An 82,028-nucleotide genomic window follows, 5' to 3' on the forward strand; every position below is an offset into this window, starting at 1 on the left:
GATGGCCTCGCCCGGGGCCAGCGCGACCTCGGGGAAGTGGGCCCGGGCCTCGACCGCGTCGACGATGCGCAGCCCGGCCGGCGCGCACTCCTCGCGCATCGCGAGGAACGCGGCGGCGATCGCGGCGTCGACGGTGGGCAGGATGAACGCGGCCAGCAGCCGCGCCTCGGCCCGACGGTGGAGGCGCAGCGTCGCGCCGGTGATGAACCCGAGCGTGCCCTCGCTGCCGCACAGCGCGCGCGCCAGGTCGGGGCCGGTCGAGCGCCGCGGCGCGACCCGGGTGTGGATCGTGCGGCCGTCGGCCAGGACCGCCGACACGCCCGCGACCGCCTCGTCGAAGAAGCCGTGGCGCGCCGACGACTTGCCCGGGGTGCGCACGCCGATCAGCCCGCCGATCGACGAGGCCAGGATGCCGGGCGGGTAGTCGCCGATCGACAGCCCGCGCGGGGCCAGCACCTGCTCGAGCGCGAGCCCGGTGAGCCCGGCCTGCACGTCGCACAGGAGCGAGGTCTCGTCGAGCTGCACCACCTGATCGAGGCGCTCGGTGGCGATGTGCACGCGCGGGCGCTCGCCCAGCGCGCGGACCCGCGCCGCCCGGAACCCGGCGCCGACCGGCACGACCGCGGCGCCGGCGTCGGCGGCGGTGCGGATGACGTCGGCGACCTCGGCCGGCGACGCCGGCGTGACGATCCAGGCCGGCTGCCCCGGCACGGCGCGCACGTGCTCGGCCCCGACCAGCCGCGCCAGCTCGGCGGTGAGCGTCACGGCGCGCGCCCCCGCCGCGAGGTCAGCCCGAGCTTGCCGGGGTTCATGACGTCGTCGGGATCGAAGCTGTGCTTGAGCGCGGTCAGGATCGCCATGGCCTCGCGGTGCTCGCCGGCCATGAACGGCGCGCGCAAGAGCCCGACGCCGTGGTGGTGGCTGATCGTGGCGCCGACCCGGGTCGCGGCCTCGAGGCCGTCGCGCCAGATCGCGTCGTAGCGGCGCTCGCTGGCCGCGCGATCCTCGGCGTGGGCCGCGAACGTGAAGTAGATCGAGCAGCCCTCGGTGTAGGCGTGGGAGAAGTGGGCCATGACCACGGCGTGGCGGCCGATCGCGGCGCGGACCGAGTAGTAGAGGTCCAGGAGCTGGCTCCAGCGGGTCGCGACCTCCATCGTGTCGACGAACGCGCCGTCGCGGAACACCGGCGACATCTTGTAGCTGACGGCGTAGCGGCGCGCGAGCCAGGCCCGGCCCGGCTCCTCGCCCAGATCGCGGGCGCCGGCGCGCTCGAGCTCGGCGAACGTCAGCGCGGCCTCGACCTCGGTGCGCAGGCGCGCGCCCTCGAGCCCGATGATCAGCTTGCAGCCCTTGCGCGCGATCTTCTCGGCGACCGCGCCGACGACGCTGTTGATCAGGCGCGGGCGATCGAGCAGCGCGGTGAAGGCGTCGCCGCGCAGGCCGTCCTTCTTGCGCCGGGCCAGGCGCATCAGCCGCTCGAGCGGGCCGTCGTCGTCGGTCGGCCGCGGCGGCGGCGGCAGCGGCGGCAGCGAGCCCTCGCCCGGCAGCGGCGCCGGCGCGTGGGTGTGCGCGAAGTCGGCGGCGGCCTGATCGTGGTGGTGGCCGCTGAAGCTGTTCACGAACGTGTCGAGCTCGTCGTACAGGCGGACGACCGACGGGCGCAGCCCGCGCTGCAGCACCCGCCGCAGCGCCTCGACCCCGGCGGCGACGTTGTCGACCTCGAACCCGCGGAACACGCGCAGCTGCGGCGCCGACGCCAGCCGCAGCCGGGCCGAGGTGATGATCCCGAGCGTGCCCTCGCTGCCGAGCACGAGCTGGGTCCAGTCGGGGCCGCCGAGCGCGCGGCGTGGGCCGTCGGTGTCGACCACCTCGCCGGTGCCGGTGACCATGGTCAGGCCCGCGACCCGATCCTCGACCTTGCCGTACTTGGTCGAGAGCTGGCCGGCGGCGCGGGTGGCCAGCCAGCCGCCCACGGTCGAGCAGTAGATCGACGACGGGAAGTTGCCGAACGTGTAGCCGCGCCGGGCCAGCTCGCGCTCGAACCGCTCGCCCGACAGCCCGGCCTCGACGTCGCAGACGTGGTCGGTGCCGCGGATCCCGCGCAGCGCGGCCATGCGCTTGGTGTCGACGGTGATCCCGCCGAACACCGGCACGACGCCGCCGCACACGCCCGAGCCGCCGCCGTAGGGGATGATCGGCACGCCCAGGGCGCGGGCGGCCCGGACGATCGCCGCGACCTCGCGCACGGTCTCGGGCCACACCACCGCGGTCGGCAGCGACGCCGGCGGCGCGCCGGCGCGGCGGGCCAGCAGCAGCCGTGGCCACATGTCGCGCGCGTAGGTGTCGAGGTCGCCCGGGCGCAACGACACGCGGCGCGGCCCGACGATGGCTTCGAGCTCGCGGCGGACGCGGTCGGCGTCGGCGACCATGGCGCGACGTTACGGGGGGCGGCCCGACCGTGCAAGGGCGCGCGGGGCTTGCGTCACGCCGGCCGGCGATCGAAGGTCGCGCCATGACCAGCGCCGACCGCTTCGCCGCCGAACGCATCCACCGGATCGCCGTGATCGGCGCCGGCACCATGGGCCACGGGATCGCGCACGTCGCCGCGCTGGCCGGCCACGAGGTGCGGCTCTACGACGTGACCGCGGCGGCGGCCGAGGCCGGGCGCGCCAAGGTGGTGGCCAACCTCGGCAAGGGCGTGGCGCTGGGCAAGCTGACCGGCGAGGCCCAGGACGCGGCGCTGGGGCGCCTGACCGCGACCGGCGACCTCGCCGCGGCCGCGGCCGAGGTCGACCTGGTCATCGAGGCGGTGCCCGAGCAGCTCGAGCTCAAGCAGCGGTTGTTCCGCGAGCTCGATCAGGCCGCGCCGGCGCACGCGCTCCTGGCCTCGAACACCTCGTCGCTGTCGCTGGCGGGGATCGCCGGCGCGGTCGCCGATCCCGCCCGCGTGGTGGGCATGCACTTCTTCAACCCGGTCCACCTGATGAAGCTGGTCGAGGTCGTGCGCCACGCCGGCACCGACGCCAGCGCGGTCGCGACCGCCGTGGCGCTGGCCGAGCGCTGGGGCAAGACCCCGATCACCGTCAAGGACAGCCCCGGGTTCGCGTCGAGCCGGCTCGGCATCGCGCTGGGCATGGAGGCGATCCGCATGGTCGAGGAGGGCGTCGCCACGGTCGAGGACGTCGACACCGCGATGAAGCTGGGCTACGGCCACCCGATGGGGCCGCTCGAGCTGACCGATCTGGTCGGGCTCGACGTGCGGCTCGGCATCGCCGAGTACCTGGCGGACGCGCTCGGCGTCAGCTTCGAGCCGCCCGAGCTGCTGCGGCGCATGGTCGCCGCGGGCACGCTCGGCAAGAAGTCCGGCCAGGGCTTCTACCGCTGGGTCGACGGCAAGCGCGCCTGAGGGCCGCGCTCGGTCAGCCGATCCGGCGCGCCTCAGCCGGACGCGGCCGATCAGCCGGCCCGGTCAGACGCGGTTGCGATCGCGGCGGGGCGCGTGGCGCCGCTCGGGCCGACCGTGCTTGCGATCGCGCGCGCCGGGGCGCCCGTGCGCGGGGTCGTGGCGATCGATCTTCTGGTCCTGGGCCGCGGGCGTGAGCGACCACGCGGCCAGGCGCGCGGCCATCGGATCGGTGCGCTGCAGCAGCGCGACCTGCATCGCCACGTTGGGATCGACCGCGCGGCCGTCGAGGCGGACCTCGAAGTGCAGGTGCGGGCCGGTGGCGCGGCCGGTCGAGCCGACCCGCCCGATGCGGGTGTTGCCGGCGACCGCGAGGCCGACCTTGACGTCGATCGACGACAGGTGGGCGTAGCGCGTGACGACGCCGCCGCCGTGATCGAGGAAGATGACCTTGCCGTAGCCGCCCTTGACGCCGGCGAACGCGACGACGCCGGTGCCGGCGGCGTAGACCGGCGTGCCGCGATCGGCGCGGAAGTCGGTGCCCTTGTGGAACTTGACGTAGCGGAGGATCGGATGGCGACGCCAGCCGAAGCCGGAGTTCTCGGCGCCGGGCACGGGCGAGGTGGCGAGGATCGTCAGGTCGGGGATCGCGGGCGCCGGCAGGAGCGCCAGGACCGCCGGGGCGCGATCGGTGATCGCGGCGAGGGCGTCGCGGGTGCGCACCACCAGCTCGAGCGGCAGCTGCGCGAGGGTGACGGTCCACGCGGCGCGGGTCGGCGGCAGCGTCATCCAGGCGGCGAGCTGCGCGGTCACGCGATCGACCGAGGCGACGACGTCGGCGGGCGCGGCGGCCGCCCCGTCCGGGACCGCGCGGGCCGGCGCCGCGGTGGTGGCGAGGGCCACACCGAGGGTCACGGCGCTGAGCGTGCGGACGGAGACCATCGACCGACGAGTCTTCGCCGCGGCGATGTAGGTGATCAACCCGAGGTGGCCGAAATCGACGGCGCCGATGTAGGCGGATCGGGGTTGCGTCGCGGCGATGGCTGGCCACAATGCCGCGATGTCGCTGGCTCGCCGGGTGTTGACGATCGCGCTCGCGCTGGCGGCGGCGGCGGGCTTCGCGATGTCGGTCGAGGGCGGGCGCTGGTGGAGCCTGGGCCCCGACATCCACGTCGGCCCGATCTCGACCGAGCGCTGCTTCGGCGGCGACTGTCAGTTCAGCACGCTCGCGTGGACCGGCGGCTCGGGCGCCTGGGAGCGCGTCGGCATCGCGACCTACGCCGGCGGGCTGTGCGCGGCGCTGGTGTGCCTGGCGCTCGCCGGGTCGCTCGCGGCCCGACGGCCGGGTCGCCTGGCGGCGGCGGTGACCGCGATCGCCACGATCACGGCCGGGGCGGCCGCGGCCGGGTTCTACCTGCTGCGCCCCGACATCCCGGGCGGGACCACCGGCCGTGGGGCGCTCTTGTTCGCGGGCGCGGTGGCGGCGGCGGCGGCGGCGGCGGTGGCGACGTTGACCGTGAAGCGCGCCGACCCGTCCGCGCTCACGTCGTGACGTCCTCGACCGCGCCGAGCTGCGCGGCCAGCGCGCGGTACCAGGCGGTCGCCCGCGCGGCGCGCCCGGGCAGCGCGGTCGAGCCCCACACGATCGACAGGGTCACGCGGGTGCCGGCGTGGGTCTTCGTGCGCTGCGCGTCCTTGACCGGCGTGCCGCACGGGCCGTCGACGTCGTGCAGCGCCAGCAGGCCCGACGCGTCGATGGTCTGGCCCGACGGGTTGAACACGTAGGTCGTGGCCGGCCGGCACACCGCGATCGCCCACGGGCCGCGGCCGAGGTCGACGTCGACCACGCTGATCGGCAGGCCGGTCCACAGCGACACGTGGTTGCACGCGTCGACGACCGGGTTGACCTGCGGGAACCGGCCCTCGGCCTGGGCCGCGATCAGGTACTCCGACGCGGGCTTGCCGCGGCCCGCGGGCTTGTAGCCGCCGTGGCGCAGGAGCGCGCGCACCGCCGCGCGGACGTCGTCGTCGACGCGCCAGCCGTCGGGGGCGGCCAGCGTCGGCGCGGCCACGTCGGCGAGGGCGGCGGGCAGGCGGGTCACGGGAACGGGAACGGGAACGGGAACGGGAACGGGAACGGGAACGGGAACGGGAACGGGAACGGGAACGGGAACGGGAACGGGAACGGGAACGGGAACAGGAACAGGAACAATCGGACGGGATCGGGATCGGGATCGGAATCGGAATCGGGATCGGGATCGGGGTCGGGAACGGGAACGGAATCGGGATCCGGATCGGGATCCGCGATCGTGCCGGCGCGCTACCGGCGGCGGCGCAGGTAGTAGTGGACGCCGTGCTGCGGGTGGGCCAGCCGGATCGCGATCGCGTCCTTGCCGGCGGTGGCGACCTCGGCGCGGAAGCGGCCGCTGCCGTCGCGGCTGGCCGGCTTGCCGTCGACGGCGACGCTCCAGCCCTCGGCGGTCACGCCGGCGACGGTCAGCGGATCGGGCCACGCGGCGTGGGGCGGCGGCGTCGTGATCTGCGCGGTCGGCGCGGCGTTGTCGAAGTCGATCGTGAGCGTCGTCGGCGGCGACGTCCGGGTTCCGGACACGACGTAGAACGTGTAGCTGCCCTCGGGCAGGCTGCCGGGCGCGAGCACGTGGGCGCCACCGGTGGCGGTGAAGGTCTGGGCCGGGCCCTTGGCCGGCTGCACCTTGAGCGTCGACGCGCCCTTGACCTCGCGCCAGCGGATCGTGATCTGCGGGATGCGGTTCTGGTAGCTGACCATGTACTTGCGGCCGTCGGCCTCGATGTCGTTGGTCGGCGCGGTCCGCACCACCGGCGCCGCGCCGGTGTCGCCGGCGACGCGCACCGAGCCGGCCTTGCTGGCGCCGCTGTCGCAGCGGACCTTGTAGCGGGTGGCGCCGGCGCCAGCGAAGAAGCCCGCGCCGGTGGCGCCGCCCATGCGCCGGGGCGCCGCGAACGAGCCCCGGGCGTCGGCCAGCTCGACCACGCCGGGGCCGCCGCACAGCGCCGCGAAGTCGATCCGGACCGCGACCTTCTTGCTGGGGTCGTGGATGACCGCGCCCTCGCCGGGCGCGACCTCGACGTCGAAGCGGGTCGGCACCGGGTCGCGGACCGAGGCCTCGCCGGTGCGCGCGTGCACGCCGGTCTCGCCCGGGCGCGCGCTGGCGTCGCTGACGTCGCCGTCGATCGCCACGTCGCCGCGCTCGATCCGCGCCAGGGTCTCGGCGCGCCCGATCGAGATCGCGGCGGCGCCGCCGGCGGGCACGACGATCGCGCCGCCGGGCACGGCGACCGCGACCTCGGCGTCGCGCGCGCGCACGGTCGTCGTGCCGGTGACGCCGCTGGCGATCGGGCCGCCGGGCGCGCCGATCGTCAGCTCGGCCGGGCCGACCGCGGTGGCGACGTCGTTGCCGCGCGCCAGCTCGAGGGTCGCGCCCTTGGGCAGCTTGATCGTGTCGCCGGCGGCGACCTGGGCGACGCCGGCGGGCACCGGCCGCGGCGCCGCGGCGCCGGTGCGCGCGGTCACGCCCTTGCCGCGCACGGTGGCCGTGAGATCGGTGGCCGCGACCGGCGGCGGTGGCGGCGGCGGCGGCGGGTCCGCGGGCGCCGGGCCGAGCTGCTCGATCACCGCGCCGCCGATCGCGACGACGAGCTGGCCGCCGGCCTCGAGCGTGACCGGGCCGTCGTCGCGCTGGATCACCGCGCGGCCGATCGAGACCTCGAACCGGATCGTGCCGTCGGCGCTGACCGCGCGCAGCGTGCCGCCGGCCTCGATGACCGCGACGCCGGCCTCGGTGATGATCGTGATCGGCTGGCCCTCGGCCGCGGCCTCGCCGCGCTCGAGCCGGGTGCCGGCCGCGACGAACCGGACCATGCTGTCGGCGCCGAGCCGCACGATCGGCCCGCCGCGGAGCTGCAGCCGGGCCCAGGCGCTGGCGCCGGTGCGGACCGCGTCGCCGAGGACGAACGGCTGGCCCAGCGGCGCCGCGGCGTCGGCGCCGCCGTGCTCGCGGGTGACCGCGCCCTGGCCCTCGGCCAGCGTGGCCACCGGGGCCGCGCGCTGGCTCTTGCACGCGACCACCGCGACCACCGCGACCACCGCGACCACCGCGAGCGCGCCGGCGAGCAACGCCGCGCCGGGCCGGATCATCGCCGGCCCTTCACCAGCTCGATGTTGAGGATCGGCACGCCGCCCTCGACCACGACCGCGGTCTTCTTCTGGCTGCGGTACCCGGGCAGGGTCACCGTGACCGTGTACGTGCCGGGCGGCACGTCGACCGCGAACGAGCCGTCGGCGGCCGAGGTGACGTCGAGCCCGATCGGCTCGATGCGGACCTTCGCCGCCAGGCCCTTGCCGCCGAAGTCGCGGACCAGCCCGCGGATCTGCGAGTTGGGCTTGATCCGCACCAGCACCAGCTCGACCGTGGCGCCGACGCCGCCGACGATCGTCACGGTGGCCTGGGCCGGCTCGTAGCCGCCGCGTTCGGCGGCGATCTCGACCGCGCCGACGCCGAGGTCGGGCGCGGCGAACGTGCCGTCGTCGCCGGTGAGCAGCGTGGCGCCGCCGATCGTGATCGTCGTGTCGGGCAGCGGCGCGCCGCTGTCGTCGAGGACCCGGCCGGTCAGCGGCCCGGTGGTCGGGAGCGGCGGCGGCGGCGGCGGCTCGTCGATCGGCGGCGGCGGCGGCGGCGGCGCGATCACCGTGGGCCGCGGCGGCGCCGGGCGCCAGGCCAGGCCGATCGCGATGGCCACCCGCGGCTCGACGTCGACGAGCTGGTCGGGCGCGAGCGCCATCAGGTCGGGGCGCTGGCTCAGCCCGAGCTCGACCAGGCCCTCGAGGGTCAGCGAGCGATCGAGCGCGCGGCGCACGCCGACGCCGGCCCGCAGCGGGCTCGCGAGCGTCGCCGGCGCGCCGTCGCCGATCAGCACCTCGCCCGAGAGCTCGCCGAACCACTGCCAGGCCGCGGCCCGGTGGTTGACGCCGAGCCCGATCAGGGCGGCGTTGGCGTCGGACAGCCCGAGGCCCAGGCGATCGGACGCGGACAGCGTCGCGGCGTCGACCGACTCGGTCGAGTTGTCGTAGCGGAAGCCGGCGGTCGCGGTGATGGCGGTGGCGCCGACCGTGCGGGTGTAGACCACGCTGGCGTCGACGGTCGCGGCCGCGGGCTCGACCGACGGGGCGTCGGCGCCCGGCAGCCACACGCCCAGGCGCAGGGCGAGCGCGTCGCCAGCGCCGAGCGCGCCGCCGACGGTGACGCCGAGGCGCGGATCGCCGATCAGGCCGTCGTCGTTGACGCCGCCGGTGTGGAGATCGTAGCGGCCGGCCAGGCGGCCGGTCAGCTCGAGCCACGGCAGCGCGCGGACCGCGACGACGACGTCGCCGCTGGCGCGGTGGTGGCGATCGTCCTGCGCGAGCACGTCGCCGGTGAAGCCGTAGCCCGAGGCCAGCGCCGCCGACAACGTCGGGCCGGGCCCGATCGCGCGCACGCGCCCGAGCGCGGGGATCCCGTCGTCAGCGGCCGCGGGCGCGATGACCGCGGCGGTGGCGAGCAGGATGGACAGCGCGATCGAGCGTGGGGACATGGGGCCTCTGGCTACGGATGTTGCTTGACGGCGACCGCGATGCGAAACGCGGTCGGCGCCGCCTGGGCCGGGAACTTCGTGGCGCGCCCGACGCTGGCGACGCACGCGCCGAGCGGGGTGGCCGCCACGGCCGCCGGCATCACGTCGACCTTGGTCGGCGTGCCGCGCGCGTCGATCTCGAACCGGAGCACGATCTGCGCCGGCGCGGTGTCGGGGGTCGCGTGCCGCTGGACGCACGCGGACACCTCGCCCTGGCGGCGCTCGAACGCCGCCGACAGCGGATCGCCAGCGGCCGGGGGCGGGCGGCTGGGCGGCCGGGCCCGGACCGCCGCGTCGGGCGCGGGCGCCGCTGGCCCGGCGTCGACCTCGACGACCGGCGGCGCGACCGCGGGGCCGCCGTCGAGGAGCTCGACGCTGGCGGTGCCGCGCTCGGTCACCATCGTCACCGGGGCCGCGCCCGCGTCGTCGCCGCGGCGGCTCAGGGCGTAGGCGACGGCGGCCCCGGCCACGAGCACGGTGACCGAGGCGACGATCCACGGGGTGCGGGCGGCGCGCGTCGGCGGCGCCGGCGTCGCCATCGGCGTCGCGTCGGTGGTGGGCGCCGGCGCCAGCGGCGCGCGCACGAACCCCGGCGGCGTGGACGTCGGCACGTCCGAGGACCTGGTCAGGATCGAGGTGCTGGCGGAGGGAGACGGCGTCGCGGTCGACGCCCGGCCGTCGCTGGACTCGGGCCGATCGCGCCACGGCTCGGGCCGCGCGCCCATGGTCTCGGTGAAGAACTCGGCCAGCCGCGACGGCGCCAGCGTGTGGCCGTGGGCGTGGGCGTAGGCCTCGAGCGCCTCGGCCAGATCGCGGGCGGTGGCGTAGCGCTGGGCCCGGTCGAAGTGCATCGCGCGCTTGACGATCTCCTCGAGCGCGGGCGGGTACTCGGGATCGAGCTGGGTGGGCCAGGTCACCGAGCCCGACATCACCGCCCAGATGATCGCGGCGTCGTTGTCGGCGGTGAAGGCCCGGCGCTGGGTGGTCAGCTCGTAGAGCAGGACGCCGAGCGCGTAGACGTCGACGCGGCGGTCGAGCGCCTCGGCCCGGCACTGCTCGGGCGCCATGTAGGCGATCTTGCCCTTGGTCACGCCGGCCGCGGTCGCGTCCTCGCGCTGCGTGGCCTTGGCGATGCCGAAGTCGACCAGCTTGACCGCGCCGGCGTAGGTGATGACGACGTTCGACGGCGAGACGTCGCGGTGGACCAGGCCCAGCGGCTGGCCGTCGTCGCCGACCAGCTCGTGGGCGAAGTGGCAGCCGGTGGCGGCGCCGACGACGATCGTCAGGGCGTGGGCCACGGGCATGCGCGCGCGCTTGTGCGCGAGCTCGCGGAGCAGCGCCCGGCAGTCGTCGCCGTGCAGGTACTCCATCGCGTAGTAGTAGAGGCCGCCCTCCTCGCCGAAATCGTAGACGTGCGAGATGTTCGGGTGATCGAGCGTGGCGGCGTAGCGGGCCTCGTTCAGGAACATCCGGACGAACTCGGCGTCCTTGGCGTAGCTGGGCAGGATCCGCTTGAGCACGACGTGCTTGGCGAAGCCGGCCAGGCCGGTCATGCGCGCGAGGTAGATCTCGGCCATCCCGCCGATCGCGAGCCGTCGGACGATCTCGTAGCGTCCGACGCGGGTGCCTGCCGCCAGGGCGTCGTCCATGTCCGGGGCCGAGGATACCGCGGCTGGCGTCGGCGTGCGTGGCCGAGGCGCGATCCTCGATCGACTTGTTCACGCGCGGGCCCTAAGGTGCGCGCATGTACCATCACATGTTCGGCCAGCAGCGGAAGCAGCTGGCGCAGCTCGGCTCGTGGCTCGATCGCGCGACCGCCCACGCCGAGGCCAAGAAGTTCGACCCCGACCTGTTCCTCGGCTTCCGGCTGGCGCCCGATCAGTTCCCGTTCGCGCGCCAGGTCCAGGTCGCGTGCGACACCGCCAAGCTCGGGGCCTCGCGCCTGACCGGCAAGCCGGCGCCGACCCACGCCGACGACGAGCGCACGATCGCCGACCTGCGCGCCCGGATCGACGGGGTGGTCGCGTACCTCGGGACGTTCACGCCGGCGGACTTCGCCGACACCGCCGACCGCGTCATCACCCAGCCTCGCTGGGAGGGCAAGGTCATGTCGGGCGCCGACTACTTCGTCGAGCACGTCGTGCCGAACTTCAACTTTCACCTGACCACCGCCTACGCGATCCTGCGCCACAACGGCGTGGCGGTCGGCAAGCGCGACTACCTGGGCGCGCTGAGCCAGCGGCAGCCGTGACCGGCGCGCGTCGGGCGCGCCGGGCGTTGCCGACGCCGGGGGCGGACGTGGTACCGATCGAGGGGTGACCGAGCCGGACGCGATCGGGCCACGGATCGGCGACGCGGTGCCGTTCACGGGCATCCAGCCGGGCGGCGGCGTGTGCATCGACCTCGAGGCGCGGTGGCGGCGGCTGCGCCGGGCGATGTTGACGCGGCTGCGCCCGGGCTACGTGCGGCGCGCGGCCGCGGCCCGCGTCGGCGCGTGCCCGGCCTGCGTCCACCAGCCGATCGATCCGCGCGACCTCAAGCTGGTGCGGCCGCAGTGCGGTCAGCGCTGGCCCGACGACGAGGCGTTCTGGCGACCGCGCCTGGGCCTGGCCCGGGCCGGCCTGGCCGAGGTGGTCGTGACCGTCGCCGCGTGCGCCGCGCTGGCCGCGGCCGTGGTGATCGCGGCGCGGTCGACGGGCGCGTGGCCGGTGTGGCTGGGGCTGGCGCCGGTCGCCGCGGCGCTGGCGTTCGGGCTGCACTTCTTCCGCGATCCCGAGCGGGCGGTGCCGGCGGCGCCCGACGCGCTGCTCGCGCCCAGCGACGGGGTCGTGACCCAGGTCCACACCGTCGACGATCCCGACTTCCCCGGCGGGCGCGCGGTGCGCGTGAGCGTGTACCTGTCGCCCTACGACGTGCACCTCAACCGGGCGCCGCGGGCGGCGCGGGTGATCGCGATCCGCTACTTCCCGGGCCGGTTCCGCAACGCGCGGCACCGCGACTGCGCGCGCGTCAACGAGCAGCTCTGGGTCGATCTCGAGGAGCCCGGCGGCCGGATCGTGCGGGTCAAGCAGATCTCGGGCGCGCTGGCGCGGCGCCTGGTGTGCTGGCTGGCGGTCGGCGAGGACGTGCGCCCGGGCGTGCGCTACGGGATGATCAAGTACGGCTCGCGCGCCGACGTGCTGGTGACGCCCGGCCCCGAGGTCGAGGTCGCGGTGACCGTGGGCCAGCGCGTGGTCGCCGGCCAGACCGTGATGATGCGGTTCGGGGGCGGCGCGTGACCGTCGCGCTGTACAGCCGCAGCTACTGGGACGTGCTGGTGGCGGTGGCGCCGTCGCTGGTGGCCGGCGGGAAGGGCAAGGTCGATGCGCCGTCGACGGTGCGGGCCGGCGGCTTCGCGTGGAACGCGGCGCGGACGCTCGCGGGCTCGGTGGCCGTGCGGATCGTGACCGTGGCGCCGGCGGGGGAGGGCGCGCGCCTGGCCGCCGAGGTGCCGACCGGCGCGACGCTCGAGGTGCTCGCCGCCAGCGGCGCCGGCTGGCTGCCGATGACGGTCGTGCTCGATCCCGGCGGCCAGTGTCGGATCCTGCGCGACCCGGGCGCGGGCCTCGACGCGGCCTGGCGCGCGGCGGCGGTGAGCGCGACGACCGCGGCGGCGGCGGTGCACGTGCTCGGACGGCTGCCGGCCGGCTTCGCGGCCGACGTGGTCGCGGCGGCGCACGCGCGCGGCGCCCGGGTCGGCTGGTGCGGCGGCGCCGACGTGGCGCCGGCGCTCGAGGCCGCGCTCGATCTGGTGTGCGTCAACGCCCGCGAGGCCGCGGCGCTGATCGGCGATCCCGCGGCGTCGGTGGCGGACTGCGCGCGCGCGCTCGCGGCCCGCGCCACCGGGGCCGACGCGGTCCGGGTGGTCACCGGCGGCGGCGGCCAGCCGACGATCGCGGTCCACAAGCTCGACGGCGCGCTCGACGTCCACGCGATCGCGCCGGCGCCGATCGATCCGTCCGAGATCCGGACGTTGCTGGGCGCCGGCGACGGCTTCGCCGCCGGGTTCATGCGGACCGCGTGCCTGGACGCCGACGGGGTGCCGCGGCCGCGGCTGGCGGTGGCCGCGGGGCTCGCGGCCGGGCAGGCGGCGGCGCGGGCGGTCATGACCGGAGGCGGGGCCGGTGGCTGACGGGGCGCTGGCGCGGTTCCGGCTCGACGGCGAGGTCGCGCTGGTCACCGGCGGCGCGCGCGGGCTGGGCCGCGCGATCGCCGAGGCGCTGGCCGAGGCCGGCGCGACCGTCGCGGTGACCAGCCGCGATCGGGCCGCGGCCGAGGCCGCCGCGGGCGAGCTGGCCCGGGCCCACGGGCGCGCGGCCATCGGCGTCGCGCTCGACGTGACCGACGCCGATCAGGTCGCCGCGGTGATCGCCGAGGTCGCGGCCGCGGCCGGGCGGCTCGACGTGCTCGTCAACAACGCCGGCACCACGCGCCGCGGCGCGCTGACCGCGCTGACCGCGGCCGACTGGGACGCGGTGCTCGACACCAACCTGCGCGGCGCGTGGCTGGGCGCGCGCGCGGCCGCGCCGGCGATGCGCGCCGGCGGCGGCGGGCGCATCGTCAACGTCGCGTCGATGTTCGCCCACGTCGGCCTGCCGGCGCGCTCGCCCTACGTCGCGTCGAAGGGCGGGCTCGCGGCGCTGACCCGCGCGCTCGCGGTCGAGCTCGCGCCCGACCAGATCCGGGTCAACGCGCTGTGCCCGGGGCCGTTCCAGACCGCGATGGCCGACGCCGCGGCCCGGGCCGACCTGCTCGCGGCGATCCCGCTCGGGCGCTGGGGCCAGCCGCCGGAGCTGGGGCCCGCGGCGCTGTTCCTGGCGTCGGCGGCGTCGAGCTTCGTCACCGGCACGACCCTGACGGTCGACGGCGGCTACACCGCGCGATGACCGCGCCCGCGTGGCTCGACCGGCTGTGCGCGCAGGTGCCGGCGATGATCGCGGGCCCGCGCGCGCCGGCGCCGGATCGGCCGCGCGCGCTCGCGATCATCGGCGGCTCGGGCGCGGGCAAGACCACGCTGGTCGACGGCGTGCGCGCGGCCGCGATCGCCGGCGTGGTCGTGCCCGAGCGGCGCGTGACCCGGCCGCCGCGGCGCGGCGACCATCCGGCCGAGGCGGCGCACCGCGACGCCGCGGCGTTCGCGGCCGAGGTCGCCGCGGGCGTGCTGCGCCCGAGCTGGCAGCGCCGGCTGGGCGGACGGGTCGAGCGCTACGGCTTCGTCGCCGCGCCCGGCGCGCGCCTGCTGGTGTACTCGGGCAACGCCGCGCTGGTCGACGCCGCGGCGGCGCTGACCCCGCCCGACGCGCTGGCCGACGCGCTCGTGGTCGCGGTCGTGGCGCCGTCGGCGGTCCGCGCCGCGCGCCTGGCCGCGCGCTCGCCCGATCTCGATCCGGCCGAGCGGGCCGCGCGCCTGGCCGAGGCCGCGCCGCCGGCCCACGCGATCATCGACAACGGCGGTGACGACCCGGCGCCGGCGATCGCCGCGCTGCTGGCGCTGGTGCGCGCGGCGGTGGCGCGGTGACGCCAGGCGCGCGCCACCTGATCCTGTTCGGCTGCTCGTTCCTGGCGCTCACGATCGGCGGCGTCGCGGTGGCGCTGTGGCGCGCGCCGATCGGCTGGCACGAGCTGGCCGCGGTCGCCGAGCTGGCGCCCGCGGCGATCGCGGTGGTCGTCGCCGGCACGCTCGCGACCTACCTCGCCGACGTGGTCCGCTACCGCGCGGTCGGGCGGGCGATCGCCGTGACCGTGCCGTGGCGGGCCGCCCTCGACACCAGCGTCGCCAACTTCTTCTTCTCGTGGCTGACCCCGGGCTCGACCTTCGGCGTGCCGGCGACGATCTACATGCTGGGCCGGCGCGGCGTGCCCTGGGACGCGACCGTCGCGATCGCGTTCGCCAAGGCGTTCACCGGCGTCGCCGTGCTGGTGGTGGTCGCCCTGGCGATGGTCGCGCTCGGCCTGGGGCCGCGCTACGACGGCCGCCTGGTCGCGACCGTGGTGTTCGGGGGCGCGGTGTTCACGGCGCTGTGCGCGGCGCTGGTGCTGGCGGCGGTGCGGCCGCGCCCGGCCCAGCGCGTGGTCGCGCGGGTGTTCGGGTGGCTCGGGCGCCGGGCCCGCGGCGCCCACTGGGTCGAGGCCGCCGAGCGCGTCACCCACGACGCGGTCGATCGGCTGGCGCGCTTGCGCACCGGCGGCGCGGCGCCGCTGGCGCGCCTGGCGCTCGCGCACGTGGCGTTCTTCGGCGCGACCACCGCGGCCGGGGTCGCGCTCATGACCGCGTTCGGCGGCGCGGTCGACGTCGCGACGGTGTGCGCGGTGGTCGTCTACCTGGCGTTCACGTACCTGGCCCCGACGCCGGGCGGCGCCGGCTTCGCCGAGGCCATGGCGGTGCCGTTCTTCGGGCCGCTGGTCGCCGACGGCCAGGCGGTCGCGTTCGTGCTGTGCTTCCGCGGGCTGACGCTGTACGTGCAGATCGTGTTCGCGGCGCCGTACATGCTGATCGTCGGCGGGGTCGGCGAGATCCTGGCGCGGGCGGCGCGCCGCCGGAGCCCCGATGGGTGACGACGACGCGCTGGGGCGTGCGCGCCGCGACCGCGCCGCGATCGCCCGGCAGGTGCGGCGCCGGGTCGGCGCCGGGGCCGCGCACCGCCGCGCCGACGACGCCGCGCGGATCGACGGCTACCTCGACGAGCTGGCGCTCGGCTACCGCGGCTGGGCGCGGCGCGCGGCGACCGCGGCGCTGCGGCCGCTGCTGGGCGCGGTCTACACGCCGCCGGGCGACGCGCTCGACGCGCTCGACGCCCTCGACGATCGGCTCGAGCTGACCGGCGAGGTCGCGGCCCTGACCGCCGCGGCGCGCGCACGCGCGCTGATCCTGGCGCCGACCCACGGCGCCAACCTCGACGCGCTCGCGGTCGGCGTGGCGCTGGTGCGCCTGGGCCTGCCGCCGTGCGCGTACCCGGTCGGCGAGCACCTGTTCCGCAACCCGGTCGTCGGCGCGCTGATGCGCGCGGTCGGCGGCTTCCGGATCGAGCGTGGCCGCACCAGCCCGCGCTACCTCGCGGTCGTGACCGCGTACCTCGCGGCCCTGATCGAGCGCGGCGTGCCGCTGGTGGTGTTCCCGGGCGGCACCCGCAACCGGGCCGGTACCGTCGACGCGCGCCTGCGGCTGGGGCTGATCGCGGCGGCGACGCGGGCCGCGGCCGCGGCCGGGCGGCCGGCCGTGGTGGTGCCGTTGACGATCAACCACCAGCTCGTGCTCGAGGCCGCGCACCTGGTCGACTACCACCTGCGCGGCCGCGGCCACGAGCGCGTCGTCGGCGACGAGCTGTTCGTGCCCGGTCGGCTGACCGCGACGGCCCGGCGGCTGCGCGCGCTCGATCAGCGCACGGTGCTCGGCGTCGGCGCGCCGCTCGCGGCCGCGGGCCGGGCGACGCCGGCCGCGCTCGCGGGCGCGCTGGTGACCGCGTACCGCGCCGGCGCGGTGTTCCTGGACACCCACGTGCTCGGGCGCGCGCTCGACGAGCTGCGCGTCGCCGCGGGCGGGCCGGTCCAGCCGCAGGTCGCCGCCGGTGCGCCGCGGCGCTGGCCCCGGGCCGAGGTCGAGCGCGCGGTCGCCGCGGTCGCGGCCCTGATCGCGCGGCACCCGACCGACGGGCGGCGCTGGCGACCGCACCGCGACCCGGCGGCGATCGTCGCCGGCGCGCTGGCGGCGTGGCGGGCCGGGCACCCGGCCCCGATCGCGCAGGCCACCGGCACGTCGATCGCGCTGATCGATCCGCGCCTGGCCTGGTTCTACGGCAACCGCACCCGCCACGTCGGTGCGCCAGCGCCCGGGACCGGTTGACGGCGCCGCGCGGACGGCCGACGCTGCGGCGATGTCCTCGCCCGACTACGATCGCCACGACGCGCTCGGCCTCGCCGAGCTGGTGCGCACGCGCGCGGTGCACCCGCGCGAGCTGGTCGATCGCGCGATCGCGCGGATCGAGCGCGGCAACCCGCGCCTCAACGCCGTGATCCACACGATGTACGCCGCCGCGCGCAAGCAGGCCGACGCGGTCGACGTGACCAGCGCCGCGCCGTTCGTCGGCGTGCCGTTCCTGGCCAAGGACCTGCTGGCGACCTGGGCCGGCGAGCCGCAGGCCTCGGGCTCGCGCCTGACCGGCGCCTGGGTCGCGCCCCACGACAGCGAGCTGACCAAGCGGTTCCGCGCGTCGGGCGTGATCACCCTCGGCAAGACCAGCACGCCCGAGTTCGGGATCGTGCCGGTGACCGAGCCCGAGCGGTTCGGGCCGACCCGCAACCCGTGGAACCTCGAGCGCACGTGCGGCGGCTCGAGCGGCGGCTCGGCCGCGGCGGTCGCGGCCGGGTTCGTGCCGATGGCGTCGGGCGGCGACGGCGGCGGCTCGATCCGGATCCCGTCGTCGTGCTGCGGCCTGTTCGGGCTCAAGCCGACCCGCGGTCGCACGCCGCTGGGCCCCGACGTCGGCGAGGCCTGGCAGGGCTGCGCGATCGAGCACGTGCTCACGCGCAGCGTCCGCGACTCGGCGGCGATGCTCGACGCCACCCACGGCGAGGACGCCGGCGCCCCGTACGCGGCGCCGCCACCGGCGCGGCGCTTCCTCGAGGAGGTCGGCGCGCCGCCCGGCCGCCTCAAGATCGCGTTCACGCGCACGGCGCTGTTGCCGGCCGAGGTCGATCCGGCGTGCGTGCGCGCGGTCGAGGACGCGGCGGCGCTGCTCACCGAGCTCGGCCACGACGTGGTCGAGGATCACCCGCAGTTCGACGCCGAGCAGATGGCGGTCGACTTCCTGACGATGCTGGTGGGCGAGGTCGCGGCCGACGTCGCCGGCTGGGAGGCCACGCTCGGGCGCACGGCCCGGGTCGGCGATCTCGAGAAGGAGACCGCGGTGCTGGTGCGCATGGGCCACGCGGTGCCGGCGGTCGAGTTCGCGCTCGCGGTCCGGCGGCTGCGGATGGTGGCCCGCCACGTCGCGCCGCTGTTCGCCCGGTACGACGCGTTCTTGACGCCGACCCTGGCGCAGCCGCCGCTGGCGATCGGCGCCCTCAAGCCCAAGGCGTCCGAGGCGGTGGTGCTGCGCATGGCCCAGCGCCTGCCGATCGGCAAGCTGCTGCACAAGCTCGGCGCGCTCGATCAGATGGCCGCGCGCGCGTGGGCGTTCACGCCGTTCACCGCGGTCTGGAACGTGACCGGCCAGCCGGCGTGCAGCGTGCCGCTGCACTGGCACGAGGGCCTGCCGATCGGCGTGCAGCTGGTCGGGCGCTTCGGCGACGAGGCGACGCTCTTGCGGCTGGCGTCGCAGCTCGAGGTCGCGCGGCCGTGGGCCGACCGTCGGCCGCCGGGGGCGTGAGCGCTCAGCGGGGCTTGCCGTCGGGCGGAACCGGCGGACCGGGCGGACCCGGCGGCGCCTGCGGCGGCGCGTATGGGTGCTGGCGCGGCCAGCCCCCGGCCCAGGGATAGCCAGGGGGATACCCGTACGGCGCACGCGGCGGATAGCCCTGCGGCGGCGGATAGCCCTGCGGCGGCGGATAGCCCTGCGGCGGCGGATAGCCCTGCGGCGGATGGCCCGTCGGCGCGTAGCCCGGCTGCGGCGCGTAGCCCGGCTGCGGCGGCGGATAGCCCTGCGGCGGTGCGTAGCCCTGCGGCGGCGCAGCCGGCTGCTGGACCCCGCCGAGCTTCTTGGCGGCGTCCTCGTCATCGAGCTTGAGCGCGATGCGTGCGTAGCGCTTGACGATCCACCACGACGCGACCATCACCAGCACCGGCACGGCGAGCAGCGCGTAGGCGATGTGCTCCTTGCCGTCGAGCGTCAGCGGCTGACCGAGGAACAGCGCCGCGTCGTAGCTGCCGTGCAAGAACACCGCGAGCGCCAGGCCGCCGAGCGCGCCGAGCCCGCGCTGGTCGAACCGTCGGCGGGTCGCGCCCGAGCAGGCGATCGTGGTCCACAGCGCGTGGCCCGGCACCGCCAGCACCGCGCGCAAGATCCACGTGACGATCAGGCCCTTCAGCTCGACCTGCCCGAGCAGGTAGAAGACGTTCTCGACCAGCGCGAAGCCCAGCCCGGCCCGGGCGCCGTAGACCACCGCGTCGAGGCGCTCGTCGTAGGAGCGGCGGTCCCACGCGACGGCGTAGACCACGCACACCTTCATGGTCTCCTCGATCAGCGCGGCGACGATGAACGACGTGAACAGCGCGCCGCCGTAGCTCGACTCGGGCGGGCGGTGGTCGCCCATGGCGCCCATGAGCACGCCGTCGAAGATCAGCACCGGGATCACCGACAGGCCGCCGAACAGCGCGACCAGGCGCCGGACGCTCGCCGGCTCGGGCCGCTTGCGGTCGAGGCGGTCGAAGTACCACATCGCGAACAGCGCCGGCAGCGCCCCCGCGGCCGCGACGTAGATCGGTGGAATCCCCACCGCGGCAGTGTACGCGAATCTGTCGGGCCGCGGGTTCGCGACCGACGGCGGCGGCCGACCGCCCGCGGCGCGGCCGTCGACGGCGCGTCAGGCGTCGTCGTGCGCGGGCCAGGTCACCCGGAACGTCGAGCCGCGCCCCGGCGCGCTCTCGATGTCGATCCGCCCGTGGCCGCCATCCACGATCCGGTGCACGGTGGCCAGCCCGAGCCCGGTCCCCTGGCCCTCGGGCTTGGTCGTGAAGAACGGCTCCAGGACCCGCGCCCGCGTGGCCTCGTCCATCCCGATCCCGGTGTCGCCGACCGTGAGCACGGCGGCGCGGGCCGCGGCCGGGCCGTCGACGCTGACGCCGATCGTGATCCGGCGCTGGTCGCCGTCCCCGGCGTCGATGGCGTCGCGCGCGTTGACCAGGAGGTTCATCACGACCTGCTCGATCTCCGACGGATCCGCCAGGATGCCGGGCGCGTCGTCGTCGAGCGCGACCGCGACCGAGACGCTGCGCCCGAGCAGCGGCCGCATCATCTCGAGCGTCGCCGGGACGACCTGCTGCAGCGTCACGCGCTGGTGCGCCCGCGGCTCGCGGCGGCTGAACGCCAGCAGCTGGCGGATCAGCGCGGTGCCCTGCGCCACCGCGCCGGCCACCTGATCGAGCGACGCGCCGAGGGCGGGCGCCTGGCGCCGCATCAGCTCGACCTGCAGGGTGACGATCGTGAGCAGGTTGTTGAAGTCGTGCGCGACCCCGCCCGCGAGCTGCCCGAGCGCCTCCATCTTCTCGACCCGCCGGAGGTGCGCCTCGAGCCGCGCCCGCTCGCTGACGTCGAGGATCGCCAGGACCATCGCGTCGGCGCGATCGGGCGACGTCACCGACGCGGTGCTCACCAGCACCCGCGCGCGGGTCCCGTCGTGCCGCGCGAGCGCCAGCTCGAGCCCGGTCGCCGCGTCGGGGCCGAGCTGCGCGCCGCCGAAAAGCGTGGCCAGCTCCATCGAGGCCAGCGCCTCGACCGAGTAGCCGCTGAGCGACGCGAGCTGCTGGTTGGCCCAGACCAGCCGGTTGCCCGCGACCCGCGCGATCCCGACCGGCGCGGCCGCGAGGATGCCGCTCAGCTGGGCCTCGCTCGCGCGCAGCGAGGTCTCCGCTCGTCGGCGCAGCTCGAGCTCGGCCCGGGTCACCAGGAACAGCGAGGTGACCGACGCGGTGGCGAGCAGCTCGTACGGCATCGAGCGGAGCACCACCCAGTACGCCGACGCCAGCTCCGCGGTCGAGAGCAGGCCGACCATCGCGTTGGTCACGACCATCACCGGCAACAGGATCGCGACGTAGTAGACGACGACGATCGCGGCCCAGGCGGCCCCGACCGCCACCGGGCGCAGCTGGCGCGGGCGCAGCCACGCGTACGCGAACCACGTCGCGACCGCGCCGGCGGCGTGCATCGCGAAGGTCGAGAGGATCGAGCCGTCCGCTGGGGTCGTGTGCGCCGTGATCGCGGCGACGATCAGCAGGTACGCCCAGTGCCGGAGGTAGACCACGCTCAGCAGCACGGCGATCTCGCGGAGGTCGGCGGCGGCCCAGGTCACGCCCGGGATCTGGAAGTGGATCATCCCGCACAGCATCGACGCCAGGCCCCAGCCGACGGCCTGGAGCACCCCGAGCCCACGCAGCCGCCAGCGGTCGCGGTCGACGGCCGCCGCGCGAGCCTCCACGCCGGGACCCCGGCCCTCCCCAGTGGCCGAACGCGACATGGGCAGAAGTCTACCAAGCCTGGCGGCGGCGCCGGTCGACGCACCCCTCATCGTGGCCCAGCGGCGGATCCAAGTCGTTAGAATCATCATGGAAACCGTGCCCTCGAATATTCGTGCCGGGGTGTTCGTCTGTGAGGGGCCGGCGAGCTATACCCGCCGGCAACGCCGAGACGACCTCGGCCAGACGGCGCCAACCGCCGGGAGGATCCATGTTCAAGTCCACGCTCGCGCTCACCGTCCTTGGCACCGCGCTGGTCGCCGCCGCCGCGCCCGCCCACGCCGGCGACGGCACCGACCTCCTGAAGTTCGCGCCCGAGACCAGCCAGATGGTGCTGGTGTTCGACGTCGCCGACGCGCGCGACTCGTCGCTGCTGCAGAAGGGCATGACCAAGCTGCTCGACGCCAGCGCCGAGGCCAAGACCAAGCTCGCCGAGCTCGGCCTCGACCCGATGAAGGACATCGACACGATCATGTTCGCCGGTGGCGGCGCCAAGGATCTGTCCGACGGCGGGCCCAAGGAGATGGTGATCGTCGTCGAGGGCCGCCTGCCCAAGGACAAGCTCTCGACCTTGCCCAACGCGATCAAGACCAGCTACAGCGGCATCGACATCTACAGCCACAACGACACCGACGCGGCGTTCATCGGCGACCGCATGTTCTTCGTCAAGAAGGGCAAGATGAAGGCCGAGATCGACATCGCGCTCGGCAAGGGCAAGGGCAAGGGCAAGAACCTGGCCGCGTCCAAGAAGGGCAAGGCCCTGCGCGCCGCGATCGCCGCCACCGACACCACCGCCGACCTGTGGGCCACGATCCTGGTGCCGACCAAGAACCAGGCCGACATGAAGAAGGAAGGGATGGTCGCCAAGACCGTCGCCGCCGGCATCAACTTCACCTCGGACCTCGGCATCGCCTTCGACATCGGCACGGACGCCGACGCCTCGGCCGCCAAGGTCGTGGGCCTGGTCCAGGCGCAGCTGCCGCAGATCACCCAGGGCCTGGGCACGGTCGGCCTGTCCAAGGCGGGCAAGTCGTTCACCGTCAAGCAGGTCGGCCCGTCGGTGAAGATGGCGGTCACGCTGACCGAGGCCGAGCTGATGGCGCTGATGAACCTCGCCAAGCAGTTCGGCGCGATGGGCGGCGGCAACCCGTAAGGGTCCGCGCGCTGCGCGCACGACGCCGGGCCGCCATTGACCGGGCGCTGGCCGAGGGCCGAGGCCCGGTAGCGGGTGACAAGCCGCGGGGGCGCGGGTACGGTCGCGCCATGATCGCTCCCGCGCCGTCGTCGTCGTCGTCCTCCTCCGGGATCGTGCCGCCCACCGTCGGCCCCGAGGTGCTGCAGGTCCACGCGCCCGCCGACGGCGCGCTGCTGGGCGAGGTGCCGGTCGTCTCGGCCGCCGGCGTCACCGCCGCGGTCGGTCGGGCCCGGTCGGCGGCCGCGTCCTGGGGCGCGCTCACCTACGCCGAGCGCGAGGTCGAGCTGGTGCGCTGGCGCCGGGCGCTGGCCGACGCCGCCGACGAGCTGGCCGAGCTGATCCACCGCGAGAACGGCAAGCCCCGGCTCGACGCGCTGGTCGAGGTGATGATGGCGCTGTCGCACCTCGACCACGCGGCCAAGCGCGCGGCCAAGGCGCTGGCGCCCGAGAAGGTCGGCACCGGCATCCTCGCCAACTTCCGCGCGACCGTCACCTATCACCCGCTGGGCGTGGTCGGCGTCATCGGCCCATGGAACTACCCGATCTTCACGCCGATGGGCTCGATCGCCTACGCGCTCGCGGCCGGCAACGCGGTCGTGTTCAAGCCCAGCGAGCTGACGCCGCTGGCCGGCGTGAAGTTCGTCGAGCTGGCCGCGAAGGCGCTGTCGGTGCCCGACGTGCTGCAGATCGTCACCGGCGCGGGCGCCACCGGCGCGGCCCTGTGCAAGGCCGGGGTCGACAAGCTCGCGTTCACCGGCTCGACCGGGACCGGCAAGAAGGTGATGGCGGCGTGCGCCGAGACGCTGACGCCGGTGCTGATGGAGCTGGGCGGCAAGGATCCGATGATCGTCGCCGACGACGCCGACGTCGACGCCGCCGCCGAGGCCGCGGTGTTCGGCGCGCTGACCAACACCGGCCAGGCCTGCATCTCGATCGAGCGCATCTACGTCGCGGCCCCGATCTACGACCGCTTCGTCGACAAGGTCGTGACCGAGGTCGGCAAGGTCAAGGTCGGCGGCGACGACGGCCACGTCGGCGCGATGACCTCGGCCGCCCAGGTCGCGATCGTCCGGGCCCACCTCGAGGACGCGGCCCGCCGCGGCGCCAAGGTCCTGACCGGCGGCGCCGACGCGATCGTCGGCAACTTCATCCAGCCGACGGTGCTGACCGACGTCACCGACGAGATGCTGGTGATCACCGAGGAGACGTTCGGGCCGGTCATCCCGATCATCAAGGTCGCGACCACCGAGGAGGCGCTCCGGCGCGCCAACGCCAGCCGGTTCGGGCTGGGCTCGTCGGTGTTCGGCAAGCGCGGCCGCGAGCTGGCCGATCGCCTGAAGGCCGGCATGACCGCGGTCAACTCGGTGATGGCGTTCTCGGCGATCACGTCCTTGCCGTTCGGCGGCGTCGGCGACTCCGGCTTCGGCCGCATCCACGGCGACCAGGGCATCCGCGAGTTCGCGCGCACCAAGGCCACCGCCGAGCAGACCTTCGCGCTGCCGATGAACCTGATGTCGTTCAAGCTGCCCGCCAACACCTACGACCGCGTGCGCGGGATGATCAAGCAGCTCTACGGCGCCGGCGCCGTGGCCAAGGTCAAGGACGCCCTCGGCCGCCTGCTCTGAGCTCCAGCGGGTTGGTCGCCGAACCCTCCCCCATCGGGGGCAAGCCCCGATGAGGACCCCCACCCAGGACCACCCAGGACGCGAAACTCCCGGCGCATCGACCGGTGCTCGACCGAAAGACTTACAAGCTCTGCTCTGAGCGCCCACCCCGAACCCGCGCGAGCGCCCCATGTCGTCGAAGCCTGAGCCCACCCCCTCGTCCGTCACCCTGGCGCCGCGGCCTGCCGACGACGGCGACACCCTCGCCGCGCTGACCGCGGCCGCGGCGGCCGACGACGCCGTCGCGCGCGGCCTCGAGCGCTCGCAGACCGGGCGGGCGCTGACCTTGCGCGACGCGCTGGTCGGGCACGCCCGCGGCGACCGCGACGGCGACGTCATCGCGAGCGTGCGCGCGCTGCTCGAGGGCGCGTCGCCCGACGAGCGCAAGGCGCTCAAGAAGCTCCTGTGGGCGCCGTCCGACGACGGGCCCGGCGACACCAACCCCGACCGCGAGCTGTCGCGGCGGTGGCGCGACGGCGGCTATCCGTACAAGAACCTGATGTCGCGGAAGGCCTACGAGCAGCAGAAGTACTACCTGCAGGTCGAGCTGCTCAAGCTGCAGGCGTGGGTCAAGCAGACCGGGGAGCGGGTGGTGATCCTGTTCGAGGGCCGCGACGCCGCCGGCAAGGGCGGCGCGATCAAGCGCTTCATGGAGCACCTGAACCCGCGCGGCGCGCGCGTGGTCGCGCTCGAGAAGCCCTCGGACGCCGAGCGCGGCCAGTGGTACTTCCAGCGCTACGTCGAGCACCTGCCGACGGCCGGCGAGATCGTGCTGTTCGATCGCAGCTGGTACAACCGCGCGGGCGTCGAGCACGTCATGGGCTTCTGCAGCGACGCCGAGTACGACGAGTTCCTGCGCCAGACGCCGGAGTTCGAGCGGCAGCTGGTGCGCAGCGGCATCCGCCTGTTCAAGTTCTGGTTCTCGGTCAGCCGCGCCGAGCAGCGCCGGCGCTTCAAGGAGCGGAAGATGCACCCGCTCAAGCAGTGGAAGCTGAGCCCGATCGATCTGGCCTCGCTCGACAAGTGGCGCGAGTACACCGAGGCCAAGGAGGCCATCTTCCTGCACACCGACACCTCGGACGCGCCGTGGATGGTGATCAAGAGCGACTGCAAGAAGCGCGCGCGCCTCAACGCGCTGCGGTTCGTGCTGCAGCGGTTCCGCTACGACAACCGCGACACCGGCAACATCGGCTCGCTCGATCCGCTGATCGTCGGTCGGCCCGGTCTGGCGTCGACGTTCGATGATCAGCTGGCGATCGGCACCGATCGTCAGGACTGAGCCCGTCGGTCGCGCGCGCGTGTGCTAGACGACGACGGTGCCGTTCACGCCCGCTGTCTCCTCCGCCGCGACCACAGGTCGCCTGTTCGTGATCGCCGGGGCCGGGCTGTGCGTGGTCACCGACCCGCAGGTCGCGGTGCCGATCGGCCCGCCCGACGGCGCGCTGCACCTCGGCGACCTCGACGGCGCGGCGTGCTTCGCGCGGCTCGTCGAGGACGGCGGGCCGCCGCCCGGGACCGAGGTGATGCCGCTGCGGCAGCTGTTCGGGGTCCTGACCGACGACGAGTTCGCGGTCGCCGGCCGGGCCCTGGGCCTGACCGCGTGGGATCGCGATCACCGTCACTGCGGCCGGTGCGGCGCCGCGACCGCGCGCTCGGACCGCGAGCGCGTGCGCACCTGCGGCGCCTGCGGGCTGGCGGCGTACCCGCGGCTGTCGCCCGCGGTGATCGTGCTGGTCGAGCGCGACGGCCGGTGCCTGCTGGCCCGCAACGCCCGCACCCGGATGCCGTTCTTCTCGACGCTGGCCGGCTTCGTCGAGGTCGGCGAGACGCTCGAGGAGTGCGTCGCCCGGGAGATCCACGAGGAGGCCGGGCTCGAGCTGACCGACGTCCGCTACTTCGGCAGCCAGCCGTGGCCGTTCACCGGGTCGCTGATGGTCGGCTTCACCGCGCGCTGGGCCAGCGGCGAGATCGTCGAGGATCCGACCGAGATCGCCGACGCCGGCTGGTTCGCGCCCGACGCGCTGCCGGTGGTGCCGCCGCCGCTGTCGATCGCCCGGGCGCTGATCGATGACTTCGTGCGTCGCCACGGCGGGCGGCTGATCTCGCTCGCCGAGGGTCACCGCGCACCGGTCTCGTGGTGAGCGCCGGCGCTGCGCACGAGCCTGGGTCAGGCCAGCCCGACGTAGAGCTGCTGGACGTCGTCGTCCTCGTCGACCTCGTGCAGCCAGGCCTCGACCTCGGCCCGGGCGGCGTCATCGAGCGTGACCGGGTTCTTGGCCTTCCAGCCCAGCACCGCGGAGGTCACGGTCCAGCCGGCCGCGGTCAGCGCCTTGGTCACCGCGTCGACGTCGGCCGGCTCGGTGAAGAACCGAGTGGCGCCGTCGTCGGCGGGCTCGAGGTCCTGGGCCCCGGCCTCGATCGCGGCGACCTCGGGGTCGGCGTCGGGCGGCGGCGTCGCCTCGATCATGCCGAGGTGGCTGAAGTCCCAGCTGACCGAGCCGGTCGTGCCGAGCTGGCCCTTCTTGAAGTGGAACCGCATGTTCGGCGTCGTGCGGTTCTTGTTGTCGGTCAGGCACTCGACGATCACCGGCACCCGGTGCGGGCCGAAGCCCTCGAACACGACCGTGTCGTAGCTGACCTGCTCGTCGAGCAGGCCCGCGCCCTTCTTGATCGCGCGCTCGAGCGTGTCGCGCGGCAGCGACGCCTTCTTGGCCGCGTCGACCGCGATCCGCAGCTTGGCGTTCAAGGTCGGATCGGCGCCGCCCTTGGCGGCCATGATGATCGCCTTGGCGAGCTTGCTGAAGATCTTGCCCTTGGCCGAGGCCGACTCTTGCTTGCCCTTGTGCTTCCACTGCGCGCCCATGGCTCGTGCCTACCACGGCCGGGCGGCGGGCCGGGCCGGACGCTGGTCGATCTCGCGCCGTGGGGCCGCGCGCACCGATCGCGCCGAGCATGTACGATGGCCGGGTCGATGTGCACCGGTCGGCGCGCGCTCCTCGCGATCCTCTTGCTCGGCGCGCTGGCGGCGACGGGGTGCCACCGGCGCGAGCTGGGCGGCACGCTCGCCCGGATCGAGAAGGCGCACCAGCTCACCTACGGCGCCGACCTGCAGGGCGGCGAGCCGTACCTGTGGCTCGACGACGACGGCGCGCTGGTCGGCTTCGAGGTCGAGATCATGGACGCCGTGGCGCGGCGGCTCGGGGTCAAGGCCAAGATGCGCCACTTCAACTGGGTCAACCTGGTGCCGCTCTTGCGCCGCGGCGACTTCGACGTGGTCTGCAACGGCCTCGAGGCGGCGCCGGCGCGCGCGGCCGGCATCCTGCTGTCGCGCCCGTACTTCGTCTACGCCGAGACCCTCGCGGTCCGCACCGGCGCGCCGTACCGCGCGCTGGCCGATCTGCGCGGCAAGCGCGTCGCCACCCTCGACCAGACCTACGCGCTCGAGCTCCTGCGCGGCGCCGGGGTCGAGATCGGGCTGTACGAGGACAACCAGGTCATCTACGACGACCTCGCGCTGGGCCGGGTCGACGCGGTGCTGCTCGACAACGTCATCGCCGATCGCTACGGCTGCGATCACGCCGGCGTGACGTGCCTGCCCGACGACGTCGCCCGCGGCAGCTACGTGATCGGGATCCGCCGGCAGGACCCCGAGCTCAAGGTCGCGATCGACGGCGCGCTCGCGGCGATGGCCGCCGACGGCGAGCTCGAGCGGATCCTGCGCAAGGCCGGGCTGTGGGATCACCGCCAGACCGATCCGGCGCCGGCCGCCGCCGACGGCCCGCCGCCGCCGCGGCGCACCTTCGGCTGGGTCCAGCTGCGCCGGTTCGGCGCCGCGGCGCTGGTGACCTTGGGCCTGTCGGTCGCGGCGTTCGCGCTGGCGGTGCCGCTGGGCCTGCTGCTGGCGATCGGCCGGGTCTACGGCGGCCGGGTCCTCGGCGCCGCCGCCCGGGTCTACATCGAGCTGTTCCGCGGCACGCCGGTGCTGCTCCAGCTCTACGTGATCTACTTCGCGCTGGCGCCGTACTACGCGATCGGCCCGATCACCGCCGCGATCCTCACGCTCGGGCTCAACTACGGCGCCTACGAGGCCGAGGTCTACCGCGGCGCGATCCTCGCGATCCCGCGCGGCCAGGCCGAGGCCGCCAAGGCGCTGGGGCTGTCGCCGATGGACAGCCTGCGCCACGTGATCGTGCCCCAGGCGCTGCGCCTGGCGCTGCCGCCGATGACCAACGACTTCGTGTCGCTGCTCAAGGACAGCTCGCTGGTCAGCGTGATCACGGTGATCGAGCTGACCAAGCAGATGACGATCTCGGCGGCCGAGCTGCAGGGCTGGCTCGTGCCGGGCCTGGCGTGCGCGGCGCTGTACCTGGCGCTGAGCGTGCCGCTGTCGGAGCTGGCCCGGCGGCTGGAGAGGAGGCTCGCGCGTGATCAGCGTGCGCACGCTCTGTAAGCGCCACGGCGACCGCGCGATCCTGGCCGACGTGACCGCCGACGTCGCGCGCGGCGAGATCGTCGCGATCGTCGGGCCGTCGGGGGGCGGCAAGTCGACGCTCTTGCGGTGCCTCAACCACCTCGAGCCGTTCGACGCCGGCGCGATCGAGATCGCCGGCTTCCGCCTGGCCCCGGGGCCGCGCGGCGCCGACGCCGCGACCTTGACCCGGCTGCGCACCAAGGTCGGGATGGTGTTCCAGCAGTGGAACCTGTTCCCGCACCTGACCGCGCTGGCCAACGTCACGCTCGGGCCGCGCGTGGTGCGGTCGATCGCCGCGGACGTGGCCGAGCGCGACGCCCGCGCGCTGCTGGCGCGGGTCGGGCTGGGCGATCGCGCCGGCGCGTACCCGCACGAGCTGTCGGGCGGCCAGCAGCAGCGGGTCGCGATCGCCCGGGCGCTGGCCCAGGCGCCCGAGGTGCTCCTGTTCGACGAGCCGACCAGTGCGCTCGATCCCGAGATGACCGACGAGGTGGTCGCGGTGATGCGCGATCTGGCCGGCGGCGGCATGACGATGCTGGTGGTCACCCACGAGATGCGGGTCGCGACCGAGCTGGCGACCCGGATCTGGGTGATCGATCGCGGCACGATCGTCGAGGACGGCCCGCCGGCGACGCTGGTGGCGTCGCCCCAGAGCCAGGTCGCGCGCGAGTACTTCGGCCGGCGCTGACCGTTCGGCTCGGTCGGTGGCATAGTGGAGCCATGTCCACGGTCGATGCGGCCGCGCCGTCGAGGTCCTGGTGAGCGAGTCCCTGTACCAGATCCTGGGCGTGGCCAAGGACGCCTCGGTCGACGCGGTCCGCGCGGCCTACCGCGTGCTGGCGCGCAAGCACCACCCCGACGTCAACCCCGGCGACGCCAAGGCCGAGGCCCGGTTCAAGCAGGTCGCGGCCGCCTACGAGGTGCTGTCGGACCCGAAGAAGCGCGCCGCCTACGACGAGTTCGGCGAGGCCTCGCTCGCGGGCGGGTTCGACCCCGACAAGGCCCGCGAGTACACGCGCTGGCAGCGCGCGCGGCAGCAGCGGGCCGCGCAGTTCGAGCCGGGGCCGCGCGAGTTCGATTTCGGCGAGATGTTCGGGCGCGGGCGCCCGCGCGGGCCGCGCCGGGGCGCCGACGTCTACGCGACCGTGCCGATGGACCTGCGCCAGGCGATCGAGGGCGCCGAGATCGGCTTCGAGGTGCCGGGGCAGGGCACGGTCCGGGTGCGGGTGCCGCCCGGCGCCGACACCGGCTCGGTCATCCGCCTGGCCGGCAAGGGTTCGCCCGGGGAGCCCGGCGCGCCGGCGGGCGACCTGGTGATCGAGATGGTCGTGGCGCCGCACCCGCTGCTCCGCCGCGACGGGCTCGACCTGCACCTGACGCTGCCGGTGGATCTCGACGAGGCCTACAACGGCGGCACGGTCGAGGTGCCGACCTTCGACGGGCCGGTCATGCTGAAGGTGCCGCCGCGGTCGCAGTCGGGCGCGAAGCTGCGGCTGCGCGGCAAGGGCGTGCCGCGCAAGGGCGCGCGCGGCGATCTGATCGTCGAGCTGGCCGTGCGGCTGCCCGACCAGGTCGACGACGCGCTCGCCGAGGCGGCGCGCGTCGCCAAGGCCGCCTACGACCGGCCGGTCCGCCAGGGGCTGACGCTATGACCTCGCGATGCACCTACGCGGCCCTGGTCGAGGTGGTCGACGGCGACACCGAGCTGATCGCGCGCCTGGTCGAGGAGGGCGTGATCGTGGTGCGCGACGACGACCTGGCGATCGTCGACGTCGACGTCGTGCTGGTCGCGCGCACGCTGTGGCGCGATCTGGCGCTCGACTGGCCGGGGATCGCGGTGATCCTGCGCCTGCGCGAGCAGCTGGCCCGGGCCCAGGCCCGCGTCGCCGAGCTCGAGGACCAGCTGGCGGAGCGCTAGTACCTCGCCGCAGTGGATCTGACCGGTTGCGGGCGTCGAGGCGCGCCGAGCGCAAGGCGAACCGACGACGGGCTCCTCGCTGGAACTCGAGGAGGTTCAACGCAGCGATCGGCGATGGATCGGCGTCCTCAACCGGTCAAATTCATTGCGGCGAGGTACCAGGTCACTTCGCCGGCTTGCTGATCCGCCCCGAGACCCGCTCGGTCGGGGCGTCGCGGGTCGTGCTCGACGCCGCGGTCAGGCGCTGCAGCGCCGCGCTCGCCACCGCCGACCGGCGCCCGGCCGGCACCTTGACCAACACGGCGGCGATCGCCGCGATCGCGAGCTCCTCGTCCCGACTGTACATGGTCCCAGCCTACACCCGAGGCGGGCGCCTGCGGGCCATCACTCGCAGCCGGCGTCGCCGGGCGGGCACTGGATGCGGACGTGGAAGTGGTCGTCGTGGTAGCGCTCGTGCCGGACCAGGCCGGTGCCGCCCTTGCCGTCGGGGTACTGGAACAGGCGGTCGAGGTAGCTGGCGCTGACGCCGCGGCCCTTGGCCCACTCGTACAGCACGCCCTGGAGCTCGTAGTCGAGGAAGATCGCCGACACGCCGCCGCGGTCGTCGGCGGTGCGGGCGAACGACACCAGCAGGTCCCAGGTCGCGGGTAGGTCGAGGTTGGCCTTGGTCCCGGCGACGAACTGCGCCGGGTAGCCGGCCGGCACCCGCTTGAAGAAGAAGCCGACGTCGACGTCGCGGCCCGACTGGTGCGAGTGGTGCTCGGTGATCTTGCCGCCGCGCCGGGCCGACAGGTCGCCGATGGCCAGGGTGTGGAGCTTGCCGTGGTCGGCGCGGACGGCCTTGACCGAGTCGCGGACCAGATCGACCAGGCGCCGGGTGCCGTACGACCGCTCGGGCCGACGGATCAGGTAGCCCTTGCCGGCCGCGAGCCGGGCCGGGCGCTTGAGCGAGCCGCGCCACGGCTTGCCCACGCTCTGGCCGGTGACCGGCGCCACCTCGGTCGCGCGCGCGACCCGGACCGTGGGCGTGGCGGCGGGCCGGGCGGCGCGGGCCTTGCGTCCGCACACCGGCACCGCCAGGGTCTGTCCGCTCTGGATGCGGGTCGAGCGCAGCCGGTTCTGCTGCTGCACCGCCTCGACCGAGCAGTCGTAGCGGCGGGCGATCGCGCCGAGCGTGTCGCCGGGCGCGACCTTGACGTGCGCCGCGATCTCGGCGCGCGCGGGCGTGGCGGTGAGCGCGGCCGCGAGCGCGAGCGCGGCGATGACGAGCTGATGACGCACGAGGCCTCCCTGGACCGACGATCGTGACCCGGCGCTGCCGCCCGGGCCAAGTTTATTTCGCGGTCGCGGCGCAGCGCGCGCGGATCTTCGCCAGCGCCGGCGCGAGGTCGTCGTCGAGGGGCTTGGTGAAGTCGCCGCCGCCGACCGCGCGCGCGGCCTTGATCATCGGGCGCGCGCCACCGCAGGCCGCGACCACGTCACCGAACTTGGCGTAGCTCGCCTGGTAGACCCGCAGCTCGATCAGGTTGGCGTTGTTGAGCGTCCGCCACATGCCCAGGTCGACCCGCAGCGCCTCGAGCAGGCGCGCCTTCTCGGCGAGCTTGGCGGCGCGCGGGCGATCGCTGGCGTAGAGCGCCTCGAGCGCCTTGAACGTCACCAGCTGGCGCGCGACCCGGGTCCGGCGCCAGTCCTGGACCTCGAGCCACAGCCGCTCCTCGTCGGAGCCGGGCCCGAACCGCGCGCCCAGCCACTCGACCGTGAGCGCGTCGCCGATGGCCTCGGCCAGGCCCTCGTTGAAGTACGGCTGGTCGGGGATGAACACGGTCGCGTGCACCGACTCGTGCAGGAGCACGTTCGCCAGCTCGGCGTAGGGCGCGACGTCGGCGTCGAGCATCGACGACACCACCGGATCGGGGAACCAGCCGCCGGTCGAGTAGGCCCCGGCCGGGCGCGCCATCGCGTCCCAGCCGGCCTGCTTCAGGCGCTCGCGGTGGGCGATGGCGTCGTCGCGATCGAACCAGCCCAGGCCGGTGAAGCAGCCGGCGATCGGGAAGCACCAGCGCGGCGACTGGAACGCCAGCGGCTTCGACGCGCCGACGAACCACACCGCCGCGCCCTCCGGCACGTCGACGTAGGTGCGGTAGTTCTTGCGGGTGTTGAGGCCGGCGTCGGCGCCGAACGCCTTGATGCCAGCGATCTCGGCCAGGCGCAGGCGGATCTCGACCGGGACCTCGGGGTCGTCGATCACGTCGTCGATCGGGCGCGCGCGCCGCAGCAGATCGAGCTGTCCGTGGACCGCCTGCCCGAGGTAGGCCGGCATCTCGCAGGCGGCCAGCGCGGTCAGCGCCAGCGTCGCCGCGGCCGCCCGGGCGGCGCGGCTCACGCGACCGCCGCGGCGATCGCCGCCGCCAGGGCCGCGCCGTCGTCGAGCGTGCCGGTCTTCCAGCCGATCCCGAGGCCGCCGCCGCCGCTGGCGTCGTCGAAGCGCGGGATGATGTGGAAGTGGACGTGGAACACGGCCTGGTGCGCCAGCGGGCCATTGTTCTGCAGCACGTTGAACGCGGTCGCGCCCGACGCCCGCAGCACCGCCCGGGCGATGCGCGGCAGCACCCGCCCGACCGCCGCGGCGGCGTCGTCGGACAGCTGGTCGAGCGTCGCGGCCGGCTCCTTGGGGATGACCAGCGTGTGGCCCCGGGCCAGCGGGAAGATGTCGAGGAACGCCAGCACGTGCGCGTCCTCGTAGACGCGGTGGCACGGAATCTCACCGCGCAAGATCCGGGCGAAGATCGTCTCGCTCATCGACGCGATGGTGCCCCCACGCGCCCGCGAACGCAAAGCGCCCGCGTCAGTCCTCGACGACGCCGCGCGCGCGCTCGCCCGCGCCGGTGGTCCACGGCCCGGCCGCCACCGCCGCGCTGGCGACGCCCGCGGCGACGGGCCGGCGCTGACGCGAGGTCGACGCCGGGGCATGGCCCGGCTCGCTGGGTCACGGATCGAAGCGGTAGCCGGAGCCGCGGATCGTCACGAAGTGGCGCGGGCGCTCGGGGTCGATCTCGAGGCGCTTGCGCAGCTGGCCGACGAAGTTGTCGATCGTGCGCGGGGTGCCGGCGGTCTGGCCCCAGACCGACGCGAGCAGGTGCTGGCGCGACGCCGCCTGGGTCGGGTGGCGGACGAAGAACAGGAGCAGCTCGAACTCGAGGTGGGTCAGCTTGACCACCTCGCCGGCGCGGACGACGGTGCGCTGCTGCGGATCGACGACGACGTCGGCGAACCGGATCGTCGACGCCGGCTGCCCGGGCGCGGCCACCGGGGGCGGGACCGCCTGCGCCCGCCGCAGCACGGCGTCGACCCGGGCCAGGAGCTCGGCCAGCGCGAACGGCTTGGTGACGTAGTCGTCGGCGCCGAGCCGCAGGGCCGCGACCTTGTCGTACTCGCCGTCGCGGGCCGACAGCACGATCACCGGCACGAAGTTGTCGGCGCCGCGCAGGGCCGCCAGCACGTCGAGGCCGTTCTTGCGCGGCAGGTTGATGTCGAGCAGCACCAGGTCGAAGGCCTGCTCGGCGATCGCCTCGAGCGCGACCTCGCCGTCGCCGGCGACGGTGGCGTGGTGGCCCGCCAGGCGCAGGTTGAGCGACAGGCCGGTGGCGATGGCCTCGTCGTCCTCGACCACCAGGATCTCGCGGCCGGACACGTCGGGCTTCATCGGGGCTCCGTGGCGATGGCCAGCGCGGACGCGGCGGCCGGGACCGGCGCGCGCCGCGGCAGCACCAGCCGGAACGTCGAGCCGCGGCCGGGCTCGGACATGACCTCGATCTTGCCCTTGTGGGCCCGGACGATCGCCTTGACGATCGCCAGCCCGAGCCCGACGCCGGGCGCCTGCTGCTCGAGCGCCGCCTTGCCGCGGACGAAGCCGTCGAACAGCTCGGTGCGCTCGGCGGGATCGATGCCGATGCCGTTGTCGGTGACGTCGAGCTCGACCCGCCGGCCGCTGGCGCGCGCGACCACCCGGATCTGCTTGTCGTCGCCGCTGTACTTCCAGGCGTTGACCAGCAGGTTGACCAGCGCCCGCACCAGGGTCTCGCGATCGCCGTGGATGATCGCGCCGTCCTCGAGGTCGAGGGCGATCGGCGTCGGCTTGGTGGCGGTGACGGCGTCGAACGCGGCGACCGCCTCGGTGACCAGCTCGGTGACCGGCACCGACGCCATCGTGAAGGCGTGGCGGCCCGACTGGATCCGCGACAGATCGAGCGTGCGGACCAGCAGGCTGTCGAGCCGCTTGACCTCGCGCGCGAGCAGGCGCGCGACCTGCGTGCGCTCGGCCTCGGTGAGCTTGCCCTCGGCCAGCGGCTCGAGCAGGAGGCGGATCGAGGTCAGCGGCGTGCGCAGCTCGTGCGAGACCGACGAGAAGAAGTCGTTCTGGACCCGGGCCAGCGACGCGCCCTTGCCGACGAAGATCGACACCAGGATGTAGCCGGTGACCGCGGTCATGCAGAACACCAGCACCAGCACGCCGGTGAAGATCGACACCGACGAGCTGCCGATGGCCAGCAGGACGACGCCCAGCGCCGAGATCAGGATCGTCGGCACCAGCACGACCAGCATCAGGATCAGCTGGGCCCGGCGGAGCTGGATGATGGCCGGCGGGAAGCGCACTTGCGCGCACTATGCCACGCGCGCCGTGTAAGGTGCGCTGTGGCCGTCTGTCGCCCCGGCACGATCGCGATCGCGGTGGTCGGGGCGTGCGCGGCGCCGCCGGCCGCGCCGAGCGGGGTGCCCGTGACCGTGGTCGACGGCTACGACTGGTCGCTGCCGCCCGGGCTCGGCCCGGTGCGCGCCGGCGGCTTCTACGGCGATCAGCTCGCGCCCGAGCTCGGCGTCGACGTGCGCGTGCTCGATCTGACCTGGCGCCAGCTCGAGCCGACCGAGGGGGCGCTGCGGCGCGACACCTACGGCCAGGCCCAGGGCCTCGACTTCTCGTCCTGGGACGACCAGCGCGCGGACGGCGGCCGCTACTGGCTGCGCCTGTGGCTGACCGGGGTCGACTGGGCCCCGGCCTGGCTGCCGGCCGCGTGCGGCGTGGCGCCGATCCCGGGCGTCGACGACGACGGCCAGGCCCACCTGCCGCTGTGGGATCCGTGCGTGTGGGGCAAGGCCCGGGCGCTCTACGCGCGCGTGCTGGGCGACGCCGGCGTGGCCGCGGATCCCGACCTGGTGCTGGCCTACGTGCCGGGCGGGTTCACCTGGTCGGACTTCGACTTCGGGCCGATCGAGCGCGCGGTCGACGCGGGCCTGGCGCCCGAGGTCGTGGCGGCGTGGACCCGCACGATGGCCGCCGACCTCGCGGCCATCGCCGGGGCCGACGTCGGCAAGCTCACCTACACCGGCGAGGATTATCCGTCCGAGCGGCTGGGGGCCGTCGACGACCTCCTGGCCGCGGGCGTCGTCGCCGCCGGGCTCGGCGTCCGCAGCGCGCGCACCGAGCTGGCCAACTACCACCTCGCCGCCGCGCCGGCCTGGGGCGCGCGGATCGCCGCGGACGGCCACGTCGTCGTCGACGCGGCCGCCACCGCCGGCCGGGTCCGCGCGGTCGAGCACGAGTGCTACGACGCCTGCGGCTTCGCCGTGGCCGACCGCGACGAGCTCGAGTACGCGATCCGCACGTCGAACTGGAAGGCGCTGGCCCTGGGCGCGCAGTGGATGTACGTGGCGCCGGTCGACAGCCACCTCGAGGACTACGCCGGGCACTGGCGCTGGGTCCGGGCCGAGCTGGGGCGGACCGCGGCCGACGCCTTCGACGGCTGGGTGGTGCTGCGCGAGGCCGAGGACCGCGCCTGGGCCGACGACGCCACCGTCACCTGGGCGCGGCGGCCGTGGGTGGTCAACCTCGAGCGGTTCGTGGTCCAGCGCGAGGTCGCCCCCGACGGCGTCAGCGCCCGCGGCACCGAGCTACGGCGCGGCGTGCTCGACGCGCGCGACGGCACCGCCTACGAGGGCCGCCGCACCACCGCCGCGACCGGCGGGCGGGCGCTCTACTTCGCGGTCGATCGGCGCTGGCTGGCCGGCGACCGCGCGGTCGAGGTCCAGGTGACGTTCCTCGACGACGGCTGCGGCGGCTGGACGCTGCGCTACGCCACCGCCGCCGGCGTCGGCGAGGCGCCGGTGGTCGCGTGCGGCGACACCGGCGTCGTCCGCACCGCCCGGATCCGCCTGCCGCGGGCGCGGTTCGCCGGCCTCCTGCCCGGCGCCACCGACCTCGCGGTCGTGCGCGCCGGCGACGCCGACGTCGAGGTCCGCTACCTGCGCGTCGTCCGCGAGTGAGCGCTCACCTGGGCGATCGCGATCGGCACAGCCGTGTGCGCGCGGTCGAGGCGCACCGGCGCCGGTTCCCGGGTGTCCCGGGCGACGACGCAGCGCCGGTCGCGCGACGCCGGCGCCCCTGGGGCCGCGCGGCGATCAGAACTTGTAGGTGACGCCGGCTCGCGCGTAGGTGTTGTAGTCGGTCGTCAGCATCGGCTGGGTGAAGTCGTCGACGAACAGCGCGCGCTCGCTCTGGAACGGCGCGAACTCGAGCAGGACCCAGCCGTTCCAGCGCTGCCGGAGCGAGATCTCGGCGACCACCGAGGTCATGAAGCGCACGCCGTTCTCGCGGGTGAAGAAGTCGCTGCCGCTCTGCCCGGTGAGGTCCTCGACCCGCTTGGCCTGCTCGGCGCTGAAGCCGGTGCCGTCGCCGGGGCCGCCGACGCGGTTGAGGTACTTGGTGCAGGTATCGATCGCGTCGCCGTCGAGCTTGGCCGCGCCCATCGGGTCGGTCGTGAGCTCGGGGCAGTGGCGGTCGCTCCAGAACTCCAGGTAGCCGCGGGCGGTGATCGTGACGTGGGTGAACGCGGTCAGCGACGCGATGCCGCCGGCCGCGAACGTGCCGCCGTTGCGCTTCGAGTCGTCGAGGAGCTTCGAGCCCCACCACAGGTTGCCGAACACGCCGGCCGAGAACGGATCGTTGTCGACCAGCATCAGGCGGGCGCCGAGGCCGATCTCCGAGCGCGAGCCCATCGAGCGGACGCCGACGTTGGCGTCGAAGCCCAGGCCCGACATCTTGCCGGCGCCGACCGCGACCCGGACGTCGACGAAGTACGGGTAGCCGATGCTGAGGTCGACCGTCGAGCGTCCGCGCGGCATCGTGCGCGCGCCCCACGACGACAGGCCGCGCTGCTGGGCCTTGAGCGCGTCGTCCGACAGGCCCTCGACCTTGAGCGTGGCCGACAGGATCTCGTTCTTGCCGCCCTCGAGGTTCAGGGTCTGCTCCCACGGCTGGTAGCCGGCCTTCTGGACCCGGACGATCGTGGTGCCGACCTCGACGTCGTTGAGCTCGAGCGGGGTCACGCCCTGGGGCAGGCCGTTGACGAGCACCTCGCCGCCGACCGGATCGGACAGCACGCGGATGCGGGCGACCGCCTTGAGCTCGGCCGACACCGTCAGGGTCTGGCCCTCCTCGATGCGGACCTTCTGCTCGAAGGTCTTGAAGCCGGCCAGCTTGACCATGACGAAGTGATCGCCGCGGCCGACGGCCTTCTCCTGGGGCACCTTGCCGATGCCGGCGCCGTCGATGTAGACGTCGGCGTCGGGCACCGCCGACACGACCTTGAGCGTGCCCTTGCCGCCGGCCCCGGCCTCGGCGTTGAGGTCGAGCTTGAGCACCGTCGACTGGCCGTCGTTGATCGTGATGCGCTCCTCGTGCGGCTGGTAGCCCGGGGCCTTGACCTCGAGCACGTGCTCGCCGCCCTTGACCTGCTTGATGTCGATCGGCACCTTGCCCATGTTGGTGCCGTCGAGGAACACCTCGGCGCCGGTGACGTTCGACAGCACGCGGACGGTGCCGCCCTGGCCGCCGAGCGTGGCCTTGAGCTCGCCGCGGATCTTGGCCTGCTGGCCGGCCAGCACCTGGATCGTCTGCTTCCACGGCACGCCCGGATCCTTGCGGACCTCGACCACGTGCAGGCCCTCGACCACGTCGGTCAGGACCATGGGCGTGGTGCCGTTCTGCTTGTTGCCGTCGAGGTAGACGTCGGCGTCGGGCACGTCGGCCTCGACGACGACCGTGCCGAGCTTGGGCTTGGCGACCGCCTTCATGACCGGCGTCAGCGACGCCTTCTCGTTGTCCTTGACCTCGACCCAGGTCTGGAAGTTGTCGAAGCCCTCGCGCTTGAGCTCGACGAGGTGGCGGCCCGACGTCGTGGTCAGGAGCACCGGGGCCGCGCCCTGGGACTGACCGTCGAGGTAGACCGTGGCGCCGAAGACGTTCTGGTCGGCGTCGGCCCGGATGTCGATCCGCGGCGGGTCGACCTTCTTGATCAGCGGGATGAACGCGCTCTGGACCTTGCGGGTGCGCGCGACCTTGAGGTTCTTCTGGGCGAGCTGGTAGCCGTCGAGCTCGACGATGACAAGGAAGTCACCGTTCTTCATCTTGCCCTGCCAGGGCGTGACCCCGACCGCGCCGAGCTCCTTGCGATCGATGTAGACGGTGGCGCCCGGCGGCGCCGACTCGATCTTGACCGGGTACTTGCCGCCGGACAGCGCGGGGTGGCTCTGGGCGGACGCGGACGAGGCGAAGCAGAGGGCGACGAGCGCGACCGCGGCCACGGTCATGCCGCGCATCCAGCGCAAGGTATTGAATTTCATGGCAAGGAGGTTCCCCTTCATGGCAGCGCGAACGTAGCAGGTCTGGCGGCGGGCCGATCCGGCCGGCCGACGGATTCGACGCCGCGGCGGCCCTGGTGTTCAACCGCCGTGACCGGTCACACACCCTCGAACGGCGTGACCGTGCCCGCGAGCAAGAGCCCCACCACCACCGCGGCGATCAGCACGCGGTAGGCCGCGAACCCGACCAGCCGGTGGCTGCCCAGGAACTTCAAGAGCCAGGCGATCGTGGCGTAGCCGGTGACCCCGGCGACCACCAGCGCGACCGTCAGCGGGCGCCAGGCGTCGGCGCCGAGGTCGGCCACGGCCTTGCGGGACTCGAGGATGCCGGCGCCGGCGACCGCGGGGATGCCGAGCAGGAACGAGAACCGGGCCGCGTCGGTGCGGCGCAGGCCCACCAGCAGCGCGGCGATGATCGTGGCGCCCGAGCGCGACACGCCCGGGCACAGCGCCAGCGCCTGGGCGCCGCCGATGAGCAGCGCGTCGCGCAGGGCCAGCTGGTCCATCGTCCGCCGGCCGGTGGAGCGGGCGTCGACCCACGCCATCAGGACGCCGACGACCGCCAGGGTCGTGGCGATCACCCACAGCGACCGGGCGTCGCCCTCGACGAGGTGGCGGGTCGCGAGCCCGACCACGACGATCGGCACGGTGCCCGCGACGAGGTAGATCGGCAGACGGCCCTGGGGGCTCGCGCGATCGCGCACGAACGCGCGCGGCAGGTCGATGAACAGATCGCGGGCGAAGTAGATGATGACCGCGGCCAGGGTGCCGAGCTGCAGCACCGCGGTGAACGCGGCGCCGGGATCGTGCTGGCCGAGCAGCGCCGGCGCCAGGCGCAGGTGCGCGGTCGACGACACCGGCAAGAACTCGGTGAGCCCCTGGACCGCACCCAGGACGATCGCGAACCAGATCGGCACGGCGCGCACGCTATCATGCGCGGCGATGGCTCGCCCCGCCTGGATCGTCGTGGTCGCTGCGCTCGCGCTCGGCTGCCGCACGCCGTCGCCCGCCGACGCTCACCCGCCGACGGCGCCGATCATCGACGCCGGACCGATCGACGCGCCGCCGCCGATCGACGCGCCGCCGCCGGTGTCGGCCGCCGCCTGCTCGACCTACGTCGATCACGTGCTGGCGGTGGCGCTCGCGGCGATGCGCGGGACGCGGCCGGCCGACGAGATCCCGACGCCCGAGCAGGTCGCCGCCATCCGGGCCGAGCTGCTCGCGAGCGATCCGTGCGGCGCGCTGACCGAGGTCGAGCTGAGCTGCGCGCTCGCGGCGCAGGATCAGGCGGCGCTCTACGCGTGCGCGCGCCCGACGCCGTAGCGCGGGCTCAGCGCGCCGACAGGCGCGGCAGCGGCGCCGGCCGGGCGGCCGGCCGCGCGAGCATCGACGCCGCGGCGCGCGGGATCATCGGCGCGGCCGGGCGCGCGATATCGACCGAGGTGACGTCGCCGGTGGCGAGGTCGGTCACGTCGCTGGTGATCTCGGACGTGTCGTCGCCGACGTGGAGCGCGGGGGGCACCACCGCCGCGGCGGGGCGGACACCGGGGGCGCGGGCGGGCACCTGGGGCCCGGTGCCGCGGGCGAACCGCCGCGGCGGCGACGGAGGCAGCGGCGTGACCGGCAGGCTCGGCAGGCGCGGGTGCGCGACCACGGGCGGCGGCGGCAGCGGGGCCGCGTGCAGCGGCGCGGGCGGCAGCGCGGGCGGCGGCGCGGTGCGGGCCATCGGGGTCGGCGGGGGCACGTTCGCGACCCGGGTCGTGGGCGGACGCGCCACCATGGGGTGCGGCGGCGGCGGGGCGACGGGGCGCGCGGGCGCGGCGACCGGCGCGGGGGCGACGCGGGCGACGGGCGCGGGGGCGACGCGGGCGACGGGCGCGGGCGTGACCGGCGCGGGGGCGACGCGGGCCACCGGCGCGGGCGTGACCGGCGCGGCGACGCGGGCGACCGGCGCGGGCGTGACCGGCGCGGCGACGCGGGCGACCGGCGCGGCCGTGACCGGCGCGGAGGCGACGCGGGCCACGGCCGGACGGGCGACCATCGGCGGAGGCGTCGGGCGCGCCACAGGGGCTGGGCGCCGGGCGACCGTGGCGTTGGGCAGCGCGCGCACCGGCGGGGCCTTGGGCCCCACGGCCTCGGCGGCGGCGAGGCGAGCGCGGGCCAGCGCGGCCTGCCACTCCCACTCGTCGTCGTCGGCGAGCCCGTCGTCCCCGTCATCGGGGATCACGTCGTCGGCGATGATGACCGACGGCGTGGCGGCTGGAGACGCCACCGCGGCGGGGCCAGGCGCCACCGGGATCGGCTGGATGCGCGGCGGGATGGCAGGCGGCGCGAACGGCGCTGGCGCGGTCGGACCGACGGCCATGAACGGCGCTGGAGCCATGGGAAACGGCGGGTTCAGATCGACGATTCTCCCGTCCGGTGTGAGCGCCATGCCGTAGCGCGACAGCTTCACGTACCCAGCGCGAGCGAGGATGCTCTGGATGACCGCCATGCTCCCCAGCAAGTGCACACGGCAGGCCACAGGTCCAAGCGATCTCGACCGTCCAACCTCTTGGATCGACTCGCCCTGAGGTCGGACCAGGGGCTAGAGCGGAGCCCCCTCCCTCAGGACGATTGTCCCCGTCGGCGACCAGAGGCACCGCGGCCCGTCCCTCCAGACGATCGTCCCCGTCAGCGATCAGCGGCACGTGAGGCGGCGGCCGACGCGCCCTACAGAGACGATCGTCCCCGTCGGCGATCAGCGGCCCGTGAAGCGCGGCGGCCGGCGCTCGGCGAAGGCCCGGAGCCCCTCGTCGCGATCCTCGCTGAACAGCGTCACGTCGTAGCACTCGCGCTCGATGCGCAGGCCGGCGTCGAGATCGACCTCGGTGCCGCGGTCGATAGCGGCCTTGGCCATCGCCAGGGACTTCGGCGCGCAGGCGCCCAGCTCGGCGACGATCCCCGCGACGGCCGCGGCGAGCTCCGCCGGCTCCACGACCGCGATGACCAGCCCGAGGGCCAGGGCCCGGGCCGCGTCGATGCGGCGCCCGAGGAGGATGAGCTCCTTGGCCGCGGCGACGCCGATCAGCCGCGGCAGGCGCTGGGTGCCGCCAGCGCCGGGCATGATGCCCAGGCGCACCTCGGTCAGGCCGACCTCGGCGCCGGCGACCAGCAGCCGCAGATCGCACGCCAGCGCCAGCTCGAGGCCGCCGCCGTAGGCCGCGCCGTTCATCGCGCACAGGGTCGGCTTGGGGATCCGCGCCCAGGCGTCGATGGCGCCGCTGATCGCGTCGATGTACGGGCGGGACTCGGCGGCCGGCACGCCCTTGCGCTCCTTGAGGTCGGCGCCCGCGCAGAAGGCCTGGTCGCCGGCGCCGGTCAGCACGATCGCGCGCACGTCGGGGTCGTCGCCGAGGGCGTGGGCCAGCCGGGCCAGCTCGGCGTTGACCGCGCGCGACAGCGCGTTGCGGGCCTCGGGCCGGTTGAGGGTGACGGTGGCGATGTGATCGCGGATCTCGACGGTCGGCAGCGACATCGGCGCGATGGTAGCCGCGGCGGCGATTGTCGCAACCGATCGCGGGCGCCGGTTGTCGCACCGGCCATGCGCAGCATCGTGGGAGTCCTCGTGGTGGTCGCGGTCGCGAGCCCGGCCGCCGCCGACGTGCTGACCTCGGCGCTCGATCAGCCGCTGACCGAGGTGTCGCACGCGGTCGACGTGTCGGTGGCCGACGGCGTCGCGACCTACAAGGTCCAGCGGGTGTTCGCCAACGCCGGCACCAAGGCCGACGAGGTCCGGCTCGAGATCGATCTGCCGTACGGCGGCGCCGCCACCGGCCTGCGCATCCGCGCCCACGAGCGCTGGTACGACGGCGAGCTGATGGAGGCCGAGCAGGCGGCGAAGCTCTACCAGGAGCTCACCGGCCGCGGCCGCTGGGCGCCCAAGGATCCGGCGCTGCTGTACTGGCAGTGGGCCGACAAGCTGCGGCTGCGGGTGTTCCCGGTCATGGCCGGCGGCACCAGCACCGTCGAGTACACGCTGACCGTGCCGACCCGCTACGAGCGCGGCAAGGTCTACCTGTCGTACCCGCGCCTGAGCGCCGAGGCCGCGCCCAACCTCGCGGTGCCGGTGTTCACGGTGCGGCCGGGCTGGGGCGACGCGACCACCGCGGTCAAGATCGACGGCGCGCGCAAGGCGCCGGGCGCGCCGATCGTGCTGGCGATGCCGGTCGAGCCGGCCTGGCTCGCGGCGATCCCGCACGATGACAACGCCAGCTACGTCAGCAGCGTCGTCGAGATCGCGGACGCGCCGGCGGCGCGCAAGGCCTTCACCAAGGCGACGCTCACCCTCGACCTCGAGCACACGTACAAGGGCGATCTCCGGATCGACCTGTACACGCCCGCGGGCGAGGCGGTCGAGGTGTTCGACGGCAGCGGCGGCGGCACCAACGACGTGCGCGGCGCGTTCCCGGTCGACCTGCCCGCGAAGACCACCGGCGTCGGCACCTGGCGGCTGGTCGTGTCGGACCACGCGGCGCTCGACGCCGGCACGCTGACCGCGTGGAAGCTGACGCTGGGCGACAAGGCGCCGGTCGTCGTCGACGCCAGCGACCTGCCGCTGTTCATCCCCGACGCGCCCGAGAACGAGTCCGACGGCGGCGTCGCGACGATCGAGCTGGCGCCGCCGGTGATCGACGCGGTCGCCAACCGCTACGGCCGGGTGGTCGCGTCCAAGCAGCACGCGTTCGCGCGGCTCGAGGTCGACGCCGCGCCCGAGCTGCGGCCGCTGCCGAAGAAGCCGCAGGTCGTGTTCGCGATCGACGGCTCGCACTCGATGGGCGTCGAGGGCATCGCCGAGCAGCTGGCGCTGGCGCAGGCGTACCTGACGCACGTGCCCGACGCCGAGGTCGAGGTCGTCATCTACCGGCGCACCGCGACCCGGCTGTTCGGCGCCTTCGTGCCGGCGGCGGCGGTGGCCGCGCGGCTCGCGGCGGCGCGCACGGCCGGGCGCCTCGACCCCGGCAACGGCAGCGCGCTCGACGACGGCGCCCGGGTCGCGGCCGCGGCGCTGGCCACCCGCCGGGGCGCGCTGCGCCTGGTGCTGACGACCGACAACCGCCTGCGCGGGCGCTTCACCAACGCGCTGGCGCTGGCGGGCCTGGCGGCGGCGCCGGCCGGCGCGGTCGTGCACGTGGTCGAGGCCCGCGGCGCCGGCCACGCGGTCGAGCTGACCCGCGACGACGCCCACCCGCTGGCGCCGCTGGCGCTGGCCCACCACGGCATCGGCGCGGTCGTCGACGGGCTCGGCGCCGCCGACAAGCACCTGCCGGCGCGGATCCTCGGGTTGGTGCGGCCGGTGCGCATCGACAGCTTCGCGATCACCGGGCTCGATCTCGCGACGGGCAAGTACGACCAGACCATCCCCGCCACGCTCGACGAGGGCGCCGGGTTCCGGGTCGTGGTCGCGGCCGCGACCGCGCCGACCCAGGTCGAGCTGACGGGCATGATCTGGGGCGACAAGTTCCGGCGCGTCGTCGGCAGCGACGCGCGGTTCTCGAAGGCCGCGGCGGCGTGGGTGTTCTCCGAGGACGATCACCAGGACCTGTCCCACGACGAGATGATGACCGTGGCGATGATGGGCCGCGCGGTGTCGCCGGTGACCTCGTACCTGGCGATCGAGCCCGGGGTGCGGCCGTCGACGGTCGGCCTCGAGGAGCACGGCAGCGGCAGCGGCTACGGGGTCGGGTCCGGCTACGGCGGCATGGCCGGCCGCGCGCTGGTGAAGGCGCCGCGGCCCGATCCGATGACGCTCCTGCGGGCCCCGGCGGCCGCGTGCGTGGCCAAGCACAAGCCGGCCGCGGGCTGGAGCGTGCGGCTCGACCTCGAGACCACCAGCCACGAGGTCGTCGACGTGATCCCCGGGGCCGGCGCCGAGCAGCCCGTCGGCACCTGCCTGACCGAGGCGGTGTGGGCGCTGCAGCTGCCGCGCAGCTTCGACGACGAGCGCGCGACGTACCCGCTGACCTTCCGGTAGCGCGCTCCGCGGCGCGCGCGGCCTCGTCACCTCGGCGCGGGCGCCAGCGCGACGACGAGCGCGCGGCGTACCCGCTGACCCTCCGGTCGCGCGATCCGACGCGCGCAAGGTTTCTTCACATCGGCGCGGGCGTCGGCGCAACATCGGCGCCGCACGGTGGGTAGCGAAAAGGAGCTACCCATGCTGTGTCTCGCCCTCGGATTCGGACTGCTCGGCGCCATCATCCTCGCCAAGGCCCACCGCTACCGCCACCACGCGTACGCCCACGGTGGGTGCGGCGGTGGCGGCCCCGGCTGCGGCCACCACGACGGCCACCACGGCGGCCACCACGGCGGCCACGGCGGCTGGCGCCGCCACGGCGGCTGGCATCGCGGCGGCGCGCGCCGCTGGTTCGTGCACCGCACGCTGGCCCGCATCGACGCCACGCCGGCGCAGGAGCGGGCGCTGGTGGCCGAGCTCGACACCCTCGAGCAGCGCCTGCGCGCCGCCCGGGGCGCCCTGACCGCGCTGCGCCCGGCCCTGGCCGACGCCCTGCGCAGCCCCGAGCTCGACGGCGGCGCGAGCGCCGGGCTCGAGGCCGGGATCGACGCGGCGGTGGCCGACGCCCGCGCCGCGCTCACCGACGGCCTGCGACGGATCCACGCGCTGCTCGACGACAAGCAGCGCGCGACCCTGGCCGAGCTGCTCGGCGGAGGCGGCGGCGCCGGCCCCGCGGCCGGGCCGTACCGGGTGTGAGCGCCGCAGGCGTGCGAGGATGACCCCGGTGCGCGTGCTGCTGATCGACGACGACGCGCGGCTCGCCGAGCTGCTGGTCGACTACCTCGGCCCCCAGGGCGTGACGCTCGCGCACGCACCCGGGGGCCAGGCCGGCCTGGCCCAGCTCGCGACCGGCGGCGTCGACGCGGTGCTGCTCGACGTGATGATGCCCGGCCTCGACGGCCTCGCGGTGCTGCGGCTGGTGCGGGCGCAGGCGCCGACCTTGCCGGTGATCATGCTGACCGCGCGCGGCGACGAGTCGGACCGCGTGGTCGGGCTCGAGCTCGGCGCCGACGACTACGTCGCCAAGCCGTTCTCGCCGCGCGAGCTGCTGGCCCGGCTGCGCGCGGTGGTGCGCCGGGTCAGCCCCGACGCGGTGGCCGAGCGCCTGGCGGCGGCCGGGATCGCGATCGACGTCGCCGGGCGGACCGCGACCGTCGACGGCGCCCCGCTCGAGCTGACCGCGCTCGAGCTCGACCTGCTGAGCGTGCTGGTGCGCCGCGCCGGGCGGGTGGTGCCGCGCGCGGCGCTGCTCGAGCTGGCCGGCCGCGGCGACGCGACCGTCGGCGACCGCACCGTCGACGTCCACATCTCGCGCCTGCGCAAGAAGCTCGGCGACGCCGCGGCCGCGCGCCTCAAGACCGTGCGCGGCATCGGCTACACGCTGGCGCGCGGGCTCGACGAGGCCGGATGAACCGCCGCCGCCGCTGGGGCGAGGAGTGGCGGGCCGAGCGCGCGCTCTGGCACCGCCACCACCACGCGCGCCACCACCACGCGCGTCACCACCGGCGGGGGCCGTGGTGGCTGCAGGCGCGCATGCGCTGGCGGATCTTTGTCGGCTTCGGCCTGGCGCTGGCGGCCGGCGCCTGGGTCGGCGCCACCGACGCGCGCTGGTGGCAGCTGGCGCTGGTGCTGATGGCGCTGTGGACCGTCGCCGGCGCGATGGCGTGGCGCCTGACCCGGCCGCTGCTGGTCACGATCGCCGCGGCCCGGGCGATCGGCGACGGCAAGCTCGACACCCGCATCGACGTCGGGCGCCACCGCGGCGAGCTGCGGCTGCTCGCGATCACGCTCAACGAGATGGCCGAGCGCATCGAGCAGCAGCTGCGCGATCAGCGCACGCTCCTCGCGGCGGTGTCGCACGAGCTGCGCACGCCGCTGGGCCACCTGCGGGTGCTGATCGAGACCGCGCGCGCCGCCGACGACTGGGCCGCGCTCGACGGCGTCGAGCGCGAGCTGGTCGCGCTCGACGATCTGGTCGGGCGGCTGCTGGCGTCAGCGCGGCTCGAGTTCGGCACGCTCGCGCGGGCGCCGCTCGAGCTGGCGCCGCTGGTGGCCGACGTCGCGCTGGCCGCGGGCGTCAGCGCCGACGCGATCGCCGCGGACGGCGACACCACGGCCGCGGCCGATCCGACGCTGATCCGGCGCGCGGTCGGCAACCTGATCGCCAACGCGAGCAAGCACGGCGGCGGGGTGGTCGCGGTCCGGATCGAGCGACGCGGCGCCGAGGTCGCGATCGAGGTCGACGACGCCGGGCCCGGGCTGTCGCCGGATCGCCAGGCCGACGCGTTCCGCGCGTTCGTGCCGTCGAGCGGCGGCGGGCTCGGCCTGGGGCTGGCGCTGGTCGGGCGCATCGCCGCCGCCCACGACGGCCGGGCCTGGGCGGTGGCGCGGCCGGGCGGCGGGGCCCGGGTCGGGTTCGCGATCGCGATCGATGGGTGAGCCGCGCGGTCGCGGTCTGCGCGCCATCGCGCTCAGCGGGCAGCGCGGTCGCGGTCTGCGCGCCGTCGCGCGCTCGGTCAGCCCGCGAGCGTCAGCAGGACGATCGCCGCGTCGAGCCGGGTCGCCGCCTGATCGTCGGCCAGCGCGCCCCACAGCGCCGCGGTGATCGTGCCGGCGCCGAGGTGCGACGACACGACGTGCGCCCGGACCGCCGGGTCGGACGACGCCGCCAGCTCGACCAGCAGCGGCGCCCCGCGCGGGTCGCCCAGCCGCGCCAGCTCGGCGGCGGCGTCGGCGCGGTCGGTCGGCTCGCCGCTCGCCGCCAGCTCGGCCAGCGCCGCGAGCGCGGGCGCGCGCTGATCGAGGTAGGCGAGGGCGCGGGCCGCGGCGATCCGGACCGCCGGCGCCGGATCGCGCACGGCGGTGGTGGCCCGCGCGATCGCCGCGTCGCGCGTGAGCGCGGCGGCCAGCAGGTTGACGACGCCGACCCGGGTGCCGACGTCGGTCGCGGTCAGCGCGCGGTCGAACACGGCGACGGCCGCCACGCGATCGCCGACGCCGCGCGCCGCCTGGGCCGCGACCATCGGGTCGGCGTGGCCGGTGAGCGGCGTCAGGGCCGCGGCGCCGCCGGCCCGCGCGATCAGCGCCACGGCGGCCAGGCGCACCGCCAGGGTCTCGTCGCCGAGCGCCGCGGTGCCGATCGACACCAGCGCGGGATCGAGGCCGCGGCCCCGGGCCAGCGCCGCCAGCGCCGCGGCGCGCACGCCGGTGGCCGGATCGCGGGCCAGCGCCAGCAGGCGCTCATGGTCGCCGCCGTCGCCGTGCGCGCCGAGGAAGGTCGCGACCGCGGCGCGGACGCGCGGATCGGGGTCCGCGGCCAGCGGGCGCAGGTCGTCCGCGGCCAGGCCCTTGACCTTGCGGCCGATGCCCTCGACCGCGATCGCGCGGGCCGCCGGGTCGTCGGAGCGCAGCATCTGCTCGGCGACGTCGGGCGCCTGCGGGAACGCCCGCAGCACCGCGACCGCCGCGGCCGCGGCCACCTGATCGTTGTCGTCGCCCAGCGCCCGGCCGACGTCCTCGGCCAGGGCCTCGAGCTCGAGCCGCTCGACCGCGCGGATCGCGGTCAGGCGCAGCGCCGCCGACGGCGACGTCACGCCTTGCCACACGGTCGTCAGCGCCATCGTCGCCAGCGCCGCGCGATCGTCCTCGCCGCCGTGGGCGCCGCGCCAGGCGCGGTAGTCGGCCACCGCGGCGCCGGCGTCGCCCAGCCCCAGGAGCGCCCGCAGGCGGATGCGGTGCAGGGCCGCGTCGTCGGGGTGCTTGGCCAGCTCGGCCTCGGTGTACTGGGTGGCGCCGCGGTAGTCGCCGCGATCGACGAGGGTCTGGGCGTGGCGGACCGACGACGACGGGCCGCACGCGGCCGCGAGCGCGATCACACCAGCGAGGAGGACGGGCATGCGCATGGGGTTCTCCGGACAGGATGCACCGGGCTGGCCAGACGAGCCAGGCGGTGTTGTCAGCGTAGTGGCGGCGCCCGCCGGCGCGGTTACGTGCTACCCAACCGCGGTGGCGCTCCGCGCGATCTTGTTCGATCTCGATGGCACCCTGGTCGACAGCGAGCGCGACTACGCCGACGCGATCGCCGCGTGCGTCCACCGCGCGTTCGGGATCGAGCTGACCGCCGAGGATCGCGCCTACGGCACCGGCCGGTCGTGGGTGGCGATCCACGCGTACCTGCGCGAGCGGCACCCGGCGCTGGCCTGGGATCGCGACCAGCTGATCGCCGCGACCGCCGCCGAGAGCCAGCGCCTGTTCGCGGCCCGCGGCGTCAGCGTCCTGCCGGGCGCGCTGGCCGCGGTCGCGCGGTTCGACGGCTTCGCCCGAGGCCTGGTCACCGGCAGCTCTCGGGCCGAGGCCCACCACATGCTGGGCCTGCTCGGTCTGGCCGACGCGTTCGCGATCGCGCTGTGCGCCGAGGACGTGCCGCGGTCCAAGCCGGCGCCCGACGGCTACCTGGCGGCGTGCGCCCACCTCGGCGTCGCGCCCCATGAGGCGCTGGTCATCGAGGACTCGGCCGCCGGGTGCGCCGCGGGCCGGGCGGCCGGCTGCGCGGTGGTGGCGGTCCGGGCGGGCAACTCGCACGGTCAGGATCAGAGCGCCGCCCACCACGCGATCGACACCCTCGAGCAGCTGACCATCGACCTGGCCCGCGCGGTGGCGCAGGCGGCGGTCGCTGGGTATGGTGGCGCGACGGCATGAAGCTCCCGCCGCGCGTCACCGTGTACGAGGTCGGGCCCCGCGACGGCCTGCAGAACGAGGCGCGTCACGTGCCGACCGCCGACAAGATCGCGTTCATCAACGCGCTGATCGACAGCGGCCTGTCGCGCATCGAGATCACCAGCTTCGTCAGCCCCAAGTGGATCCCGCAGCTGGCCGACGCCGCCGAGGTCGCGCGCGGGGTGCCCCGCCGGGACGGCGTCGTGCTGTCGTGCCTGGTGCCCAACCGGCGCGGCCTCGACGCCGCGCTCGCCGCCGGCATGCGCGAGGTCGCGGTGTTCATGTCGGCGTCCGAGACGCACAACAAGAAGAACGTCAACAAGTCGATCCGCGACACCCTGGCCGCGTTCGCCGACGTGGTGCCGCCGGCGCTGGCCGCCGGGGTCCCGGTGCGCGCGTACCTGTCGACCTGCTTCGGCTGCCCGTACGAGGGCGACGTCGATCCCAAGGTCGTGGTCGAGCTGTGCCGCGAGCTGCGCGCCATGGGCGTCTACCAGATCTCGGTGTCCGACACGATCGGCGTCGCCAACCCGGCCCAGGTCGAGGACGTGCTGCAGCAGGTCCTGGCCGCGGTCCCGCTCGAGGCCGTGGCCGTGCACTTCCACGACACCCAGGGCACCGCGCTCGCCAACTGCGTCACCGCGATGCAGCAGGGCATCACGACGATCGACTCGTCGGTCGGCGGGCTCGGCGGCTGCCCGTACGCGCCCGGCGCCTCCGGCAACCTCGCGACCGACGATCTGGTCGGCATGCTCCACAGCATGGGCGTCGAGACCGGCATCGATCTCGACAAGCTGGTGATCGCCGCGCGGCAGGCCGCGATCTTCATCGGCCACGACCTGCCGTCGAAGTTCTTGAAGGCGTACCTCGGCAAGCAGGCGCGCGCGCGCCGCCGCGCCGAGATGGGGTGAGATCGGGAGCGGGAAGGGGAGCGGGAAGCGGGAGCGGGAAGCGGGAGCGGGAGCGGGAACCGGATCGGGAACCGGATCAGATCGGATCAGGATCGGGATCGGGATCGGGATCGGGATCGGGATCGGGGGCGGAACCCGGATCGGGATCGGGGATCGGGATCGGAACCCGGATCGGGATCGGGATCGGAATCTGATCGGGATCCCAAACGAAAACGGGATCCGGAAACCGGATCCCGCTCGTTCGACCTACCCGCCGCCGGTTTCGTCGAGAGGTCGCCGACGCGCGCACGCTGCGCGCGGCCGGCGATCACGCGATCAGTTGATGTGCCACTCGCCGCCGACGCGGATGTAGACGCCGCCCTGCTGCTCCCAGCGGACCGGGACCCAGCGGTGGTTGGCCTTGGCGCGCTCCCAGTGACCCGGGGCCCAGTTGTACGCGCGCGCGTCCTTGTCCCAGAAGTACGCACCCTCGATCCAGACGTACCCGCGGCGCGCGGGGCCGGGGCTCTCGACGCGCGGCGGCGGCGGCGGCGCCGTCGGGCCGGTGATGATCACGTGGCCGCCCTGCGAGATGACCGTGCCGGCGCCGTTGGTGGCGACGAGGCCGCCCTGGCCGCCGTTGACGATCACGCCGCCCTGCGGACCGTTGTTGGTGACGATCACGCCACCCTGCGGATTGACCGCGCCGTTGTTGGTGACGATGACGCCACCCTGGGGCTGGTTGTCGAAGCGGTGATCCTGGTCGCGCGGGCGGCCGCCGTCGTTGCCACCGCCGACCACGACCGTGCCGCTGCCGGACACGACCCAGTCGCCGCCGACCCAGTGCCAGCTGCCGTTGCGCGGCTCCCAGCGGCCGTCCTGCCAGGCGTAGCCGGCGCGCTCCCGCTGCCAGTGGCCATCGGCCCAGACCCACTGGTTGTTCTGCCAGGTCCAGTTGCCGTGGACCCAGACGTGGCCCGCCATGGGCTGCGGGTTCTCGACGCGCGGGGGCGGCGGCTGATCGTAGGCGACGACGGCGCCGGTCGTGAGACGACCGCGGGCAGCGACGACGCAAGCGGGGAGCGTGGTGCCGAGCACGAGGGCCAGGCCCAGGCCAGACAGGATGCGACGGGTACGGTTCATCTCGAGTCTCCTTTTAGTCAGCCAGCGGCGGGCGCCGGAGGAACAACTCTTGGACGGCCAGGTCCACGATTGTTTCAACCGCGAGTATTCCCACGGGGGATCCCGATGTCAACGCTCCGGGTTCCGGTAACTTACGGTGCGCCGCCGACACCTTTGGCGATCGCCGCGACCTCGGCGGGCGTGGCCGTGCGCAGCCAGACCAGGTAGTCGGCCAGGGCCCGGAGCTGGTTGGGCTCGAGGTCGTCGTCGTACGCGGGCATGTCGTCGAGCTTGCCGAACAGGTGCGGCGACCCGGCGTCGCGGAGGATGGCCTCCCAGTAGCGGCGGCTGCCGTAGCCCGTCAGGTTGGGGCCCGACGAGGCGTCGGTGCCGGTCCGGGCGTGGCAGTCGGCGCAGGGGCCGTCGTCGAACAGCGGCTGGCCGAGCGCGACCTTGGCGGCGTCGACGTCGGTCGCGCCGGTCTCGGCGTAGATCAGCTCGACCAGCGCGTCGAGCTCCTCGGGCGTGTTCTCGGACTTGGGCATCGCGTTCTCATCGTTGGCGATCTTGGGCGAGAGGCCGAAGTGCTCGGGCGCCGACGGGTCGAGCAGGAACCGGCGCAGGTACGCCCGGCCGCCGTGGCCGGCCTCGAGCAGCGGCGCCTTGCGGTCGTCTCCCTCGTGGCAGCTCGCGCACTCGGCCACCCACAGGGTCCGCGCCTGGTAGAACCGCGGCGTGGTGTAGACCGCGAGCCCGCCGGGGGCCGGGACGCCGTGCTCCTTGGCGAGGGCGCGGGCCCGCCGGGCCTCGATCGCCGCGGCGGCCTGGCGCCGCTGCAGATCGTCGTTGGCCGCGTCGGCGGCGTACGAGCGCTGCCCGGCTACGATGGCGCCGACCAGGCCCAGGCCGAGCAGGGTCAGCACCGCGGCGTGCCGGCGCGGCCGCCCGGGCTTGCCGTCGATGAACGGCAGCGCCGCGAGCGCGCCCAGGGCCACCGCCGGCAGGCCCAGCGCGATGAACGTGCGCAGCGAGCCGAACATGTTCACCAGCGCGAACACCGGGCGGAAGTACCACTGCGGGCGCGCGTCGTAGGCCGCGGTCGGATCGGCCGGTCCGTCGAGCCCGGCGCCGCCGGCGTGGATCGTCCACGCCACCAGCGCGGCGACCGCGACCGCGGCCACGATCCAGTTGCGCAGGCTCTGGTACGGCCACGCCGGCGTCGCCGCGCCGCCCGCGGGCACGGCGCCGTGGCGCTTGCCCTGCGCGCGGTAGGCCCACCCGAGCAGCAGCGTCGCGATGGGCAGCACCAGCACGTGGAGCGCGTAGAAGCGGGTCAAGGTCAGGTTGCCGAAGTCGTTGCCGCCCTGGAGCGCCTCGGTGACCTTGCGGCCCGGGCCGGGCGCGTCGTCGAGGTAGCCCAGCTCGACCTTGGTCGCCCAGTAGCCGTACTGATCCCAGCGCAGGACGAAGCCCGACACCGAGTAGCCGACGAACACGCCGAGCAAGAGCAGCCCGATCCACCACTGCACCTCGCGCGGCCGCCGGTAGCCGCCGCGGACCGCGGTCACCGCGAGCTGGAGCCCGGCGACGATCACCACCGCCGACATGCCCCAGCGGTGGACGCCGCGCACGAACGCGCCGAGCGTGACCTGGTCCTCGACGTACGCGACCGAGGCCCACGCCGACGACGTCGACGGGCTGTAGTAGAGCGCCAGGAGCGTGCCCGAGATCGCCTGCAGCACGACCAGGATCGCCAGCGCGAAGCCGAGCGTGTGCGCGAGCGACGCGCCGCCGGCGACCGGCTGGCGCCACTCGGCCAGGGTCGCGCGGTAGCCGACGCGCTCGTCGAGCCAGGTGCGGAGGTTGGTCAGCATGTCACGCCTTCGTGCGGTCGCGACCGCCGGCTCGGAACCGCACCCAGGTGACCTTGACGCGCCCGCGCTCGACCGTGACCGGCAGCGGATCGAGCCCGCGCTCGGCCGGCCCCGACAGCCGGTTGCCATCGAGGTCGAACGTCGCGCTGTGGCACGGGCACTCGAAGCGGTGGGTCGCGGCGGCGAAGCCGATCGTGCAGCCCTTGTGCGGGCACACCGACGACAGCGCGCGGATCGTCCCGTCGGCGCCGCGGCGCAGAAAGGCGGCGCCGAGGACCACGTTGGCGGTCGACGCGTAGGCGTCGCGCACGGTCGCCGCCACCAGCGGCACCCGCACCGGCTCGGCCCCGACCTGATCGACGGCGATCGCGTCGATCGGCGTCGTCGCTGACGACACCACCGCGCGGCCGATCGGGTGAGCGATCAGGCGCGCCGCCGGGATCAGCACGGCGGCGCCGAGGCCGCCGCCGACCGCGCAGGTCGCGAACTGCAGGAAGCGCCGGCGCGTGCCGTCGCCGTCGGAGGGTGGCGGCGCACCACCGCCATCGGAGGGTGGCGCGCCACCGGGTACATCTTCGCTCACCGGGCGATACTACGCCCCCCGACGCCCCGGCGTTACCGCCGCCGGGTCACCAACGCTCACCCCATCGTGCGCTCTTCGCGCTCCTGGTCTTCCTTGCAGCGGATGCACATGTTGGTCTCGGGCCGCGCCTCGAGCCGCTTCTTGCCGATCGGCTCGTCGCACGAGTCGCAGTTGCCGAACGTCCCGTCGTCGATCTTCTTGATCGCGAGGTCGAGCTTCGCGAGCAAGAACTTGTCGCGGCCGCGGAGCCGGAACTCGAACGACTGGGTGTACTCGGCCGAGGCCAGGTCCATCTCGTCGGGCAGGTCGCTCGGATCCAGCGTCATGTTCTCGGTCAGGGTCTGACGCGCCCGCTCGACGACGGCGCGGCGCTTGTCCTCGAGCAGCTCCTTGAACTTCGCGAGCTCCTTCTTGGTGAGCGCTTTGGCCGGTGCGGCGGCTGTGCTGCTGATCGACACGTCGTGCCCCCTGATGCTGAAGAAACTGGCCGGCGGGGCCGGCGCGAAAAGGCCGCATACCATAGTGACGAAGGGGGCCGAAGACAACCCCCCGAACTCCTCCGTCTCCGACATTCGCCCGCACCTTGACACCGTGTAGGTGAACCGCGGAGAATGAAACCACAATGTCTGGCTCCGACAAGCGCAAGCAGTCACTCTACTTTCCTGAGGACATGCTCAAGGAGATCCAGGACGAGGCCGCCCGACAGGACCGGTCGCTCTCATGGATCGTCCAGAAGGCCTGGAAGATCGCGCGCAAGGAGATCATGAAGTATCCCTCCGTGAACGAGTTCCCGGGCGAGGACGATCCTCGCGAGAACCCCTGGCGGCCCCGGCCGATCAGTCCGCTGGGGCTACGCCGCTGCGCCGAGCGACGGTACGCGGCTGTTCTACGAGGACGAGGACCGGGGCGATCCCGGCGTACCTGCGCTCCTTTGCGATGGGATCGGCTGCGACGGCTACGTGTGGCGCTACCTGCGTCCCGCGCTGGCGCCGCGTCGGGTCCTCCATGGCCACTACCGCGGCCACGGCCGGTCCCAGGCGCCTCGTCACCCCGAAAGGGTGGAGATCGAGGACCTGGCTGACGACGCCGCGGCCGTGCTCGATGACGCCGAGGTAGGCAGCGCGGTCTGGATCGGCCACTCGATGGGGGTCCAGGTGGCCCTGGAGGCGTGGCGACGCCACCGCGACCGAGTGGCCGCGCTGGTGCTGGTCTGCGGCGCCCCCGGCCACCCGCTGCGGACGTTCCATGGCGCGGACACCCTCGAGCACTTGCTGCCGACCATCGAGCGCTGGGTCTTGAAGGTGCCCGGGATCGTCAACGCGCTCACCCGACGCCTGCTACCCACCCGCCTGGCCCTGGAGGTAGCCGGGCGGCTCGAGATCAACCGGGACCTGGTCGAGCCCGAGGACTTCATGCCCTACCTCGAGGGCATGGCCCGGATGGACGTGCGGACGTTCATCGCGATGCTGGCCGCCGCCGGGCGCCACACGACCGAGGACTTCCTCGACGACATCGACGTCCCGGTCCTGGTCGTGGCTGGGGCGCGAGATGGCTTCACCCCAGCGGCCCGGAGCGAGGACATGATCGCCCGGATCCCGGCGTGCGAGGGCCTGGTGATCGAGGATGGTTCGCACACCGCGCCGATCGAGCGACCCGAGCGGGTGAACGAGGCGATCACCTCGTTCATGGAGCGTCATGTCGGGGCCCCGAACGCCTGATATATAAGCAATTTCATATCCTTGATTCAGTGGTTGAGCCGGGCTCATGCTGTGCCGGGCCTGCGACGGATTTTCCGTAAAAAGTCGTGGCTTTTCGATCGGTGTTGGTGCAAGGTGCGCTCCCACGTAGCTAGCCATATTGGGGGCTTAGCCGTGGTTTGTGCGTTCTGCCGCGTTCTTTCGACACGGCGGCGCGAGAAAGAGTGAGGAAATGACCCGTCCCGTCCTGCGCCGCCCTGAGGATGATAACGATGGCCTCGTCGCCCTGCCGCCGATCACGGTGGTCCGGCAGCGCCTGCGCACCACGGTCAAGGAGTTCGCGACCGCCGCCCCCGGCCGTCGCGCCGCCGCGCTCGCGGCCGTCTGGATCGCCGCCACCGGCTGCGAGGCCGACCTCAACCACTACGATCCCGAGGAGGCCCTGCGGACCTACCGCTTGATCGAGAGCGAGCTGCGCGCCGAGCTGCGCATCAGCGTGGGCCGCGGCATCACCAACGAGCCGCACACGGCGACCCGCAACACGATGATCCAGATGCTCGAGCACCTCGAGGAGCTCGAGGCTGCTGCGGTGGCGCCGCGTCCGGCCCGCCGTCGTCGTCGCCGCTAGCGACGTGTCCGGGAGGCGGGCGGATTCCGACCGGTCGTCCGGTCGGATGGCCGAGCCTCGGACATCGAGCCGCGCAACCGCCCGGATCCAGGCGGCCGTCGCGTCGGCATCGGCCTTGCTGTGTCCGAGGCCATGCGTCGGTCGAGGATCGGGTGGGTGTCGCTGCTGATGTGGACGTGGCTCCTCGGGGCCGCGGCGGCGAGCGCGCGGGCGGAGTGTCCGAAGCTGGCGGCGGTGCAGAGCGCGGCGGAGCGCTACGCGGGCCTGGCCTCGACGCCGGGCTGGCGGGGGCGAGCCCGTTGGTCGGCGGTGGTGCCGACGCTGATCGTCCGCATCCACGATGACGTCGCGTGGGACGAGGCCACGGGCGCCAGCCGGTCCGGGCCGGTCAAGCGGGACCAGGGCTTCGACGTGCGGATGTCGTGGCGGCTCGATCGGCTGGTGTTCGACCCGGATGAGCCGCGCCTGTACGCCGCCGAGCAGCGCGCCCGCCTCGCGCGGATCACCCTGCGTCAGCAGGTAGCGTCGGCGTATTACCGGTGGCGGCGCGCCTGGCCCCTGCGTGGCAACAGCGCCGACGCCGCCCTGGTCGCCGACGAGACCCTGGCCGCGGTCGACGCGTTCACCGGCGGCTGGCTCGGGCGCAACCTGTGCGAGTGACCTGAGCCGGCGACGACGCGCCGACCAGCGACCGCCGGGCGTCCTGCGAGTTCTTCCGGGGCTCGAAAAAATTGCGATCGGGTGCGGCTGCCGGGGACAATTAGCTCCCGTGGCCTCGCTCCCCCAGCCCCAGCGCGCGTTCCCGCGCCACGCCATCGATGCGGAGATCGCGCTGTCGAGCGGCGGGCAGGTCGTGGCGCGCGGTCGGACCCGGAACCTGTCGCGGGGCGGGCTGTGCGCCGTGGTCGGCAGCGACGTCAGCCGGGGCGCCGTCGTCGACGTGGCGATCTCGCTGGTGTTCTCGGCCGACGGCGTCTCGGAGCCGCTGACGCTGTCGGCCCGGGTGGTGTGGTGCACCGGCTTCACCGACGCGGCGCAGATCGGCCTGTCGTTCCTGGCCCTCGACCAGACCCAGGCCGGCTACCTCGACCTGTTCATCCGCTTCCTCACCGAGGCCGATCCGGATCAGGACGAGAGCGCCGACAGCCCGTTCGACCGCTGATCCGGCGGACGGATCGGCGGACACGGGTTTCGCCGCGGCCCCGGTTTCGTCTACGATGGTCGGCAACGGGGACGATCGTCAGCGCTGGAGCTCCCGGCGGTGCGCGCTCGACCGGGAGTATTCAATGAGCGCATCGCCTCGCCTCGCGTCGGGACTGTCGGGACTGTCGGCACTGCTGGTCACGCTGGTGATGATCGCCAGCGCCTCGGCCCAGCCGGTCAAGAACCGGATCTCGGTGATGGTCGACTCGTCCGGGTCGATGCTGCTGACGCCCGAGATCGTCACGTTCACCAAGACCTGCGCGACGACGGCGTCGTGGAACCCGTGCACCGGCAACAGCACCAACCCGAGCGCCGCCCAGGAGGCGTGCAACCCGTGCGTGGTCGACACGATCAACTTCCGACCGACCTGCGCCAGCAGCTGGACCGCGACGTGCGCCAGCGACTACGCCGGCTGTCTGCGGGCGGTGACCGGGCAGACCACCTGCAGCAACTCGATGGTCGCCAGCGACGGGGTCGCGACCCGCGGTGACGGCTCGGCCGACCTTACCGGCTGTGACCTCGACGGCGACGGCCTCGCCAACGACAGCCGCATGTACCAGGCCAAGGAGGCGGTCAACAACGTCGTCGCGACCTTCGGCGAGGTCGAGTTCTCGCTGTGGCGCTACGCCCAGGTGACCGGCGGCCAGACCTGCACCACCGACGCCCAGTGCCCCGACACCCCCGGCGGCCTGAGCGTCCTCACCTGCGAGAACCACGACAACGACACCGGCACCGCCAACGTGTGCGCGTTCGACGCCGACCTCCTCGATGGGCCGACCACCGCGGGCTTCGAGGGCCAGTGCGAGATCTTCACCCACACCGGCGCGCCGTCGACGTTCACCTGCAACAACTGCGACTTCACGAGCACGTACGATCGCGCGACCTGCATGATGTACGACCTCGATCGGGTCAAGTCGACGGCGGTGTCGCCGCTCGACGGGACCTCGACGGTCAGCTGCTTCCCGACCGCGAACCCCCAGCACCGGTTCATGCGCTACCACGGCGGCGTCAACAACGCCGGCGCGTGCGACCCCAGCGGCGGGCAGCGCCTGGTCAACTTCCCGGCCACCGGCTTCGACGACAACTACCCGCAGATCGCGGCGTGGATCGACCACAACCAGAACCCGTTCTCGACCACCGACGAGCTGCGGCCCCAGGGCGGCACGCCGATCGCCGCGTCGCTGCGCGACATGCGCGCCTCGGTCCTGGCCACGTCGATCGCCGACACCAAGACCCCGTGCCGCAAGCACCAGGTCATCTTCCTCACCGACGGCGGCGAGAGCTGCGAGTCGGTGCCGGCGGCGGTGACCGCGGCCGGCACGTTCCAGAACATGTCGTTCACCAACGCCGCGGGCGTGTTCGTGGCCGACTACGACGTCCCGGTCTACGTGATCGGCTTCGCGATCTGTCCGCCGGGCTCGCCCAACTGCCAGACCCGCCAGGATCTCAACGCGATCGCCGCGGCCGGCGGCACCGGGTCGGCGATCCTGGTCAACAACCAGCTCGAGCTGCAGGTGGCGCTGGCCCAGATCGTCGCCAGCTCGGTCGTGACCGAGCGCTGCAACGGCCTCGACGACAACTGCAACGGCCTGATCGACGAGGACTTCCCCGGCCTCGGCGCGCCGTGCTCGGCGGGCGTCGGCACCTGCTTCGATCCCGGCACCGTGGTCTGCACCGCCGATCAGCTCGGGCTGGTGTGCGACGCCACGCCCGGCGCGCCCAGCCCCGAGATCTGCAACAGCCTCGACGACAACTGCGACGGCCTGATCGACAACGGCATCAGCTGCACCGGGTGCGTGCCGGTGTGCACCGACGCCGCGGGCTGCGACATCTGCAACAGCATCGACGAGGACTGCGACTCGATCATCGACGAGGACTTCACGCCGACCAGCTGCGGCGTCGACACCGGCGCGTGCGCGGCCGGCACCACCGCGTGCGTCGGCGGCACGCTGTCGTGCACCGGCGGCGTCGGCCCGGTGGCCGAGACCTGCAACAACCTCGACGACGACTGCGACGCGATCGTCGATGGCCAGAGCCGGCCGTGCTACCCGGGCGGCAGCGGGTGCAGCGTGGCCACCGGCGTGTGCCAGGGCGTGTGCCGGCTCGGCACCCAGACCTGCACCGCGGGCAGCTTCGGCGTCTGCGTCGGCGCGGTCACGCCCGGGATCGAGATCGCCTGCAACAACCAGGACGACGACTGCGACGGGCTCGTCGACGAGGGCGCCGCCACCGAGCAGTGCAACGGCCTCGACGACGACTGCGACGGGCTGGTCGACGAGGGGGTCGCGGTGACCGATCCCGACATCGGGACCGCCTGCGGCACGCCGCCGTTCATCGGCGAGTGCAGCCAGGGCGCGATCGCGTGCGTCGCCGGGGCCGAGGTGTGCGTGGGCGAGCGCAACCCGACCACCGAGGTCTGCGACAACCGCGACAACGACTGCGACGGCTCCATCGACGACAACGTGCCCGGGTTCGGCGGGCCGTGCGGCTCGAGCGTCGGCCGCTGCGACCCGGGCGCGCTGCAGTGCGTGGCCGGGGCGCCGGTGTGCGTCGGCGCGGTCGGGCCGTTCCCCGAGGTCTGCAACACCCTCGACGACAACTGCAACGGCGCGATCGACGAGACCGACCCGATGCTCGGCGCGACCTGCAACACCCTGCCGGGCGGCGGCACGGTCTCGACCGAGACCGGCGAGTGCCAGTTCGGGGTGCTGGCGTGTCAGCCGACCGGCCTCGTCTGCGTCGGCGCGGTCGGCCCCGTGCCCGAGCTGTGCAACGCCCTCGACGACAACTGCGACGGCAACGTCGACGAGGCGTTCCCGACGCTCGGCACGGCCTGCGACAACGGCCAGCTCAGCGTGTGTCGCCAGACCGGCGTGGTCGTGTGCGCCCCGGGCGGGGCCGGCGTGGTGTGCACCGCCGGCGCCGGCGTCCCGGGCGTCGAGACCTGCAACAACATCGACGACGACTGCGACGGCACCGTCGACGAGGGCCCGCTGCCGCTGGTCGGGACCGAGTGCGCGCCCGCCACCGGCACGTGCGCCCCGGGGCTGTGGGCCTGCACCGCGGGCGTGCTGACCTGCGGCCAGCCGACGTCGGGCTCGCCCGAGGTGTGCAACGCCGCCGACGACGACTGCGACGCCCAGGTCGACGAGAGCCCGCCGGGCTCGCCGCTGCCGGGCGAGGAGGTGCCGTGCGTCGACCCCGGCTTCGAACCGTACATGGACATCGGCGAGTGCGAGTTCGGCTCGACCGAGTGTGTCAACGGCGGCATCGAGTGCATCGGCTACCAGGGCCCGAGCCCCGAGATCTGCGACGGCCTCGACAACGACTGCGACGGCAACTCCGACGATCTGGCGACCTGCCCGGATCCCTCCAACGCGTGCGTGGCCGGCACCTGCGTCGTGCCGTGCGGCACCGGTGAGTTCCCGTGCCCGGGCGGCTTCACCTGCGAGCAGCTCGACGACGTGCCCACCCCCGGCAACTACTGCGTGCCCGATCCGTGCAACGGCGTCGTCTGCGCCGGCGATGAGCGGTGCGAGCCGACGACCCGGACCTGCGTCAGCCTGTGCCTGGACGTCACCTGCCGGACCGGCGAGGAGTGCCGGCTCGGCGTCTGCGTCGACTGCTTCGACGTGCCGACCCTGTGCATGCCGGGCGAGCTGTGCGTCGCCGACGGCATGGGCGTGGGCCAGTGCGAGGACAACCTGTGCGACCCCAACCCGTGCCAGCCCGACGAGACCTGCACGGCCGGCGTGTGCTCGAGCGGGTGCGGCGCCGGCTGCCCGAGCGGCCAGCAGTGCGTCGGCGGCACCTGCGTCGAGGATCCCTGCGACAACGTCACGTGCTCGCCCGGCCAGGTCTGCGACCCCGCGACTGGCATGTGCGTCACCAGCGTGTGCAGCGGCGTCCAGTGCCGCAACGGCGAGGTGTGCGTGGCGACGACCGGCGAGTGCATCCCGGATCCGTGCGTCAGCACCAACTGTCCGATGGGGCAGGTGTGCACCGTCGATCCCGGCGGCCGGCCGGTGTGCGGTGACCCTGACGCCCCCAACGTCGATCGCGTGACCGCGGCCGGCGGCGGCTGCGCCGCGGGTGGCGGGGGCGGCGCGGGCGCCGGGCTGGCGCTCCTGGCGCTGGCGCTGGCGCTGGCCCGACGACCGCGCGCGGCGCGCCGCGCCGGAGGTGCCTCGTGATCAAGACGGCGCTGCTGCTCGCGCTCGCGACCGTGGCCGTGGCCGCGTGCGACGTCAACCCGTACAACCTCGGCGGCGGCGGGGGCCGTGACGGCGGCGCCGACGCCGCCATCGACGCGGAGGGCACCGATGGCATGGGCGGCGAGGACGCGGCGATCGACGCCGCGATCGACGCGACCAGCTGCGTGCCTCGGCCCGAGGTCTGCAACATGGCCGACGACGACTGCGACGGCGTCCCCGACAACGGCTTCAACCTCCAGAGCGATCCCAACAACTGCGGCACGTGCGGCCACGCCTGCACCTACCCGCACGCGTTCGGGACCTGCGCGATGGGCGCCTGCGTGCCCGGCACCTGCCAGCCCGGCTGGCACGACAGCGATCCGCTGGCCGAGGGCTGCGAGTACTTCTGCATCGAGACCACTGGCAGCGTCGAGGCCTGCGACGACCGCGACAACGACTGCGATACCTTCGTCGACGAGGACTTCGCGCTCGACACCGACGAGAACAACTGCGGCCGGTGCGGCAACGTCTGCAACCTGCTGCACGCGACCGCCGACTGCCAGGCCGGCGTGTGCGAGGTGCTCGTGTGCGACACCGGCTTCGTCGACGTCGACCCGGCGGTGCCCGGCTGCGAGTACCAGTGCACCCAGAGCAACGGCGGGGTCGAGCGCTGCGACGGCGTCGACAACGACTGCGACGGCGCGGTCGACGACGGCAACCCCGGCGGCGGCGCCAGCTGCGGCACCGACCTCGGCGTGTGCATGGCCGGCACCACCCAGTGCCAGTCGGGCGTGCTGTTCTGCGTCGGCGCCACCACCGGCGGCCCCGAGGTCTGCAACGACCTCGACGACGACTGCGACGGGGTCGAGGACGACGGGTTCGACAAGCAGAACGATCCGCTGCACTGCGGCGGCTGCGCGCCGTGCAGCCTGCCGCACGCGGTCGAGGGCTGCGCCCTGGGCGCGTGCACCGTGGCCTCGTGCGACTTCGGGTTCATCAACCTCGACGGCGACCCCGCCAACGGCTGCGAGTACGGCTGCATCGACACCGGCGCCGAGCGCTGCGACATGACCGACAACAACTGCGACGGGCAGGTGGACGAGGGCTTCAACCTCGCGAACGATCCGGCGAACTGCGGCGGCTGCGGCACCACCTGCACGTTCGCGAACGCCACGCCGCTGTGCGCGGCCTCGACCTGCGTGCGGGGCCCGTGCAACACCAACTTCTACGACATCAACGGCGACCCCGCCGATGGCTGCGAGTACGGCTGCGTCCGCACCAACGGCGGCGTCGAGATCTGCGACGGCGTCGACAACGACTGCAACGGCGTCATCGACAACGGCAACCCCGGCGGCGGCCTCGCGTGCGGCACCAGCACCGGCGCGTGCACCGCGGGCACGACCACCTGCACGCTGGGCACGATCGACTGCGTCGGCGACGTCGGCCCGGCGGCCGAGACCTGCAACAACCTCGACGACGACTGCAACGGCGTCGTCGACAACGGCTTCGACAAGCTCAACGACCCGCGCTACTGCGCCAGCTGCGCCGGGTGCAGCCTGCCGCACGCGGTCGCCGGCTGCAGCGCCGGGGCGTGCACGATCGCGGGCTGCCTGGGCGGGTTCGTCAACCTCGACGGCGACCCGGCCAACGGCTGCGAGTACGCGTGCACGTTCTCGGGCCAGGAGGTGTGCGACGGCGTCGACAACGACTGCGACGGCCTCGTCGACAACGCCGATCCGAGCATGATCGCGCCGCCCAACTTCTGCAAGACCGTCGGCGAGTGCGCCGGCACGTCGCCGACCTGCACCGGCACCACCGGCTGGGACTGCATCTACGCCGATCCCGACGTCGAGCTCCAGGCCAACGGCGACCCGGTGCTCGAGGAGACCCGCTGCGACGGCAAGGACAACGACTGCGACGGCGGCGCCGACGAGGTCTACCCGCTCAAGGGCACCGCGTGCGCGCAGGACGGCACGTTCGGCACGCCGCGGCGGCTGGGCGCGTGCCGCGGCACGGGCAGCCTGGTGTGCAACGCCGCGCAGACCGGGCTGGCGTGCAACGTGACCACACCGGGGGCGGCGCCGGCCGCCGAGACCTGCAACGGCCGCGACGACGACTGCGACGGCCACACCGACGAGCCGTACGACTCGGGCGGGTTCGCGGGCGTCCGCGACGCGGTCGTCGGGCCGCTGACGGTCAACGGCCAGAGCGTCGTCATGTACCGCTACGAGGCCAGCCGGCCCGACGGCACCGGCGCGGCGCCCGGCATCTCGGGGGCGCGCGCGTGCTCGGCCCCAGGCCGGCTGCCGTGGGCGTCCGCCAACTTCGCGACCGTGCAGGCGGCGTGCGCCGCGGCCGGCATGCGCCTGTGCCGGGTGACGCGCAACGGCAGCGGCGTCGTGACCAGCGACGAGTGGGGCCGGTTCTGCGAGGGCGCCAGCAACCGGACGTACCCCTACGGCAACAGCTACGTCGCCGCGACCTGCAACGGCAGCGACTACGATCCGGTCCCCGGCGGGGTCAACGAGGATCAGGCGGTCGCCACCGGCGCGCTCGCGGGCTGCATCTCGGCTGACCTCTCGTACGATCAGTCGGGCAACCTCAAGGAGTGGGTCAACGATCCGCGCGTGGTCGGCGGCCAGACCGTCCACACGCTGCGCGGCGGGTCGTTCGACAACTACGCGAGCGGCATGACCTGCGACTTCGACCTGACGGTCGTGCCGACCACGTACTCGTTCGCCAACGCCGGCTTCCGGTGCTGCGCGCGGGCGTGCGCCGCCGGTCAGATCGACTGCGGCGGCACCTGCGTCGATCCGGCGACGAGCAACACCAGCTGCGGCGGCTGCGGCATCACCTGCGGCGGTGGGCAGACGTGCTCGAACGGCTACTGCTGTCCGAGCGGGACGCGGGCGTGCGGCGACGCGTGCGTGCCGACCGCGATGGCGTGTCCGTGATGAGGTAGGCGCGCGAGCGAGTGAGATCGAGGGGCCGGCGGCGCCGGCTCGGCGCGGGCCCGGGGTTCGGGTCGGGGGTCGGGGCGGGGATCGGGATCGGGATCGGGATCGGGATCGGGATCGGGATCGAGGGCCGCGTCGAGGGAGATGGTTCGGCCATCGACCCGGCGGCTGCGTAAGCGCGTGCGCATGCGGTGCGAGGTTACGCACGCGGTGGTCGCTGACGCGGCGCGTCCGGGAGGGAGTTACGGACGCTTGGCCCTGGCATGAGGGGTGCTTCTCATCGTGACAACACGATGACGAAGCACAACCCCGAGCGTCAGAGAGCGGTGCGAATCCTCGCCAAGTCGCTGTACCGCGACCTGACCTCGCAGGGCTTCGACGAGCGGCAGATCGTGTCGCTGGCGACCGAGCTGATCAGCGAGGTGACCACGCGCATGGCCAACGACACCACCGCGCGCGATCTCGCGATCGCGCCATAGACCCGCGCAGCGTGGCGACTCGTGCAGGCAGCTCCCCGTGGAGCTGCCTGTGGCGTTTTCGGCGCCTCGGTTGCGCTGCGCCTGGGTCGACAGCGGCGGGGCCAGGCGTTAGGGTGCGCCCACTTCTTCCACGGAGACTGCCATGGCCAAGGTTCGCGTAGGTATCAACGGTTTCGGACGCATCGGGCGCGGCTTCGTCCGCTGTCTGGCGGACGCCCCCGACACGTTCGATCTGGTCCTGATCAACGATCTGACCGACGTGAAGACGCTCGGGCACCTGCTCAAGCACGACTCGGTCCACGGGCGCTTCCCGGGCACGGTCGTCGCCGAGGACGGCGCGCTGATCATCAACGGCGACAAGGTCGTGATCACCGCCAAGAAGGACCCGGCCGAGATCCCGTGGAAGGACCACGGCGTCGACATCGTCATCGAGGCGACCGGCAAGTTCGTCGACAAGGCCGGCGCCGGCAAGCACCTGGCCGCCGCCAAGAAGGTGCTGATCAGCGCGCCGGCGAAGGAGCCCGACGTCACGCTGTGCTGTGGCATCAACCTCGAGGCCTACCAGCCGGCGAGCCACCACATCATCTCGAACGCGTCGTGCACGACCAACTGCCTGGCGCCGGTCACCAAGGTGCTGCACGAGACCTTCGGGATCGTGTCGGGCATCATGACGACGATCCACAGCTACACCAACGACCAGCAGATCCTCGATCTGCCGCACAAGGACCTGCGCCGGGCGCGCGCGGCGGCCCTGTCGATGATCCCGACCACCACCGGCGCGGCCAAGGCCCTCAAGGAGGTCCTGCCGGCCATGGCGGGCAAGCTCGACGGCATGGCCATCCGCGTGCCGACGCCCAACGTGTCGCTGGTCGATCTGACCGTGCGGCTCGAGAAGAAGGCGACCGCCCAGGAGGTCAACGACGCGTTCCGCGCCGCCGCGGCCGGGCCGCTCGAGGGCATCCTCGCGGTGTCCGACGAGCCGCTGGTGTCGTGCGACTACAACGGCGATCGCCACTCGGCCACGGTCGACGCCGCGCTGACCACCGCGATCGGCGATCAGATCAAGGTGCTGGCCTGGTACGACAACGAGATGGGCTACTCGCAGCGCCTGTTCGATCTGGCCAAGTTCGTCGGCGAGCGCCTGTAGTCCGACGGGCCTGACGCCAGGCCTGCCCCGGGCCATCGCCTCCCGCGCCGCGCGCGCCGATTCCGGCGCGCGCCACTCCATCGATTGAAATCCTGAAAGAGCGAGGCATCGCCCATGGCGCTCCCCCACGGCATCGTCCACGTCGAGCAGCTCCCGGTCGAGGGCCGGCGCGTGTTCGTGCGCGTCGATCTCAACGTGCCCCTGACCAAGGACAAGAAGGTCAGCGACGACGCGCGCATCGTCGCGGTGCTGCCGACCATCCGCCACCTGGTCGGGCGCGGCGCCCGCATCGTGCTCGGCTCGCACCTGGGCCGGCCCGACGGCAAGGTCAAGCCCGAGTACTCGCTCGAGCCGGTCGCGGCGCGGCTGGCCGAGCTGCTGACGCTCGACGTGGTCCTGGCCGACGAGCCGGTCGGCGACGGGGCCCGCAAGGTCGTGAGCGATCTGCGCGACGGGCAGATCGCGCTGCTCGAGAACCTCCGCTTCGATCCGGGCGAGGAGGCCAACGACGACGCGTTCGCGCGCCAGCTCGCCAGCTACGCCGACGTCTACGTCAACGACGCGTTCGGCACCGCGCACCGGGCCCACGCGTCGACCTCGGGCATGGTGCCGCACGTGCCGCTGCGCGGCGCCGGCTACGTCATGGCCAAGGAGATCGACGTGCTGTCCCGGCTGCTGGGCGAGGTCGATCGGCCGTACCTGGCGATCCTCGGCGGCGCCAAGGTGTCCGACAAGATCGAGGTCCTCGACGCGCTGCTGGCGCGGGTCGACGTGATCGCGATCGGCGGCGCCATGGCCAACACCTTCCTGACCGCCCAGGGCAAGCAGCTGGGCAAGAGCAAGGTCGAGGCCGACAAGCTGCACCTGGCGCGCAACTTCCTGCGCAAGGCCAGCGAGGCCGGCAAGACCGTGCTGTTGCCGACCGACGTCGTGGTCGCGACCGGCCTCGACGCCGACACCTCCCGCGCGGTGTCGATCGACGCGGTGCCGGCCGACCTGATGGCGCTCGACATCGGCCCGGCGACGCTCGCGGCCTACCGCGCGGCGGCGATCAAGGCCCGCACGGTGTTCTGGAACGGGCCGATGGGCGTGTTCGAGATGCCCCCGTTCGCGGCCGGCACGGTCGGCGTCGCGCTGGCGCTGGCCGGCAACAAGATGGCGTTGACGGTGGTCGGCGGCGGCGACAGCGCCGCGGCGGTGGCCCAGGCCGGCGTCGCCGACCAGGTCACCCACGTGTCGACCGGCGGCGGCGCGTCCCTGGAGTTCATCCAGGGGCTCGAGCTGCCCGGCATCGTCGCGCTGGCGCAGGCGTAGGCCCGTCGGCGCCAGCGGGCGGCGTGACCAGGGGCGAGCCGTCCGGCATCGCGGCGCCGCAGGTGGCTCCGGTCGTCGGCGCGGGCAGGCGGGCTGGGCGGTGACCGTCCGATCCGGGGCCGCGGCGCGGACACGGGCGCTGCCGATCGCTATGATCGGTCCGTGGCCTCCCCACGCCTGGTGATCTTCGACCCCGCCGGGCGCCTGGGCGAGATCGTGACGCTGGCGACGCGGATCGGCACCGCGCCGGTGGTGGTGGCAGACGCGGCGAACCTGAGCGGCTTCGCGTCCACGGCGGTGCTGGTGCCGTCGAGCGCCGCCGCCGCCGCCACCAGCGCGAGCGTGACCGGTCCGCGCTGGGTGCTGGGCGAGGGCGACTCGGCGGGCAAGGTCGCGAGCGCGGCCGCGGCGTGCGCGGCGATCGGCGTGGTGATGGCGCCGCTGTCGCCGGAGGCCCTGACGCTGGTGTGTGCGCCGCCGCCGGTGGCGCTGCCAGAGGTCGAGCTGGCGCGGGCGCGCAGCCTGATCGCCGCGTCGGTCCTCGACGGCAAGGGCGAGCCCACCGCCGACGGCCTCGCCATCATCGCGCGCGCGTTCGCGGCCGACGACTGCATCTTCTGGTGGCGCGAGGGCGACGGCCTGGTGCCGTGGAGCACCCGCGCGAACGCCGACGCCGACCAGCCGGTGCTCGGCGTCGCCGCCCGGGTCGCGGCCGCCACCGGGGTCACCGTGGTGACGTCCGGAACCCGGACGATGTCGCTGATCGCGGCGCCGCTGGCGACCGGGCCGCAGGAGGTCGGCGGGCTGATCGCGGTCGTCGCCGATCGCGCGCGCCGGTTCGGCCCGGCCGAGCTCTCCGACCTGCGGGCGCTGGCGTCGCGGCTGCCGCGCGAGCTGACGTTCCGCGCCGGCCACCGGCGCCTGGTCGGCGAGCACGAGCGCCTGCTGGCCACCGCCGGTCAGGATCCGCTGACCGGGGCGCTGACCCGGGCCGCCCTCGAGCAGGAGGTCGCGTCGGCGCTGGCGGCGGCCGGGCGCTCGGGCGAGCCGCTGGCGCTGGCGCTGTTCGACGTCGTCGGCATGCGGCGCCTGAACCTCGACCACGGCCACCGGGTCGGCGACGAGGTCCTGATCGCGCTGGCCGCGCGGCTCAAGGCCGCGACCCGGGCCACCGATCGCGTCGCGCGCTTCGGCGGCGATGACCTCGCGGTGCTCCTGCCCGGCGTCGACGTCGCCCGGGCCGAGATCATGGCGGTCAAGCTGGCCGCGCGCATCGGCACGCCGCTGACCACGAGCGACGGCGAGATCACGATCACGCTGCGCGGCGCGGTCACCGCGCTCGGCGCCGGCGAGCGCTCGGGCGAGGCCGGCTTCGGCCGCCTGCGCGCGGCGGTGCGGACCGCGGCCGCCGGCGCCGTGGTGCTGGCCCGGGCGGTCGGGCGCGCGGACACCGAGGCCGGCCACGATCTCGACGTCGGCGCCGGCGTCTCGGCCGGGACCACGCTCGGCGGCACCTACCGCATCCTGCACGAGCTGTCGCGCGGCGCGATGGGCGTGGTCTACCGCGGCGAAGATCTGGGGCTGGGGCGGCAGGTCGCGATCAAGGTGCTGCGCTCCGACCTGGCCAGCGACGCCCAGCTGGTCACGCGGTTCCGGGCCGAGGCCGCGATGCTGGCCTCGCTCCACCACGCCAACCTGGTGCAGGTCTACTCGCTCGGCGATCACGAGGGCGACGTGTACTTCGTGATGGAGCTGGTCGAGGGCCAGTCGCTAGCCGAGGTCCTCGACGCCCGCCACGCCAGCGGCCAGTGGCTGCCGCTCGAGGCCATCGCCCAGGTCGTGCTCGAGGTCGGCGACGCGCTCGACGCGATGCACGCGATCGGCCTGATCCACCGCGACGTCAAGCCGGCCAACGTCCTGCTCGATCGCGAGCGCGACCGGGCGGTGCTGGTCGACGTCGGCGTGGCCAAGCGGCGCGGCGACGACGTCGACGGCGCCGGCACGCCCGGCTACGCCGCGCCGGAGTCGTTCCTCGAGGGCGGCCGCGAGTCGCCCGAGACCGACGTCTACGGCCTGGCCGCGACGGTGTACTGCGCGCTGACCGGGCGGCCGCCGTTCGGCGCCGGCCAGCTGATGCAGGTGATCGGCCGCCAGCTCCACGAGCCGCTGCCGCCGGCGCGGGGCCTGCGCCCAGAGCTGCCGTCGGCGGTCGATCAGATCCTGGCCAAGGCGCTCGACCCCGCGGCCGAGCGCCGGTACGCGTCGGCCTCGACCTTCGCGATCGCGCTGGCGCGGGCGCTCGAGCGCGCCCCGCGCGTGCCGACGGTGCCGCCCGACGCGAGCACCACGGTCAAGCCCGAGCAGGTGCTGCGCCAGACCGAGCGCCTGACCAACAGCGGCCGGCCGGCCAGCCTGCAGTCGATGCAGTTCGGGATGGTGCGGGCGGCGCACTTCCGGGTCGCGGCCCGCGTGATCGCGCACCTGGCCGGCGAGGGCGCGGTGCGCGCGCTCGCCGACAGCGATCCGCTCCTGGCCGAGGCGCTCGGGCCGACCACCTCGGTGGTGGGCTGGCTGCCGCTCGAGCTGCTGGTGCAGCTGGTCGAGCGCGCCGAGCCCCTCACGCGCAAGGCGCGCGTCCCCGACGGCGGCGAGCACCTGATGCGGGCGATCGGCCGGAGCACGGTCTCGGCGACGTTCGCCCGGTTCTTCGGCGCCGATCCGGCGACCCTGGGCGTGTCGGCGATGCTCGCGGTGCTGCCGTCGATGTGGAACCGCTACCACGGCTGGTGTCGCTGCCAGGTCGGGCACCGATCCGCGGCCGGGGCCGAGCTGCTCATCGACGGCACCGCGACGTCGCCGCTGGCGTGGCACCTGGTCACGGCCCAGATCGGCAAGGCGTGCGAGCTGGCGGGCGCCACGCGCGTCGAGGTCGAGCGGCGGTCGAGCGACGGCGACCGCCAGCAGCGCCTGGCGATCTCGTGGTCGAGCGACCACGCCGGCACCGCCCACGAGTGACGGCGCCGGCGGGCCGGCGTACAGTCGCGCGGATGCGTACCCCGTTCGTCGTCGGCAACTGGAAGCTGCACAAGCACACCGCGGACGCCCTGGCGCTGGTGACCGAGCTGAAGAACCAGCTCGCCGCCGTCAAGGGCGTGGCGGTCGGCGTCGCGCCGCCGTTCACCGCGCTGTACCCGGTGGCCAAGCGCCTCGAGGACTCCGCCATCGCGGTCGCGGCCCAGGACTGCTACTGGGAGGAGAAGGGCGCGTTCACCGGTGAGGTGGCGCCCGGCATGCTCAAGGACGTCGGCTGCACGTGGGCCATCGTCGGCCACAGCGAGCGTCGGCAGTTCTTCGGCGAGACCGACGACACGGTCGGCAAGAAGACCCGGGCGGCGCTGGCCGCCGGCCTCGGCGCGATCGTGTGCGTCGGCGAGTCCCTGGCCCAGCGCGACGCCGGCACCACGACCGCGGTGGTCGAGACCCAGCTCGGCGCGCTGCGCGGGCTCGGCGCCGACGTGGCCGAGCGCCTGGTCATCGCCTACGAGCCGGTGTGGGCCATCGGCACCGGCCGCACCGCGTCGCCGGCCCAGGCCCAGGAGGTCCACGCGTTCATCCGCGGCTGGCTCGGCAAGGAGCTCGGCCCGGCGCTGGCCGCGGCCGTGCGGATCCAGTACGGCGGCTCGGTCAAGCCCGACAACGCGGTCGAGCTGATGCGCCAGCCCGACATCGACGGGGCGCTGGTGGGCGGCGCGTCGCTGGCGGCCGCGGACTTCGTCGCGATCTGCAAGGCCGCGCGCCCGGCATGAGCCTCAGGCCGTCGCGGCGGCCTCGAGCGTGCGGATGAGGTCGGCGCGCCAGCGGGCGGCCTCGGCGGCGTCGGGCATGCGCGCGAACCCGACCTCGACCCGCTGGAACTCGACGTGGTCGCTCCACGGCCGGAAGTCGAGGACGCCGGGGCCGGGCGCGATGGTCGACGCCGTGGTCGCGGACCACACGTGCGGGCCGTTGTAGTAGTAGGCCGGGAGGCTCGGCGTCAGCGGGGTCAGCGCGGCGGCGTGATCGGCGGCGAAGCGCTCGCACCAGCCGCGCAGGGCCGCGGCGACCGTGCGGCCGCGGGTGCGCGCGGTGCGGTGCCACCGGGCCAGGTGCGGCGGCGCGTCGGCGGCGAAGCTCGTGGTCGTGGCGGCGGCGCGACGAGCGGCGTTGCCCGGCGCCAGATCGTCGCCGTGGGCGGTCGCGAGCTGGTAGGCCCAGGTCGGGCCGCGGCCGGCGACGTCGTCGTCGGTCAGGCCGGCCGGCGGCAGCACGTAGACGTCGTCGTTGGGCAGCCTGCCCGTCAGCGCGACCGCGAAGGTCGGGGCGTCGCGCAGCAGACCGCGCGCGCGGGCCAGCTCGACGAACCCGCCGATCGGCCCGGTCGCCGGCGTCGCGCCGGTGGTCAGCGCGACCACCGGGGCCGGCTGGTAGTAGAGCGTGTGATCGAACCCGGCGGTCGGCGCGAGCGCGTCGCCGTGGACGTGCACCGTCGGGAAGTACAGCGCGGTCGGATCGCGGCGCGGGAAGGTGAGCGCCAACGGGTGGAGGTGCTGGCGCGCCCGCCCCGGCTTGAGCTGGACCACCGCGAACGACCAGCCGTCGCGCGCGCGCGTGACCGCGGCCCGGGCGGCCGCCGACAGCCGGAACCGCGGGTCGAGGCGATCGAGGTCCGCGACCGTCGGGGCGAACGACGCGACGAACGCGCCGACGTCGTGCACCGCCAGCCGCGGCGCGCTCAGGCCGAACAGCGCGCTGGGGCGGCCGACCGCCTGCGGCGCCGGGCTGAGCACCGGGAACGCCCGATCGAGATCATCGAACAAGGCCGGGTAGGCCGCGAGCGACACGAACTCGACCGCGCCCTCGGCCACGCCCGGGGGCGTCGGCAGCGGCAGCACCATCGCGGTCGGCTGGTCGAGCTCGACGTCCATCGCGTAGATCAGCGCCTGGCGGCCGTCGTCGCGGTGGCCCGCGAAGATCCGCGTCGCGCCGACGTGGCGCACCGCGCGCGAGAAGATGCACATGCGGCGATGGTCGGTGGTGGCGGCGGCAAGGCGGGGGGTGTGTTGGTGGCGGCGGCGGGGACCTCGGCGGCAAGAGCTGTGCGGTCGGGCAGGCGGCCTGGCGCGGCTGGCCCCGGGCGCGAGGACTGGTCGCGTGGGTCGCCCAGGGGGGGGGCGGGGGTCGGGGGGGCGGGACAGGCCCTCGGACTCAGCGGGCGGGGCGCTGGCGATCGATCGCGATCGAGGCGCCGACGACGATCACCAGCAGGCCGCCGACCGAGGCCAGGAGCGCGTCCATCGACGGGGGCGGATCGCCGAGGGTGGCGGCGACGAAGCCCAGGGTGAGCAGCGCGGCCAGGGCCGGCCAGCCGTAGCGCCCGATCGGTCCAGTGGCGCGGGTGGCGCGGGTGTAGAGCGCGGCGCCGACGGCGAACATGCCCAGCTCGACCGCCAGCGTCGCGGGCACCGAGCCCCACAGGCCGAGGCCGTGGCGCGCGCCGCCGGGCGCGAGCTGCATGTCGGGGCCGTGGGCGATCCAGTCGAGCAGCCAGTGCCCGACGACCAGCGCGGCGCCGACCACCGCGCCGCGGCGATCGCGGGTGAGCGCGAGGTAGCCGAGCGCGAACAGCAGCGCCCAGCCGAGCGCGAACACCAGGCTGTGCGAGTACGGCATGTACTCGAGGACCAGCGGCGACGCCGCGAGGTGGCCCCGCTCGAGGTGGGCGTGCTCGACGCCGGTCGCGACGAACACCGGCCAGGCCAGGTCGAGCACCTGCGGCGCCACCAGCAACGCCGGCAGCGACATGCGCGGCGCCAGCGGCCGCGCCGCCAGCCCGGTCGCGAAGTGTCCCAGGAACATCCGGCGACGGTACACGACCGTGGCGGCGTCCGCGTAGGATGCCGACCCATGGCGACCCAACCCTCCACCGACTGGCGCGAGCAGATCGGCGCCGACGAGGCGGCGCGTCACGCCGAGCAGGCCCGCGGGCTGACCTCGCTCCAGGCCGCGCGCACGGCCAAGCACGGCGTCGGCCGCGCGCTCCACCGCAAGGGCGTGCTCGGCCTCACCGCCACGCTGGCCGTCAAGGACGGCGTGCCGGCGCACGCGCGCCACGGGCTGTTCGCCGCGCCGGCCGCCTACGACGCGTGGGTGCGCCTGTCCAACGGCGGCCCCGACGTGAAGGCCGATCGCCATCCCGACGTCCGCGGCTTCGCGGTGCGGGTCAACGGCGTCGTCGGCGACGCGGCCCTCGGCGGCGCGGCGACCCACCAGGACCTCGCGCTGATCAACGCGTCGAACTTCGGCTTCGCCGACAGCAAGCTCTTCCTCAGCCTGGTCCAGGCGGCGGCGAAGGGCCCGCTGGCATTGATCGGCTGGGCCTACCGCAGCTACGGCCTGCGGCGCATGTTCGGTGAGCTCAAGCGCCTCAAGGCGTCGGTCGAGCGACCGTTCTCGGGCTACGCGTCGACGGTGTTCCACAGCGCGGCGCCGATCGCGTGCGGGCCGTACGCGGCGCGGGTGCGGCTGACGCCCGACCGGCCGGTGCCCCACGCCGACGCCCGGGGCGAGTTCGGCGCGGCGATGGCGAAGACGGTCGCCGGCGGTGCGCTCGCCTTCACGCTGGCGCTGCAGTTCTTCGTCGACGAGGCCACGACGCCGATCGAGGACGCGTCGCGCGACTGGCCCGAGGACGTGGCGCCGTTCGTCGACGTCGCGACCCTGACGATCGCGCAGCAGGACCCGGCGTCGGCCGACGGCCAGGCGCTGGCCGCGCGGCTGGAGCGGACGGTGTTCGACCCGTGGCAGGCGCTGGCGGCGCACCGCCCGCTGGGCGAGGTGATGCGGGCGCGCAAGGGCGTGTACCTGGCGTCGCAGCAGGCGCGCGACGCGCAGCCGGGGTGAACCCGGCGCTACGGTCAGCGGCGCGGCAGCGTCGACGGGCGTCGTCGGAGCGAACGAGGTCGGGGCCGGCCGGGCCCGCGTGGCCGTGGTATGAATGGACCATGGACGATCGTCCGTCCCCGGAGCAGCTCGCGCGCTACCGCGCGATGACGCCGGCGGAGCGGTTGCGGCAGTCCGAGCGCCTGTACTGGATGGCGCGCCGGCTGCGCGCCGCCCATGAGCGTGCCCTGCACCCTGGATGGACCGAGGCGCAGGTGCAGGCGCACGTGCGGCAGATCTTCCTCCGTGCTGGAACCTAGCCTGATCGCGCCGTTCGTCGCTCGGCTGAACGGCCTGGGCGTCGTGTACATGGTCACCGGGAGCACCGCCGGCACGATCTACGGCGAGCCACGCCTGACGCACGACGTGGACCTGGTCGTCATCCTTCCGCCGCGCGACGTCGCGGCGTTCGCGGCCGCCTTCCCCGACGACGAGTTCTACTGCCCTCCGGAAGATGTCCTGGCCATCGAGGCGCGACGTGGGACCCGCGGCCACTGCAACATCATCCACCACGACACCGGCTTCAAGGCCGACATCTACTTCGCGAGCGATGACCTGCATCGCTGGGCGCTGGCGCACCGGCGGACGCTCGACCTCGATGGTCTCGTGGTACCGCTGGCGCCGATCGAGTACGTGCTGGTCCGCAAGGCGGAGTACTTCCGCGAAGGGAGATCGGCGAAGCACGTCCGCGACATCCGGAGCATGCTCGAGCTGTCGGCTGACGTGGTCGATCGTGCGGTCCTCGATCAGTGGCTCGACCGTCTCGGGCTACAGGCGACATGGGCCGAGATCGTCGCGCCCGCGGCGTGAGGCGCGACGCGCAGCCGGGCTGAGCCCGGGCTACGGGAACGGGATGTAGCCGTCGTCGTCGGGGATGATCGGGAACCGGCGCGCGATCCAGTCGAGCCGGGCCTGCTCGAGCCGCGCCTTCGAGCTCGCGACGAAGTTCCACAGCAGGTAGCGGGGGCCGTCGAGCGGCGCGCCGCCGAACACCGCGACCCGGGTCGGCGCGGTCGCCGTGAGCGTCGCCAGCTCGTCGGGGCGCAGCACCGCCAGCTCGCCGCGGCCCAGCGGCGTCGGCTCGCCGGCGATCGTCACCGCGCCGTCGACCACGTAGAGCGCGCGCTCGGGCTGGAACCCCGGCACCGCCAGCGTCGCGCCGTCGGCGAGCTCGGCGATCACGTAGGTCAACGGCGACCACACCTGCACCGGCGACGCCACGCCGTCCCACGCGCCCAGCAGCACCCGCAGCCGCACGCCCGGCGCGTCGAGAACCGGCAGGGTCGCGCCCGGCGCGTGCTGGAACGACGGCGGGGCGTCCTCGTGGGCCGTCGGCAGCGCGACCCAGATCTGCAGGCCGTGCGAGGTCGAGGTCACGCCGACCTGCTCGGGCGGCGTGCGCTCGCTGTGGACGATGCCGCGGCCGGCGGTCATCCAGTTGACGTCGCCGGGCACGATCCGCTGCGCGGTGCCGAGGCTGTCGCGGTGCAGGATCGCGCCGTCGAACAGGTAGGTCGCCGTCGCCAGGCCGATGTGCGGGTGCGGCGCGACCCCGCCGTCGGCGCGGCCGACCTCGGCGTGGGGGCCGAAGTGATCGAGGAAGCAGAACGGTCCGACGAACCGCCGCTCGCGCCGCGGCAGCGCGCGCATCACCGGCAGCGCGGCCGCCATCGCCGGCCTGGCCGCCAGGCGCAGCTCGACGACGCTCACAGGGGCGCTCCGGGGCCCGAGGTGGGCGATGCGATGGCGTGCATGCGCCTAGCCTGGCACAGGCCGCGGGCCTCGGTCAGCGCGCCGGGCGGCAGCTGCGGACGCACGGTGGCTTCGATCTCGCGCCACTGGAGCGGCGCGAGCCCGGCCTCGGCGATGCAGCGCACCGCCCCGGCGAAGGGCGCGGCTGGCGCACCCAGCGCGACCAGGTCGCGCCACGCGTTGGCCCGTGAGCGCGCGTTGGCCTGCCGCGACAGGATCTCGTCGAGCAGCAGGTTCGCCTTCGCGCCGTAGCGCTGCCGGTCGACGCGCAGGGTGTCGCGATGGAGGCCGCAGGTGGCGATGGTCGCGGTGCCGCGCCTGGTCTTGCCGGTCACGTCGCCGGTGAGCGGCGAGACCTCGAGGTGCCGCCACGGCGCGTCGTCGTCGTAGCAGTTGAGCAGGAGCGGCTGATGCGTGCGGTCGCGCCGGGTCGGCTTCCATCGCTTCGGGGGCGTCGGCGTCAGCGGGAACACGGTGCCCTTGTACTTCTGGTTGCAGACCGCGCAGGCGAACAGGTAGTTGGTCCAGTCGTACGCGCGCCACCAGTAGCCGGTCACGCTGCGCGGCACAGGCGTGCGTGATCTCGGTCGCAGGTTGGCGACGAAGGGCTGCCGCTCGGCGCCCCAGGTCGACGGATCGTCATCGATGTCCCCGACCTCGCCCTTGGGCGCGTAGTGCTCGACGTCGGCGTCCTGGGTGCCGGCGACGTAGGTCTCGCAGTACCCACACTTGCCGTGCTGCGCCTGGCTGAAGGCCGTCTTGTGGACCTTCCAGACCGCGTCGGCGAACGGGCCCTTGGCGCGCAGGCGCGGCGCGCCCTTGGCGAAGCCGGGTGGCTTCGCTGGTCGCGTGAAGCGGATCATCACCGCTTGGTGCGCGCGGCGGACTTCTTGGTCGCCGCCGGCTTACGGGTGGAGCGCGCCTTCGCTGGCGCCTTGGTCGAAGGCTTCGCGGGGCGGAACGTCGGCGCTAGCTCGCGCGCGCCGGGCGCCGGCTCGTCGAGCGCGGCGAGCCGGGCGCGGACCTCGCGGACCACCCGCTCGCGGTCCTCGGCGGTGATGTCCTGGCGCTGGCGCATCTTCTCGTCGTGCAGCTGGGCGACGACGTTGTGCGCCATGCGCTCGTACGAGGTGTCGGCGAAGCCGTGGAGCCGGACCCGGAGCTCTTCCTCGAGGGCGCGTCGCTCGGGGTCGGACTCGGGCCGCCGTGCGAGCAACAGCTCGCGGTGGCGGTCGAGCTTGCGCAGCGTCGACTCGTCGAGCGTCGAGCCGAGCCCGAACCAGTCGCCGGTCAAGAGGCGGTTGGCGTCGGTGCCCGGGGGCACGTCGCGCTGGACGATCGAGACGTTGCCAGTCGCGGCGTCCTTCTGCAGCACGAACACCTCGCCGGGCCGCGTGCCCTGGAGCGTCAGCGGGTTGTGCGTGGTGACGACGAAGGTGGTCTTGGGGAACGCCGCGCGCAGGCGGGGGATGATGTCGAGCTGCCAGCGCGGGTGGAGGTGCAGGTCGATCTCGTCGACCAGCACGACGCACGGCATGTCCTTGGCGAAGTTCTCGTCGAGCTTGCCCTTGTCGCGGTAGCGGTCTGCCCAGCGCGCGATCAGGTCGATGGTCCAGCCAAGCGTCGTCAAGTATCCGTCGCTCATGGAACGAAGCGGTGCGCGACGTGCTCGCGGGCCACTGCCCTCGCGAACCATGACCTCTCCGCGAGCGACTTCGAGTCGTTCGCCATTCGGCAACAAGGACTCGAGCGTTGTCAGGATTGCGTCGAAGAACTTGCGGTAGAGGCGGCTGCCCGCGGCTCGCAGGGCTTCTCGCCGAAGCCAAGTCTCAGCATGAATGAGCCTCGACCATGGATGAATCAGTGTGTCAATTGTTGAGTGGCTCCGAATGTCCACTCCACGCTCTGGACCGCCCAAGGCGTTCCCGCGGGTGCTTCCATACCCAAAGACATCCATCGGCGTCGGGACTCGGCCCGAGTAGTGAATCACGGGATCGACAAACGGGTCGCGGTCGTCGCGGCTGCTACTGATGGTGACCAAATACTCCGCAGTCCGCTTGCCTTTCGATGCGACATTCACAAGCGCTTGGGCCGGGCGAATGTTCCAAGCTCGCGCAAAATGAAGTTTGTCGAACTTCAGGAAGTGCTCCTCGGTCGGGAGGATGCCACCGAGCGCCAAGCCGATGCATCGAAGGGCGGTCGTTTTGCCTGTGCCGTTCGCGCCCAGCAGGACGATCCACTGCCCTGTACCCCGAACGGGAGGGCTGAATTTGATGCGGTCGTCCCCGTAGACTCGAGCACGAGTCATGCCAAGCGAAACAAGGTGGATGGGCGCGGCCCCAGGGCCCGTCTTCATCTTGGTTCGTGGTGGCGAACTCATTCTCGAACGGCCGCCGCCGCCTACTTGCGGGACTTCTTGCGCGCGGCCTTCTCGGCCTTGCGCTTGTCGCGCTTGTCGCGCTTGTCGGCGACGCGGACGGCGCCGGGGGTGTTCTTGGTGCCGGGCGCGGTGTAGCCCTTGGGCGCGCCGGGGACCGCGCCGCCGGCGGGCGCGCCGAGCAGGCCGCCGCCGGGCATGCCGGGGAGGCCGCCGGGCATGCCGCCGGGCATCCCGCCCTCGGCGCCCATGATCGCGCCGAGGTCCATGTTGGCCAGCTTCTTCATCTGGCTGAACTGCTTCATGCCGGGGATCTTGCCCATCAGGCCGGTCGAGGCGCCGAGCTGCACCATCATCTGGCGCATCGTCGCGAACTTCTGCAGCAGCTCCTTCACCTCGGTCTCGGCGCGGCCCGAGCCCTTCGAGATGCGGCGGACGCGGCCGGGGTGGAAGTCGGCGCGGCGGCGCTTGGCCTTGTGCCCGGCGGACGCGGTGAACTCCTCCCACGACGTCGTCACGAACACCTCGGGCGTGGTCCGCTCCTCGAGGGTCATCGAGCTGATCATCGCCTCGATCTTGGTCAGCTCCTTGTCGTCGAGGTTGACCCCCTCCGGCATGGCGCCGCCGAAGAACGGCAGCTTGTCGAAGAGGTCCTTGAGCGACCCCATCTTCTGGATCATCTTGATCTGCTCGAGGAAGTCCTGCATGTCGAACTTGCCTTTGAGCATGCGCATCGCATCCTCTTCGGCCTTCTCGGCATCCACGACCTGCTCGAAGTCCTTGACCAGCCCGACGATGTCGCCCATCCCGAGGATGCGCGACGCCAGGCCCTCGGGCCGGAACTCCTCGAGCTTGTCGAGCGACTCGCCCATGCCGAGGAACTTGATCGGCTTGCCGGTGATCTCCTTGACCGACAGCGCGGCGCCGCCGCGGGCGTCGCCGTCGAGCTTGGTCATGATCACGCCGTCGAGGTTCAACCGCTTGTTGAACGTCTCGGCGACGTTGACCGCGTCCTGGCCGGTCATCGAGTCCAGCACCAGGAAGATGTTGGCGGGCTGCACGCCCTTGTCGATGTCCTCGAGCTCCTGCATCAGCGGCTCGTCGATCGCGAGCCGGCCGGCGGTGTCGAAGATGATCGCGTCGCAGCCCTGCTTGGCCGCGAACTCGATCGACTCCTTGCAGATCGTCACCGGGTCGGCGCCGGGGAGCGAGAACACCGGCGCGCCCAGCTTGGCGCCGAGCGTCTTGAGCTGATCGACGGCGGCCGGGCGGTAGACGTCGGCCGCGACCAGGCAGACCTTCTTCTTGTGGGTCTTCTCGAGCCAGCGCGCGAGCTTGCCGCAGCTGGTGGTCTTGCCCGACCCCTGGAGGCCGACCATCATGATCCCGGTCGCGCCCTTCTTGGCCCACTTGAGCTCGGTGTCGACCGGGCCCATCATCTTGGTCAGCTCGTCCTGACAGATCGCGATGAAGGCCTGCTCGGGCGTGATCCGCTGGACCCCGTACTCCTCGCTCTTGGCCTTGAGCTTGACCTGCTCGCCGCGGGCGGCCTCGCGGACGCGGTCCATGAACCGCTTGACGACGCGGAACTCGACGTCGCCCTCGAGCAACGACAGGCGGACGTCGCGCAGCGCCTCGTCGATGATCGCGTCATCGAGCTCGGCCTTGCCAGTCAGGCGCTGCTTGGCAGCGCGGAAGCCTTTGGAGAGGGTCTCGAACATGGCGGTGGCGAGCTATACCACGGGGGCCGGCGCCTTGAATGGAACCGCGGCCCGACCGTCTTGTCGTAAGGTCATGTCGATGCGCGCCGCCCTGGCCGTCCTGGTCCCCCTCCTTGTCGTCCCGGCCTTGGTCGCCCCCGCCCTGGCCGTGGCCGAGCCGACGGTCCCGTGCGAGCGGGCCGCCGACGACGTGGTCGAGATCGACGGCATGATCGACGACTGGCACGGGGTCAAGCCGACCCGGGCCGGCGGCACCGACAAGGACGCCAGCTTCGACCTGCGGTGCCTGGTCACGGCCACGACCGCGTGGATCTCCGTCGACGTCCGCGACGAGCGGGTCACCCGGGGCAGCAAGGCCGACGACCACCTCGACCTGACCCTGGGCGCGGGCAAGCCCCTGCGGCTGACGCTCTACCCCGGGGTCGACAAGCTGGCGCCCAGGCGGACCCTGGCCGGCAAGGCCCTGCCGAAGTGGCTCCTCGCCGAGGACACGCTCCAGCCGGCCGGCTGGTCGGTCGAGCTGGCGGTCCCGCTGGCGAAGATCCCGGGCTACGGGCCGAGCGCGCCGACCCTGGCCCTGCCGGCGACCCTGTCCGACGGCGACATCCCGCGCGGCACCGCCACCGAGCACACCATGACCTGGACCGGCGCCCTGGCCCTGGGCGGCAAGATCGACCTCCTGACCACGTTCCTGGCGGCGGCTCGGCTGACCCCGGCCGCGGTCACCCTCGACGTCCAGGTCGACGTCGATCCGACCGTGCCGGGCAAGGAGCGGATCGTCGCGGCCGGCGACCGGATCGCGCTCCTGACCGATCAGTTCTCGTTCGTGCAGCTGCCGGTGGCCCGCGCCCTCGACGTGCTCGAAGGTCGAGCTGCTCGACCTGCGCGGCGACGCCACCCGGGTGATCGCGGCGCGGGTACGCCAGCGCGGCGGCGTCGGCGTGCGCGACCTGGTGATGCTGTGGACCGCGCACCACGGCCAGCTCGACGCCGTCGGCGCGTTCGAGATCGGCAAGGGAGCAGGGCGACCGGCGGCTGGTGACCTCACCTGGAAGGTCGCGCCGGGCAAGGCGTGGGCCAGGTGTCCGGGCGGCGCCAAGCGCGTGCTCGAGGTCGCGCGCAGCCAGCGGCGGGCTGGGACGAGGA

The 82,028-nt window shown here is 74.1% G+C and carries 72 protein-coding genes and 1 pseudogene; 42 read left to right on the plus strand and 31 right to left on the minus strand.

The features are described 5' to 3' along the window. Both IPL61_22065 and IPL61_22070 read right to left on the minus strand, forming a co-directional pair. A partial coding sequence (locus IPL61_22065; GenBank protein MBK9033917.1) for an FAD-binding oxidoreductase occupies positions 1-765 on the minus strand: 765 nt, incomplete at its 3' end. Continuing rightward, the gene (locus IPL61_22070; GenBank protein MBK9033918.1) at positions 762-2,429 is read right to left on the minus strand and encodes an FAD-binding oxidoreductase; all 1,668 of its coding nucleotides are present in this window, start codon (positions 2,427-2,429) and stop codon (positions 762-764) included. The genes IPL61_22065 and IPL61_22070, both read right to left, overlap by 4 nt. A gap of 83 nt (positions 2,430-2,512) precedes the next feature. Between IPL61_22070 and IPL61_22075 the strand changes: the two genes are divergently transcribed. Further along, positions 2,513-3,406 (plus strand): 3-hydroxyacyl-CoA dehydrogenase family protein, encoded by an 894-nt coding sequence (locus tag IPL61_22075; GenBank protein MBK9033919.1) that lies wholly within the window; start codon positions 2,513-2,515, stop codon positions 3,404-3,406. A gap of 63 nt (positions 3,407-3,469) precedes the next feature. Here IPL61_22075 and IPL61_22080 read toward each other — a convergent pair whose 3' ends face one another. Continuing rightward, positions 3,470-4,345 carry a M23 family metallopeptidase gene (locus IPL61_22080; GenBank protein MBK9033920.1) on the minus strand — a complete coding sequence of 292 codons (876 nt, stop codon included), beginning with the start codon at positions 4,343-4,345 and terminating at the stop codon, positions 3,470-3,472. Positions 4,346-4,463: 118 nt separating this feature from the next. Between IPL61_22080 and IPL61_22085 the strand changes: the two genes are divergently transcribed. After that, complete coding sequence (locus IPL61_22085; protein ID MBK9033921.1) at positions 4,464-4,955, plus strand: hypothetical protein; 492 nt, start codon at positions 4,464-4,466, stop codon at positions 4,953-4,955. Here the strand turns inward: IPL61_22085 and IPL61_22090 are convergent. The 4 genes from IPL61_22090 to IPL61_22105 all read right to left on the minus strand — a co-directional run bounded on the left by IPL61_22090 (position 4,945) and on the right by IPL61_22105 (position 10,701). After that, entirely contained in the window at positions 4,945-5,505 is a 561-nt protein-coding gene (locus IPL61_22090; protein ID MBK9033922.1) for a hypothetical protein, read from the minus strand. The two genes, IPL61_22085 and IPL61_22090, sit on opposite strands and share 11 nt — an antisense overlap. Positions 5,506-5,723: 218 nt before the next feature. Continuing rightward, the gene (locus tag IPL61_22095; protein ID MBK9033923.1) at positions 5,724-7,580 is read right to left on the minus strand and encodes a FecR domain-containing protein; all 1,857 of its coding nucleotides are present in this window, start codon (positions 7,578-7,580) and stop codon (positions 5,724-5,726) included. After that, the gene (locus IPL61_22100; protein ID MBK9033924.1) at positions 7,577-9,013 is read right to left on the minus strand and encodes a carboxypeptidase regulatory-like domain-containing protein; all 1,437 of its coding nucleotides are present in this window, start codon (positions 9,011-9,013) and stop codon (positions 7,577-7,579) included. The genes IPL61_22095 and IPL61_22100 overlap by 4 nt, the downstream gene beginning before the upstream one ends. A gap of 11 nt (positions 9,014-9,024) precedes the next feature. After that, positions 9,025-10,701 (minus strand): protein kinase, encoded by a 1,677-nt coding sequence (locus tag IPL61_22105; GenBank protein MBK9033925.1) that lies wholly within the window; start codon positions 10,699-10,701, stop codon positions 9,025-9,027. A gap of 95 nt (positions 10,702-10,796) precedes the next feature. Here IPL61_22105 and IPL61_22110 point away from each other — a divergent pair, with 95 nt between their 5' ends. The 8 genes from IPL61_22110 to IPL61_22145 all read left to right on the plus strand — a co-directional run bounded on the left by IPL61_22110 (position 10,797) and on the right by IPL61_22145 (position 18,456). Further along, complete coding sequence (locus IPL61_22110; protein MBK9033926.1) at positions 10,797-11,303, plus strand: DUF1993 domain-containing protein; 507 nt, start codon at positions 10,797-10,799, stop codon at positions 11,301-11,303. A 64-nt stretch (positions 11,304-11,367) separates the two neighbouring features. Next, a complete protein-coding gene (locus tag IPL61_22115) occupies positions 11,368-12,330 on the plus strand; it encodes a phosphatidylserine decarboxylase family protein (protein MBK9033927.1) in 963 nt (320 codons plus the stop codon). Continuing rightward, a complete protein-coding gene (locus IPL61_22120) occupies positions 12,327-13,223 on the plus strand; it encodes a hypothetical protein (protein ID MBK9033928.1) in 897 nt (298 codons plus the stop codon). Before IPL61_22115 ends, IPL61_22120 begins: the two co-directional genes overlap by 4 nt. Before the next feature lie 7 nt (positions 13,224-13,230). Further along, positions 13,231-13,977, plus strand: coding sequence for a glucose 1-dehydrogenase (locus tag IPL61_22125; GenBank protein ID MBK9033929.1), 747 nt, complete (start codon positions 13,231-13,233; stop codon positions 13,975-13,977). Further along, positions 13,974-14,609: a hypothetical protein gene (locus IPL61_22130; GenBank protein MBK9033930.1), complete on the plus strand. Its 636-nt coding sequence runs from the start codon at positions 13,974-13,976 to the stop codon at positions 14,607-14,609. The genes IPL61_22125 and IPL61_22130 overlap by 4 nt, the downstream gene beginning before the upstream one ends. Further along, the gene (locus tag IPL61_22135; protein MBK9033931.1) at positions 14,606-15,646 is read left to right on the plus strand and encodes a flippase-like domain-containing protein; all 1,041 of its coding nucleotides are present in this window, start codon (positions 14,606-14,608) and stop codon (positions 15,644-15,646) included. Before IPL61_22130 ends, IPL61_22135 begins: the two co-directional genes overlap by 4 nt. Continuing rightward, entirely contained in the window at positions 15,639-16,931 is a 1,293-nt protein-coding gene (locus IPL61_22140) for a 1-acyl-sn-glycerol-3-phosphate acyltransferase (protein ID MBK9033932.1), read from the plus strand. The genes IPL61_22135 and IPL61_22140 overlap by 8 nt, the downstream gene beginning before the upstream one ends. 31 nt (positions 16,932-16,962) lie before the next feature. Then, positions 16,963-18,456, plus strand: a complete 1,494-nt coding sequence (locus tag IPL61_22145) for an amidase (protein ID MBK9033933.1) — start codon at positions 16,963-16,965, stop codon at positions 18,454-18,456. A gap of 4 nt (positions 18,457-18,460) precedes the next feature. On the opposite strand, the gene IPL61_22150 is transcribed toward IPL61_22145, so the two are convergent. Both IPL61_22150 and IPL61_22155 read right to left on the minus strand, forming a co-directional pair. Then, a complete protein-coding gene (locus IPL61_22150) occupies positions 18,461-19,522 on the minus strand; it encodes a PrsW family intramembrane metalloprotease (GenBank protein ID MBK9033934.1) in 1,062 nt (353 codons plus the stop codon). Positions 19,523-19,609: 87 nt separating this feature from the next. Continuing rightward, entirely contained in the window at positions 19,610-21,220 is a 1,611-nt protein-coding gene (locus IPL61_22155) for a PAS domain-containing protein (GenBank protein ID MBK9033935.1), read from the minus strand. A gap of 248 nt (positions 21,221-21,468) precedes the next feature. Here IPL61_22155 and IPL61_22160 point away from each other — a divergent pair, with 248 nt between their 5' ends. The 4 genes from IPL61_22160 to nudC all read left to right on the plus strand — a co-directional run bounded on the left by IPL61_22160 (position 21,469) and on the right by nudC (position 26,257). Beyond that, entirely contained in the window at positions 21,469-22,410 is a 942-nt protein-coding gene (locus IPL61_22160) for a hypothetical protein (GenBank protein MBK9033936.1), read from the plus strand. Positions 22,411-22,520: 110 nt separating this feature from the next. Further along, positions 22,521-24,077: an aldehyde dehydrogenase family protein gene (locus IPL61_22165; GenBank protein MBK9033937.1), complete on the plus strand. Its 1,557-nt coding sequence runs from the start codon at positions 22,521-22,523 to the stop codon at positions 24,075-24,077. A gap of 169 nt (positions 24,078-24,246) precedes the next feature. Further along, on the plus strand, positions 24,247-25,395 hold the full coding sequence (gene ppk2 / locus IPL61_22170; protein MBK9033938.1) for a polyphosphate kinase 2: 1,149 nt from the start codon (positions 24,247-24,249) through the stop codon (positions 25,393-25,395). A 37-nt stretch (positions 25,396-25,432) separates the two neighbouring features. Continuing rightward, positions 25,433-26,257 carry an NAD(+) diphosphatase gene (nudC, locus tag IPL61_22175; GenBank protein MBK9033939.1) on the plus strand — a complete coding sequence of 275 codons (825 nt, stop codon included), beginning with the start codon at positions 25,433-25,435 and terminating at the stop codon, positions 26,255-26,257. Between the two features lie 26 nt (positions 26,258-26,283). On the opposite strand, the gene IPL61_22180 is transcribed toward nudC, so the two are convergent. Further along, complete coding sequence (locus tag IPL61_22180) at positions 26,284-26,979, minus strand: YebC/PmpR family DNA-binding transcriptional regulator (protein ID MBK9033940.1); 696 nt, start codon at positions 26,977-26,979, stop codon at positions 26,284-26,286. A 108-nt stretch (positions 26,980-27,087) separates the two neighbouring features. Between IPL61_22180 and IPL61_22185 the strand changes: the two genes are divergently transcribed. The 4 genes from IPL61_22185 to IPL61_22200 all read left to right on the plus strand — a co-directional run bounded on the left by IPL61_22185 (position 27,088) and on the right by IPL61_22200 (position 30,505). Beyond that, a complete protein-coding gene (locus tag IPL61_22185; protein MBK9033941.1) occupies positions 27,088-28,566 on the plus strand; it encodes an ABC transporter permease subunit in 1,479 nt (492 codons plus the stop codon). Continuing rightward, positions 28,541-29,275 carry an amino acid ABC transporter ATP-binding protein gene (locus IPL61_22190; protein MBK9033942.1) on the plus strand — a complete coding sequence of 245 codons (735 nt, stop codon included), beginning with the start codon at positions 28,541-28,543 and terminating at the stop codon, positions 29,273-29,275. The genes IPL61_22185 and IPL61_22190 overlap by 26 nt, the downstream gene beginning before the upstream one ends. 67 nt (positions 29,276-29,342) lie before the next feature. Continuing rightward, entirely contained in the window at positions 29,343-30,239 is an 897-nt protein-coding gene (locus IPL61_22195) for a J domain-containing protein (GenBank protein MBK9033943.1), read from the plus strand. Then, complete coding sequence (locus IPL61_22200; GenBank protein ID MBK9033944.1) at positions 30,236-30,505, plus strand: hypothetical protein; 270 nt, start codon at positions 30,236-30,238, stop codon at positions 30,503-30,505. The genes IPL61_22195 and IPL61_22200 overlap by 4 nt, the downstream gene beginning before the upstream one ends. Before the next feature lie 163 nt (positions 30,506-30,668). On the opposite strand, the gene IPL61_22205 is transcribed toward IPL61_22200, so the two are convergent. The 6 genes from IPL61_22205 to IPL61_22230 form a co-directional block, all read right to left on the minus strand. After that, positions 30,669-30,851, minus strand: a complete 183-nt coding sequence (locus tag IPL61_22205) for a hypothetical protein (protein ID MBK9033945.1) — start codon at positions 30,849-30,851, stop codon at positions 30,669-30,671. A gap of 38 nt (positions 30,852-30,889) precedes the next feature. Further along, the gene (locus IPL61_22210) at positions 30,890-31,786 is read right to left on the minus strand and encodes a penicillin-insensitive murein endopeptidase (GenBank protein MBK9033946.1); all 897 of its coding nucleotides are present in this window, start codon (positions 31,784-31,786) and stop codon (positions 30,890-30,892) included. Between the two features lie 52 nt (positions 31,787-31,838). Continuing rightward, positions 31,839-32,888, minus strand: a complete 1,050-nt coding sequence (locus IPL61_22215; protein ID MBK9033947.1) for an aminopeptidase — start codon at positions 32,886-32,888, stop codon at positions 31,839-31,841. Next, the gene (locus IPL61_22220) at positions 32,885-33,304 is read right to left on the minus strand and encodes an HIT family protein (GenBank protein MBK9033948.1); all 420 of its coding nucleotides are present in this window, start codon (positions 33,302-33,304) and stop codon (positions 32,885-32,887) included. Before IPL61_22220 ends, IPL61_22215 begins: the two co-directional genes overlap by 4 nt. Before the next feature lie 187 nt (positions 33,305-33,491). After that, on the minus strand, positions 33,492-34,208 hold the full coding sequence (locus IPL61_22225; GenBank protein MBK9033949.1) for a response regulator transcription factor: 717 nt from the start codon (positions 34,206-34,208) through the stop codon (positions 33,492-33,494). Then, complete coding sequence (locus IPL61_22230) at positions 34,205-35,158, minus strand: two-component sensor histidine kinase (protein ID MBK9033950.1); 954 nt, start codon at positions 35,156-35,158, stop codon at positions 34,205-34,207. Before IPL61_22230 ends, IPL61_22225 begins: the two co-directional genes overlap by 4 nt. A gap of 39 nt (positions 35,159-35,197) precedes the next feature. Here IPL61_22230 and IPL61_22235 point away from each other — a divergent pair, with 39 nt between their 5' ends. Continuing rightward, the gene (locus IPL61_22235; protein MBK9033951.1) at positions 35,198-36,823 is read left to right on the plus strand and encodes a hypothetical protein; all 1,626 of its coding nucleotides are present in this window, start codon (positions 35,198-35,200) and stop codon (positions 36,821-36,823) included. A 135-nt stretch (positions 36,824-36,958) separates the two neighbouring features. Here IPL61_22235 and IPL61_22240 read toward each other — a convergent pair whose 3' ends face one another. After that, a complete protein-coding gene (locus tag IPL61_22240; GenBank protein MBK9033952.1) occupies positions 36,959-39,181 on the minus strand; it encodes a PEGA domain-containing protein in 2,223 nt (740 codons plus the stop codon). Between the two features lie 116 nt (positions 39,182-39,297). Further along, positions 39,298-40,116: an undecaprenyl-diphosphatase UppP gene (uppP, locus tag IPL61_22245; protein ID MBK9033953.1), complete on the minus strand. Its 819-nt coding sequence runs from the start codon at positions 40,114-40,116 to the stop codon at positions 39,298-39,300. 25 nt (positions 40,117-40,141) lie between these two features. On the opposite strand from uppP, the gene IPL61_22250 reads away from it, so the two are divergent. After that, complete coding sequence (locus IPL61_22250; protein MBK9033954.1) at positions 40,142-40,522, plus strand: hypothetical protein; 381 nt, start codon at positions 40,142-40,144, stop codon at positions 40,520-40,522. Positions 40,523-40,529: 7 nt separating this feature from the next. On the opposite strand, the gene IPL61_22255 is transcribed toward IPL61_22250, so the two are convergent. Both IPL61_22255 and IPL61_22260 read right to left on the minus strand, forming a co-directional pair. Next, positions 40,530-41,705 carry a hypothetical protein gene (locus IPL61_22255; protein ID MBK9033955.1) on the minus strand — a complete coding sequence of 392 codons (1,176 nt, stop codon included), beginning with the start codon at positions 41,703-41,705 and terminating at the stop codon, positions 40,530-40,532. A gap of 234 nt (positions 41,706-41,939) precedes the next feature. Continuing rightward, positions 41,940-42,716, minus strand: a complete 777-nt coding sequence (locus IPL61_22260; protein MBK9033956.1) for an enoyl-CoA hydratase/isomerase family protein — start codon at positions 42,714-42,716, stop codon at positions 41,940-41,942. A 66-nt stretch (positions 42,717-42,782) separates the two neighbouring features. On the opposite strand from IPL61_22260, the gene IPL61_22265 reads away from it, so the two are divergent. From IPL61_22265 to IPL61_22280, 4 genes are all read left to right on the plus strand, one after another. Further along, positions 42,783-45,212 (plus strand): proprotein convertase P-domain-containing protein, encoded by a 2,430-nt coding sequence (locus IPL61_22265; protein ID MBK9033957.1) that lies wholly within the window; start codon positions 42,783-42,785, stop codon positions 45,210-45,212. A 180-nt stretch (positions 45,213-45,392) separates the two neighbouring features. Then, positions 45,393-45,947: a hypothetical protein gene (locus tag IPL61_22270; GenBank protein ID MBK9033958.1), complete on the plus strand. Its 555-nt coding sequence runs from the start codon at positions 45,393-45,395 to the stop codon at positions 45,945-45,947. Positions 45,948-45,966: 19 nt separating this feature from the next. Beyond that, positions 45,967-46,662, plus strand: coding sequence for a response regulator transcription factor (locus IPL61_22275; GenBank protein ID MBK9033959.1), 696 nt, complete (start codon positions 45,967-45,969; stop codon positions 46,660-46,662). Further along, the gene (locus tag IPL61_22280; GenBank protein MBK9033960.1) at positions 46,659-47,690 is read left to right on the plus strand and encodes a HAMP domain-containing histidine kinase; all 1,032 of its coding nucleotides are present in this window, start codon (positions 46,659-46,661) and stop codon (positions 47,688-47,690) included. The genes IPL61_22275 and IPL61_22280 overlap by 4 nt, the downstream gene beginning before the upstream one ends. 77 nt (positions 47,691-47,767) lie before the next feature. Here the strand turns inward: IPL61_22280 and IPL61_22285 are convergent, their stop codons facing one another. Then, on the minus strand, positions 47,768-49,147 hold the full coding sequence (locus tag IPL61_22285; protein MBK9033961.1) for a HEAT repeat domain-containing protein: 1,380 nt from the start codon (positions 49,145-49,147) through the stop codon (positions 47,768-47,770). Positions 49,148-49,256: 109 nt separating this feature from the next. Here IPL61_22285 and IPL61_22290 point away from each other — a divergent pair, with 109 nt between their 5' ends. Both IPL61_22290 and IPL61_22295 read left to right on the plus strand, forming a co-directional pair. Then, positions 49,257-49,949, plus strand: coding sequence for an HAD family phosphatase (locus IPL61_22290; GenBank protein ID MBK9033962.1), 693 nt, complete (start codon positions 49,257-49,259; stop codon positions 49,947-49,949). Further along, the gene (locus IPL61_22295) at positions 49,946-50,878 is read left to right on the plus strand and encodes a hydroxymethylglutaryl-CoA lyase (GenBank protein ID MBK9033963.1); all 933 of its coding nucleotides are present in this window, start codon (positions 49,946-49,948) and stop codon (positions 50,876-50,878) included. Before IPL61_22290 ends, IPL61_22295 begins: the two co-directional genes overlap by 4 nt. Positions 50,879-51,193: 315 nt before the next feature. Here the strand turns inward: IPL61_22295 and IPL61_22300 are convergent, their stop codons facing one another. The 4 genes from IPL61_22300 to IPL61_22315 form a co-directional block, all read right to left on the minus strand. Next, positions 51,194-52,000, minus strand: coding sequence for a YXWGXW repeat-containing protein (locus IPL61_22300; protein ID MBK9033964.1), 807 nt, complete (start codon positions 51,998-52,000; stop codon positions 51,194-51,196). Between the two features lie 131 nt (positions 52,001-52,131). Continuing rightward, the gene (locus tag IPL61_22305; protein ID MBK9033965.1) at positions 52,132-53,853 is read right to left on the minus strand and encodes a cytochrome b N-terminal domain-containing protein; all 1,722 of its coding nucleotides are present in this window, start codon (positions 53,851-53,853) and stop codon (positions 52,132-52,134) included. Between the two features lies 1 nt (position 53,854). Continuing rightward, positions 53,855-54,436 (minus strand): Rieske 2Fe-2S domain-containing protein, encoded by a 582-nt coding sequence (locus IPL61_22310; GenBank protein ID MBK9033966.1) that lies wholly within the window; start codon positions 54,434-54,436, stop codon positions 53,855-53,857. Positions 54,437-54,492: 56 nt separating this feature from the next. Continuing rightward, positions 54,493-54,957 carry a TraR/DksA C4-type zinc finger protein gene (locus tag IPL61_22315; GenBank protein MBK9033967.1) on the minus strand — a complete coding sequence of 155 codons (465 nt, stop codon included), beginning with the start codon at positions 54,955-54,957 and terminating at the stop codon, positions 54,493-54,495. Between the two features lie 101 nt (positions 54,958-55,058). On the opposite strand from IPL61_22315, the pseudogene IPL61_22320 reads away from it, so the two are divergent. From IPL61_22320 to IPL61_22375, 12 genes and pseudogenes are all read left to right on the plus strand, one after another. Next, positions 55,059-55,223: pseudogene (locus tag IPL61_22320) on the plus strand (TIGR04563 family protein). Between the two features lie 172 nt (positions 55,224-55,395). Continuing rightward, on the plus strand, positions 55,396-56,154 hold the full coding sequence (locus tag IPL61_22325) for an alpha/beta hydrolase (GenBank protein MBK9033968.1): 759 nt from the start codon (positions 55,396-55,398) through the stop codon (positions 56,152-56,154). A gap of 211 nt (positions 56,155-56,365) precedes the next feature. Then, entirely contained in the window at positions 56,366-56,761 is a 396-nt protein-coding gene (locus IPL61_22330) for a hypothetical protein (GenBank protein MBK9033969.1), read from the plus strand. A gap of 156 nt (positions 56,762-56,917) precedes the next feature. After that, a complete protein-coding gene (locus IPL61_22335; GenBank protein MBK9033970.1) occupies positions 56,918-57,421 on the plus strand; it encodes a hypothetical protein in 504 nt (167 codons plus the stop codon). Between the two features lie 109 nt (positions 57,422-57,530). Then, positions 57,531-57,923, plus strand: coding sequence for a PilZ domain-containing protein (locus IPL61_22340; GenBank protein MBK9033971.1), 393 nt, complete (start codon positions 57,531-57,533; stop codon positions 57,921-57,923). A 124-nt stretch (positions 57,924-58,047) separates the two neighbouring features. Continuing rightward, positions 58,048-62,157, plus strand: coding sequence for a hypothetical protein (locus tag IPL61_22345; protein MBK9033972.1), 4,110 nt, complete (start codon positions 58,048-58,050; stop codon positions 62,155-62,157). Further along, positions 62,154-65,111, plus strand: a complete 2,958-nt coding sequence (locus IPL61_22350; GenBank protein ID MBK9033973.1) for a hypothetical protein — start codon at positions 62,154-62,156, stop codon at positions 65,109-65,111. The genes IPL61_22345 and IPL61_22350 overlap by 4 nt, the downstream gene beginning before the upstream one ends. A gap of 329 nt (positions 65,112-65,440) precedes the next feature. Then, positions 65,441-65,593, plus strand: coding sequence for a hypothetical protein (locus tag IPL61_22355; GenBank protein MBK9033974.1), 153 nt, complete (start codon positions 65,441-65,443; stop codon positions 65,591-65,593). A 142-nt stretch (positions 65,594-65,735) separates the two neighbouring features. Further along, complete coding sequence (gap, locus tag IPL61_22360) at positions 65,736-66,740, plus strand: type I glyceraldehyde-3-phosphate dehydrogenase (GenBank protein ID MBK9033975.1); 1,005 nt, start codon at positions 65,736-65,738, stop codon at positions 66,738-66,740. Positions 66,741-66,854: 114 nt separating this feature from the next. Beyond that, positions 66,855-68,054, plus strand: coding sequence for a phosphoglycerate kinase (locus IPL61_22365; protein ID MBK9033976.1), 1,200 nt, complete (start codon positions 66,855-66,857; stop codon positions 68,052-68,054). 162 nt (positions 68,055-68,216) lie between these two features. Beyond that, entirely contained in the window at positions 68,217-71,069 is a 2,853-nt protein-coding gene (locus IPL61_22370; protein ID MBK9033977.1) for a protein kinase, read from the plus strand. A gap of 32 nt (positions 71,070-71,101) precedes the next feature. Further along, on the plus strand, positions 71,102-71,860 hold the full coding sequence (locus IPL61_22375; GenBank protein MBK9033978.1) for a triose-phosphate isomerase: 759 nt from the start codon (positions 71,102-71,104) through the stop codon (positions 71,858-71,860). 3 nt (positions 71,861-71,863) lie between these two features. Here IPL61_22375 and IPL61_22380 read toward each other — a convergent pair whose 3' ends face one another. Continuing rightward, positions 71,864-73,111, minus strand: coding sequence for a hypothetical protein (locus IPL61_22380; GenBank protein MBK9033979.1), 1,248 nt, complete (start codon positions 73,109-73,111; stop codon positions 71,864-71,866). A gap of 187 nt (positions 73,112-73,298) precedes the next feature. Then, positions 73,299-73,949, minus strand: a complete 651-nt coding sequence (locus IPL61_22385) for a hypothetical protein (GenBank protein ID MBK9033980.1) — start codon at positions 73,947-73,949, stop codon at positions 73,299-73,301. A gap of 48 nt (positions 73,950-73,997) precedes the next feature. Between IPL61_22385 and IPL61_22390 the strand changes: the two genes are divergently transcribed. From IPL61_22390 to IPL61_22400, 3 genes are all read left to right on the plus strand, one after another. Further along, positions 73,998-74,993, plus strand: coding sequence for a catalase (locus IPL61_22390; GenBank protein MBK9033981.1), 996 nt, complete (start codon positions 73,998-74,000; stop codon positions 74,991-74,993). Positions 74,994-75,094: 101 nt separating this feature from the next. After that, positions 75,095-75,292: a hypothetical protein gene (locus IPL61_22395; protein ID MBK9033982.1), complete on the plus strand. Its 198-nt coding sequence runs from the start codon at positions 75,095-75,097 to the stop codon at positions 75,290-75,292. Next, positions 75,279-75,842 carry a hypothetical protein gene (locus IPL61_22400; protein MBK9033983.1) on the plus strand — a complete coding sequence of 188 codons (564 nt, stop codon included), beginning with the start codon at positions 75,279-75,281 and terminating at the stop codon, positions 75,840-75,842. The genes IPL61_22395 and IPL61_22400 overlap by 14 nt, the downstream gene beginning before the upstream one ends. Positions 75,843-75,872: 30 nt before the next feature. Here the strand turns inward: IPL61_22400 and IPL61_22405 are convergent, their stop codons facing one another. The 4 genes from IPL61_22405 to ffh all read right to left on the minus strand — a co-directional run bounded on the left by IPL61_22405 (position 75,873) and on the right by ffh (position 80,882). Then, a complete protein-coding gene (locus tag IPL61_22405) occupies positions 75,873-76,703 on the minus strand; it encodes a pirin family protein (GenBank protein MBK9033984.1) in 831 nt (276 codons plus the stop codon). Between the two features lie 35 nt (positions 76,704-76,738). Further along, positions 76,739-77,647 (minus strand): hypothetical protein, encoded by a 909-nt coding sequence (locus IPL61_22410; protein MBK9033985.1) that lies wholly within the window; start codon positions 77,645-77,647, stop codon positions 76,739-76,741. Further along, the gene (locus IPL61_22415) at positions 77,647-78,429 is read right to left on the minus strand and encodes an AAA family ATPase (GenBank protein MBK9033986.1); all 783 of its coding nucleotides are present in this window, start codon (positions 78,427-78,429) and stop codon (positions 77,647-77,649) included. Before IPL61_22415 ends, IPL61_22410 begins: the two co-directional genes overlap by 1 nt. Before the next feature lie 755 nt (positions 78,430-79,184). Then, entirely contained in the window at positions 79,185-80,882 is a 1,698-nt protein-coding gene (gene ffh / locus IPL61_22420; GenBank protein MBK9033987.1) for a signal recognition particle protein, read from the minus strand. Positions 80,883-81,009: 127 nt separating this feature from the next. Here ffh and IPL61_22425 point away from each other — a divergent pair, with 127 nt between their 5' ends. Then, on the plus strand, positions 81,010-81,924 hold the full coding sequence (locus IPL61_22425) for a hypothetical protein (GenBank protein MBK9033988.1): 915 nt from the start codon (positions 81,010-81,012) through the stop codon (positions 81,922-81,924). Positions 81,925-82,028: the final 104 nt, after the last annotated feature.

It is taken from the genome of Myxococcales bacterium, from assembly GCA_016717005.1.
Classification (GTDB): domain Bacteria; phylum Myxococcota_A; class Polyangia; order Haliangiales; family Haliangiaceae; genus UBA2376.

Bases quoted from the DNA above. Each gene is read 5' to 3' on its own strand.
- IPL61_22280 (MBK9033960.1), top strand. From the start codon at position 46,659: ATGAACCGCCGCCGCCGCTGGGGCGAGGAGTGGCGGGCCGAGCGCGCG.
- IPL61_22225 (MBK9033949.1), bottom strand. From the start codon at position 34,208: ATGAAGCCCGACGTGTCCGGCCGCGAGATCCTGGTGGTCGAGGACGAC.
- IPL61_22295 (MBK9033963.1), top strand. From the start codon at position 49,946: ATGAAGCTCCCGCCGCGCGTCACCGTGTACGAGGTCGGGCCCCGCGAC.
- IPL61_22300 (MBK9033964.1), bottom strand. From the start codon at position 52,000: ATGAACCGTACCCGTCGCATCCTGTCTGGCCTGGGCCTGGCCCTCGTG.
- IPL61_22250 (MBK9033954.1), top strand. From the start codon at position 40,142: ATGGCTCGCCCCGCCTGGATCGTCGTGGTCGCTGCGCTCGCGCTCGGC.
- IPL61_22285 (MBK9033961.1), bottom strand. From the start codon at position 49,147: ATGCCCGTCCTCCTCGCTGGTGTGATCGCGCTCGCGGCCGCGTGCGGC.
- IPL61_22165 (MBK9033937.1), top strand. From the start codon at position 22,521: ATGATCGCTCCCGCGCCGTCGTCGTCGTCGTCCTCCTCCGGGATCGTG.
- IPL61_22110 (MBK9033926.1), top strand. From the start codon at position 10,797: ATGTACCATCACATGTTCGGCCAGCAGCGGAAGCAGCTGGCGCAGCTC.
- IPL61_22315 (MBK9033967.1), bottom strand. From the start codon at position 54,957: ATGGTATGCGGCCTTTTCGCGCCGGCCCCGCCGGCCAGTTTCTTCAGC.
- IPL61_22265 (MBK9033957.1), top strand. From the start codon at position 42,783: ATGCGCAGCATCGTGGGAGTCCTCGTGGTGGTCGCGGTCGCGAGCCCG.
- IPL61_22330 (MBK9033969.1), top strand. From the start codon at position 56,366: ATGACCCGTCCCGTCCTGCGCCGCCCTGAGGATGATAACGATGGCCTC.
- IPL61_22220 (MBK9033948.1), bottom strand. From the start codon at position 33,304: ATGAGCGAGACGATCTTCGCCCGGATCTTGCGCGGTGAGATTCCGTGC.
- IPL61_22205 (MBK9033945.1), bottom strand. From the start codon at position 30,851: ATGTACAGTCGGGACGAGGAGCTCGCGATCGCGGCGATCGCCGCCGTG.
- IPL61_22105 (MBK9033925.1), bottom strand. From the start codon at position 10,701: ATGGACGACGCCCTGGCGGCAGGCACCCGCGTCGGACGCTACGAGATC.
- IPL61_22390 (MBK9033981.1), top strand. From the start codon at position 73,998: ATGGCGACCCAACCCTCCACCGACTGGCGCGAGCAGATCGGCGCCGAC.
- IPL61_22130 (MBK9033930.1), top strand. From the start codon at position 13,974: ATGACCGCGCCCGCGTGGCTCGACCGGCTGTGCGCGCAGGTGCCGGCG.
- IPL61_22080 (MBK9033920.1), bottom strand. From the start codon at position 4,345: ATGGTCTCCGTCCGCACGCTCAGCGCCGTGACCCTCGGTGTGGCCCTC.
- IPL61_22275 (MBK9033959.1), top strand. From the start codon at position 45,967: ATGACCCCGGTGCGCGTGCTGCTGATCGACGACGACGCGCGGCTCGCC.
- IPL61_22270 (MBK9033958.1), top strand. From the start codon at position 45,393: ATGCTGTGTCTCGCCCTCGGATTCGGACTGCTCGGCGCCATCATCCTC.
- IPL61_22260 (MBK9033956.1), bottom strand. From the start codon at position 42,716: ATGTCGCTGCCGACCGTCGAGATCCGCGATCACATCGCCACCGTCACC.
- IPL61_22145 (MBK9033933.1), top strand. From the start codon at position 16,963: ATGTCCTCGCCCGACTACGATCGCCACGACGCGCTCGGCCTCGCCGAG.
- IPL61_22410 (MBK9033985.1), bottom strand. From the start codon at position 77,647: ATGATCCGCTTCACGCGACCAGCGAAGCCACCCGGCTTCGCCAAGGGC.
- IPL61_22200 (MBK9033944.1), top strand. From the start codon at position 30,236: ATGACCTCGCGATGCACCTACGCGGCCCTGGTCGAGGTGGTCGACGGC.
- IPL61_22095 (MBK9033923.1), bottom strand. From the start codon at position 7,580: ATGATCCGGCCCGGCGCGGCGTTGCTCGCCGGCGCGCTCGCGGTGGTC.
- ppk2 (MBK9033938.1), top strand. From the start codon at position 24,247: ATGTCGTCGAAGCCTGAGCCCACCCCCTCGTCCGTCACCCTGGCGCCG.
- IPL61_22240 (MBK9033952.1), bottom strand. From the start codon at position 39,181: ATGAAATTCAATACCTTGCGCTGGATGCGCGGCATGACCGTGGCCGCG.
- IPL61_22305 (MBK9033965.1), bottom strand. From the start codon at position 53,853: ATGCTGACCAACCTCCGCACCTGGCTCGACGAGCGCGTCGGCTACCGC.
- IPL61_22085 (MBK9033921.1), top strand. From the start codon at position 4,464: ATGTCGCTGGCTCGCCGGGTGTTGACGATCGCGCTCGCGCTGGCGGCG.
- IPL61_22180 (MBK9033940.1), bottom strand. From the start codon at position 26,979: ATGGGCGCGCAGTGGAAGCACAAGGGCAAGCAAGAGTCGGCCTCGGCC.
- IPL61_22070 (MBK9033918.1), bottom strand. From the start codon at position 2,429: ATGGTCGCCGACGCCGACCGCGTCCGCCGCGAGCTCGAAGCCATCGTC.
- IPL61_22405 (MBK9033984.1), bottom strand. From the start codon at position 76,703: ATGGCGGCCGCGCTGCCGGTGATGCGCGCGCTGCCGCGGCGCGAGCGG.
- IPL61_22375 (MBK9033978.1), top strand. From the start codon at position 71,102: ATGCGTACCCCGTTCGTCGTCGGCAACTGGAAGCTGCACAAGCACACC.
- IPL61_22385 (MBK9033980.1), bottom strand. From the start codon at position 73,949: ATGTTCCTGGGACACTTCGCGACCGGGCTGGCGGCGCGGCCGCTGGCG.
- IPL61_22395 (MBK9033982.1), top strand. From the start codon at position 75,095: ATGGACGATCGTCCGTCCCCGGAGCAGCTCGCGCGCTACCGCGCGATG.
- IPL61_22365 (MBK9033976.1), top strand. From the start codon at position 66,855: ATGGCGCTCCCCCACGGCATCGTCCACGTCGAGCAGCTCCCGGTCGAG.
- IPL61_22415 (MBK9033986.1), bottom strand. From the start codon at position 78,429: ATGAGCGACGGATACTTGACGACGCTTGGCTGGACCATCGACCTGATC.
- IPL61_22075 (MBK9033919.1), top strand. From the start codon at position 2,513: ATGACCAGCGCCGACCGCTTCGCCGCCGAACGCATCCACCGGATCGCC.
- IPL61_22160 (MBK9033936.1), top strand. From the start codon at position 21,469: ATGTTCAAGTCCACGCTCGCGCTCACCGTCCTTGGCACCGCGCTGGTC.
- IPL61_22100 (MBK9033924.1), bottom strand. From the start codon at position 9,013: ATGTCCCCACGCTCGATCGCGCTGTCCATCCTGCTCGCCACCGCCGCG.
- IPL61_22185 (MBK9033941.1), top strand. From the start codon at position 27,088: ATGTGCACCGGTCGGCGCGCGCTCCTCGCGATCCTCTTGCTCGGCGCG.
- IPL61_22140 (MBK9033932.1), top strand. From the start codon at position 15,639: ATGGGTGACGACGACGCGCTGGGGCGTGCGCGCCGCGACCGCGCCGCG.
- IPL61_22345 (MBK9033972.1), top strand. From the start codon at position 58,048: ATGAGCGCATCGCCTCGCCTCGCGTCGGGACTGTCGGGACTGTCGGCA.
- IPL61_22380 (MBK9033979.1), bottom strand. From the start codon at position 73,111: ATGTGCATCTTCTCGCGCGCGGTGCGCCACGTCGGCGCGACGCGGATC.
- ffh (MBK9033987.1), bottom strand. From the start codon at position 80,882: ATGTTCGAGACCCTCTCCAAAGGCTTCCGCGCTGCCAAGCAGCGCCTG.
- gap (MBK9033975.1), top strand. From the start codon at position 65,736: ATGGCCAAGGTTCGCGTAGGTATCAACGGTTTCGGACGCATCGGGCGC.